This is a genomic window from Priestia sp. HNGD-A6 (assembly GCF_045784335.1).
Lineage (GTDB): Bacteria > Bacillota > Bacilli > Bacillales > Bacillaceae_H > Priestia > Priestia zanthoxyli.
Genome location: NZ_CP138621.1, coordinates 4,852,648 through 4,967,990, shown reverse-complemented (window position 1 = coordinate 4,967,990; position 115,343 = coordinate 4,852,648). Strand labels below are relative to the sequence as shown.

The 115,343-nt window shown below is 38.6% G+C and carries 113 protein-coding genes, 1 pseudogene, 1 riboswitch and 3 other annotated features (2 of these 118 only partly in view); of the genes and pseudogenes, 25 read left to right on the top strand and 89 right to left on the bottom strand.

Features of this window, described 5'->3' with window-relative positions:
• On the top strand, nt 1–227 hold the final stretch of the coding sequence (locus SCI76_RS25830) for a TetR/AcrR family transcriptional regulator (protein WP_033579400.1). 382 nt of this gene lie to the left of the window's left edge; only the last 227 of its 609 coding nucleotides appear in the window; its start codon lies off the left edge, out of view; it ends in the stop codon at nt 225–227.
• Nucleotides 228–268: 41 nt separating this feature from the next.
• Here the strand turns inward: SCI76_RS25830 and odhB are convergent, their stop codons facing one another.
• From odhB to SCI76_RS25800, 6 genes are all read right to left on the bottom strand, one after another.
• Nucleotides 269–1,564 carry a 2-oxoglutarate dehydrogenase complex dihydrolipoyllysine-residue succinyltransferase gene (gene odhB, locus SCI76_RS25825; RefSeq protein ID WP_014459542.1) on the bottom strand — a complete coding sequence of 432 codons (1,296 nt, stop codon included), beginning with the start codon at nt 1,562–1,564 and terminating at the stop codon, nt 269–271.
• A gap of 16 nt (nt 1,565–1,580) precedes the next feature.
• Nucleotides 1,581–4,442 (bottom strand): 2-oxoglutarate dehydrogenase E1 component, encoded by a 2,862-nt coding sequence (gene sucA, locus SCI76_RS25820; protein ID WP_033579402.1) that lies wholly within the window; start codon nt 4,440–4,442, stop codon nt 1,581–1,583.
• A 364-nt stretch (nt 4,443–4,806) separates the two neighbouring features.
• Nucleotides 4,807–5,394: a PadR family transcriptional regulator gene (locus tag SCI76_RS25815; RefSeq protein WP_028412866.1), complete on the bottom strand. Its 588-nt coding sequence runs from the start codon at nt 5,392–5,394 to the stop codon at nt 4,807–4,809.
• A 66-nt stretch (nt 5,395–5,460) separates the two neighbouring features.
• On the bottom strand, nt 5,461–7,005 hold the full coding sequence (locus SCI76_RS25810; protein WP_028412865.1) for an MDR family MFS transporter: 1,545 nt from the start codon (nt 7,003–7,005) through the stop codon (nt 5,461–5,463).
• Between the two features lie 139 nt (nt 7,006–7,144).
• Nucleotides 7,145–7,591, bottom strand: a complete 447-nt coding sequence (locus SCI76_RS25805) for an OsmC family protein (protein WP_060746886.1) — start codon at nt 7,589–7,591, stop codon at nt 7,145–7,147.
• Between the two features lie 121 nt (nt 7,592–7,712).
• The gene (locus tag SCI76_RS25800) at nt 7,713–8,609 is read right to left on the bottom strand and encodes an NAD-dependent epimerase/dehydratase family protein (protein WP_028412863.1); all 897 of its coding nucleotides are present in this window, start codon (nt 8,607–8,609) and stop codon (nt 7,713–7,715) included.
• Nucleotides 8,610–8,773: 164 nt separating this feature from the next.
• On the opposite strand from SCI76_RS25800, the gene SCI76_RS25795 reads away from it, so the two are divergent.
• Nucleotides 8,774–9,994, top strand: a complete 1,221-nt coding sequence (locus tag SCI76_RS25795) for a DUF418 domain-containing protein (RefSeq protein WP_407544723.1) — start codon at nt 8,774–8,776, stop codon at nt 9,992–9,994.
• A gap of 41 nt (nt 9,995–10,035) precedes the next feature.
• Here SCI76_RS25795 and SCI76_RS25790 read toward each other — a convergent pair whose 3' ends face one another.
• The 3 genes from SCI76_RS25790 to SCI76_RS25780 all read right to left on the bottom strand — a co-directional run bounded on the left by SCI76_RS25790 (nt 10,036) and on the right by SCI76_RS25780 (nt 11,687).
• Nucleotides 10,036–10,494 (bottom strand): hypothetical protein, encoded by a 459-nt coding sequence (locus SCI76_RS25790; RefSeq protein WP_033579407.1) that lies wholly within the window; start codon nt 10,492–10,494, stop codon nt 10,036–10,038.
• Nucleotides 10,495–10,814: 320 nt separating this feature from the next.
• Entirely contained in the window at nt 10,815–11,105 is a 291-nt protein-coding gene (locus SCI76_RS25785) for a hypothetical protein (protein WP_013057601.1), read from the bottom strand.
• Nucleotides 11,106–11,198: 93 nt separating this feature from the next.
• The gene (locus tag SCI76_RS25780) at nt 11,199–11,687 is read right to left on the bottom strand and encodes a GyrI-like domain-containing protein (protein ID WP_033579408.1); all 489 of its coding nucleotides are present in this window, start codon (nt 11,685–11,687) and stop codon (nt 11,199–11,201) included.
• 222 nt (nt 11,688–11,909) lie between these two features.
• Between SCI76_RS25780 and SCI76_RS25775 the strand changes: the two genes are divergently transcribed.
• Nucleotides 11,910–12,197, top strand: a complete 288-nt coding sequence (locus tag SCI76_RS25775) for a hypothetical protein (protein ID WP_048019048.1) — start codon at nt 11,910–11,912, stop codon at nt 12,195–12,197.
• Nucleotides 12,198–12,331: 134 nt separating this feature from the next.
• Here the strand turns inward: SCI76_RS25775 and SCI76_RS25770 are convergent, their stop codons facing one another.
• The 14 genes from SCI76_RS25770 to SCI76_RS25705 form a co-directional block, all read right to left on the bottom strand.
• Nucleotides 12,332–13,429, bottom strand: a complete 1,098-nt coding sequence (locus tag SCI76_RS25770) for an acyltransferase (RefSeq protein ID WP_407544721.1) — start codon at nt 13,427–13,429, stop codon at nt 12,332–12,334.
• 216 nt (nt 13,430–13,645) lie between these two features.
• Nucleotides 13,646–14,326, bottom strand: coding sequence for a hypothetical protein (locus SCI76_RS25765; protein ID WP_240962094.1), 681 nt, complete (start codon nt 14,324–14,326; stop codon nt 13,646–13,648).
• 527 nt (nt 14,327–14,853) lie between these two features.
• Entirely contained in the window at nt 14,854–15,561 is a 708-nt protein-coding gene (locus SCI76_RS25760; protein WP_048019043.1) for an ABC transporter ATP-binding protein, read from the bottom strand.
• Nucleotides 15,558–16,355 carry an ABC transporter ATP-binding protein gene (locus SCI76_RS25755; RefSeq protein WP_048019042.1) on the bottom strand — a complete coding sequence of 266 codons (798 nt, stop codon included), beginning with the start codon at nt 16,353–16,355 and terminating at the stop codon, nt 15,558–15,560. Before SCI76_RS25755 ends, SCI76_RS25760 begins: the two co-directional genes overlap by 4 nt.
• A gap of 12 nt (nt 16,356–16,367) precedes the next feature.
• On the bottom strand, nt 16,368–17,654 hold the full coding sequence (locus SCI76_RS25750; protein WP_033579415.1) for a branched-chain amino acid ABC transporter permease: 1,287 nt from the start codon (nt 17,652–17,654) through the stop codon (nt 16,368–16,370).
• 9 nt (nt 17,655–17,663) lie between these two features.
• Complete coding sequence (locus tag SCI76_RS25745; protein WP_033579574.1) at nt 17,664–18,650, bottom strand: branched-chain amino acid ABC transporter permease; 987 nt, start codon at nt 18,648–18,650, stop codon at nt 17,664–17,666.
• 81 nt (nt 18,651–18,731) lie between these two features.
• Complete coding sequence (locus SCI76_RS25740; protein WP_033579416.1) at nt 18,732–19,907, bottom strand: branched-chain amino acid ABC transporter substrate-binding protein; 1,176 nt, start codon at nt 19,905–19,907, stop codon at nt 18,732–18,734.
• A gap of 488 nt (nt 19,908–20,395) precedes the next feature.
• Nucleotides 20,396–20,533 (bottom strand): hypothetical protein, encoded by a 138-nt coding sequence (locus SCI76_RS25735; RefSeq protein ID WP_168760963.1) that lies wholly within the window; start codon nt 20,531–20,533, stop codon nt 20,396–20,398.
• A 165-nt stretch (nt 20,534–20,698) separates the two neighbouring features.
• Nucleotides 20,699–21,061, bottom strand: a complete 363-nt coding sequence (locus tag SCI76_RS25730; RefSeq protein ID WP_013057611.1) for a P-II family nitrogen regulator — start codon at nt 21,059–21,061, stop codon at nt 20,699–20,701.
• Between the two features lie 14 nt (nt 21,062–21,075).
• On the bottom strand, nt 21,076–22,302 hold the full coding sequence (locus SCI76_RS25725) for an ammonium transporter (protein ID WP_028412855.1): 1,227 nt from the start codon (nt 22,300–22,302) through the stop codon (nt 21,076–21,078).
• Nucleotides 22,303–22,566: 264 nt separating this feature from the next.
• Nucleotides 22,567–24,105: an AbgT family transporter gene (locus SCI76_RS25720; protein ID WP_196299083.1), complete on the bottom strand. Its 1,539-nt coding sequence runs from the start codon at nt 24,103–24,105 to the stop codon at nt 22,567–22,569.
• Between the two features lie 230 nt (nt 24,106–24,335).
• The gene (locus SCI76_RS25715) at nt 24,336–25,298 is read right to left on the bottom strand and encodes a sortase domain-bontaining protein (protein WP_407544716.1); all 963 of its coding nucleotides are present in this window, start codon (nt 25,296–25,298) and stop codon (nt 24,336–24,338) included.
• A 106-nt stretch (nt 25,299–25,404) separates the two neighbouring features.
• Nucleotides 25,405–26,748 (bottom strand): hypothetical protein, encoded by a 1,344-nt coding sequence (locus tag SCI76_RS25710; RefSeq protein WP_033579419.1) that lies wholly within the window; start codon nt 26,746–26,748, stop codon nt 25,405–25,407.
• Nucleotides 26,749–27,182: 434 nt separating this feature from the next.
• Entirely contained in the window at nt 27,183–28,046 is an 864-nt protein-coding gene (locus SCI76_RS25705) for an alpha/beta fold hydrolase (RefSeq protein WP_407544713.1), read from the bottom strand.
• A gap of 149 nt (nt 28,047–28,195) precedes the next feature.
• Between SCI76_RS25705 and SCI76_RS25700 the strand changes: the two genes are divergently transcribed.
• Nucleotides 28,196–28,348 (top strand): YflJ family protein, encoded by a 153-nt coding sequence (locus tag SCI76_RS25700; RefSeq protein WP_080743170.1) that lies wholly within the window; start codon nt 28,196–28,198, stop codon nt 28,346–28,348.
• A 155-nt stretch (nt 28,349–28,503) separates the two neighbouring features.
• Here the strand turns inward: SCI76_RS25700 and SCI76_RS25695 are convergent, their stop codons facing one another.
• From SCI76_RS25695 to SCI76_RS25685, 3 genes are all read right to left on the bottom strand, one after another.
• The gene (locus SCI76_RS25695; RefSeq protein WP_034266790.1) at nt 28,504–29,436 is read right to left on the bottom strand and encodes an alpha/beta hydrolase; all 933 of its coding nucleotides are present in this window, start codon (nt 29,434–29,436) and stop codon (nt 28,504–28,506) included.
• Nucleotides 29,437–29,451: 15 nt separating this feature from the next.
• Complete coding sequence (locus tag SCI76_RS25690; RefSeq protein ID WP_168760966.1) at nt 29,452–30,006, bottom strand: GrpB family protein; 555 nt, start codon at nt 30,004–30,006, stop codon at nt 29,452–29,454.
• 90 nt (nt 30,007–30,096) lie between these two features.
• The gene (locus SCI76_RS25685) at nt 30,097–31,242 is read right to left on the bottom strand and encodes an acyl-CoA dehydrogenase family protein (protein ID WP_048019036.1); all 1,146 of its coding nucleotides are present in this window, start codon (nt 31,240–31,242) and stop codon (nt 30,097–30,099) included.
• Between the two features lie 198 nt (nt 31,243–31,440).
• Between SCI76_RS25685 and SCI76_RS25680 the strand changes: the two genes are divergently transcribed.
• The 7 genes from SCI76_RS25680 to SCI76_RS25650 all read left to right on the top strand — a co-directional run bounded on the left by SCI76_RS25680 (nt 31,441) and on the right by SCI76_RS25650 (nt 36,277).
• Entirely contained in the window at nt 31,441–32,646 is a 1,206-nt protein-coding gene (locus SCI76_RS25680) for a TcaA 3rd/4th domain-containing protein (RefSeq protein ID WP_407544710.1), read from the top strand.
• 182 nt (nt 32,647–32,828) lie between these two features.
• Nucleotides 32,829–33,608 (top strand): STAS domain-containing protein, encoded by a 780-nt coding sequence (locus SCI76_RS25675; RefSeq protein ID WP_275211004.1) that lies wholly within the window; start codon nt 32,829–32,831, stop codon nt 33,606–33,608.
• 143 nt (nt 33,609–33,751) lie between these two features.
• Nucleotides 33,752–33,994 carry a spore germination protein gene (locus SCI76_RS25670; RefSeq protein WP_013057625.1) on the top strand — a complete coding sequence of 81 codons (243 nt, stop codon included), beginning with the start codon at nt 33,752–33,754 and terminating at the stop codon, nt 33,992–33,994.
• A gap of 107 nt (nt 33,995–34,101) precedes the next feature.
• Nucleotides 34,102–34,344, top strand: a complete 243-nt coding sequence (locus SCI76_RS25665) for a spore germination protein (protein ID WP_013057626.1) — start codon at nt 34,102–34,104, stop codon at nt 34,342–34,344.
• 51 nt (nt 34,345–34,395) lie between these two features.
• Nucleotides 34,396–34,899 carry an Hsp20/alpha crystallin family protein gene (locus SCI76_RS25660; protein WP_028412845.1) on the top strand — a complete coding sequence of 168 codons (504 nt, stop codon included), beginning with the start codon at nt 34,396–34,398 and terminating at the stop codon, nt 34,897–34,899.
• 89 nt (nt 34,900–34,988) lie between these two features.
• Nucleotides 34,989–35,414 (top strand): Hsp20/alpha crystallin family protein, encoded by a 426-nt coding sequence (locus SCI76_RS25655; RefSeq protein WP_048019033.1) that lies wholly within the window; start codon nt 34,989–34,991, stop codon nt 35,412–35,414.
• Nucleotides 35,415–35,458: 44 nt separating this feature from the next.
• Nucleotides 35,459–36,277 (top strand): hypothetical protein, encoded by an 819-nt coding sequence (locus SCI76_RS25650; RefSeq protein ID WP_028412843.1) that lies wholly within the window; start codon nt 35,459–35,461, stop codon nt 36,275–36,277.
• A gap of 17 nt (nt 36,278–36,294) precedes the next feature.
• Here the strand turns inward: SCI76_RS25650 and SCI76_RS25645 are convergent, their stop codons facing one another.
• From SCI76_RS25645 to SCI76_RS25635, 3 genes are all read right to left on the bottom strand, one after another.
• On the bottom strand, nt 36,295–37,578 hold the full coding sequence (locus SCI76_RS25645) for an ABC transporter ATP-binding protein (RefSeq protein ID WP_033579427.1): 1,284 nt from the start codon (nt 37,576–37,578) through the stop codon (nt 36,295–36,297).
• On the bottom strand, nt 37,575–38,633 hold the full coding sequence (locus tag SCI76_RS25640; RefSeq protein WP_168760968.1) for an iron ABC transporter permease: 1,059 nt from the start codon (nt 38,631–38,633) through the stop codon (nt 37,575–37,577). The genes SCI76_RS25645 and SCI76_RS25640 overlap by 4 nt, the downstream gene beginning before the upstream one ends.
• A 205-nt stretch (nt 38,634–38,838) precedes the next feature.
• On the bottom strand, nt 38,839–40,365 hold the full coding sequence (locus SCI76_RS25635) for a cobyric acid synthase (protein WP_048019031.1): 1,527 nt from the start codon (nt 40,363–40,365) through the stop codon (nt 38,839–38,841).
• A gap of 91 nt (nt 40,366–40,456) precedes the next feature.
• Nucleotides 40,457–40,637, bottom strand: a riboswitch (cobalamin riboswitch).
• Between the two features lie 147 nt (nt 40,638–40,784).
• On the opposite strand from SCI76_RS25635, the gene SCI76_RS25630 reads away from it, so the two are divergent.
• Nucleotides 40,785–41,348 carry a YdcF family protein gene (locus tag SCI76_RS25630; protein ID WP_033579429.1) on the top strand — a complete coding sequence of 188 codons (564 nt, stop codon included), beginning with the start codon at nt 40,785–40,787 and terminating at the stop codon, nt 41,346–41,348.
• A gap of 58 nt (nt 41,349–41,406) precedes the next feature.
• Here the strand turns inward: SCI76_RS25630 and SCI76_RS25625 are convergent, their stop codons facing one another.
• The 17 genes from SCI76_RS25625 to SCI76_RS25545 all read right to left on the bottom strand — a co-directional run bounded on the left by SCI76_RS25625 (nt 41,407) and on the right by SCI76_RS25545 (nt 58,496).
• Nucleotides 41,407–42,978, bottom strand: a complete 1,572-nt coding sequence (locus tag SCI76_RS25625; RefSeq protein WP_028412838.1) for an APC family permease — start codon at nt 42,976–42,978, stop codon at nt 41,407–41,409.
• Between the two features lie 423 nt (nt 42,979–43,401).
• Nucleotides 43,402–44,049 (bottom strand): nitroreductase family protein, encoded by a 648-nt coding sequence (locus SCI76_RS25620; RefSeq protein WP_048019030.1) that lies wholly within the window; start codon nt 44,047–44,049, stop codon nt 43,402–43,404.
• A gap of 566 nt (nt 44,050–44,615) precedes the next feature.
• A complete protein-coding gene (locus SCI76_RS25615) occupies nt 44,616–45,365 on the bottom strand; it encodes a glucose 1-dehydrogenase (RefSeq protein ID WP_407544704.1) in 750 nt (249 codons plus the stop codon).
• A 21-nt stretch (nt 45,366–45,386) separates the two neighbouring features.
• Nucleotides 45,387–46,358 carry a DHH family phosphoesterase gene (locus SCI76_RS25610; RefSeq protein ID WP_063247740.1) on the bottom strand — a complete coding sequence of 324 codons (972 nt, stop codon included), beginning with the start codon at nt 46,356–46,358 and terminating at the stop codon, nt 45,387–45,389.
• Nucleotides 46,359–46,694: 336 nt separating this feature from the next.
• Nucleotides 46,695–47,243 carry a 6-phospho-3-hexuloisomerase gene (gene hxlB / locus SCI76_RS25605; protein WP_033579433.1) on the bottom strand — a complete coding sequence of 183 codons (549 nt, stop codon included), beginning with the start codon at nt 47,241–47,243 and terminating at the stop codon, nt 46,695–46,697.
• Nucleotides 47,243–47,878 carry a 3-hexulose-6-phosphate synthase gene (hxlA, locus tag SCI76_RS25600; RefSeq protein ID WP_063247739.1) on the bottom strand — a complete coding sequence of 212 codons (636 nt, stop codon included), beginning with the start codon at nt 47,876–47,878 and terminating at the stop codon, nt 47,243–47,245. Before hxlA ends, hxlB begins: the two co-directional genes overlap by 1 nt.
• Nucleotides 47,879–47,980: 102 nt before the next feature.
• Nucleotides 47,981–48,991 carry a LacI family DNA-binding transcriptional regulator gene (locus SCI76_RS25595; RefSeq protein WP_047750584.1) on the bottom strand — a complete coding sequence of 337 codons (1,011 nt, stop codon included), beginning with the start codon at nt 48,989–48,991 and terminating at the stop codon, nt 47,981–47,983.
• A 101-nt stretch (nt 48,992–49,092) separates the two neighbouring features.
• Nucleotides 49,093–49,737 (bottom strand): bifunctional 4-hydroxy-2-oxoglutarate aldolase/2-dehydro-3-deoxy-phosphogluconate aldolase, encoded by a 645-nt coding sequence (locus tag SCI76_RS25590; RefSeq protein WP_014459503.1) that lies wholly within the window; start codon nt 49,735–49,737, stop codon nt 49,093–49,095.
• A gap of 26 nt (nt 49,738–49,763) precedes the next feature.
• A complete protein-coding gene (locus SCI76_RS25585; protein WP_013083743.1) occupies nt 49,764–51,044 on the bottom strand; it encodes an MFS transporter in 1,281 nt (426 codons plus the stop codon).
• 2 nt (nt 51,045–51,046) lie between these two features.
• The gene (locus SCI76_RS25580; RefSeq protein WP_048019027.1) at nt 51,047–52,006 is read right to left on the bottom strand and encodes a sugar kinase; all 960 of its coding nucleotides are present in this window, start codon (nt 52,004–52,006) and stop codon (nt 51,047–51,049) included.
• On the bottom strand, nt 52,003–52,746 hold the full coding sequence (locus tag SCI76_RS25575) for a sugar phosphate isomerase/epimerase (protein WP_048019026.1): 744 nt from the start codon (nt 52,744–52,746) through the stop codon (nt 52,003–52,005). The genes SCI76_RS25580 and SCI76_RS25575 overlap by 4 nt, the downstream gene beginning before the upstream one ends.
• 157 nt (nt 52,747–52,903) lie before the next feature.
• A complete protein-coding gene (locus tag SCI76_RS25570; protein WP_048019025.1) occupies nt 52,904–53,632 on the bottom strand; it encodes a hypothetical protein in 729 nt (242 codons plus the stop codon).
• A gap of 132 nt (nt 53,633–53,764) precedes the next feature.
• Nucleotides 53,765–55,225, bottom strand: a complete 1,461-nt coding sequence (locus SCI76_RS25565; protein WP_275211001.1) for an NAD(P)/FAD-dependent oxidoreductase — start codon at nt 55,223–55,225, stop codon at nt 53,765–53,767.
• A complete protein-coding gene (locus tag SCI76_RS25560) occupies nt 55,222–56,328 on the bottom strand; it encodes a glycosyltransferase family 2 protein (protein WP_048019023.1) in 1,107 nt (368 codons plus the stop codon). The genes SCI76_RS25565 and SCI76_RS25560 overlap by 4 nt, the downstream gene beginning before the upstream one ends.
• Nucleotides 56,325–57,038: a lysophospholipid acyltransferase family protein gene (locus SCI76_RS25555; RefSeq protein ID WP_407544698.1), complete on the bottom strand. Its 714-nt coding sequence runs from the start codon at nt 57,036–57,038 to the stop codon at nt 56,325–56,327. The genes SCI76_RS25560 and SCI76_RS25555 overlap by 4 nt, the downstream gene beginning before the upstream one ends.
• A complete protein-coding gene (locus SCI76_RS25550) occupies nt 57,035–57,802 on the bottom strand; it encodes a carotenoid biosynthesis protein (protein WP_048019021.1) in 768 nt (255 codons plus the stop codon). Before SCI76_RS25550 ends, SCI76_RS25555 begins: the two co-directional genes overlap by 4 nt.
• 232 nt (nt 57,803–58,034) lie before the next feature.
• A complete protein-coding gene (locus SCI76_RS25545) occupies nt 58,035–58,496 on the bottom strand; it encodes a hypothetical protein (protein WP_033579442.1) in 462 nt (153 codons plus the stop codon).
• A 272-nt stretch (nt 58,497–58,768) separates the two neighbouring features.
• On the opposite strand from SCI76_RS25545, the gene SCI76_RS25540 reads away from it, so the two are divergent.
• On the top strand, nt 58,769–59,407 hold the full coding sequence (locus SCI76_RS25540) for an urease accessory protein UreH (protein ID WP_028412823.1): 639 nt from the start codon (nt 58,769–58,771) through the stop codon (nt 59,405–59,407).
• A gap of 255 nt (nt 59,408–59,662) precedes the next feature.
• Here SCI76_RS25540 and SCI76_RS25535 read toward each other — a convergent pair whose 3' ends face one another.
• The 8 genes from SCI76_RS25535 to SCI76_RS25500 all read right to left on the bottom strand — a co-directional run bounded on the left by SCI76_RS25535 (nt 59,663) and on the right by SCI76_RS25500 (nt 65,814).
• Nucleotides 59,663–60,472, bottom strand: a complete 810-nt coding sequence (locus tag SCI76_RS25535; RefSeq protein ID WP_407544695.1) for an urease accessory protein UreD — start codon at nt 60,470–60,472, stop codon at nt 59,663–59,665.
• Nucleotides 60,469–61,083 carry an urease accessory protein UreG gene (ureG, locus tag SCI76_RS25530; RefSeq protein WP_028412821.1) on the bottom strand — a complete coding sequence of 205 codons (615 nt, stop codon included), beginning with the start codon at nt 61,081–61,083 and terminating at the stop codon, nt 60,469–60,471. Before ureG ends, SCI76_RS25535 begins: the two co-directional genes overlap by 4 nt.
• Before the next feature lie 39 nt (nt 61,084–61,122).
• Entirely contained in the window at nt 61,123–61,809 is a 687-nt protein-coding gene (locus tag SCI76_RS25525) for an urease accessory protein UreF (RefSeq protein WP_048019019.1), read from the bottom strand.
• Nucleotides 61,802–62,248, bottom strand: coding sequence for an urease accessory protein UreE (gene ureE, locus SCI76_RS25520; protein ID WP_048019018.1), 447 nt, complete (start codon nt 62,246–62,248; stop codon nt 61,802–61,804). The genes SCI76_RS25525 and ureE overlap by 8 nt, the downstream gene beginning before the upstream one ends.
• 9 nt (nt 62,249–62,257) lie before the next feature.
• A complete protein-coding gene (gene ureC, locus SCI76_RS25515) occupies nt 62,258–63,967 on the bottom strand; it encodes an urease subunit alpha (RefSeq protein WP_028412818.1) in 1,710 nt (569 codons plus the stop codon).
• A 1-nt stretch (nt 63,968) separates the two neighbouring features.
• The gene (locus SCI76_RS25510; protein ID WP_028412817.1) at nt 63,969–64,295 is read right to left on the bottom strand and encodes an urease subunit beta; all 327 of its coding nucleotides are present in this window, start codon (nt 64,293–64,295) and stop codon (nt 63,969–63,971) included.
• A 14-nt stretch (nt 64,296–64,309) separates the two neighbouring features.
• Complete coding sequence (locus SCI76_RS25505; RefSeq protein WP_013057659.1) at nt 64,310–64,612, bottom strand: urease subunit gamma; 303 nt, start codon at nt 64,610–64,612, stop codon at nt 64,310–64,312.
• Between the two features lie 152 nt (nt 64,613–64,764).
• Entirely contained in the window at nt 64,765–65,814 is a 1,050-nt protein-coding gene (locus tag SCI76_RS25500; RefSeq protein WP_048019017.1) for an anthranilate phosphoribosyltransferase, read from the bottom strand.
• A 194-nt stretch (nt 65,815–66,008) separates the two neighbouring features.
• Between SCI76_RS25500 and SCI76_RS25495 the strand changes: the two genes are divergently transcribed.
• Nucleotides 66,009–67,151: a C40 family peptidase gene (locus SCI76_RS25495; protein ID WP_048019016.1), complete on the top strand. Its 1,143-nt coding sequence runs from the start codon at nt 66,009–66,011 to the stop codon at nt 67,149–67,151.
• Nucleotides 67,152–67,231: 80 nt separating this feature from the next.
• On the opposite strand, the gene SCI76_RS25490 is transcribed toward SCI76_RS25495, so the two are convergent.
• The 6 genes from SCI76_RS25490 to SCI76_RS25465 all read right to left on the bottom strand — a co-directional run bounded on the left by SCI76_RS25490 (nt 67,232) and on the right by SCI76_RS25465 (nt 72,955).
• The gene (locus SCI76_RS25490; protein WP_407544690.1) at nt 67,232–68,341 is read right to left on the bottom strand and encodes a LysM peptidoglycan-binding domain-containing protein; all 1,110 of its coding nucleotides are present in this window, start codon (nt 68,339–68,341) and stop codon (nt 67,232–67,234) included.
• Between the two features lie 429 nt (nt 68,342–68,770).
• Complete coding sequence (gene nfsA / locus SCI76_RS25485) at nt 68,771–69,520, bottom strand: oxygen-insensitive NADPH nitroreductase (RefSeq protein ID WP_028412813.1); 750 nt, start codon at nt 69,518–69,520, stop codon at nt 68,771–68,773.
• 92 nt (nt 69,521–69,612) lie between these two features.
• Nucleotides 69,613–70,746 (bottom strand): MGDG synthase family glycosyltransferase, encoded by a 1,134-nt coding sequence (locus tag SCI76_RS25480; RefSeq protein WP_028412812.1) that lies wholly within the window; start codon nt 70,744–70,746, stop codon nt 69,613–69,615.
• Nucleotides 70,743–71,336 (bottom strand): DedA family protein, encoded by a 594-nt coding sequence (locus SCI76_RS25475; RefSeq protein ID WP_028412811.1) that lies wholly within the window; start codon nt 71,334–71,336, stop codon nt 70,743–70,745. The genes SCI76_RS25480 and SCI76_RS25475 overlap by 4 nt, the downstream gene beginning before the upstream one ends.
• A gap of 15 nt (nt 71,337–71,351) precedes the next feature.
• The gene (locus tag SCI76_RS25470) at nt 71,352–72,062 is read right to left on the bottom strand and encodes a polysaccharide deacetylase family protein (protein ID WP_034270087.1); all 711 of its coding nucleotides are present in this window, start codon (nt 72,060–72,062) and stop codon (nt 71,352–71,354) included.
• Between the two features lie 290 nt (nt 72,063–72,352).
• Nucleotides 72,353–72,955, bottom strand: a complete 603-nt coding sequence (locus tag SCI76_RS25465; RefSeq protein WP_328179693.1) for an alpha/beta hydrolase — start codon at nt 72,953–72,955, stop codon at nt 72,353–72,355.
• An 822-nt stretch (nt 72,956–73,777) separates the two neighbouring features.
• On the opposite strand from SCI76_RS25465, the gene SCI76_RS25460 reads away from it, so the two are divergent.
• Nucleotides 73,778–75,568, top strand: coding sequence for a transglycosylase domain-containing protein (locus SCI76_RS25460; RefSeq protein ID WP_034270090.1), 1,791 nt, complete (start codon nt 73,778–73,780; stop codon nt 75,566–75,568).
• Nucleotides 75,569–75,603: 35 nt separating this feature from the next.
• Here SCI76_RS25460 and SCI76_RS25455 read toward each other — a convergent pair whose 3' ends face one another.
• Nucleotides 75,604–76,935: a polysaccharide biosynthesis protein gene (locus SCI76_RS25455; RefSeq protein ID WP_328179691.1), complete on the bottom strand. Its 1,332-nt coding sequence runs from the start codon at nt 76,933–76,935 to the stop codon at nt 75,604–75,606.
• Nucleotides 76,936–77,229: 294 nt separating this feature from the next.
• A complete protein-coding gene (locus SCI76_RS25450) occupies nt 77,230–78,147 on the bottom strand; it encodes a DMT family transporter (protein WP_221832654.1) in 918 nt (305 codons plus the stop codon).
• 150 nt (nt 78,148–78,297) lie between these two features.
• On the opposite strand from SCI76_RS25450, the gene SCI76_RS25445 reads away from it, so the two are divergent.
• On the top strand, nt 78,298–79,674 hold the full coding sequence (locus tag SCI76_RS25445) for a PLP-dependent aminotransferase family protein (RefSeq protein WP_048019011.1): 1,377 nt from the start codon (nt 78,298–78,300) through the stop codon (nt 79,672–79,674).
• Nucleotides 79,675–79,737: 63 nt separating this feature from the next.
• On the opposite strand, the gene SCI76_RS25440 is transcribed toward SCI76_RS25445, so the two are convergent.
• Nucleotides 79,738–80,136 (bottom strand): FixH family protein, encoded by a 399-nt coding sequence (locus SCI76_RS25440; protein WP_048019010.1) that lies wholly within the window; start codon nt 80,134–80,136, stop codon nt 79,738–79,740.
• A 150-nt stretch (nt 80,137–80,286) separates the two neighbouring features.
• On the opposite strand from SCI76_RS25440, the gene SCI76_RS25435 reads away from it, so the two are divergent.
• Nucleotides 80,287–80,865 (top strand): hypothetical protein, encoded by a 579-nt coding sequence (locus tag SCI76_RS25435; RefSeq protein WP_028412804.1) that lies wholly within the window; start codon nt 80,287–80,289, stop codon nt 80,863–80,865.
• A gap of 97 nt (nt 80,866–80,962) precedes the next feature.
• Nucleotides 80,963–81,628, top strand: a complete 666-nt coding sequence (locus SCI76_RS25430) for a type 1 glutamine amidotransferase domain-containing protein (RefSeq protein ID WP_028412803.1) — start codon at nt 80,963–80,965, stop codon at nt 81,626–81,628.
• 42 nt (nt 81,629–81,670) lie between these two features.
• Here the strand turns inward: SCI76_RS25430 and SCI76_RS25425 are convergent, their stop codons facing one another.
• The 3 genes from SCI76_RS25425 to SCI76_RS25415 all read right to left on the bottom strand — a co-directional run bounded on the left by SCI76_RS25425 (nt 81,671) and on the right by SCI76_RS25415 (nt 85,438).
• The gene (locus SCI76_RS25425) at nt 81,671–83,398 is read right to left on the bottom strand and encodes an ABC transporter ATP-binding protein (protein WP_034270099.1); all 1,728 of its coding nucleotides are present in this window, start codon (nt 83,396–83,398) and stop codon (nt 81,671–81,673) included.
• Nucleotides 83,399–83,811: 413 nt separating this feature from the next.
• Complete coding sequence (locus SCI76_RS25420) at nt 83,812–84,873, bottom strand: copper resistance D family protein (RefSeq protein ID WP_255901423.1); 1,062 nt, start codon at nt 84,871–84,873, stop codon at nt 83,812–83,814.
• Nucleotides 84,874–84,877: 4 nt separating this feature from the next.
• A complete protein-coding gene (locus SCI76_RS25415) occupies nt 84,878–85,438 on the bottom strand; it encodes a copper resistance CopC family protein (protein WP_047750564.1) in 561 nt (186 codons plus the stop codon).
• A 287-nt stretch (nt 85,439–85,725) separates the two neighbouring features.
• On the opposite strand from SCI76_RS25415, the gene SCI76_RS25410 reads away from it, so the two are divergent.
• Nucleotides 85,726–85,995, top strand: coding sequence for a CPCC family cysteine-rich protein (locus tag SCI76_RS25410; RefSeq protein WP_063247731.1), 270 nt, complete (start codon nt 85,726–85,728; stop codon nt 85,993–85,995).
• Nucleotides 85,996–86,046: 51 nt separating this feature from the next.
• Here SCI76_RS25410 and SCI76_RS25405 read toward each other — a convergent pair whose 3' ends face one another.
• From SCI76_RS25405 to SCI76_RS25395, 3 genes are all read right to left on the bottom strand, one after another.
• Nucleotides 86,047–86,748, bottom strand: a complete 702-nt coding sequence (locus SCI76_RS25405) for a poly-gamma-glutamate hydrolase family protein (protein ID WP_063247730.1) — start codon at nt 86,746–86,748, stop codon at nt 86,047–86,049.
• 553 nt (nt 86,749–87,301) lie between these two features.
• On the bottom strand, nt 87,302–87,475 hold the full coding sequence (locus tag SCI76_RS25400) for a hypothetical protein (RefSeq protein WP_013057683.1): 174 nt from the start codon (nt 87,473–87,475) through the stop codon (nt 87,302–87,304).
• A 93-nt stretch (nt 87,476–87,568) separates the two neighbouring features.
• The gene (locus SCI76_RS25395) at nt 87,569–87,850 is read right to left on the bottom strand and encodes a hypothetical protein (protein ID WP_013057684.1); all 282 of its coding nucleotides are present in this window, start codon (nt 87,848–87,850) and stop codon (nt 87,569–87,571) included.
• A gap of 192 nt (nt 87,851–88,042) precedes the next feature.
• Here SCI76_RS25395 and SCI76_RS25390 point away from each other — a divergent pair, with 192 nt between their 5' ends.
• Entirely contained in the window at nt 88,043–88,495 is a 453-nt protein-coding gene (locus SCI76_RS25390; protein ID WP_028412796.1) for a Dps family protein, read from the top strand.
• A 23-nt stretch (nt 88,496–88,518) separates the two neighbouring features.
• On the opposite strand, the gene SCI76_RS25385 is transcribed toward SCI76_RS25390, so the two are convergent.
• Nucleotides 88,519–89,070 (bottom strand): hypothetical protein, encoded by a 552-nt coding sequence (locus SCI76_RS25385; protein ID WP_033579460.1) that lies wholly within the window; start codon nt 89,068–89,070, stop codon nt 88,519–88,521.
• Between the two features lie 208 nt (nt 89,071–89,278).
• On the opposite strand from SCI76_RS25385, the gene SCI76_RS25380 reads away from it, so the two are divergent.
• Entirely contained in the window at nt 89,279–89,911 is a 633-nt protein-coding gene (locus SCI76_RS25380; RefSeq protein ID WP_028412794.1) for a spore coat protein, read from the top strand.
• Between the two features lie 668 nt (nt 89,912–90,579).
• Complete coding sequence (locus SCI76_RS25375; RefSeq protein WP_047750563.1) at nt 90,580–91,905, top strand: hemolysin family protein; 1,326 nt, start codon at nt 90,580–90,582, stop codon at nt 91,903–91,905.
• A gap of 29 nt (nt 91,906–91,934) precedes the next feature.
• Here the strand turns inward: SCI76_RS25375 and SCI76_RS25370 are convergent, their stop codons facing one another.
• The 5 genes from SCI76_RS25370 to SCI76_RS25350 all read right to left on the bottom strand — a co-directional run bounded on the left by SCI76_RS25370 (nt 91,935) and on the right by SCI76_RS25350 (nt 95,881).
• The gene (locus SCI76_RS25370) at nt 91,935–92,888 is read right to left on the bottom strand and encodes a sporulation protein (RefSeq protein ID WP_063247729.1); all 954 of its coding nucleotides are present in this window, start codon (nt 92,886–92,888) and stop codon (nt 91,935–91,937) included.
• Nucleotides 92,889–92,945: 57 nt separating this feature from the next.
• Complete coding sequence (locus tag SCI76_RS25365; protein ID WP_063247728.1) at nt 92,946–93,362, bottom strand: hypothetical protein; 417 nt, start codon at nt 93,360–93,362, stop codon at nt 92,946–92,948.
• Nucleotides 93,363–93,624: 262 nt separating this feature from the next.
• A complete protein-coding gene (locus SCI76_RS25360) occupies nt 93,625–94,044 on the bottom strand; it encodes a CBS domain-containing protein (RefSeq protein ID WP_033580628.1) in 420 nt (139 codons plus the stop codon).
• A 339-nt stretch (nt 94,045–94,383) separates the two neighbouring features.
• The gene (locus SCI76_RS25355; RefSeq protein WP_033580627.1) at nt 94,384–95,355 is read right to left on the bottom strand and encodes a PHB depolymerase family esterase; all 972 of its coding nucleotides are present in this window, start codon (nt 95,353–95,355) and stop codon (nt 94,384–94,386) included.
• Between the two features lie 367 nt (nt 95,356–95,722).
• The gene (locus SCI76_RS25350; RefSeq protein WP_155404450.1) at nt 95,723–95,881 is read right to left on the bottom strand and encodes a hypothetical protein; all 159 of its coding nucleotides are present in this window, start codon (nt 95,879–95,881) and stop codon (nt 95,723–95,725) included.
• 127 nt (nt 95,882–96,008) lie between these two features.
• On the opposite strand from SCI76_RS25350, the gene SCI76_RS25345 reads away from it, so the two are divergent.
• On the top strand, nt 96,009–97,553 hold the full coding sequence (locus SCI76_RS25345; RefSeq protein ID WP_080754504.1) for an FAD-dependent oxidoreductase: 1,545 nt from the start codon (nt 96,009–96,011) through the stop codon (nt 97,551–97,553).
• Nucleotides 97,554–97,595: 42 nt separating this feature from the next.
• Here SCI76_RS25345 and SCI76_RS25340 read toward each other — a convergent pair whose 3' ends face one another.
• From SCI76_RS25340 to allC, 11 genes are all read right to left on the bottom strand, one after another.
• Nucleotides 97,596–97,841 (bottom strand): hypothetical protein, encoded by a 246-nt coding sequence (locus SCI76_RS25340; protein WP_013057694.1) that lies wholly within the window; start codon nt 97,839–97,841, stop codon nt 97,596–97,598.
• Nucleotides 97,842–97,982: 141 nt separating this feature from the next.
• On the bottom strand, nt 97,983–99,254 hold the full coding sequence (gene aroA / locus SCI76_RS25335) for a 3-phosphoshikimate 1-carboxyvinyltransferase (protein ID WP_048019003.1): 1,272 nt from the start codon (nt 99,252–99,254) through the stop codon (nt 97,983–97,985).
• Nucleotides 99,255–99,269: 15 nt separating this feature from the next.
• On the bottom strand, nt 99,270–100,127 hold the full coding sequence (locus SCI76_RS25330; protein ID WP_033580624.1) for a prephenate dehydrogenase: 858 nt from the start codon (nt 100,125–100,127) through the stop codon (nt 99,270–99,272).
• Between the two features lie 20 nt (nt 100,128–100,147).
• On the bottom strand, nt 100,148–101,314 hold the full coding sequence (gene aroC / locus SCI76_RS25325) for a chorismate synthase (protein WP_047750559.1): 1,167 nt from the start codon (nt 101,312–101,314) through the stop codon (nt 100,148–100,150).
• A gap of 48 nt (nt 101,315–101,362) precedes the next feature.
• Nucleotides 101,363–101,563 (bottom strand) — a binding site (T-box leader).
• A 6-nt stretch (nt 101,564–101,569) separates the two neighbouring features.
• Nucleotides 101,570–102,643 (bottom strand): bifunctional 3-deoxy-7-phosphoheptulonate synthase/chorismate mutase, encoded by a 1,074-nt coding sequence (locus SCI76_RS25320; protein WP_013057698.1) that lies wholly within the window; start codon nt 102,641–102,643, stop codon nt 101,570–101,572.
• A gap of 126 nt (nt 102,644–102,769) precedes the next feature.
• Nucleotides 102,770–102,976 (bottom strand) — a binding site (T-box leader).
• A gap of 70 nt (nt 102,977–103,046) precedes the next feature.
• Nucleotides 103,047–103,252: a binding site (T-box leader), on the bottom strand.
• Between the two features lie 200 nt (nt 103,253–103,452).
• Nucleotides 103,453–103,911, bottom strand: a complete 459-nt coding sequence (locus SCI76_RS25315) for a GNAT family N-acetyltransferase (RefSeq protein ID WP_310883923.1) — start codon at nt 103,909–103,911, stop codon at nt 103,453–103,455.
• Between the two features lie 58 nt (nt 103,912–103,969).
• Nucleotides 103,970–104,500 (bottom strand): chromate transporter, encoded by a 531-nt coding sequence (locus SCI76_RS25310; RefSeq protein WP_014459451.1) that lies wholly within the window; start codon nt 104,498–104,500, stop codon nt 103,970–103,972.
• Nucleotides 104,497–105,081 (bottom strand): chromate transporter, encoded by a 585-nt coding sequence (locus SCI76_RS25305; protein WP_028412785.1) that lies wholly within the window; start codon nt 105,079–105,081, stop codon nt 104,497–104,499. Before SCI76_RS25305 ends, SCI76_RS25310 begins: the two co-directional genes overlap by 4 nt.
• A 24-nt stretch (nt 105,082–105,105) precedes the next feature.
• Entirely contained in the window at nt 105,106–106,716 is a 1,611-nt protein-coding gene (gene ggt, locus SCI76_RS25300) for a gamma-glutamyltransferase (RefSeq protein WP_047750556.1), read from the bottom strand.
• A 41-nt stretch (nt 106,717–106,757) separates the two neighbouring features.
• Nucleotides 106,758–108,008, bottom strand: a complete 1,251-nt coding sequence (locus tag SCI76_RS25295; protein ID WP_221832644.1) for an alanine--glyoxylate aminotransferase family protein — start codon at nt 108,006–108,008, stop codon at nt 106,758–106,760.
• A 12-nt stretch (nt 108,009–108,020) separates the two neighbouring features.
• Nucleotides 108,021–109,262 (bottom strand): allantoate deiminase, encoded by a 1,242-nt coding sequence (gene allC, locus SCI76_RS25290; RefSeq protein WP_243495679.1) that lies wholly within the window; start codon nt 109,260–109,262, stop codon nt 108,021–108,023.
• Nucleotides 109,263–109,568: 306 nt separating this feature from the next.
• On the opposite strand from allC, the gene SCI76_RS25285 reads away from it, so the two are divergent.
• Nucleotides 109,569–111,152: a PucR family transcriptional regulator gene (locus SCI76_RS25285; protein ID WP_028412781.1), complete on the top strand. Its 1,584-nt coding sequence runs from the start codon at nt 109,569–109,571 to the stop codon at nt 111,150–111,152.
• 64 nt (nt 111,153–111,216) lie between these two features.
• On the opposite strand, the gene SCI76_RS25280 is transcribed toward SCI76_RS25285, so the two are convergent.
• Nucleotides 111,217–111,531, bottom strand: coding sequence for an MTH1187 family thiamine-binding protein (locus SCI76_RS25280; protein ID WP_013057706.1), 315 nt, complete (start codon nt 111,529–111,531; stop codon nt 111,217–111,219).
• A gap of 124 nt (nt 111,532–111,655) precedes the next feature.
• Nucleotides 111,656–112,831 (bottom strand): peptidoglycan-binding protein, encoded by a 1,176-nt coding sequence (locus SCI76_RS25275; protein ID WP_063247720.1) that lies wholly within the window; start codon nt 112,829–112,831, stop codon nt 111,656–111,658.
• Nucleotides 112,832–113,284: 453 nt separating this feature from the next.
• On the opposite strand from SCI76_RS25275, the pseudogene SCI76_RS25270 reads away from it, so the two are divergent.
• A pseudogene (locus tag SCI76_RS25270) lies at nt 113,285–114,809 on the top strand (catalase); the annotation flags it as partial.
• Nucleotides 114,810–115,026: 217 nt separating this feature from the next.
• Here SCI76_RS25270 and SCI76_RS25265 read toward each other — a convergent pair.
• On the bottom strand, nt 115,027–115,343 hold the 3' portion of the coding sequence (locus SCI76_RS25265; RefSeq protein WP_224980258.1) for a hypothetical protein. The gene runs 85 nt beyond the window's last position; the window shows 317 of its 402 coding nt (coding positions 86–402); the start codon falls outside the window, past its right edge; it ends in the stop codon at nt 115,027–115,029.

The window sequence follows — 115,343 nt, the reverse complement described above, 5'->3', positions numbered from 1 at the left end:
AAGTTATGAAAACCAATATGCTGGAAAAATTAGAGCTCATGGATAATAAAACGCCTCCGCTTGTTCCACTTGAACATTTAATGTCTTATGTAACGTCAGCGCATCTTGGCGTCATTCAGCACTGGCTAGAACAAGATATGAAGCAGTCACCTAGAGAAATGGCTCTGACACTCGCTAGCATGACTTTTTTGGGTCCTGCTTATGTTGCAGGCATTAAGCGAACATAAAAGAACCTGCTATTCTCTCGGAGAATAGCAGGTTCTTTTTATTAACCTTCTAGTAATAAAGATTCTGGATCTTCTAATAGTTCTTTAACAGTAGCTAGGAAGCTTACGGCTTCTTTGCCGTCAACGATACGGTGATCGTAAGAAAGTGCAATGTACATCATCGGACGATTTTCGATACGCTCTTCATCAATTGCTACCGGACGAAGCTGAACTTTGTGCATTCCTAAAATACCAACTTGAGGCCCGTTTAAAATTGGTGTAGACATTAATGAACCGAATACACCGCCGTTTGTAATTGTGAACGTTCCACCTTGTAAATCTTTTAATGCTAATTTGTTGTCGCGCGCTTTTTTCGCTAAATCAACGATAGATCCTTCGATACCAGCGAATGTTTTACGGTCAGCATCACGTACAACTGGAACAACAAGACCGTCTGGAGCTGACACAGCAATACCAATATCGTAGAATTTTTTAATTAATAACTCGTTGCCTTGAATTTCAGCATTTAATAATGGGTATTTTTTAAGTGCTGCTACTACTGCTTTTGTGAAGAATGACATAAAGCCAAGTCTTACGTCGTGCTGTTCAAAGAATTTGTCTTTGCGTCGTTTGCGAAGAGCCATAACAGCCGTCATGTCTACTTCGTTAAACGTTGTCAACATAGCCGCTGTTTGCTGAACTTCAACGAGACGTTTGGCAATTGTTTGACGACGACGAGACATACGTTCGCGTTCAACAGGTTTGTCGCTATTTTCACTTGCCGCTGGAGACGGAGATACCGGGTTAGCTGGCTTACTTGCTTGTGCCTGCTGTTTTTGCTCATTTGATTTTTGATCTGCATATGAATCAATATCATGTTTACGCACGCGGCCAAGAGGATCAGTAGTTGGTACTTGATCTAGCTTGATTCCGCGTTCTCTTGCTGCTTTGCGAGCTGCAGGAGAAGCAATCAGCCATTGTTTTTGATTTCCTTGTTGAGGCGCTTCAGCTGCTGGCGCTACTTCTTCAACTGTTTTTTGCTGAGCTGGAGCAGCTTCTTGTTTTGGTGCTTCCTCTGCTGGTTTTTCTTCAGCTTTTGGTGCTGCTGGTGCTGAAGCTCCTTCTTTCGCTTCAAGACGTGCAATTGTTTCACCAACTTGCACTGTGTCGCCTTCGCCAGCAAGAAGTTCTGTTAGCACACCAGAGTCTTCAGCTGTAATTTCAACGTTAACTTTATCTGTTTCAAGTTCAACGATATAATCGCCTTTTTCAACGAAATCTCCTACTTGTTTTAGCCACTGTGCAACTGTTCCTTCAGAAATTGATTCTGCTAATTCCGGTACTTTAATCTCTCCCATGGTTCATTCCCCTTCCTTATCGTGTAACAACGTCGTTAGCAATTTCATTTTTAGTTAATGCATCTTGTAAAATACGTTCTTGTTCTTGTCTGTGAACTGTTGGATCTCCTTCAGCTGGACTTGAGCGTCTTGTGCGGCCGATGTAGTCAACAGTAGCTCCTTCTGGTGCTACTTCACGCAGTCGATCTTCTACATAGTTCCATGCGCCCATGTTTTCAGGCTCTTCTTGTAACCAGACAATCTCTTTTAAATTTTTATAGCGAGCAAAGATTTCAGCAATTACGCGTCTTGGGAACGGATAAATTTGTTCTAGACGAAGAACGTGTAGCCAATCTTTATCATCTTCTGCTTTGTTTAAGCGTTCCGTTAACTCACTGCTGATTTTTCCGCTGCACAGAACGATTCGTTCAACTGCATCTTCTTTTTTGCCTAATCCAGGCTGTTCTACTACTAAGCGGAAAGAGCCTTTTGTAAACTCTTCAAGGTTTGACACACTAAAAGCATTACGAAGCAAACTTTTTGGTGTCATAACTACTAGCGGTCTTACTTCTTCGCGCTGTAAAATGGCAGCTTGTCGTCGAAGTAAGTGGAAATATTGCGCAGCGCTTGTTACGTTTGCGATTGTCCAGTTGTTTTCTCCAGCTAGCTGTAAATAACGTTCTAGACGAGCGCTTGAGTGTTCTGGCCCTTGACCTTCATGGCCATGTGGCAGCAATAAGACCATTCCAGATTTTTGTCCCCACTTAGCACGACCTGCTGCAATAAACTGGTCAATAATAACTTGACCTGCATTGGCAAAATCACCGAATTGTGCTTCCCAAAGAACAAGCGTTTCAGGAGCAAATACATTATAGCCGTATTCAAATCCAAGCACTGAACCTTCAGATAATGGACTGTTACGAATATCAAAGGAAGCGCTTACGTTCTTCATTGCGTGTAGTGGTGAGTAAACATCCCCTGTCTTATGATCATGAAGAACAAGATGTCTATGTGCAAACGTACCACGTTCAGAATCTTGGCCTGTAATACGAATTGGCGTGCCGTCTCTTAAAATCGTAGCAAATGCAAATGCCTCACCCAATGACCAATCCACGCTTTCATTTTCTTCAAACGCTTTGGCACGTTTAGATAAGATGCGATCAAGTTTTGGAAATACGTTAAATCCTTCAGGGTATTTCACTAGCTCTTGATTCACTTCAAACAGCTCTTCTTTTGTAACAGATGTATCAATATCTGAAATTCCTTTGAAGACTGCTTGTGGCATTTCCATAATTCTATGTTGTTTTTCAGCTTTTGGCGGTACTTTCTCATAAGCTGCTTTTAACTTCGCTTGTAACTCTTCATTAATTTGATCTGCTTGACCGCTTTGAATAACGTTTTGTTCTTCGAGCTGCTTTGCATACATAGCACGAACGGTTGGACGTTTTGTCACAATTTCATACATCTTCGGCTGCGTTACAGACGGTTCATCCATTTCATTGTGGCCAAATCGACGGTATCCAATTAAATCAATCAAGAAATCTTTGTTAAAACGTCTGCGATACTCATAAGCAAAATAAGCAGCCGCTAAACAGGCTTCCGGATCATCCGCGTTTACGTGAACAATTGGAATTTCAAACCCTTTTGCTAAGTCACTTGCATATTTTGTTGAACGAGAATCGACGCTTTCTGTTGTAAATCCAATCATGTTGTTAGCAATAATGTGGATTGTTCCACCTGTTTGATAACCAGTCAATTGATTTAAGTTCAGCGTTTCTTGTACAATACCTTCACCAGGGAACGCAGCATCTCCGTGAATTAAAATCGCGAACGATTTTTTTACATCTTGTTTCGGGTATCCATTCACATCACGCTCATCTTGAGCCGCTCTTGTAAACCCTTCCACAACCGGATTAACAAACTCCAAGTGACTAGGGTTACTAGCCAATGTCAAACGAGCTCGAACTGTGTTCTCTGCTTTAATTTGTTTGTCGGCACCCAGGTGATATTTTACGTCTCCCGTCCAGCCGTAGTTGATACCGATTGAACCTTCTGAAGGAACTAATTCCTTGTTAGGCGCATGCTGGAATTCCGCAAAAATCATTTCATACGGCTTGCCTAATACGTGTGCTAATACATTTAAACGTCCACGGTGAGCCATACCGATATTAACCGTTTTTGGGCTTGTTTCCACTGAGCGTGCAATCAGTTCATCTACAAGTGGAATTAGCATATCTACGCCTTCAATAGAAAAGCGTTTTTGTCCGACAAATGTACGGTGTAAAAATTGTTCAAAGCCTTCTACTTCTGTTAAACGCTTTAATACAGAAGTTCTTTTCTCATTTGAAAGAGGTTGGAAAATAGCACCTGACTCGACCATATCAGTCAGCCACTTATTCTCTTCCATGTTATGTACGTGATGGAATTCAAACGCAATGGTTTTTGTGTAGACATCTGTTAAATAGTTAATTGCGTCTAAACCATTTTTGACGTGTGATGGCGCATTCGTACATAAAATATCAACCGGAATTGATTTTAAATCTTCTTGCGTTAAATTGTAATCTTCCAAGTGAAGCAAGACAGGATCTTTCTTCTCGCTTTCAAGAGGCTTAATTGACGCGTATAGATGACCATAAGCACGGATGTTTTCCGCTAGCTTAATAGCCGATGCAATTTTAGATGTGTTAGCTGAAGGTGCAGCCTGTGCGTATTCAGCTTGCTGAACCTGCTCACTTTCGTTTAATGGAGGAGCACCCCAATAATCAAATAATTCTTTTAAGTCTGGATCTACTAGATCTGACTGCTCTTCATATAACTCATACTGTTCTAATACATAGCCATAGTTCGGACCCAAAAATCCTTGCCAAGGCTCCCCTCTATTCGACGTTTCGTTACCCATGATAAAACCCCCAACGAGTTATAATAATTGTCGTACTCAACAATCTTTCCATTTTGAATGTCGATTACCTTATCGTCTGACATCTTTACAACGAGTGATAAATCTCACTGCGTGTGTATCTGATATCTGCTTATATTTTACCACTCTTTTACTCGTCAATCAAAATGAAATCGCTATATTTCTTTAATTTTTTTTACTTTTTTAATAGTCTTACTACTTTTTGAAAGCGTTTTATAAGTAAAGCTGATTAAAGGTCGAATCAGGTGTTAATTAATTGTTATTGACCTAGCTTTTGGCAAAATTAAATTGCTTGAAATATATTTTATGACTATTTAAAAAAAGAAGCAGTGTTTTGCTTCTTTTTTTAAAACTCATCTACGATTTTTTCAACGTCTTTAAAATAACCATCATCTACTTCTGTAAGCTTGCTGCTTTTCGCCGCTTCGAGTAAATGAGTGAACCAAGTTAGTTCTACTTTCAAATGCATAATCGTGCGCATAATGATCGACAGATTTGCAATGGAATGATCCACCTTTTTAACTTGGTACAAATTTTGCATTTTTTCTAAATAAGCTGCCGTTTCCTCAATCTTTTTTTCTAAAGCAGAAGCCACTTTTTTTTGATCCACGTAAGAAGTAAATGAAAGAGCAGCATAAACAGGTCTATGCATATGCTCTTTTTTTAACAGCTGTTCAAAATAAAGGCGTTCAAATTCTTCTCTTCCTGCATCCGTGATAGAATAAACGGTCTTTTCAGGTCTGTTCGTCTCTCGAATCACATCGACTACTTTCACCAACTGATCTTTTTCGAGCGTATCAAAAGCGTAATATAAAGAACCGCTTGCAAGTTTAATATAGTGCTTCATTTGTCTTTCATTAATGGTTTGCTGAATTTCATAAGGGTGCTTATTTCCTTCCATTAATAAGCCCAGTATGACTAATTTAACACTCATAACACCTTTCACCTCTTGATATGCATCTTATTTAGTAAAAAAAGCACGAATAAATTCGTGCCTTTTCTATTTTTGAGCTGCCGGTTCCTTAGCTTCTACCCGCTTTTTAGGGGGAACTTCCACTCGTTCATTTCCCATTAAAAAGACAGTAATAATAGCTACTGCAATTGGAATAAGAGCAAGCATAAATGCATACGTGATCGATGTAGACATAGCATCAACAATCTTATCTAATATTTGAGGCGGAATGCTGTTTCGGGCACTTGATTGAAAAACTGCACTCGGATCTCCTATTTGAGAAAATGCTCCTTGTGATCCATTTCCCATACCTTGAAAATTGCGCTGCAGCTCATTTGTAAATGTATTGCTTTGAATCGTTCCAAAAATCGTAACTCCCAGCGTCATTCCTAAAGAACGAGCAAATGAGTTTGTTGAGTTGGCAGAACCTCTAAACTGTGGATCTAGCTTATGAGTTGACGACGTTGGTAAAAGAGAAAAGCTAAACCCTACGCCAAATCCAGTCAAAATCATAAATACCGTGAGCATCCAACGAGGTGTATCAGGTTCCATTGTTCCTAACAAGAACATTCCTACTGCAAATGAAAAAACGGACATAATCATCAAGTTTCGGAAGCTTGTTTTTGTGAGAAAAATCCCGCCGATCGCACTTCCTGCTACTGAGCCTAACATCATCGGAGTTAAAATTAAACCTGCATTTGTAGCAGAACCTCCGTAGACAGCTTGAACGAAAATAGGAATAAATACCGTTAAAATAATAAACGTTGCTCCGTATAAGAAAGCGAGAATTTGTGATGTTGCAAATAAACGGCGCTTGAACATCCAAAATGAAATAATCGGCTCTTGCGCGCGCTTTTCCACAAAAAAGAAGAGTGACAGCGCCACAGCAAAGATAGCAAAAAGAGATAAAATTTGCGGAGAAGACCACTCATACTCTTTTCCTCCAAGTTCAAGAGCAAACATTAAACTTACTACTGAAATGACAAGAGTGGCTGCACCAGCCCAGTCAATTTTTTGCTTTTTATGACTTTTTGACTCTTTATAAAAGCGCATAATAAAAAATAACGATAAAAGTCCAATTGGCACGTTCACGTAAAACACCCAGTGCCAGCTGATGTATTCCGTAATGTAAGCACCGAGAAGTGGACCAAATACGCTTGCTGAGCCAAAAACGGCACCTAATAATCCCGTCATTTTCCCGCGTTTTTCAGGAGGGAAAATATCAAATACGATGGTAAAAGCAATCGGAAGAAGCGCTCCTCCTCCAATTCCTTGAATCGCTCGGTAAATACTTAGCTGCACAATGCTTTGTGCTAAACCACACAATGCGGATCCAAGTAAGAATACGGTTAACCCAAAAATGAAAAACCGTTTACGGCCGTACATATCAGATAGTTTACCAAATATCGGCATACCTGCCATCACGGCAACCATATAAGCGGACGTAACCCAAACAAACTTATCTAATCCGCCTAGATCAGAAATGATTTTCCCCATAGCCGTCGCTACGATGGTATTATCCATGGCTGACATAAAAATACCGAGCAACAATCCGGCTACGATAAAACGAATATGTTTTTCTGATGAAACCATTTCAGTTCCTCCTTTCGCGTCATCTTTTTGATGAACAGAAATGATAGCTACTTAAATTATTATATTCAAATTTGAGTATTTTACAATCTTAAATGTGCTATTTTTTAGAAATAAACATAACAAAAGCGTAATGGATTCATTACGCTTTTACTGTGAGCTGAGGTTCTAATTCGATCTCTACATTTCCTTGAATGGCTCTTGAAATCATACAGGACGTTTCTGCTTTTTTTATAAGTCGATTGATTTTCTCTTCTTGGGCCGCAAATTCAGGTGTGACAATCACGTGAGGTTTATGAATGATTTTTTCGTACGTAAACACACCATTCGTTACGTCCACGATAGCTTCTGATTCCATCGTTAAAGCCTCCTGATGGATTCCACTTCTTTCTAGCATCGCTGCAAGCGTGATAATGTAGCAGGTGGCTGCTGCTCCTAGCAGCATTTCATCTGGATTTGTCCCGGCTCCTGGCCCGTCCATTTCTGGTGGAATAGAAATGTTTGTTTTTAATTGCCCTGCTTCAATTGTTCCCACTTCATTTCGGCCTCCTGGCCAATTTGCTTGCAAATGAAAGTGATGTTTTGCCATAGTGTATCCTTCTTTCTTCTATATAATGATGTATACTTAGCGTACCTTTTTTGCTCATAAAATAAAAATGTTCTGCTTGTAATAGCAAAAAGACTGCTAAACGTGCAGTCTTTGTTGTTCTCTAACTTAAAGGTACTTTCTTTTCGCTTTCAACGACAGTTTTGATTAATGAAGGCAGCCAGTCCTGCAGGTTCGTAAATGAATATCCCCAAAAGCTAGCTTTTTCATTGCTCATCGTCCAAGAATGATCTACTCCGTACGGAGAACTATTTTCATCCGTTAAACGAGAGGTTGTTCTTGCTGTTTTATCCGCTGCTTGTTCAATATATGAAAATAAATTTTTGAGTGAAATGGTACCATTTGAACAAGCGTTAATCGGCCCTTTTAGCTTCTGTTCTGCACACCAAACTAAAAATTCACCTGCTTCTTCCTGTGAAATGAAGTTCATTTCTGCTTCAATAGCCGGTACACCAATTTCTTCTCCATGCATAATTTTTTCTATGTGAAAACGCAAGCGGTCCGTATAATCATCTTTTCCCATGACAATTGGAAAACGGACAGCTGTTACCGAAAACGGTGCTTTTTGAAAGAATACTGCCTCGGCTTGGCGTTTTCCTTCTTGATAGGAAATATTTTCACGGCGTGTATATGAAATAGGATACTTGTATGGATCAAAATCTTCTTCATAACACGTTTTTTCTAAAGAACCATATACTGAAAGAGTCGAGGTAAGTACATAGTGACTCGTACTATGACGAAAAGCTTCAACAGCAACAGCTGCGCCGTGTGAAGAATAGCATATTTGATCGAAGATAACATCCCATTTTCTTCCTCTTGTTGTTTCGATTACAGAATCTTTTTCTACACGATCAAGAAAAATTCGCTCAACTCGGTCGCCGAAATCATCCGGTGTTTTACCTCGCGTTGCTAACGTAACCTGTACTCCTTTAGAAAGCAATGTCTGAACTAAATTTTTTCCGAAAAAACGCGTTCCACCTAACACAAGTGCTGTTTTCATCTTTTTCTCCACCTTTCATATTTGATATGAATGACCATACCATTATTATCCAACTTTTTCATTCATAAGGCTATGAATCTTTCCGCTTATTTTTTGTACTTCCACCTATTTTTTCGCCACTGCCGTGTTAAGATGTACATATCTAACCAAAAGGAGCGACAGCGATGAATCCTTCTCCACTTCCCCTTAACGAACGTCTTGTTGTTCTTGATATTATTCGGGGCATTGCTTTGCTGGGCATTTTTTTAGTGAATATACCGGCTTTTACTTCTCCGATATTTATTTTTCAGCTGTACAATGTTTCTTATAAGTATGAAGGAATAGATGCTTATATTGATTTATTCTTGCAGCTGTTTGTGCAAGGGAAGTTTTTTACCATCTTTTCTTTTTTGTTTGGACTTGGATGCGGAATTTTTTTGCATAGAGCTGAAGAAAAGCAGTACTTTGCCGCTGCTTTATGGTCAAGAAGAATGGCTGCTTTGCTATTAATCGGGCTTTTTCATCTTGTCTTTTTCTGGTATGGAGACATTTTGCATGTGTATGCTGTTGGCGGTTTTTTATTATTCTTTTTTTACAATCGAAAAGCTAAGACGATTTTGCTATGGGCAATAGGCTTGCTATGCTTTTTTTACCTTTTGGCTTGTATGCAGTTTTTTATTCCAGCACACGTCTTGCAGGAGGCTCAGTGGGAGTATAAAGCTTTACATGAACATGTCTTAACCCAATATTCATCCACCTACAGGCAAGCAGACTATTTATCTTGGCTGATTTATCGTTTGAATGTTGAAGTGGTGCCTATGCTATTAAATCTACCGTTTTCTATCTTTCCCGTATTTTCTATGTTGTTGTTTGGCTTATATACTGCTAAAAAAGGATTGGTACATAATATCGAACAAAATCGTTCTTTTTTCAAGAAAATTCAGTCAATAACAGGCGCAGCAGGTTTCACTTTAACTATTATTCTGGCCATGCTAAAAACAGAGATTTTAAGATACGAACTCTATCAGCAGGCGGCCATTCACCTTTTTACAAGCTTGAGCGGCATTTTTCTATGTTTTTTTTATCTTACCACCTTACTGTTATTCCTGCAATTTTCTCCTTACGCTTCAATGCTGGGTCTTTTTAAGTATAGTGGAACAATGGCATTAACAACTTACCTTAGCCAAACTTTAATTTGCCTGTGGATGGTTCGAGTCTTTGGTTTATACGGAACTCTTACCTTAACGGAAAGCACGGTTATTTGTCTCATCATCTATACACTCCAGCTTTTTCTTAATAAGTGGTGGCTTTATTATTTCTATTACGGTCCGTGTGAATGGTTATGGCGGAGCTTTACATACCGATCTCTCCCGCCTCTCAGGCGGAATAGAAAAGCTTCAGCTTAACAGCAAATCGGCCTTCAAGTTTGAAAGCCGATTTGTCTCCTTTACTGCAAAGGCGGTATAGTTATTCGTTTAATTCCATTTGTCTCAAACTCTCGTATATAATCCATTTCTCGATGAAAAATTTGCATAAAAACTTCATTTTTTATTTCTTTAGTGGGTCCTATTTGCTCTATCACATCTCGTTTAGCCATGCGATAGGCTAGCGCTTCCCAAAACACTTCGTTATCGTATTCTCCAATAATATCTTGAAGAGAATCTTCATGTTCTTCTGTAAACATAACCTCACTGTTTAGCGTGTGAAAAGGTCCTTTTTCAAGGAAAGGCTCTGCGTGTGAAAACATTTGTTTTTCTACATCCGTATATTCCTGTGCATGCTCATCTTCCACTCCAGAACATGCTGTGACCATCCAGTTACCTAAATAAATTAAATCAAGCAGTTGAAAAAAGTGCGTTTCAGATAGTTGAAGTTCAATATCGTTTTTTACAGGAGCTTTTGACATAAGCGCGGATCTCTCCTTTAATTTTGAGGGTAGTTGCTACTAAATAAAATAGCTAAAAGGGTTAATATGCAGGCTAGCAGGAAAACTGAAGAAATGGCTTCACCTCTTTTCTGTAGTGTAAAAATAGAGGTACTGACATCCAAAGAAGTGAATACGAAGGGTGTAAACTTATCATAATCGAAATAAAGACAAGATACAAGACTTTTTTACTAAATTTTCTGACTATTTTCGTCATAAATACCTATTTTTTGTTTATACTAGAAAGATTCGAACATTGCGTGCGGTGCTGCCCAAAATAAAAAAGCGCTGAATCAGGCGCTTTAACGGTGTAAAAAAATAGATAAACCAATAAAAAAAGCAGCTAAAATAAAATCAAAAATCCATTGCCACTTCTCACGTTTTAACAATACGTGCTCTACCCCTGATAACAGCGAACTTATACTAACCAAAACAAAAATAAAGCTTAATTGGTTAAACGAAAATTTAGTGACAAAATTTGATACAAGTATGACTGCTACGGTGATGAACAGTGCCATTTGACTTATAAGTACCCATTTAATTCTCTGTTTATATCCGTCTTTTAAAGCTTGTAATAAATCGTTGCTGATCACTCTCGCTAAACCCCTTTTGTATTCCTATCGTCAAAAGTAAGAACGCAGCAAAAAACGCTTATCTGCATCTTAACTACTTAGCAAAACTAGCTATTAAATCGAAACATAAATATCAACTTGACTGCACTCAGGATCAATACAGCGTTCATCATATAATTCAAAGTCTATTTTATAGGCACGATGATTTTTTTTAGCCCACTCGCGAATATAAGCCCAAGCCTCTACTACTACCTGTCTAGCTGGCCCAACAGCTGTTGTAAACACCATATATTCACCTTCTGGGATGATGAACTCTCTCATATCATCTTTGAGTTCGCCGCCAGGTAAAACTTCATATCCTAGAGCAAATGTAAAATCCATTTTTTGATTATATTCAAATTCTGTATAAAGAGCAAATGTATTACCATTTACTTTATTGGCGATTTTATTAGCTAACTGTTGTTTATAAAAAGTCTGCCAGTGCTCAGGAATAAGACCTGTGCCCGTTTCTTCCACAGGTTCATCTGTTCGAATAGGCACTCCTACAACAGTAAATTCATTTACCTTGACTACTTTTTGACTTACGACTAAGTCAGTCAACATATTGAGCCCCCTTAATTCTTCTTTTTCTGTAGTTACAATGAGGGAAATACTTCTTAATATGCATTTTATTTGTATTCAAAGAAAACGTCAACCTTTTATGCAAATCCCTTAACGAAGGGGCTGAAGATCATTCTTCTAAACTATAAAAAAAACGATTCTATTTTCTTTGTACACATCATACGTATAAGATACCCCTAATTTACAATAGAGTGAGGTAAAAAAATGAAGATCATTGAACTTGCCGAATTCATTAAAACAAGTAAAAAAACAACTAAACTTGCTCTCTCCTCTTCTACAGTACAGTATACATTAGAAACAGATGATTTGAAAATTGAATTAAAAACAGGCGGCACGAATAAGCGAATCGTGTTTTTTCGCATCTTCTTAAAAGGAACATACAAGGATTGGATTTGTTATCACCGGAACGAACATCATATTTACGAATTGTATCAAAATATTCCCTTATCTCCTAGAATGCAAAAGCAGCTTTTGTATGCTATTGCATCATAAAAGAGCTGGCTTAGTTAGCCAGCTCTTTTTCAATACATTAGACGAAGCTCAAGCCAATTAGGTTTTAAATTACTTATTTTTTATCAAAAAAACACCGGAAGCTTTGGGTTCAGTCCCTTGCTCCGGTGCTTTTCTTATTTATGCTGTAGCTTTGTAAACGAATGTTTGTGCGGCTTTGCATGTAACTTTCCCTTTGTCCATTGAATCCCTCTGTATAAATAGTACGAGCACCAAAAAACTGCTGGGACGATAAGTACATATGCGACGATACTATTTGTAAAGAAAGAAGAATCTATGGAACGAAGCAATCGATAGGTCTCATTTAATATACATATATGCACGACATAAATGCCAACTGAATTTTTCCCAACCTTTGAAAAAAACGAGTTTTTGCCAAGACTTGGACTGCTTAATACGAATAAAAACAATGATGCCGATAAAAAAATCGTAGAAATAAAATAGTCTCCGGGCTTGCTGTGCTGGATATTAACCAACCAGTAGCGCTCCACGATCTCTAACGCTGAAAACACAAAAAAGCTGGCTAAATAAATCATGGGCCTTACGTTTAATACTGACAGAATTTGCTTACCATAAAGGGCAAACATAGCTCCTAATACTGTATAGAACAAACCAAAGAACAGGGCATCTCTCGTTTGAAAAGAAAGTGGAAAAAATAAAGAATAAGACTGTCCAAATAAACCAGTTACATATAATACGGTGCTGATAAGCATTAATAAGCCGGTTTTTTTCCATCTTTGAAATAAGAAAACGATGACAACAGCCCAAATTAACGCAATTAAGTACCAAAGCTGAAATCCGCTTGTGTCACTTCCATAATAAAAGATATCTTTGAATGTGATGGATGATGTTAAATAATCAGATACTGCATCTTTTCGCTCTGCTAATGTTCCGTGGTTTTGAAATAAGCGCAGAACTACACCAAACAATAAATAAAAGATGAACCAACATGCATAAAGCTTTGAAATATTCCACGTGTATTTTTTTAAGTATGCAGAAGGTTTTGGATGTTTTTGAATTTTATTCGTAAACAAATACCCTGATACAATAAAGAAAAAAGGAACCGCGAATCGTGCAAATGTGTCAACAATGACATCTAGCACATTTTCCTGGTTCCCTAAAAAGAAATCGTCATGTGATGGATTAACATGAATACAAACCACAAACACTGTAGCAAAAAACTTAATAAAATCAATTGAATAATTACGTTCCATCTTGTTGTCAGCTCCTTAAAATAAACTCGAGCTCTATTTTAGCATAATTATCCAAATAGAAAAGATATTTTGGTAAAATTAACCTTATAGTCATGGAAAAAATTTCTTAACTTCCAATATTCTAGTCTTGTTTACTTGTATGATGTCTTTCAATATTCCAAATAAATGATTCTAAAGAACTACAAAACAAAAAACAGATTATCGGTAACCTGTTTTTTAAATTAACATTTTCCATGCAAACTTATTATCTTGTTTAATATCGATTTCTTTTTCATGCAAAGCCTGCACATGCTGTTTAATTTGTTTGAGAAACAGCATTACTTCTCCGCTTGATACGGCAGCTGAGTTGAGAGATAACGAATGTTTTTTAGCAATTTTTAATTCCTCTGTTTCCACTGAAATACTCACGTGGCGAAATAAGTGCCAAGGGTAATAAACTGTTTTAAAGGATTTTGAGAAATAAATTCCTTTAGAACAAACGGTAATGCCCTCGGTTTTTTGAAGAGGATATGTATTTAAATGAGCTACAATTTTTTCTTTTGCAGGTAAATAGAGCCTGTTTCGCATCTCTTTTTCAACTTCTTCACATAGTTGTCCTGCTACCGACAACACATCTTTTGGATCAGGTGTTTGATGAATTTGAAAAGATGAACAAATAGAAGTTAATTCTTTTGAGGATACACATGGATATATATAGTCTTGACACATATATTCATGTGTATGAGTGCGAATAAATTTTTTGATTTTTTTTAATAGAGATACTAGCTTTCTAGCTGAGTAATCGTTTTGATTGACTTGAAATTTCTCCACGTCATTAAAACAAATCATTTCTTCTTTTCGAATGGTAATGGATTGAATGTTAGCGAAATCTTCCCATAACATTTTTCCTTTTTTCATCCCTCTGCTTTTCCAGTAAATCCCCTTATTTGTAAAGCAAATTCCCCTTTTATCTAGGCCCGCTATAAAAGAGCTGTGTAAATACGCAATTATTTTTTCTTGGGGCTGAAACTGAAAGTATTTGCTAGCCATTTTTTTGTAGAAACTAGGTATTTGCATTACATAAAATTGACTTTCTCTATAGATTAAGCATAAGTCAGTCAAATAATTAGTTTTCAGCGTCGCCACGCTCTCACTTCCTTTTTGAGTGTAAATAACCGTACCCATTTTTTTCTATTACTTTATAAACGTTTTTTGATGAAAAAAGTTTCAACTTTTTTTGTTTTTTATGAAAAAGCTTTAAATGGAAGCATTCCTTTCATCTAGGAGGTTATCTAATTACTCACTTATTCAATAATCTTATTTTAAACGTTCCCTACTTAATTAAGAAACTAAACCAGATAATAGCAATGCTTACCTGCTTTATCCAAATCATCCCCTGTGAACAAAAATAAACCGCAGCGTTAAAACGCGATGCGGTTTATTTTTTAAGCTAAATAAGCTTCTTTTATTTTTTCATTGTGAATTAATTCCGGTCCTTTTCCTTGCAAAATAATTTCTCCCGTTTGAATCACGTAGCCTCGGTGCGCGATTTGCAGTGCTTGATAAGCGTTTTGTTCAACGAGCAAAATGGTCATTCCGCTTTTATTTAATTCCATAATGATTTCAAATATTTGTTCTACAATGATGGGAGCAAGCCCCATAGAAGGTTCATCTAGCATAAGCATAGAAGGGTTCATCATAAGCGCTCGCCCGATAGCTAGCATTTGCTGTTCACCGCCGCTCATCGTTCCTCCTTTTTGAGTCAGCCTTTCTTTTAATCTCGGAAAATATGTGAGTACTCTAGCCATATTTTCTTCTATTATTTTTTTATTAGAAAGTGAGAAGGCTCCAATCGTTAAATTTTCTTTTACCGTCATCTTAGGGAAAATTTTTCTTCCTTCTGGTACGTGAGCTATTCCTAGCCGGGCCGTTTGGTGAGGAGGGAATTTCGTGATGTGGGTGCCTTTATACACGATACTACCTGCTTTGACAGGAGCTTGACCGCTAATGGACTTTAATGTGGTAGATTTACCGGCTCCATTGCTTCCAATAAGAGTCACAATTTCTCCTTCTTCTACATCAATCGATATTCCTTTAAGCGCTTGAATTCCTCCGTAAAAGGTGTCAACTTCAGTTAACTTTAGTAGAGTCATGTGCTTTTCTCCTTCCTTTCTATCTCCTCTGCCGCTCCTTTTCCTAAATAGGCTTCGATCACTTTCGGGTGCGTACGGATATGTTCAGCATTTCCTTCTGCAATTTTTATTCCATGATCTAATACAATAATATGATCAGAAATTCCCATGACGAGCTTCATGTCATGCTCAATTAATAAAATGGTTATTTCCCGGTCTCTTCGTATCGTGTGAATAAGATCCGTCAGCTCTTTTGTTTCACGCGGATTCATACCAGCAGCCGGTTCGTCTAATAATAACAGTGAGGGTCTAGTAGCTAACGCTCTCGCAATTTCGAGTCGGCGCTGCGCTCCATATGATAAGTTAGTGGCTACTTCGTTATATAAAGCTTCTAGCCCAACGTATTCCAACAGCTTATACGCTTCTTTTTTAGCTGCTTTTTCCGCTCTTCTTGCTCGAGGTAAATTCAACAGCGTTTCAAAAGTAGTTGCTTTCAAATGGTTGTGCATCCCAACTAACACATTTTCTAAAACCGTTATATTACTAAACAACCTGATGTTTTGAAATGTCCGAGAAATCCCTTGTTTTGATACGCTGTGAGGTTTTAGCCCTGTTATGGATTGACCATTTAACATAATATCACCTGAGGTTGGCTGATAAACACCTGTCACCATATTAAAAAACGTGGTCTTTCCAGCGCCGTTTGGTCCTATTACAGCTGTTATTGAATTTTTTTGAATATCCATTGTTACGTCTTGATTGGCAACTAAACCGCCAAAGGTCTTGGTTACATTTTTCACTTCTAAAATAGACAATTTCTTTCACCTCTATAGATTGACGTTTTTCTTAGCCGTTGAAATCACAGGCTGTATTTCTTCTTCAGCTTCTTCTTTCAGCTCTTTCAAATCGAACGTAGGCTGTTTAGCAGGAAGCAATCCCTGAGACCTGTATAGAGCAAATAAAATAAGAAGTCCGCCAAAGATAAATCGCTGCATTTTAGCTGGCGAAAGTGCATCCGGTATAGAGATAACTCCGTTTAAGCTCAGCTGATTAAACCAATCCGTGAGCTCCGTTAATACTTGAAGATTAAGAATGGTTACAACCGCTGCTCCAAGTATGACGCCCGGAACGCTCCCCATTCCTCCTAAAATAACCATCACTAAAATCGTAATAGATTCTAACAGCGTAAAGCTGGTTGGATCGACAAACGTTTGCTTCGCGGCAAAAACAACTCCCATCATGCCTGAAAATGATGCACCAATAGCAAACGCAAGCAGCTTTGTTCTAACAAGGTGAATTCCCATCGCTTGAGCGGCAATTTCATTTTCACGAACCGCTTTCCACGATCGTCCTACTTTAGAATATTCAAATCGCCGTACAATAAAAATAACCGCAGCTAAGATGACTAATACTACATAATAGAACTGACTTGGATATACTAAATTAATCCCAAAAATAGAAGGCGGCGTCACGGAGGACAGCCCCATTGCCCCGTTTGTAATATTGATCGGTTTATCCAAATTGTTAAACACAATTCGAATAATTTCCCCGAATCCAAGCGTAACGATAGCTAGATAGTCTCCTTTTACGCGCAGCACAGGTATACCAAGCAAAACTCCAAATAAAGCGGCTATTAGGCACCCTGCAATGATAAAAAACCAAAAGCTTTCTCCTGATAATGGGTACGTACCAAAAGGCATAAAATTAGCAGCTTGATTAGTCGCGAAAATTCCATACGTGTAAGCCCCAACTGCAAAGAAAGCAACAAATCCCAAATCCAATAATCCGGCCAATCCGACTACAATGTTCAACCCAAGTGCCATAGCAACATAAATGCCTACTAGCGTAGATACTTCCATATATGATTCATAAGCAGGGCCTTGGCTAGCTGAAAAAGGAAGCAACACAATTAAAATGACCCCTGCTATTAGCCATTTTAATTTAGTAGAAAGAGACATAAAGTACAGAAGTAATAATGAAAATAAAAGAAGTAAAAATGCGACGACGGACTTTTGGGCAAGCATTAAACTACCGCTTGTTGCAATTACATATATAAAAAATAAAATGATTTGCGCCTTTTTGTTTCCTTCAAGCCTACTCATTAATTTTTTCATCGTCATCACCTACACTTTTTCTGTAACGGCTTTTCCAAATAAGCCTTCTGGTTTAAAAATTAACACCAAAATCAAAATAGCAAATGCAAATACATCTTTATACTCTGCTCCTAAAACATTGCCGGTAATTGTTGATAAATTCGCAGCTGCAAACATTTCAAGAATGCCAAGCATTAGCCCTCCAAACATTGCGCCTCGTATATTGCCTATTCCTCCTAAAACTGCTGCTGTAAAAGCCTTTAATCCTAATATGAAACCAATGTAAGGGTCAATTGTTCCGTAATGAAGCGCAAATAACACGCCGGTTGCTCCCCCTAAAGCTGAACCAATAAAAAAAGTAAGAGAAATAACTTTGTTTACATTAATGGACATGAGTGAAGCCGTATCGGGATCTTGAGCTACGGCTCTCATTGCCATTCCCCATTTGGTTCGATTGACGAAAATTTCGAGTCCGATCATTAAGCAAAGAGCAACAATTAACACTACGATAAACGTTACTTTAAATGTAGCATCATCAAATGATGATGAAAGAGAAGAAGCGTTAACCGATACTTTTCCTGAAAATAAAGCAGGGGTATTAACAATATAATTACCATTCTTAAGTTCCGTAATGAAGCGCACAAAATCCTGTAATAGAAACGACATTCCGATAGCTGTAATAAGTGTAATCAGTTTAGAAGACTTGCGCAGGGGGCGATAAGCCACTCTTTCAATTCCCATACCAAGAAACCCAGTCGCAACACTCGTAATAAGAAGAACTAAAATTAACGTCACAACAGCTGGAAAAGCTGCAATCCAACCTACGCCTGTTAATCCTATTAAAATAGCGGTTCCGATAAAGGCCCCTGACATAAAAATTTCGCCGTGTGCAAAATTGATGAGTTCTAAAATGCCATATACCATCGTATAACCTAGGGCAATAATTGCATATACAGCTCCTAATGTTAGTCCGTCGATTAACACTTGCGGCAGCGTTTGTATAATATGAGCAAACATATAACCTCGTCCCTTTCGTCCTATAAAATCAATTTTAAGAAAAGAAAGGTACGGAACATCCATACCTTTCTTTTCTAAGGTTTACTGTGAAATTTCCCCTTCTAATTTAGCTGGATATGAAGGAGCGTCAAACTTATAGATAAAGATTTTAGCGTATTTATTGTCTCCTTTCTCATCAAATCCTACCTGCGTAAGTTCTCCTTTGTATTCTTTAATACCTCGTACAGCATCACGCACTGCTTCATGAGAAGGAAGCTTTTTATCATTGTCTTCAATTGCTTTTTGAATACCTTGAAGCATAACCTTCATGGAATCATACCCGTATACAGAATATGACTCTACTTTTTTATTGAATTTCTTCTCATAATCTTTAGCAAATTGTGTTTTGGAAGCATCTCCTGCTACTGACGTAAGGTACGTATCTTTTACAGCATCTCCAGCAATATCAACTAAAGTTGAGGAGTCTAAGCCATCTCCTCCCATAAATTTAGCGGTAATTCCTTTGTCACGAGCTTGCTTAATTAAGAGTCCGCCTTCTGCGTAGAGCCCTCCAAAATAAACGAGATCTGGCTTTTCTTTAGAGACTTGATTTAACACACCGTTAAAATCTTTTTCTCCAACTGTAATTCCTTCAAATCCAACAATTTTTGCCCCTTCTTTTTCAGCCGCTGTTTTAAAAGCGTCTGCAAGCCCTTGTCCGTAGGCTGTTTTATCTTGAATGACAAAAATATTTTTTGCTTTCAACTCTTTAACAGCATATTTCGCTCCTGCAGGCCCTTGGAAGTCATCACGGGCTACAATGCGGTTAACTGTTTTTAACTTTCGGTCTGTTACATCCGTTGCTGTACTTGCAGGAGAAATCATTGGAATTGAGTATTTCTCATACGTTTCAGATGAAGGAATGGTAACTCCTGAATTTAAATGTCCTATTACGCCATAGACAGCTTTGTCTGATCCGATTAACTGAGCGTTTGCTACGCCTTTTTTAGGATCGCCTTGGTCGTCATACGGCACAAGCTGAAGTTTATATCCTAATTTTTTAAACGTGTCTTTTTCTTCATCAAGAGCTAGCTGAGCTCCCAGTTTGATCGCTTCACCTAACGTTGCACTACCTCCTGACAAAGGGCTTTGCGTAGCAATTTTAATAACATTGCTGCCTTTATCTTCTCCTGATGTACTGTTGCTGCCACAGCCAGCTACAAATCCTACTGATAAGACCGTTGTTGCTAAAATAGATAACATTTTTTTACTTAGCATGTAGTAATCGTTATAAAACGCGTAATAGCGGCTAGTCTTTTATAACGATTTTCCCTCCCTTTGTTCGCGTCTAGAACGCTTTTTATCTTTTCGGCAAATGTCATTTCTGAAAACGGTAAAAAAGCTTGCTGTTTATGTACACTGATTGTCACATCCTTTCATAATAGATTCACTCTCCTATACAGAGAGAAACTAATAAAAGTAAAATTATAGTCATTTTTTACTATTATAAAAGGATAAACAGCACTATTTCACCAAACTTGTCAGTAATAATGACACATATTTTTATAATTTTCTCAATTTTATAAAAATAATTTTAATTATATTCCCTTGTTTTTTGCGATATACTCCTTGACCGTATATATAACAAAAAAGCATGTCACCATAAGGAAACATGCCTTGTAACTATTCAACCTAAAAAAAGGTTGAGACATAACGAAATGAATCTAACCGAAAGACGGACAAATGAGATACATGGGCTGGCCGGCTTATGACACCGCAGTTGATTTCCGTGCAGGGCTTCGCTTTCCGCGGGCGGCCGCTGAGCCTCCTCGTCGCTTGTGCTCCTGCTGGGTCTCACCTGTCCCGCTTTTCCCGCAGGAGTCTCCGCCTTGCCCTCCAATCAACTGCTAGAAGGACAGAAACAAATAAAACGATAGGCATCATCACAAAAAACAAAAAAACGAACCACTCATTAAATATGTTGATGAGTGGTTCGTTTTTCACTTGGGCTAAACTACTTTTGTCCCAGCCTCTTTTTATGACCCTTTGTTTTCCGCTTCTCCCCGAGTTTAACTATTGTTTCGTAATGCCTGTGATCCCTCTTCCCCTGTTCGGATCTTAATCGCATTCTTTAATTCATAGATAAATATTTTCCCATCCCCAGGCTGACCTGTATTTAGTACTTTTCTTGCTTTATCAACAACGTCGGATACGGGAACTTCGCACACAACAATTTCTACTTTAATTCGGGCGTGCATATTGTCTTGTTTTTTGACCCCCCTGTAAAGTTCCGTAATGCCTTTTTGCAATCCGCATCCTAACGCATCTGTAACCGTAATACCGCTCACGCCAATTTTTGCTAGTTCTTGCTTAAGCTCTTCAAACTTTGAAGGGCGCGTAATAATTTCAATTTTTGTTAAAACATCACTCACTGTGCCCACCCCTTTTACATATTCGATTCGTGATACGCTCTTTCACCGTGCAGCGTAATATCAAGCCCGAGCGTTTCTTCTTCTTGTGTTGCGCGTAGAGATACTACCAACCCAACCACTTTAACAATAATGAAGGTAGCGATGCCGACAAATAGATACGTTGCTACGATAGCCACCAGCTGTTTCCATAGTAGACTTGGGTCTCCGTAGAATAAACCATTCGCGCCGGCATCATTTACAGAAGTTGTGGCAAATAAACCCGTTGCGATACCTCCCCATGTTCCCCCAATACCGTGAAGACCAAATGCATCTAACGCATCGTCGTAACCGATTTTCTTTTTAAGTGAGAAGATACCCCAGAAACAAACTGCTCCGCCGATAAAACCAATTACAATAGAAGCAAACGGTGTAACGAATCCACAAGCTGGTGTAATAGCTACAAGTCCAGCAATCGCTCCCGAAACGGCTCCAAGCAGCGTAGGCTTTTTATTAATAATCCACTCTACTACAAGCCAGCCGATAATTCCTGTTGCTGCCGCTGTATTCGTGTTAATGAAAGCCGTCATTGCAACGCTGTTAATAGTTAAGGAACTTCCAACGTTAAATCCAAACCACCCGAACCAAATCAGCATTCCGCCTAAAAGAGTTAGTGGTAAATTGTGAGGTGCTGCAGCATCGGCATTTTTTCGTTTTCCAACAACAAGAGCTAGAATTAATCCTGCTACACCTGATGAAATGTGAACGACGTTTCCGCCAGCAAAGTCAATAGCTCCTAGTTCACGAAGCCATCCGCCAACTCCCCAAACCCAGTGTGCAACGGGTGCATATACAAATAATGACCATAGGATAGCAAATAAGATAAATGCTGAAAACTTCATGCGCTCTGCAAAAGCCCCAGAGATAATAGCTACTGTTAACACAGCAAATGTTAGTTGAAACATCATAAACATGTTATGCGGGATCGTTGCGCTGTAGTCCCCGTTTGGAGTGAATCCAACGCCTTTTAATCCCACCCAGTCCAAGTTTCCAATAAAAGCATTGCCACCGGTCGAAAATGCTAGAGAATAGCCAGCTACTATCCAAAGAACAGATATGACAGCTAATGAACCTACGCTATACATCGCGGTACTTAACATGTTTTTACTTCGAACCATGCCTCCGTAAAACAATGCAATAGCTGGTGTCATAATCCAAACCAATAATGCCGAAAAAAACATAAATACTGAATCGCCCATTTGCATGATGATTTCCCCCTTAAGTACGAATAAATAACCCCTAAATTAAATGTTAGATTATATAACATATCTTGTTATGTTTACTATCATATTTGATTTATATGTATTTAGCAACTACTTTTTGCAAATTTATTCAGAAAACTTTTGTTTTTAAAACTCTTTTCTTTTTGTTATTTATTCTTCTATGTACACAGAAGCTGCAATATTATTTGTATGTGTTAGAATTTCTGACATAAAAAATCCTCTTCTACTCCAAGAAGAGGATTTTTTTTACAAATACATATATACACCTGGTCCTAAAGGAATACCGAATACAGCAAAAACAATCAACATTACAATCCAAATTCCTAAGAAGGCTAAAGTATAAGGAAGCATAAGTGAAATGATGGTTCCAAGTCCTGCTTTCGGCTCGTATTCTTTCATAAAGGCTAAAATGACAATCATGTATGGATTTAAAGGAGTGATTACATTCGTAGACGAATCCGCTATTCGGTAAGCTGCTTGAATAAATCCAGGATTGTATCCTAACAGCATGAATAATGGAATAAAAATAGGTGCTTCTAGTGCCCATTGAGCAGAGCCGCTAAAAATAAGAAGGCTTAGAACCACAGTTAAAAATACAAAACCAACCACAACTGGAAGTCCAGTTAGATTTAGTGCTTTTAATGCATCCGCTCCTTCTACTGCAATCCACGTTCCAATATTAGTCCAATTAAAGTAAGCGATAAATTGAGCGGCGGCAAAAATCAGGACAATATAGCTAGCCATATCTTTCATCGAATCAGTCATATAAGCAGGTATATCTCTAGAACTTTTGATTTTCCCTACTGTTATTCCATAAACAGAGCCAACTACCACAAAAAACAGCAGCGTAATCGGAATGATACCATCTAAAAAAGGAGATGGAACAATTCCGCCGTCTTCATTTCGTAGAGGAGAGTTGGGCCAAAATAAGAAAACAGCTAGTACAACGACATAAATACATGTAGCAACGATACTGTTTTTTAATCCTTTTGCTTCTACCTCACTGATTTCACCAAAATCATTGCGTTTTCTCCCTTTATAATTACCCAGTCTAGGTTCTACAATCTTTTCAGTGACGATCGCTCCTATAATAGTTAAAACGAATACAGAAGCCGCCATGAAGTACCAGTTCGCTGCAGGACTGACAGCAGCGCTTGGGTCGATTGTTTTAGCAGCTTCAGTAGAAATGCCTGATAACAATCCGTCGGTTCCGGATATAATAAGATTCGCTGTAAAGCCTGATCCCACCCCAGCAAATCCTGCTGCTAATCCAGCAAGCGGGTGTCTTCCTACTGTATAAAATATCATTGCGGCAAGCGGAGGCACGATGACAAAAGCAGCATCTGCGGCTAAGTTGGCCATAATCCCTGTAAAAATGATGGCGTATGTAATAAGAGCTTTTGGAGCATTTAAAATCGTTTTCTTTATGGCCACTTCAAGCAGACCTACTTTTTCTGCAAGTCCGACTCCAAGCATCATAGCAAGTACAAGTCCTAGGGGCTTAAATTCAGTGAAATTGGTCAGCATCGATGTTAAGATATACTGAATGCCTTCATGCGACAACAAACTTTTAATTGGAAGAGTCTTATTAGTACCAGGATGGACCACTGTTACTCCCATACTATTAATAGCAACAGACGCTAATACGATAATAAGCGCTAAGCATACAAACAAAATAAAAGGATCAGGTAGTTTGTTTCCGAATGCTTCTACTCTTCCTAATAGTTTGTCTAGAAAGGTTGTTGGATGTGATTTTTGCTCTGTTTGCAAATTAGGTTGTGCCATACTTTCTCTCCCTTTTCTTTTAGATTCTTTTTGTTTTTTTCCTTTTAATTACCAAAAAGACTATTAGTACATAATAATCTGAATATTTATATTATTCAAGTATTATTTTTAAGGAATTTTTATTTATCTATTAAAACTAATAGCATTTAGATAAATAGAAAGCCAGAAGATATCTTTTGAATCGACAATCAAAAATAACAAAAAGCTCTCCGTTTGAAGAGAGCTTTTTGTTATTTCGCTATACTAGATGGGGCAGACTCTTTTCCTGACTCGTTAACAGCTGTTACATAATAACGAGACTGAGATGCGTCGGAGTCGGCAAAGCTTTTTCGCTCAAATTCCGAAACGCTGCCAATATGGACAAATGTTCCGCCTGGGTTCTTTTTATAAATTCGGTAACCGATAATATTGCCTTCTCGTACCGCGTACCACGTAAGCAAATTACCGCTCATCTTTACATGTGTGGGAGGTTGTGGTGCAGTTGCTTCACGCTCCAATTCTTTTGCTTGGTCAGCTTTTAGTTCTGTATATACAACTAACCTCTCTTGATGGGTTCCTTCTGCACGGTCAAACGTGCCTGTACACGTAATTAGATTTAAATTACGTTTGTTGCTGTACCCAAAAATTTCGTTTAAAGGTGCCTTATCTCGCGGATAGCTTTTTGTACGTTTAACAACAAAGGTAAGCGTGGTCCCCTGTGCATCTCTTACGGTAATTTCATCATCTTTTTTTAAGTTTTTTAGATTGTAAAAGACGGCAGGGCCGGTTTTACTGTCTACGTGTCCTGCTAGTACAGCATTTCCTTTTACGCCAGGTTTAGCTCCTGGTTCAAACCAAGCAACTCCATTTTCTGTAGATGGCGCTGCCATTTCACCGCTGTCTAATAACCCTACTTGTTCAATTGAAGCCTCCACATGAATAGCTGGAATGGACACTTTTGCAGGAATAATTCCTTTGAATTCTTTGTTTAACTGTTTGGCTTCTATTTTATGCTTTTTTAATACAGCAAATTCCTCTTCAAGCGTTACCCGGCTTTTTAAATCCTTTGATTGTGCTTCTTTTTCTTTTTGCTTAGCTGCATTCTGTTGCTTCATTTCTTTTGCTTCTACCATTTGTTCTTTAAAATATAGTCCGCCGCTAACAAGCAGGACCAAACTTAATATACAGTAGGCGAGAACAATCGCTTTTTTCACATCGTCACCTCGTTTCACAGCTGTTTATAAAAAAGAAGAGAGAACAACCTCTCTTCTTTTTTTAGGACTCTTGACTTGTAATTCATAAGGAAAAGGAGAAAAAATATTATTTGCTTACTGGTTTCTTGCGTAAAATAACTCCAGCTGTTAATACAGCTAACGAACCTAGTGCAATATAGATCGCTGTTAGTGGGTTCATCGTTGATTCAGATGCCCCGCCCATACCTGTTTTCGGCATATCTGTTGGCATAGCTGTCTCAGCAAACTTATCGGGATTTTGTTTTACAATCGCTTCACCTAAAGCTTGGCCGACACCAAACATTAATTTATACCCTTCACGGTACGTATCATAACTTCCAGCGTAGTCGCCGGATGCATATTGCTCAAATGTTTTAATAACCGTATCTTCATGTGCTTTTATAGCTGCCTGTGCGTCTGCAGTTGGAAGGTTTCCATCTGTTGCTGTTCCTAAGAATGTACCAAATTCTTGCGCGAATTTATGGAGCTTGTCTTTAGCAGCTTTTTCTCCTGCTTCATCGCCTTTTACTTGTGCACTTACTAGTTCAGCTTGGGCATTGATGTGATCTCCTTGCCAAATTTTTTCGAATTGTGCAGCCCCTTCATCGCCATATACTGAACCGATTGCAGCTTTAAAATCTGCTGTGTTAGCATTTTCTAACCAGCTAACATAGTCGTAATCTTTTGAACCGTTGAACCCTTTTTCCATTCCCATTGTTGCTAAAGCAAAATGTTCTGCTGCTAAGCTGTTTAATGAAGAACGTAAATCTGCTGCTGGTGTATCTACTTTGGTATTGTCGAATTTATCAGGCATTTGCGTTACGATTGCATTTGATAACGCTTTACTAATGGCAAACATTTGCTGATATCCTTCGCGGTATGTTTTAGCGGCCGCTTCGTAGTCACCTGCTACATAATCTTCAAATGTTTCTTTTACTTGGTCTTCATGTACGCGAAGCGCTTCTTTTGCTGCATCTTCAGGTAGTTTGCCTTCCGTAGCAGTACTTAAGAACTTAGCAAATTCATTTACGAATTGATTTACTTCTTTATCTACTTCAGCCATGGCTTCTTTGTCATTTTCTTTTGTTGCTTTTACAAAATCATCTGTGTAATTGTTATGTTCTCTGAAAATTCTTTCGAATTCAGCTGCTCCTTTATCACCATAGACAGACGCAATAGCAGGCTCCATGTCAACGGCATTTTGGTCCAATGCTTTAAACGCAGCGTCAGCGTCTTTAGAACCGTCATAGGCTGTTGTCATAGCGGCAACGGCAAGCGTAAAGTGTTCAGATAATAAGTAGTCTAAGTTCGCTCGTAAATCTGCAGCTTTTGTTACTGCCGTTGGTTGTGCTTCCTCAGCGTTTGCAATTGTGGGCATCAATAGTGAAGCTCCTAGTACAGGGATCATTAACTTTTTGCTTAATTTCATCATTTTCCACTCTCCTCATTTTTAGTTGATGTACGCTACTTTTTTCATTCTTACTACATCTTAAATCATTAAATAGATTGAACATTTTGAATATTCTTTATATTTTACCTTCATGTTCTCCCGTATTTAATGACTCTTTTTAGGAAGTATTCTCTTTCTATCTACTAAACGATTGGCGAACGACCTTGGATCACTTTTTTAAAACTTTTTTAAGATGTCATTTTCATCAAGAATTCCTTCCCTTTCTACTTATCTAACGAACGCTTTGTTCAGCTAGATCACTTTTTTTGAAAAAGTTTTTAACCGCTTTTTTTCAAGAATTCCTTCCTTTTCTACTTACCTAACGATCACCTTATTCTGTTGGATCACTTTTTTAAAAATTATTTTAAATTCAAAAGAAAAAGAAAGGTTTCTAAAGGAAACCTTTCTTTTTCTCTTTACTTATTTAAAAAATTCCACATCACGTTGTTTACTTCTTGAGGCTTTTCATGCTGAGGGGCATGAGATGCTTCAGCTAATCGGTGAACAAATATGTTTGGCACATATTCTTCAATACCATCTAAGTTTTCAGGCATAAAAGTAGGATCTTGATTTCCCCAAATAATTTGTACCGGGATGTTTAACACTTCTTCTTCTAACGGAAACAAAGATTTTCTTCGAAGGTCTTCTTCCGTGAAAATCTTTAAATTGCGGTAATAACTTAGCATGGACAGTACAGAGCCATTTTCCCAAGAGTTCATGTATGCTTGTACATCATCAGCTGTTAGGTATCCTTTTTTTACACCTGGGTCGATCACAAGCTTACGCAAACCTGAGAAGTTGTCTCGTTCCATATAGTCCTGTGCTTCTTGTTTTTGAAACCATTTCATATACTCACTTGCTTTTTGCTGATTTTTATTTGTTCTAAGCTCACGCATAAATGTATAAGGGTGCGGACCGTTAAAAGCAATTAATTTTTGTACATATTCCGGGTAGCGATAAGCAAATGTCCATCCGATTCCTGCTCCCCAGTCGTGTACAACTAGCGTGCAGGAGCTATATCCTAGGCCTTCAATCACTTGGCGAATATCTTCTACTAATACATCAATCTCGTATGATTTTAGTCCGCTTGGCTTTTCAGATAAGTTATATCCTCTTAAGTCCAGAGCAACTGTGTGAAAATCATTAGAAAATTCATCTATCTGGTGTCGCCAAATATGCGAAAAGTCAGGAAACCCATGAAGAAATAGCATAAGCTCTCCTTGTCCCTTGCTTATGTAGTGCAAATTAACGCCATTTACGTTTATATACTGTTTGCTCATTGTTCATTTCCTCCTTTTATGTAGCTGTAGAGCAGTATAACGCTGTAAAAAATGAACGTCAATTCATTTGCTTCGTTCACTTCTTTTTAGTTCCTTTTATGAATATAGTTAATTATTTAGAGTGGATTTTTTTGAAGGAGTGATTAACAATGGCTCATATCTATTCAAAGGGCTGGTTTGTTCAGCAGTTAAAAGCGGCCAATATCTCTAAAATCGATGGAAGAAAGCTAGAAAGTTATAAAACCTACATTCTTCGTAATTTACATGCTGAGCTTATAGAACAAGGTAAAATCAACGGCTAAAAGAGGTTGAGACATAACGAAATGAATCCCATCTAAAGATTTACACAAATGAAATCTACGTTTGTCTTAACAAAAAAACGAACCACTAATCAAAAGTTTTGATCAATGGTTCGTTTTACATTTCGTCTAACATATTTTTGTCCCATCCACTTTTTTTACAGCGATTGCTCAATAAAAGATAATACGCGCTTTACATATTCTTTTTTGTATACATGATAATTTTGAACGTGTTCTGCTTTATCAGTTTTCCAGAAGGAAAAAGCATCCGGGTGTGTTTTAGCCATTTTTTCACTTTCAGTGTAAGGGATTTTTGTATCTCCTGTGCTGTGTATAAATAAAATTGGTCGAGGGTAAATATGCTCGACTGCTTTAATAGGACTAGCTTCAGCAGGATTTACATCTGCAATAACAGGAAGAATAGCAATGGTTAGCGGTGTAAATGGAAAATTTGGTAAATGAGACCATACAGATAGATTTTCTTTTAAATAAGAGGTTAAATCACTAAAAGGACTATCGGCTACCACTGCTTTTACGTCGTCATCTTGAGAGGCTGCTAATAAAGAAGTGGCTGCTCCCATTGAAATGCCGTAGAGCACAATTGGCTCTTTTTTTGTTTCTTTCATTTTCTGAATAACGCCTAATAAATCGAGCTGTTCTTTTACACCAATCGTCGTTTGATTTCCTTCTGAGTCTCCTGAATCTCTAAAGTCAAACATGACTACTCGATATCCCGCTTTTACAAATTCTTTACTCAGCGGCAGAAAGCCAGCTCCTTGTGCTTCACGGTTATTTCCGTATCCATGTGACATAATAATGGTCGCTTTTGGCTGTTCCGTTGGTTCAATCATCCATCCTTTTAAATGGGTTATTCCGTCTTTGCTCAAAAATACTTGATTGCTATAGTGCATGCCGTAATCACTAGGATTTTTCACAGCAGGATTTTTATCTAGTTTTGTCAGGCTTATGCCTACATAAAGAGAAATGGCCGTACAAAGTACAAAACAAAGAATAACAAAGGATATCAGGCTGATCCATATTGTTTTTTTCTTTTTACCTGTATTTGTCTGTCGATTTAGAACTGGAGTCAAGCTCGTTCCTCCTTTTTATCTAAGATCATCTTTCCTATTCTTATTGCTGCTTCCCTTTCTCCATTTTAAAGCTAGCCCATCTATTTTATGAATAAAATTCGTTTTATTTTCCACATATTTTTCCGGTTCAAAGCGATAGCGATGCGCTAGTTCTGTTTTCAACGTTTCGTATTCTTTTGCTGCATCAGGGTGAGTACGCAGATAATCTCGAAACCATATATGCCGATTAATTTCTGGGTGGCCTTTTTCATAAATATGAACGTGGTGGGTTCTTTCATTTCCACCTTTTTGGAAGTATCGTCTTCCTTTTATGCCGTTTTCACCTTTCGCTTCGTAACCAAGCTGTTCCATCTTCTGATTATATGTATCTACTTTTTTTATATCTTTTACTTCAATAAGTAGATCAATAATCGGTTTTGCGCTTAAGCCGGGAACAGCAGTGCTTCCGATATGATGAACCTCTAAAACTTGAACTGACATTATAGTTGTTAAGGTGGCAGCTTCTTTTGAAAATTCCTTTTCCCACGAGATATTATGAGGTGTCAGCTGAATTTCTCTTACGGACTTCATCTTCAATTCCTCCTTTTGTAACGAAAAAACTGCTTACTATAGAATAGCCTATAATAAGCAGTTTTTCATCATTTAACATGTTATTAAGTTTTATCTAGCAAACGCCTGCTTCGCTAAATTAACAACCGTCATATCATCCATTGGAGGGTTGTGGAGCCCAGCACGCACGTCTCTATAATAGCGCTGCAGCGGATTACTGCGCTGCAAGCTACGCGCTCCTACTATGCGCATGGCTTTGTCAACAACCGTACAGGCACTATTGGTCACTACGTGTTTGACAGCTGCTAATTCTCCCGCTAATGCTGCTCGGTCGCTTGTTTCATCCCATTTATTTGCCACGCTGTACATAAAGTGACGCGCCTGCATGAGTTCAAGTTCCATCTCTCCGACTAAACGCTGCACATTTGGCAACTCGCTAATCGTTCCTTCAATACTATTAGGCGAATATTCTGTAGCAAATGCGACAGCATAATCTCTTGCTGCGATGGCTGTACCCATGTAGCAAGCTGGTATATGAAGCAACCAGCCGCTTGGCTCATTCTTTTTAAAGCCACCTAGGCGTTCAACAAGAAAGTCTTGTTCAATATCGACATTTTCTAGCACAAGATCGTGACTTCCTGTCCCGCGCATTGCAATCATATCCCATGTTTCTTCTATTGAAAGTCCGCTTGTTTCACGAGGAATTAAAAATAAGCCGATCTCTTCTTCACCTTCAATGCTTGCTTTTACCAAAAAGTAATTTAACACTGGAGACATCGTAGTGAATGTTTTTCGGCCATTGATTCGCCAGCCTTCTTTTGTTTTTACAGCTGTCGTTTCCGGTTTGCCTCCTCGAGTAGGACTTCCTGTCTTCGGTTCAGTAGCAGCGGTATTAATAAGTGCACCTTTTTCTATTTCTTTAAAAATAAAATCGAGCATTTGCTGACTCCAAGGCTGTTTTTCACGCAAGTCCATTGTAATCCCCATATGCCATCCAATACTAAGAGCCGTAGAAGCGTCCCCTTGAGCAATTAATTCTTGAAATAATAAAAAATCATAAAGGCGTAATTCATCTCCTCCATAGTTGCTTTCTAGAGAAAGACGTGTATAGCCAGCTTCTTTTAACTCTTGAATATTTTCAAACGGAAACGTACCTTCTTCATCTATTTTAAAAGCTCGTTTCTTAAATTTTTCGACTAGAGGTAGCAGTTTTTCGTACGTAGACTTTTGATTTTTATTTACAAATGAAACACTCATTTGCTTCATCTCCTTTTTATATGACAGAGTGTCCCTATCGGATTAATATATAGTTCTTATCATAGCATACCTCATCTTTTCTGTGCATGTTTGGTGTGTTTATCTTTCTCGTTAAATCTATTCTTTTTCCAATTTAATGGTCTGTTTTACCTATACATTCCATACATTTAATGGAATAAAAAGAAGGGAATGGTGTGAATGAATCAATGTCCAAAATGCGGTGCCAGTGCAAGCACAGATCAATTATTTTGCAATAACTGCGGCTTTTCTTTCACCGTGTCGCCAGCTGCAGCCAAGCATAAAAAGAGCTGGTATATTGGCGGGGGTATTGCGCTTATACTTCTTTTAACTTTTGTATTTTATTTCTTTTTCTCTGGCTCAGAAGAAAAGACGGCTGACCGCTTTATTGAGGCATTAGAATCGAAAGATACAGCTGTGTTAAGAGAGTTAGTAGACTCTTCGCAGTCTACTATAGTTATTAATGACACATCTATTCAAGCTCTGTTAGACGCAACTTCCGATGGTTCTATTTTACGAGATGTTGAAAATGATTTAAAAAATAAATCGAGCATCTACTTTACAATAAAAGAACAGAAACATTCACTACTCTTCAAAAAACAGTACGTGGTTGTACCGTCATCATATTATATCTCCCTCACCACGCCAGAGGATGCAACGGTTATAGTCAATGATACAAAACAATCGATATCCAAGAATCAAACGCAAAAAATAGGGCCTTTTATGATTGGAAATTACCCGCTTACGGCTTTTTATGAAAGCTCTTATGGAACACTTACAGACCAAACCACTGTAAATTTTCACCGACAAAAAGAAGAAAATATATCTGTGGTATTTAAAGGGGCTTACGTTACAATCTCATCGAATAGAGATGACGCTGTTTTATTCGTAAATGGAAAAAGCACGGGACTGCAGGTGAATAGCTCATCACAAATAGGGCCTGTTGCCACGGATGGAAGCGTCACTGTTCATGCAGAAGTGCAAAAAGGCGGCACCACGTTCAAAAGCAGTCCTTACACCATTCAAAATGATGAAAGTATTATATTAAATATACAAACGCCGCCCGTTGAAAAGGAAAAAACCGTCATAAAAGAACGAGAAGTAATCGTGCCTGGGCCGCGCTCTTATGCTACTTCAAGCTCTTATATTCTTCCGGATTCGGATTCTTACAAATTAAGCTATAGTGATATTAGCAGTTTGAGCTCGAGTGAACGAAGGCTAGCTCGAAATGAAATCTATGCGCGGCATGGGTATGTATTTAAATCGAAAGATCTTCAAGCCTATTTTTATGAAAAGTCATGGTATACGCCTGATTCATCATTTAGAGACTCCTACTTATCAAGCGTTGAAAAATATAACGTTGATTTTATTAAATCATATGAATAAAGTGAACTCCCCTTTACCCAGGGGAGTTTTTTGATTGAAGCGAGTGCTTACTCCTACGTTTTTTTACATACCATGATCCCTACATACGTTAATAAATTTTTTATAGCCTTCTTCATTCTTTTCACTGTAAAATATAAAGTAGATGTACATAAACTTACTACACGCATAAGGAGAGATGGAGAATGAATGGAATTGGACGACTTCCACAAAAGCTTAATGGACATTTGATTTTAGAAAATATTCAAGAAACCATGATCATTGCAGATCAAGACTATCGTGTGCAGTGGATGAATGCAAGAGCAATTGAAACACTTCAGCCAGTACTCCCAATCTACCAGTTATCTCATATCGAAGAGTTAATTGGAAAGCATATGGACTTCTTTCATTCCAATTCTAAAGAAGCGGAAAATTTACTCACCTCTCTTCATACAACCTACAGAACGCGTATAACGATTGGCAGTCAATACGTAGCAGAAGCTGTGATTCACCCCATTGATACAAAAGACGACGAGCGCTATGGCTACTTGCTTATGCTATTAGACTTTACAGATCAAGCCGAAGCAGAGCTTGAAAAAGAACGGTTAATTGAGGATTTGTCCACTCCTTTATTAAAGATATGGGACGAGGTTTTAGCTGTGCCCATTACCGGTAAGATGGATATAGAACGTGGAAAGAAGCTAACTGAAACGGTATTGGAGGCAGTTGTAAAAGAACAGGCGCGCTATTTGCTTATTGATTTATCTTCCCTTCATTCATTAGATGAAGAACACGGTTATTATATTAACACGCTCCACGATGCTTTGCGTTTGATTGGTACGACTTGCCTTATTGTTGGTCTTTCTTCAAAAATGGCTCTGTCGCTTGTAGATTCTCAGTTTAATTGGCGAACATTTTCCACTGTCCAACAAAGCATCTCTTACATTTTAGAAAAAAAGAATTGTCGTATTGCACCCATTTCATAAGCCCATCATATCATTAAGTAATCCTCTCTCAATCGCTTTTTCCTTCAATCGGAAAAGGCGATTTTAGTTATGAGGAATTGTGAACGTTTAGGCACTTATCATCATAGGATACATTAATCAACCATAGAAAAGGGTGAGAGCGTATGCCAAGTGTTATTAACATTTATAATTTAAAGATCAACAGTATCTCAAGCAACGGTTCTGTCAACATTGGCGAAGCACTCCATAACAGTCACACGGCTCATTCAAAATCCACTGGTACGAACTCTTCTTATGGCGATGTCTCACCTGCTTCCTCGAAAATGCGAAACATTTATATCGATCCTGATACAAATGACCAAACAGATATTGCAAACGTTGATCATGTCAATGGTTATCAGCAGTGATATAGGGCAATGCTTGTCAACAGCATGACGACAAACGGTGAATACATTCTCTCTGAACGCAATAGGCCGTTGGAGTAGAATGAATAAAAACAGTAAGGAGTCTCTTTATGCCTCTTCAAATTAACGTTTTTAATATCGTAACAAACGGTGTCACACAAAACGCAAATATTGATTTCGGTTCCACCATTCAAAACAGTCACACGGCGAACTCAAAGTTTAACGGCGCAAATTTCTCTTTAGGTAACTTCTCTCCTACTTGCTCTCAAATGAATACGGGCGTGTTAGATCCTGACGTAAGCGATCAAGATCAAATTGCAAACCCTTCAGCTCCAATTGGAAATCAAATTTAGATTTAACGATTTTGTCGTTTTACTTGGCACATTACAAGGAGGTGTGTAAATATGTTTCCATTTGGAAAGTCTCCGTTTAAAGGAATGATGGAAAATATCCCAAAAGGAATGGCATCTAAAGACATGAATAAATATATTCAGCAAATGATTTCTTCTACGATGTCCCATTCTTTTCCGGATTTTATGCAAGGAAATGAATTCTTTAAGCAGGCCCAAGACATGATGAAAGAACAGCAGGATGTGGGAAATGAAGGTCATGGACAACAGCTAAGAAGATTTGATTCAAACGTCATTAATACATTAGACGAATGCATTGTTCAGTTAAAAATTCCTAACCGCGATATTGTATCAAGCATTAAAGTCTATCATACTCCATACGTGTGTACGATTGAAGGAATAGATGGAGAAGAATCCTTCAAAGAAGAAATTCAGCTTCCTTGTTCGGTTCGCAAAAAAGGTACACGCGCCGTATATCGTTCCGGGGTGTTGGAAATCCGGATGCCTAAACATGTTAATATTCCTATGTCTCAAATAGACGTCCACGATTTAGATTAAAGTGGACGTTTTTTTCTGTTTTCATGCATACATATAAAATAGAAAGCGGCAAAAGGCCTTGTTTTATTTTTTTAAAGAAGGTGACAAATATGAATGATGGAAAGTTTAAAAAGTGGGCAGAAACGTTACAAGAAGAAAACCATACAAAATTTTGGGAAAAGATTTTTGACGATGATCCTGAAGAAAAGAATGATACGGAAGCAGATGCTTCTCCTCAAATTGTAAATGAGTATCGAGATTATCCTTTAATTGATGTATACGAATGGGCAAATCAACTGTTAGTTGTGATTGAAATACCCGGTGCTAAACGAACAGACGTCGAATTGACCATGCATGAAAATACTTTACACATATCCGGTTCATCTCTTTTAACGATGAAGGATGCAAATGTTCTTCACAAAGAAAGACGTGAAGGAACGTTTCAACGATCAATCATCCTTCCACCTGCTGTGGGGGAAGCGCCGTGTCACGCATCATTTAAAGATGGTCTATTGCACGTGAAATTTGATTTGTAATTTATTGTGCAGAACTATACGTAGCATGAAAGGCAGGGAATTTCATGTTTTCTAAGTGGTTTAAACAATCGCCTAAAATTGAAACAGTCCGCAAAATAAATCCGTCTTCCCTTCCAACCAAAAAAAAAGTAAGTCCCATAGACCAAAGCTCTAATCAAAAGCGGAAAGAATTACCCGAGAAGATGAAAACTAAAAAACAGTCTAATCTAAAGAAACCCCCTCAGCAGCCAAAGAAGTTGCCGAGCCAAACGGAGCCTAAGACATCTGATGAAGTTGAATTCACAAAACCTGTTCATTCGTCAGATTCAGCGCTGAATCTGCAGGGAATTATTGATCAAGTGACGCGTTTAACCGACGCGATTCCTAAAATAGAAGAGCTTCATCAGCAATTACATGAATCAGCTCATCTTATTCAATCATTGTCTCAACTGCACGAGCAAACAGCTCATTTACTTTCGGCTATGCAGTCAGCTCCTAATTTCGAAGACATTCAAAATCAGCTCTCTGCGTTAAAGGAAGAATCGTCCAATACAGCTTTATATGAGATGGTGAAAACTCTTGACAAAAAGATTGATGAAGTAACTCAGCCAAAGCAGTCCATTGTTGTTGAAAAAATTATGGTGGAAAAAGTATTGTTAGACAAAATTGACCTTAGTAATAATTTTGGCCAGCTAGGAATTAAAGATTTGACCGGCCACTTAAACATTGGTACAACTTACAGCGCTGACTCTGATCAAGTGGATGAAGAAGTCAAAGACTTATTCTCTGTTAAGCTAAAAGAAAAAAAGATTGATGAACATACAACTGAGACAACGATGAGTTCAGGAGGTGAAACAGAAAAGCCTGATCACTCCGAAGAATAAAAAATGACCGCTACTGCTTATTTAAAGCAATTGTCGGTCATTTTTGTTTCCATAAATAGTTGTAATTCTTTCTGTAGGCGTTCCATTAAGAACGCTGAAATTTCTTCTTGATTTTCTTCTTTATGATGAGATGATGCTACAACAATACGGCCTGTTTTTCCTAAGAAAGCCCGGTATTCAATTACCTTCATCGCAGCATGAAGTAAGTTCGCGTCCGAAAGCGGTGTATTTGTTAGTAGAACAATATTCATTTCATTCTCTTTTTGTCCATGTGTCAGTACAGTCAGCCACGAGTAACCTTTATCGTCTTTTAAGCGAACTTCATGACTAGATAAAGACGCAGATTTCCACGCCGTGTTAGAACTGCTTTGCTGTTGAACAATTTCTTGACACCAGTCTAGACCTGTTTCATTGGAACCCAGTGAAAGAGTTCTCAAAGGACGAGCAAAGGATAAACATAGCTTGCCCGGTTCCTTTTGCAACTGATACAACTCATGGAAGTCCGTCTCTGGATATTGATACGGCGGCACAAAAGCAATTTGCCGCTTGTTCACAGCGGGATGGTGAAATACATGCAAATCAACGCCATATACTCTTTTTAACGTAGCTGCATCCTGAAAAATGGCATCCATCCCCGTTTCTTCTACTCTTCCATCTTTCAATAATACGGCATTATCTGCAAACAGCGAGGCAATGTTGAGATCATGCAAAATGGCCAGAACCGTCAAGCTCATTTCCTGCTGTAACGTTTTTAACAGCTGAAGCAGTTCCATCGTATGTTTTACATCTAAGTGATTCGTTGGTTCATCAAGAAGTAAGTAGTCAGGTTCTTGCGCCAGTGCTTTAGCAAGTAAAACCCGCTGTTTTTCTCCACCGCTCAGCGATTGAAAGGTATGATTTCGATAGTGCCAGACGTTTGTTAATTTCATCACGCTTTCTACCACTTCTTCATCCTGTGCTGATACAGTGCTAAACAAACCTTTTGCCTGATAAGGATAGCGTCCAAGTGAAACAATTTCTTGAACCGTAAATTCTAATCCAATTTGATTTTCTTGCGTCATGACTGCAACTTTTTGCGCCAGTTGTTTTGGTGAATAAGCCTTCACTGACTTCCCTTCTACCTTCACTTCTCCTGATTGAGTGGTTAATACATTCATAATTAAGCGAATAAGCGTTGTTTTTCCGCTTCCATTTGGTCCTAGTAAAGCAACAAAAGAACCTTTGTCTACGGTGAACGTGATGTCACGAACGGTCGGTTTCTGTTTATCGTATCCTCCCGTCACATTATATAGTTCAATCATGATATTCCTCTTTTCCGCATACGTTCTTTTACAAGCAGCAGCGTAAAAATTGGCGAACCAATTAAGGCGGTTACGACTCCAATCGGCAGTTCACGAGGTTCTAATATCGTTCTTGCTAATAAATCGGCTAAAACCAAATAACTTCCTCCGATTAAAATAGAAAGCGGCAGTACATGCTTATGATTAGCTCCCGCTACGAGACGCACTAAGTGGGGAATAACTAAGCCAACAAATCCAATTGCCCCAGATACTGATACCGCAGCCCCGGTTAATACGGATGCACCTATTAAAATCATTCTTTTTTTCTTCTTTACGTCTATCCCCATAAATTGAGCGGATTGATCGCCAAATGCTAAGCCGTTCAGCTCTTTCACATGTAACAGCAGCATAATCGTACCGACTAAAAAGAACGGCCCTAAAATTTGAATATGCGACCATCCTCTCATTGATACGCTTCCCATTAGCCAGTATAAAACCTGCCTTACATCTTCTTCAGGAGAAAGAGCTACAATTAATGAAATAAGCGCGCTCATAAAGGATGATAAAATAATCCCCGCTAAGATGATAGTTTCATTGGCCAAATTGCCGCTTGCGAGTTTCGTAATACCAAAAACTAAAAGAAGAGTAATAAAACCAGATACGATGCCGACTACAGGCAGCGTGAAGATAGACAAACCAAAAATACTCCAGTGAAAATAAATTGCCATGACAGAGCCAAGGGTTGCACCTGAGGAAACTCCGATCGTGTAAGGATCTGCAAGAGAGTTTCTTAATAGCCCTTGAAAGGCAGCTCCTGCTATTGAAAGCGAAGCTCCTACTAAAAATGCCACCAGTACTCTTGGAAAACGAATTTGCCAAATGATTAAATCCATGTTTTCCGGACCGTGATATAAGGATAGTCCGGTAAGGTGGCCAATAATAATTTTGATTGTATCTCCTACGGTTAACGAAACTGTACCAATAAATACTCCCATAATCACCGAAGTACATACAATAAATAAACTGACTATGTATAAAATAGATGCTTTGTTTAAAAAAATACGTTTAAAAATCAATACTTTCAGCTCCTCTAGGAAACGAGGCGTGATGTTTTACATTACATTAACCATTCATTTTCCTGTCCATAAACCATGTTTCCATCCTACATAGTATTGGAAACAATCATCTTTTATTTGTTACGAGTGCTAGACTGTTGAACTAGGCAACGTAGAATAGCGTACTAAAGTTCTCGGTGAAAAAACAAGCGAAAACCTCTACAAGCTACACTTTTTGTGCTTGCTCCGGGCTTTTATAGTTGTCTATTAAATGATACAGCTTTTCCATATCTACAGCTTCTCTCACATATGCTGCTGCTTTTGAAAAAGACTCCTCTTTTTGCAGGCGACTGTTGAATGTATCCGTAATAGGCGGCAATTTTTTATGTTTACGAATTTGATTAAGCAAAGCTCTACGCAAAGCATCGTTATGAAACACATCATGAACATACGTGCCAATGATGTTGTCTTTAACCGTTCCTTCTTTTTGATCATCTACCACCGCAAAGGCTTCCGTTATGCTTTTAGAAACCGTCTTTCCCATATGAATTTCATAGCCTTCAATCGAAACCTTCTCACTCTCTAACTGAACATATCCAGAAACTCTTTCTGTTTTTTTGCTGGTTGTCATAACGGTTTCCACTGGAAGCAAACCCAGCCCTTTAATAGATTCAATCCGGGACTCTACTGCATCGGGGTCCGTAATTGTCTCGCCTAACATTTGATATCCCCCGCAGATGCCAATAACGTGAGCGTTCGTTGCGTTCAAGACTTGATTAATGGCTAGAGCCAGGCCGCTTTCTTGTAAAAACTGCGCATCTTCAATCGTATTTTTGCTTCCTGGTAAAACAATTAAATCAGGCGTACCTAGTTGTGATGGCTTGGTTACAAGTCTCACATGACAGTCTTCTTCTAAGCTTAGAGGATCAATGTCTGTAAAATTTGAGATGCGAGGATACGAGATAACCGCAATATCGATTTCTTTTAACGGATTCACAAGCGTTGAGTAATTTCTGAGTGATAGCGAATCTTCAGCGTCAATTTCCACGTCGTGCATATAAGGAATCACTCCTAGTACCGGAACTCCCGTGTATTCTTCAAACCACTTCAACCCCGGTTTTAAAAGCTCTAAGTCTCCTCGGAATTTATTGATTAACACTCCAATTACTCTAGGTTTATGTTCATCTGGAAGCAATTGAAGAGTACCCACCAGACTCGCAAAAACCCCTCCTTTATCAATGTCTCCTACTAACACAACAGGGGCTTGGGCTATCTTTGCTACGCGCATATTTACCAGTTCCCGATCGTTCAAATTCACTTCAGCAGGACTTCCAGCACCTTCAATCACAATTCGATCATAATGATTGGCAAGCTCTTTATAAGACTCCGTGATAACGTTCAAACCTTCATTAAAAAATTCTTGCCGATACTGAAAAGCAAACATATTACGAAGCGGCTTTCCATGAACGACAATTTGAGATTCATGATCACGAGTTGGTTTAATTAAAATAGGATTCATATTGGTTGTTGCTTCTACTCCAGCCGCTTCAGCTTGAATTCCTTGCGCTCTTCCAATTTCTTTTCCATCCATTGTAATGTATGAATTAAGCGCCATATTTTGCGATTTAAACGGTGCAGTTTGATAGCCGTCTTCTTTAAAAATACGGCAAAACGCTGTAGCAATCATGCTTTTTCCAGCGTCTGAGTGCGTTCCTTGAATCATAAGAGGTTTTCCTTTTTTCACTTTTTCCACTCCCTATCACATAAAAAAACCTTAACTGTAAAAGTCAAGGTTTGGTCATGCGCTCATTAACACATTGTCTTGACTTATTTCTCCCACCGAAAAATAAGGGGTTTTTAAAAGCAGGTCTCCTGGCTTATGCTTCATTTTACTTCTGCATCCTTCCTAGTTTGACTAGTGGGTCTTTGCAGGTTCATCCACATTTACAGTAGCGGGGGCTGCACCGGATTTACACCGATTTCCCTATTATCCTCCTTAGAGGCACTTTTAAAATCATTTATTCTTTATTGTAACGAATTTTATAACCATTCACAATAACGATTTTCTTCTATTATTATATATTACTGTGTTTATACTTATTTGGGTCTCGTATGCTATAATAACAATTATTTTCCAAACATCTTATGAAATAGCTAGGAAGGTGCTCGTAGTTGAAGAAAAAAATCATTTATATCTTTATTAGTTTGCTTGTTCTTTACATAGCAATCATGTCTTTTTGTATGTATCAAACCGCTCATCAGCCTGTTCCGCAAAAAGCAGATTATGTGCTCATTTTAGGTTCCAAAGTAGACGGAGATCAAATGTCTCCTAGTTTAAAAGAACGAGCAAAAACGGCTTTATCTTATTTAAAGACTCATAAACAAACAAAAGTTATCGTAACGGGTGGAAAAGGATCCGATGAAGAAATTTCTGAAGCAGAAGCAGCCTATCGTTTTCTACGAAAAGAAGGAATTAAAAAGAATCGAATGATAAAAGAGGATCAGTCAACTTCTACTTTTGAGAATTTCACTTTCACTAAAAAGAAAGTTGATATTCAACACAAAAAAGTCGTGCTTGTTAGCAGTGATTTTCATTTATTTCGCGCCTCTATTATTGCCAAGCGTCAAGGTTTTGACGTTTATCCTTTAGGTGCAAAGACACCAAATTCAATTAAACTTCAAGCCTACTTTCGTGAGTATGCTGCTATCTTAAAAACGTGGCTGTTTGATAAATAAATAGAGTACACCCCTATACAAACGAAAAACACGGCATGAATTCATGCCGTGTTTTTTATTAATCATCCGTATCGATAACTGCTTTTGGTAAACCCGTGTATTTCGCCCAGTAGAAAATACCGATTGAAACAAGAGCAATTAAAATTAAGTCAAGCGGGTTGCTTAGCACACCTTGTCCTCCACCAAATGAGCCTAGGTAAGAGATAACAAGCATAATAATATAATAAGCAACTAGCCACCAAGCAGATTTAAGCTGCTGTGCAAATTTTACAACGTCAGTTGGTACGTATTTCTTAAATGCTACGTAGATAACAACCATTAGAAGCTGTGATCCTAGAAGCCAAGAAATTGTCGTCCATCCTGACCAATATACGATGTATGAACAGAAGATAAATGACACGGGAGCAATAACGCTCATGCCTTTTAATTTGAAAGGCTTTTTAAGGTCTTTTGCATTTACTCTGAATGCAGCAGCTGAAATTGGCGCAATCGCATAAGACAGAATAAGTGCTACTGAACATACGTTTACTAGCGCTTCCCAAGAAGGAAATGGCAGTGTCCAGAATACGGACATTCCAAACGATAGCCATAGTGACGCACGTGGAATTCCTGTTTTCTTATCTACTTTTGAGAAACGTTTAAATAGTGTTCCATTACGAGACCAAGCATAAACTAAACGAGAAGTTGTATTCATGAAGATGTTCCCGTTACCGCCTGGTGATAAAATAGCATCAAAAATAACAAGCGTTACTAACCAGCCAAGGCCTAAAATAAGTGCAATATCTTTAAATGGTAAAGAGAATTGCTCTTGAATTGTTCCCCATCCTCCTGATAGCATATCAGCCGGAATGTTACCAATGAACAATACTTGCAGTGCTGTGTAAATAATCGCTGAAAGTACAATACAGATAATGAGCGCGATTGGAATATTACGCTGCGGGTTTTTAACTTCACTGGCTACAGAAACAATAGGGTGAAGTCCTAGGTAAGCAAACATAACGCCACCTGTTGAAATGGCTGCTTGAATACCATTAAAACCAAACGGAGTAAAATCGCCAGTTGTAAAGTTAGCTGATTTAAAGTGATAAGCTAACACGACGATAATTGTAAGAGGAACCGCATATTTGAACACAGATATAATAACATTTGACTTAGCAAATGCTTTTACACTTACGTAGTTAATGATAAAAAATAGCGTTAATAACGCGAACTGAAATAACCAGCCGATTGTAGTAGGCGATTCAGAACCATGTTTAGTTAGACCAGGAAGCCAAAACGCAACATACTGACGTACAGCCGTTACCTCGATGGCAATCAAACTTGTGTAAGCAATAATGGTAATGAATGAAATTAAGTAACCCACTAAATGACCATGTGAGTAAACCGGATAACGGATAATTCCACCGGTACGCGGCAGCGCTGCTCCAAGTTCAGCATACACTAAACCGATAAGTAAAATAATGACTCCGCCAATCAGCCACGAAAAACTTCCGGCTGGACCAGCCTTTGACGCTACGTTACTAACCGCAAATAACCAGGCGGAACCAAAAATAGCTCCCATCCCAATTAACGTTAGGTCAAGTAACGATATTGATTTTTTAAACTTTCCTTGATTTCCTTGATCAGACATAATATCCTCCTTTAAAATTTCCACTCCACATATCTACGCCCTTGCGTCCGATATGGGATTCTTTACATCATCCTCCTCTTACTAAGACCTCACAAGTGGATATGTTAACAAATATTCTCTAAAAAACCAAGTTAAAAACTTTATTTTTTTGTAAAACATCGTTGAATTGCTTATGTATAGCGCATAAATTCCACAGAAGATTTGAGGACTACTCCTCCTATTTAACCGCATTTTTCTTAGGTTAAACATAAAAGAATATTCAAACTATTTACCGTAAAAAAGGGTCTGAGATATAACGAAATCAACCGCTAGAAGCAGCTACATACGCAACACCTACGCTTGCCATACCAATAAAAAAATCCGAACGATGAATCGTTCGGATTTTGCTTTAATTAAAATAATGTTGTCCGTGCCTTTTTTTGCTTATTTAAATACTTTTACACGTTCACTTAGTGGTTGAAATTCTTTTTCACCCGCCGGTGACACGGGATTACCAAATGGCATTTGAGCAATCAGCTTCCATGAACTTGGAACATTCCAAGCTGCTTTTACTTCATCGTCAATCAATGGATTGTAATGCTGTAAAGTTGCTCCTAGGCCTTCGAGCTCAAGAGCTGTCCAGATCACATGCTGCAGCATGCCTGATGATTGGTTAGACCAAACCGGGAAATTTTCGCTGTAAGATGCGAACTGCTTTTGCAGTCCTTCAACTACTTCTTGATCTTCAAAGAAAAGAACTGTTCCATAGCCGCTTCCGAATAAGTTCATTTTTTGATCCGTATCTGAAAAATTTTCAGCTGGAACAATTTTACGAAGCGCTTCTCTCGTAATATTCCACACTTTATCATGCTGTTCGCCAAATAAAACGACTACGCGTGCGCTTTGGGAATTAAATGCTGAAGGAGTATGTTTCACCGCAAAGTTAATAATTTCTTCAATTTTTTCTTCTGACATTTTTACATTTTTATCAATTGCATAAATAGAACGTCGGTTTTTAATTGCTTCATAAAAATCTTTTCCAACCTGTTGTTGATCACTTGATTTATCAAATAATTTATCTAAAAAACCCATTTTCCACACTCCTAATTGTTTGTTTTTTTAAGCTTAAATTGCATGTTTATACCCTTCCCCCTGATAAAAGGAGATAAACAAGATATAATGAATTCTTATATCTCTAATTCGAGATATTAAACTAAAAAAATATTAATTGAAATTTAATTACTTTATGTAACTTACTTTACAATGATTATTATTACCTGTCAACAGAAAAATTATTTTTTTTTGTTGATCATCAAAAGAGGTTGAGACATAACGAAATGAATCCAATCTAAAATAAACAAATGGGATATATGAGCTGAACCGCTTTTGATACCGCAGTTGATTTCCGTGCACGACTTCGCTTTCCGCGGGCGGCCGCTGAACCTCCTCGTCACTTGCGTTCCTGCGGGGTCTCATCTGTTCCGCTTTTTCCGCAGGAGTCTTCGTCGTGCCCTTCAATCAACTGCTAGAAGGAACGAAACAGGTGAAACCTACGTTCACCGTAATAAAAAAACGAACCGCTAATCAAAAATTTTGATCAAGGGTTCATTTTTTCACTTCGTCTAAAATATTTTTATCTCAGCCTTTTTTATAGATACTTAATGTTCATAAATCATCTTTCGCGTCATTCCCCCGTCTACTACGAGGTTAGCTCCTGTTACAAAATCATTTTCGACGTTTGTTAAGTACATACACGCTCTTGAGATATCGGCTGGCGTTCCTACCCGATTAGACGGATGCTGCGTATGATCGATTTCACGAAGGCCATCGTAGTCAGATGTCTCAATCCATCCTGGAGAAATAGCATTTACCGTGATGTTGTCATCACCAAGCGAAACGGCAAGTGCATGAGTTAAAGCAACGATTCCTCCTTTTGTAGCAGCATAGGCTTCTGTATCTGGTTCAGACATTGAAGCTCTTGTAGAAGCTAAGTTTACAATGGAGCCTCCGCTTTCGTTTTTCCTCATCACTTTAGCTGCTTCGCGAGAACATAGAAACACGCTGCGCAGGTTCGTATTGATAATGTCATCCCATTCATCAATGGTTAGCTCATACGGTGATTTCCAGTGGGAAACGCCTGCATTATTAATCAAAATATGTATCGTTCCATACGTACCGACCGTTTTCTCAACGAGATGTAAAATGTCGTCTTCTTTTCGGACGTCTGTTTTCACAAAAATGGCTTCTCCGCCTTGTCTTTGAATAGCTTCTGCGTGACGCTCTCCTTCGGTTTCGTCCACATCTGCCAATACCACTTTTGCTCCTTGTTTCGCGTATGCGCGGGATACATCTTTACCTATTCCGTTCGCAGCTCCAGTAACAATAACAACTAAATCTTTAAACGACATATCATCTCCTCCTTATACGCTTTATTCACTTTTTTCTTCGTCTTTAAACAAGTGATCCGTGACGAAAAGAGCAAACGTTTCAGCCGTTAACTTGCATCCAGAAGCTTTTGGGTGACCTCCTCCTCCAAGGTGCCCAACAATTTCTGCTAAGTTGATTTCGTCTTTTACTGCACGGAACCCAATCTTTTGCCGTCCCATGTCCACCATAACGGAAAAGTCGATATCTTCGTTTTCTAGACACAGTGCATTTCCTAACTCAGACTGATATGTATCTGCAAATACAATGCCTACGTTGTACGCTGTTTTAGCAATTTCAACACTTTCTTTTATGATTTGTTTTTGCTTGTCGTAAATATATTTTTCAATCTTTTTTTCTTCTGCTTCTAGTAAAATTTCGTGTTTGTCCGTAAACGTAAATTCTTGATTTTCAGTATGGTACGATTCACGAAGCGTTTCTAGAATGGTCTCTTTAAATTCTTCATGCGGGATTAGATAATATAGGTGATTGAGGCGCTTTGCTTTCACATTATTTTCATGAAACCAGTCCCACGTATCAAATAAGCGCACAAGTTCTACATATTCATCAAGCAACTCCGTTTTTTGAAGTATGTTGTTGCGCACTAAGTAGTCGTAGAAAAGAGATGTAGCTGCTGTCTTTTTACCGTTTTCGTCTTCTGCAATAACATGAACCCAATCGTATTTCTCAGCTAGTGGAAGAGCAGAGATATGATGGTCAATAAGAGTGATTTTCTGGCCTTTTTTTACCAGTTCATTTAATTTTTCCGCTACTTCATCGTTTACGCTAATATCCGTTATGTATAAAGCTGTGTCTCCATCGTTTTCTTCTTCAATAAAATGCGTCACTGTGTCATTGATGCGGCCAATGCTTACCGTGCTGTAATCAAAGTTGTCGTCGCCAAACGCTAACCGACCCAACAGTGCTGGACTTACCCCGTCTAAATCGTTATGTGAAATTAATTTTATTTTTGTCATCAATCAAAACTCCTTTATTTTCAGTCGCCTTAGTATATGTACCGGCTTGTATATTATAGCAATTTCAACATAAAAATGCTGTTATTTACTTTGAAGAGAAGGAATATCTTCGCAATAAACAAAAGTGAAGTAAACGTTTAGACTTACCTGTATCAAAAGAGAGTGAGACATAACTACATCGATCCAATCAACAGCTAGAAGCAACTACACACATGAAACCTACGCTCACCAATACCAATAAAAAAATCCGAACGAATGTGATTCTCCATCAAGAATCTCGACTCATCGTTCGGATTTTCTTTTAACCAACCTACTTTTGTTTCAGCCTATTTCCACTTACTCTAAATTGCTGTGCTGCTTAAACGCCTGTTCATGATCCGTTTGGTTCAAATTCCCGTATTCTAAGCAAATCGTATCAAACACAACATGAGCACATTGATCAAACAATGAACCAAGCGGCTGAATAGAAGCGGCTTCATTTTCGCTTCGGTATTTGGTTGCAGCGGGAATGTGCAGCAGCTCATCAGTATGAGCAGTTAATGGTGATTCTGTACTAGCTGAAATGCCGATAACTGAACATCCTACTTCTTTGGCTTTTTTAGCTACGCTCACCACTTGCTGTGTTTTTCCTGAACCAGATACAGCCACCAATACGTCACCCGCTGCAATCGAAGGAGTAATGGTCTCTCCTACAACGTATACTGTTGCACCTAAATGCATCAGTCTCATCGCAAATGATTTGCCCATTAACCCGGAGCGACCTTCGCCTATAACAAAAATTCGTTTTGCTTGGTAAAGTGAAAACGCTACTTCTTCTATTTGAGGCTCTTTTATGTGATTCATTACGGTCGTAATTTCATGTAAAATCGTTTGTGTTTTTGTCATTATACGTTCCCCCTGCTCATAAATAAGTCTTGAAATTCAGCAGATGCCTTTGCCACATCCGCACTTTTTGTAATCGCTGATCCAATAATCGCAACGTCCGCCTTCATTTGAAGTAATGACGCTGCTGAGGCTGGATTAATTCCTCCTGCTACTGCTATTTGCGCATCTGAATGAAAATACTGCCGCAAATTTATTTGACTCAGCGATTTTCCTTCTTTTTCTTGCTCATCTTTGCTGATATGATGGCAGAAAATAGCGCTTCTATAAATACTTACTTGCTTTTGCGAGCTGCTTGACGTGTTTAATAAATCAACCATCATTTTTTTATTCCATTTTTCGCTGACATTTGCACACGTCTCTATCGTGGGTAAAGGTGATACGCCCATTACTGTTGCTATATCTGCTCCTGCCTGATAGCACATGGTAAATTCATACTCTGCGTTATCAATCGTTTTGATATCTGCTACAATCATCTTGTGCGGAAATGCCTGTTTGATTTTATAAATGCTTTCAATTCCATACTCTTTTATAAGAGATGTACCTACTTCAATCCAATCAACATAGGGTTCTGCCAGCTTGGCAAGGATAATAGCTTCTTCAATTGTGACGCGATCTAATGCTAATTGTATCTTCATCTTTCTTCTCCTCACTTTCTACTAAACCGGTTTAGTAACAACGTAAAAAAAACGAATATTTTGATGAGCTAAAAAGAGCACGCCATAGGCGCTCTTTTTAGCTTAATACGACAACGTTGTTTCTCGAATAATTAATTCACATTCATACTGGTACTCTTCATAAGCTATCTTTTCTTTCAAAATTTGTTTAATAAGTAAATCTGCTGCTTTTGTTCCCATGTCAAAAGCAGGCTGCGAAATCGTGGTAACGGCAGGCGTTGCTACATCTGCGTAAGGAATATTATCATAAACAATTAAAGATAAATCATTGGGGATATTAAATCCGTGTTGTTTAATAAATTTCTGCACTTCAATGAACACTAAATCGTTTCCAGCCAGCAGCGCTGTCGGCGGATTATCGGCTGCAAATAGCTTCTCCAGCGCTTTTTGCATGTCCGCTTTTTTGCAGTTAATAATCATGGATTCATTTACAGGCATATTGGCTGATGTTAACGCTTCTTTGTACCCTTCTACACGTTCAATCCGGGGTGTAATAGTTAAGGGTTCTGTAATGATCGCTATATGCTTATGTCCAAGCTCGAGCAGATGCAAAATAGCCTGTTTTGTGGCTTCTTGGTTGTTCGCCACTACGGATGGAATTTTTCCTTTTACATCATGAATTTTACGATCCATAATAACAACCGGATATTCTTCTTTGATCATCTGCTCATAAAGAGAAGTATTGGCACCCGTTGGAAATAAAATAAGGCCATCTACTTGCTTTGCTTTTAACATATTAATATATTTCTTTTCTTTATCAGGGTCATCATCTGCGTTGCAAATGATGGCATGTATATCTTGCGAATGGCAATAGTCTTCAATGGCACGAATGACTTCCGTAGAAAATCTGTGCATAATATTGGCAACAATAATCCCAATCATCGACGTTCGCTTTTGTTTTAAGCTCCGTGCTAGATAGTTGGGCTGATAGCCCAGTGTATCAATCGCTTCTTTAATTTTCTTTCGCGTTTCTTCGCCCATATATTCGTATCGCTTGTTAATGTATTGTGATACGGTGCTTTTGGAGACATTTGCTGCTTTTGCAACGTCCAGCATAGTAACTTTTTGCATCATGATCCGTCCTTTTCATTCAATCCCTAAAATTATGCTACTCCTAGTGTAAACGAAAAAAACGAAAAAGGAAAAGCCTTCTTGCTAGCAGAAGGCTTTATTTATTAAGCGTACGCAAGCCTAGCTTCTTGAATTTCATGAGTAAAACGTTTCGCTTCCCTTGTTACTTGAAGTAAGTATTCAGGAGTTGGAAGCTGCTTTCCATCCACTAATGTGCTTCCTGCTCCAATAGCAGCTGCTCCGGCTTTAATATAAGCTCCCGCATTCTCAGCCGTAACGCCGCCTGTTGGCATTAACGGAATATGAGGAAGCGGTCCTGCTATATTTTTAAAATAAGCGGGGCCTACTACGCTTGCCGGGAAGACTTTAATCATATCTGCGCCGCATTCATAGGCTGTTAAAATTTCAGTAGGTGTAAAAGCACCCGGAACGCTAATGACTCCGTATCTTTTAGCCGTTTTAATTGTTCGTTCGTTCACCGTAGGGGAAAAAATAAATGACGCTCCTGCCATAATGGCAATTCGTGCTGTTTCTTCGTCTAGAACAGTTCCTGCTCCAATAAACATCGAATCGTCAAATTCATTTTTCAATTCTTTAATAACCTCTACGGCAGCAGGGTTTTCCATTGTGATTTCTAGATTTGTTACTCCACCTTCTTTTAACGCGTAGGCAAGCGGAATAATTCGCTCAGCGCTTGCTCCTCGAATGACCGCTACAATACCGCTACTTGTAATTTTCTCAATATGCATCTCAATTCTCCTTTTCTATCGTTACATTAAGCCGTTGTTTCAACTGGCTTCACACTCTGAACTTCTCTTGGCTTTTTCGTTGCGACAATGGTTAAAACTGCCGCAAGGAATAATGATCCAGCCATAAAGATATAGGAAGCGCCAAACCCTCCTGTTGATCCATTTAAAAATCCTACAATATAAGAACCGGCAAATGAACCAAGTGCCCCCATGCTATTAATTAAAGCCATCGCTCCTCCGGCAACATTACGCGGTAAAATTTCAGGAATAATCGCAAAGAACGGTCCGTACGGAGCATACATCGTTCCTCCGGCGATAACGAGTAAAGTAAAAGAAAGCCAGAAGTTGCTTGTGCCAACTAAATAAGATCCGTAAAAGGCAAGAGCTCCTACTAGTAAGAACGGCCATACAAATGCGCTTCGTTTTAAAAACTTATCTGACAGATATGAAACCGTTAACATTAATACGACTGCTAATACGTAAGGAACGGACGCTAACCACCCTGTCTTCACTATACTCATGTTAGGCGCTGCTTTAATAATAGACGGCAGCCACATAACAAATCCGTAGACGCCAATACTCCATAAAGCATATTGAATGCTTAATAAAATGACAGTACGATTTTTGAAAGCTTCTTTATAGCCTTTAACAGGTTTAATTCCTTCTTGTTCTTTTTGCAGCGCATCGTGTAAGTCTGCTTTTTCTTTTTTCGACAGCCAGCCTGCATCTTTTGGCTCATCGTTTACTAGTTTCCACCATAAAAACGCCCAAATAACAGCTGGAAAACCTTCTAAAATAAACATCCATCTCCAGCCAAATGATTCTAGCAAATATCCAGAAACAATTGACATCCAAAGGACGGTTGCCGGGTTTCCTAAAATTAAGAACGTGTTGGCTCTAGAACGTTCTGCTTTTGTAAACCAGTGGCTTAAAAAAACGAGCATAGCAGGCATAACGGCACTTTCCACTACTCCTAAAGCAAATCGAATAACAAACAAAAATCCGACGTGGCTTACCATACCTGTAGCTGTAGCAAGTGCTCCCCATAAAATCAGAGACCAAAAAATCAGCTTTTTGGCGCTTTTATTTTCAGCATAGTGAGCGCCAGGAATTTGGAAAAAGAAATAACCTAAGAAAAAGAGCGATCCTAATAAAGACGAAATACCTGGCGTAATATGAAGATCTTCTGCCAGCCCTGCTGCTGCTCCAAACCCGTAGTTTGCACGGTCTAAATATGCAAGGCTATACGTAATAAATACGATAGGAATTAACCGAAGCCATCTTTTTTTTGCTAGCTGCTGTTTCATTATCACTTCACTCCTTGTTTTTGGGATTCCATATATTTTTGCAACTGCTGTTCAGTTGGATATCCGTCGTTATCTCCAGGGCTTTGTACAGCTAATGACCCAATAGCATTTGCTCTCATGACAGATTGAGTAAGAGAATCATGTTGAAGAAGTCCGCTTAACAGCCCTACTGCAAAGCCGTCTCCTGCACCGACTGTATCCACTATTTGTTTGACTTTTATTCCTTCAACCATTCCTTGCTCTTTAGCCGTCTTAAAAAAGGCTCCTTGTTCACCTAGTTTAATAACGACAAGCTCTACGCCTGCATCTAAATAGTAAGAAGCGATGTCTTCTGGGTTTTCGTATCCGGTTAAAATTTTCCCTTCTTCAATGCCTGGCAGAACGTAGTTTGCTTGTTTAGCAGCTTCGTTGATTGTAAAAATCATTTCTTCCTTCGATGTCCAAAGAGTCGGTCGCAGGTTCGGGTCAAAGGAAACCGTTTTGCCAGCTGCTTTCATCGAGGTAAGCGCGTGTAGAGCAAATTCACGCATGCTTGCTGACACAGCAAGCGGTATTCCTGTCATATGCATGTGTTTTGCCGCTAAAAAATAGTTTCGATTAAAATCGCGTGGGTGCAAGTGACTGGCTGCCGAATTTTTTCGGAAGTAACAAACTTCCGGATCTCCCACTTCCACTTTTGATTTAATTTGAAAGCCTGTTGAATGTTCGCTATCTACTAGTACACAATCGGTGTTGACCGACTCCTCTTGTAGCCGTTTCATAATAAACGTACCGAAAGGATCATTGCCGACTTTGCTCACCCACCCTGCGCGCAGACCGAGACGAGCGAGACCAATTGCTACATTTGTTTCTGCTCCGGCTAGCTCTTTTGTATAATGCTTAATCTCATACAGCGGTCCTGGTTGTTCTGCCATGAACATCGCCATTGCTTCTCCGAAGGTAATAACGTCTAATGAATTCATTGCACTTCCTCCTGTTCTGCTGCTTGCACCAATGAAATGAAGCGGGGGATTTGTTCCGATTCATCGATTGGAAACTCTAAAGCTTTAAAAATCGAATGAGAAAACCCTTTCAAAATATCTTTCCACATTTCATTTGAATCGTTTGATATAGAGGTTGTTACTAGCTTTCCGCTATTCTTTATTACGTGTTTAATATGAATATAGCCTACAAATGACCTTAGCTTTTTGATTGCTTCCTGGGGTCGTTCCTGTACATAAAGCCAGTTACCAATATCAAACGTCATGGAAACAGGAATTTCGTAAGCGTTATCAAAAAATGCGTGCAAAGATGCTATGTTGCCTCCATAACTGGTTTGATCGTTTTCCACAAATAGATGTAAAGCTGGAAATGCCTGCAATAGCTCCTGCAATTCCCCTATAGGTGATTGTGGCTGATAAAAACCAAGAGAAACTTTTACCCACTGAGCGCCAAGTGATACGGCTTCTTCAAGAATAGATTTTAATTCTTGTTTGTTTAACTCTCCACTTTCTTTCCACAGTTCGATTGGAGCCGAATATACTGTAAAAAGCGGATATCTTTTTAATTCTTCGGCAATAAGCTCAATCTCTTGATCTACTTTTTTCATTAACTCTCTTCGAATTTCCACTCCATGTACTTGCTGTTCATATATTTTCCCAATCATGGTGTGCTGAGAGCTTGTCGTTTCAAATGCATTTAAAGGAATAATGATATGATTCATAAATCGACCTACCTTTCTTATTATACTAGCTAACCACTTACTAAACCGGTTTAGTAAATCGATTTATCTAAATTATAAGACTATTGAAAGCGCTTTTCAAGCTTTTTTTATAAATTATAAAAAAAAGAAACAACACGGCGTTATGCCGTGTTGTTTCTTAGTGATCTTCTGTGCTTTTTACTAAATTGCGATCTTGTTGATAAATATCATAGATTAAGAAACTAAAACCATAGTACAAGACCATGATTACAACTGACTTTGTCATGATAAATAAAGCGCCTAGCCCGATACCAACCAACAGCGTCTGGACACTCAAACGGTCACGCTGAAAAGCTAGCTGTGATAGGAAATAACCAATACCAATTAAAATAGCCAACACCCATGTATTTTGAATGGCTAATACATAGTGACTATATAAATAAAAGCTAGGAAAATAGACGGTGCTTTCTACGAAGCTGGAAATACCGCTGTATGCAAGCCACCACTTTTGCTCTCTTTCCGTTTTAGGAACGGTTGCCTCAATTGACGTGGGCATCTCCTGTTCCACAAAAACCGTTTCTCCATGATCTTTCATCCATTGAAGCATAATGGAAAGAATGATAAAGCCTGCAAAGATTAAAAGCAGCAAATATTCAATCCATGCTGGATACGGAGCCGTCCGGTGAATCGTATCTAGATATACTCCCTGCAACCCCAACATAGAAAATGGAACCGCATGGTATACCATCACCGCAATATAAAATAGTAAAATTAGCACATAAAAAAAGAACTGTTCTTTGTAGTAGCGAATTTTTTTGCCTTCTGAAGCAATTCGCTTAACAGTCACGCTCTCCAAGTACGGACGAATAATGCTTATGATAATAATAAGACACGTAAATACAATCATATAGTTATGTAATCACCTTTTCAACTTCATTATGTAACATTTTTTTCCATCCGCGAGAACAGGTGGTTAACAGCCTCTGTCCTTTCTTATAGTACCAAAAAACTAAACTTTTTGACAATCCTGATTTATCAATTAGGAAGATGAAATAAGCGTAGCTACATTGATACCGCTAATTGTGACCATAGGAGATCCCCCGCCTGGGTGAGTCGTTCCTCCTACAAAATATAAGTTTTTAACATCTTTTGAGACGTTACTTGGACGAAGAAAACTATCCATTTTCCGATTTGAACTCACTCCATACAAAGCGCCTTTAAATGCACCAAAGGTTTGTTCAATTTCACATGGAGTAACAATTCGTTCATGTACAAGCGAGGGCTCAATATCTAAACCAAACTGAGAAAGCTTGCGATAGACAACCTCTCTGTAAGCTTTCATTTTTTCTTGATTCTCTTCTTTTACAGCAGGGGCATTCACTAAAATAAATAAATTATCACCCGGAGCTACCGTGTTATCGGTATACGAAGAATTACAAACGTAAATGGTAGGGTCGGTTGGAAGCGTTTTTTGCTGAAATAGTTCATAGAATTCCTGCTTGTAACCCTGAGAAAAGTACACTTGATGATGAATCAGCTGAGAAAAGCGCTTTTTAACTGCTGCCATAATTACATAGGCTGATATGGAAGGCTCAAACTCAGCTGCTTTTTTGTTTTTAAAATGAGGTCTATCCTGCTCTTTTACGAGTGCCGGATAGGCTTTTAGCAAGTCCCCGTTTACAATAACGATATCCGCGTCTATCTTTTCTTCTCCATTCACTTCCACTCCGACAGCCCGCTTATTTTTTACTACTATTTCAGTCACGCTGCAGTTTGTGTACAGCTTTCCGCCGGCTTTTTGGAACACATGCCCCAGCCCTTTTGCAATTCTAGTATTTCCTCCTTTTACATAGTACACCCCGTCATTCATTTCTAAGTGTCCAATCAGTGAAAAGGTAGCGGGCGATGTATAAGGTGAAGATCCAATATAGGTTGCGTATCGATTAAATGCATTTCGAATGTTTTCATTTCGAAAAAAGCGCTGATGAAACGTATCTACTGTTTCAAACGGCCTTACTTGCAGCAGTGCTTTTAATAGAGAAGGGTTTGTGTAATCTTTCCATGACGAAAATGTCCGGTAGAAAAATTGACTTTTTGCAATGTCATATATTCTTTTTACTTCTTTTAAATAGGCCGGGTATTGTTTAGCAGCAAAGGGGTCAAGACGTTCAAGCTGCTCAATCATTTTTCGTTCTTCGATAGACATGGAAAATTGTGAACCGTCGGTGAAGAAATTATTTGTATGATGCGTTAGTTTAACAAGAGGCATATAGTCTTCTGCACGTTCGCCCGCTTGCTCAAATAACCACTGAAAAACTTCTGGCATTGTAATGGTATTAGGCCCAAAATCAAAAGAATATTCTCCTAGCTGCACAGGCATCATTTTTCCGCCTACGTGCTCGTTTTTTTCAACGATTGTGACATCGAACCCTTTTGTTTGAAGAAGAACTCCTGCAGCTAATCCGCCTAATCCTGCCCCGACAATTAGTACTTTTTTCATTGATAATGCCTTCCTTTCCATTCATATCCCTGCTTTTTTCGTTCACGCTTCATAGAATGGTTCATGAGCAGCATCAGCACAATTGCCGACGCCGGCATAGTAAGAAACAAAAGCCCTTTTTGCTGAGCCGACCGGTCAATTAAAAACCGCTGAAAAAGCATAATGCAAAAAGGAAGAATCCAAAGTATGTTGCCTGTGAATATTCCTGCTATAAACAAAGGAAGCGGCAGCACATAGTAACAGGTAAAAAAAACGCTCAGTATCCAAACTGCTTTAGCGGATCGGCCTAGACCAACAAAGATATTTTTAGCAAACCCATTCCATACTTCTTCAGTTGTTTCATACATATAACAGCTAACGTGAGACGTAATATTGGCTAAAATAACGCGCTGTTTCTTTTTCTTAAAAAGCTGAGCTAGATGCACATCTTCTACTAGTGAAGTTTTAACAGCTTCATGTCCTCCTGCGATCTCATAAGCTTCTTTTTTTATAAACATAAAAGCACCGTGAGCTGCTGAAGCTTTGCTCACCTTGTTACGGTTCGCTACCACAACCGGTAAATAGCTAAAAACAACAACATGCTGAAGCGGAACAACCAATGCTTCTAACCACGTTTTTACGGGAAAACGAGGAAATCCTGTTAAAAGAGCTGCTTTTGTCGCTTGTGCGGTGGCTAAAGTATGTTCTAGCGTGCGTTCTTTGAGCTGTACATCGGCATCTACAAACAATAAATAGTCTCCATTTGCAGCTTGTGACAGCTGGTGACAGGCATGAACTTTTCCTACCCACCCTTCTTTCAGCTCTTTTCCTTCTATGATGGTAAACCTTGAATCCCCGTGAATTTCTTTCCACAGCTGTGTTCGTGTTTCATCTGTGGACTGATCGTCTAGTATGACACATTCTAGATTGCTGTACGTTAATCCTTTAACAGAAGAAATGATTCGCTTTACATTTCGTTCTTCGTTTCGCATTGGAATCAAAATAGAAATGAGAGGCTGAGGTGTTTTTGAATTCAACTTGTATCTATTTAATTTAGGCATTGCTTGAATATTTACAATGGTCAGAAGCAGCATCAAAATAAATAAAAGCATATAGTAAATCATTCTTTCACCTTCGCTTTCCACCACGTTAACCACTCGCTAAGCGTCTTTCGTCCTGTTAATAAAACCGTAAATTCCTCATCGTTTTCTTGAATGATTTTTTGTTTTTGATGATCGAGCTGAGCAGTGACTGCAGCGGCTAGCGTTTTGGTTATATCTTCTCTTGCATTGGCTAAGTCGTAAAAAACAGCTTGCCCTACCCAGATAAAAAGCTCAGGTCGCTGATCATGGCGAAACGTATAATAATATGTAATGGGAATAACTTCAACGTCAGATTGCTTTTTTAGAAGAAAAGCAGGTCCTTCAGAAAAAGCTAACGGTCTTTTCTCAAGATGCTCTTCTTTTCCTTGAGGAAAAACAAGCACCGCTTTTTTATCTTCTAACAGCCTACTGGCAAACCTTAACGATTCCACCGTATGCTTCGGAGACGCTGCATTTACTGAAAAAGCCCCAATTTGTTGAAAAAAAGGAAAATCCTTCATTCCTTGTTCAGACATCATAGCGTATAGATCTGTTTTTAATACCGCGTTATTTAAATAAAATGTCACTAAACCGTCCCACCAGCTGGAATGATTAGCAATTAATAATATTTTTTTATCTTTTGGGAGCTCTTCTATATGTAAATGAATACGATAAAACTGTTTTTTGAGCTGATATGTGACAAACAGTTGAAAAAAGCGCTCAAATATTGAGTTTTTCTTCGGATAAATCATAAGCGAGTCTCCTTTTTATACACAATATAAAGAATAAGAAAAGGAATCATCGTCAGCCATACCACAAGCCACAGGCCATTTACTAATGCTACAATTACAAACATCATGACGACTGCACTATACAAAAACACCATTCTTCTTTCCCATATCGGCTCTTCTTCTTTAGGAACCTTAGCTAAAAAGAAATATACGACCAGCTGAATGAAGAAAGACAGTAAAAACCAGCCGGAGAAATTGGATAAAGGAATATTATAATAAAAGCTGTCCCCTTCCCACACCCAATATTGTTTAACAACATAGGCAACGGGATCAATAGCCAAATCCATAATAACAGCAAATAGCGAACTAATGACCGCATAGGCAATTCCATGGACAATAAACGGCAGCTCCATGCGCTTCATAATTCCGAGAGCTAATATTCTGCTTGTGATTACGACCATAAACCAAGCCGATCCAATGGTCAGAGGAACTCCTAAGATTTTAGCGCCAAAATCTTTTTCATAATCGTAGGATCCAAACAAAAACCCATGTTTAACACCTAGACTTTCGACATAAATAGATGCGCCTGTCACAAATACGGCAACGACCAGTGCCCGCCTTACTCCATAGGCTTTAGCTAGATAAATAAGAGCAAGAAGACTGCTCAAGTGTAAAAAAACAGCATTTGCCCATTCTAACCATGAAGGCAGCAAATCAAATGAAAGCAAAACGACTCCGCATACGTACCAAATAAGAAAAAAACGATAAATACCATTTGTGATCATTGATTCACCTTCTCTCCAGCTTCTTTTTATCAAATTGCTATTATATAAGCTTGTACACATTCCCTCCATTTTCAATGTGCTCTTTTCTATGAGTAGAACACACTCTCTTAAGATTATGTGAAAATAGCCACTGTTAGTACGTTCCCTAAATAAGAGACTTTATTACTTATTTATAAACAAAAATAAAATAAACGTCCATTAAAATCTACGGATGTATAGATTGAAATGACGTTTATTTTTTCTTATGTATATACACTTCTAATAGCTTTTTGGCAATGAGTCCAATAACCAGTCCCGGTACAACAGACAGCATAGGGAGCCAAATTGGGCCTATAAAAACACCGTTGATGGTTGTCACTGAGGAATACATAATGCCTACTGTAACAAAATAAGCACAGGAGACAAAAGGAATAAATGTAAATCTCGATGCGCCGTTTTCTGCTTCTTTAACAGCATCCCAAATTGCAAAAAAATATAAACATGGATAAAACATTAACCACTGCATGTTCATTACCTCGAGGGATTGCTTTGTTTCCCCCAAAAAGCTTAAGCGAATGCCTTCATTAAAATTTGCGCCCATATTAATGAGAAATTCAAGTACAATAAACAAAATTCCTTTTATATGTTTTTTGTTTAGTAATTGTCCAAAGCCTGGCAACGCAATGCTCCATAAAAGAGCTTCTAGTCTAGTCACGTTCTATCCCAACATTTTGACGTATAAAAGAACTCCACAGCATGATATCAGTAGAAATTTTGTCCATAGTTATCAACCTCACAATAATTTACTTATAGTTTTTGTAAATGTAAAATTTTTATACTACATCTCCTTTAATATTTGTAACTTATTGTAAATTGATAAATGTTTTAGCTATTCAACCAGACATTTTCGTTTAGAATTTTCTGTTTATTAAAACAAAAGCGTGCGATATACTAGTTTTATACGTACGAAAGGATGAGAAAGCTGACATGGAAACAAGTTTTTTTTCAATTTTAATACTAGGATTTTTTTTAGGAATTAAGCATGCTCTAGAACCAGATCACATTATCGCTGTATCAACCATTGCTTCAAAAAGTAAAAAGCTGTGGCGCTCTTCGCTTGCAGGAGTATACTGGGGGATTGGTCATACGCTTACGCTGTTTATTTTTGGCATGATTTTAATAGTGTTAAAAAGCAGTATTTCTGAACGTATGAGCATGTCACTTGAATTTTTAGTGGGCATTATGCTCGTTTATCTCGGTTTTACATCGTTTCTGTCTTACAAAAAACAAGTGCATACGCATCACGAAAAAACGTCTTACTTAAAGTCATTAGGCATTGGCTTTGTTCATGGACTGGCCGGAAGCGCAGCGATGGTTGTAGTAACGATGGGCACCGTTACTCACGTATGGCAAGGTGCGCTGTACATTATCATTTTTGGAATCGGCACTTGTCTTGGCATGCTGTTATTTACGACGGTTATTGGAATTCCATTCGTTACAACTAAAAAGCAAGTGACGTTAAACCGCTGTTTGATGCAGGTAACAGGTGCTGTCAGCATTATATTTGGCCTCTATTATATGTATAATTTAGGTGTAAGCGACGGATTATTTAGTCTGTGGTTCTAACAGAGAATGAAACATAATGAAAATAATTCAATCTAAAGACGAATAAGTAGGATAAATGATCTGGACTGCTTGTTCCACAGCTGTTGATTTCTGTGCAAGACTTCGCTTTGTCCTCTAATCAACGGCTAGAACGAACTACATACGGGAAACCTACGTTCACCCTACCAATAAAAAAATCCGAACGAATTTGATTCTCTATCAAGAGTTCAGCTCGTTCGGATTTTTCTTTAACTACTATACTTTTGTACAGGCACTTTAATACTTACGCAAAAGTGATACTTCAGCTTTTAATAACTCCTGCCGGAACAATCCGTATACTTTGACGATTATCTCTTCCACTTCTTGTGTACTAGCAGCTAGTATTCGAATAGCACATCCAGAAATCGGAAGTGCGGAAGCTCCTGCTTTACAGCCTGCCTCTTCGCACAGCTGATGTACTTTCGCTATAAATGCGTCGTCGGCGTTTGGATGAACAATAATAATCGATCCAAAATGAGTATACCCTTCCATTTTCATCATGCCGCGCAGATGGTTTTCTGTCTTCAAGTATAAGTGATCGTATACCTTCAGCTGCTTGTTTACATACAGTTTCAGCTTGGAACGCATAGAGGTATATTGAAACAGCTGCCCATCCGGCGACCACCCCGGGGTGATGCTGTCACACATAAACAAAGCAGCGTTTTCTGCCATATGAACCGTTATTTCTTGGACAAATGCAGCATTTTCATACAAAATAAGCGGGTCTGGTATATATTCCATGATGGATTGTTCTTCAAGGGTTATGCACGTTTCTTGTAAAACAGCTGCGTTCGGTGTTTTGTACACCTTTGTCGCAGATTGAGTAGTAGCAGTCAGCTGAGCATTTTTCTCGACCGTTATCATCGTTTTGTATTTGTCTCCGCTCACGTATCCCCCGCCTACGTGAAGCATATAAACAAAAGGTGATTCAGGAGTCATGTAAATAGGTCTGGCAACTTTGAAAGCCCCGTAATGATAAGTATCTTTAATAACCGTTCGCTCACTGTTTCTTTCTGCACGAAGCTCTAAATAACCCGTGTAGCTCATGATTCAAGGCCGATTAAAAAGGCCTCTTTTTTGATCCATTCTATCACTTGATTGAGCCCTTTATCTTCTTTTAAATTGGTGAAAACAAAAGGCTTGTGCCCTCTCGCTTGGATTGTATCTTTTTCCATTACTTCTAAACTGGCTCCTACATATGGGGCTAAATCTGTTTTGTTGATAATGAATAAATCAGATTTAATCATTCCTTGACCGCCTTTACGCGGGATTTTTTCTCCTTGTGCTACATCGATGATATAAATTGAAAAATCAACGAGCTCTGGGCTAAACGTTGCGGCTAAATTATCTCCTCCGCTTTCTACAAAAATAAGTTCAACATCGGGGTGACGTTCCACTAACTCATCAATTGCAGCAAAGTTCATGGATGCATCTTCTCGAATAGCTGTATGAGGACATCCTCCTGTTTCTACTCCTACGATACGATTTTCTGGCAAAATACTGTTTTTTACTAGAAACTGTGCATCTTCTTTTGTGTAAATATCGTTTGTAATGACTGCCATACTGAGCTGCCCTTCTAGCGCACGCGTTAATCGTTCTACTAACATTGTTTTTCCTGCACCAACAGGTCCACCAATTCCAATTTTAATTGCATCCATTTTTTATGCCTTCATCATTCGAAGGCCTTCCCTCCTTTTTTATGACATGAACAATCGAACATGCAGTTGTTCATGCTGCATTTGAGCAATTTCTAACCCTGGTGTCACGGCACCAAATTCCTCTTGATCTGCTTGCAAAATATGCTGAAGCGCTTGCTGCAGCAGCGGCTGAAAAAGAACGAGCGTTTTTTGCCCGTCGGTTTGGCCGATTGGTATGCCGCGAACAGCATTTTGAATTAATGAAGAGGTGCTAGCGTACAAATGACTTAAAATTGCCTCTTCTTTTGTAATGTTTAACTGCAGGCTGGCTAATGCAAATACAACAGCAGGATGTCCGTACGCCTTCTTTGCTTTTACTTCACTCATATACTTTTCTAAATAAGAGCCTTGAAATAACTCTAAGCAAAGCTTTAACATGCGCTGGCCCACCCGTCTTGTCCCTTCTCTTGTTTCTTTTGACAAAGCAAGAGCGTATAGTTCATGATCAATTCTCATAATTTCGTTAAACTGGTCACGAACAGCATACTCATAAGCCAGCCTGCATGCTAAGCCGTCCGTATACGTCAGCTGAACATCAAGGTATGTACGAAGCGCTTCTTGAAAGGTTTCTGTGTCGTAAATTTGATTTCGCTGAATATACGTTTCAAAACCAAACGAATGCGAAAATGCACCCGATGGGAAATTCGAATCACATAGTTGAATCAGCGAAAGCAATGAATTAGTCATGACTATGTCCGATATGCTTAAAAGCTTGTTTTACTTTTCTTTTTTCGCGCTTATAGGGAATATCGAGCTGCTGAAGTAGTTCTTCGACTAAATAATCGTACTGTACAAGCATGTCTCCACCTTCAAACTGCGCCGGCAAATGGCGGTTCCCAAGCTGATGAGCAATTTCTCCCATCTGCTGAATATCAATCGGCTGAATGGTCAAAATATCGTCTGCCAGAACTTGCACAACAATCATATTGCTTTCATCCATAAATAGTACATCGCCATCAACTAACTCGCGGTTTTCTTTCAGACGAATTCCGAGTTCCTTACCGTGATCTGTTACAACGCGCTGAACGCGTTTTACTAAGTGATCACTTTCGATATATACCTTTTCTATATGTGGAGCTCGTTTTTCTAATGTTGCTATATTTCCGATAATTTTTTCGATTACCATTTTTTCACCTCAAAATAAAAAGTATCGCTGCGCCATAGGCACAACTTCTGCCGCTTCACATGTAATCATTTGTCCATCTATTTTTACTTCGTACGTTTGGGGATCAACTTCAATCTTAGGCATTTCTCCATTTAACTTCATATCTGTTTTTTTTAACTGACGAATATCTTTTACTGGTTTAAGCAGCTTTTGTAACCCTAGTTTTTCGCCCACTTTGTTCTCATACGCTGCTTTTGACACAAACGTAACGGAGGTTTTAGCTCTTGCTTTTCCATAAGAAGCAAACATCGGACGATATAAGACCGGCTGTGGGGTTGGAATTGAAGCGTTAGGGTCTCCCATTAAGCTGTGAGCAATTAAACCGCCTTTTACAATCAAGTCAGGCTTTATTCCAAAAAACGCTGGCTCCCATAGGACTAAGTCAGCTATTTTCCCTGTTTCTACAGATCCTACGTATTCGGAAATTCCATGAGCGATAGCTGGATTAATCGTATATTTAGCTACATAGCGTTTGACACGTGCGTTATCGCCGACTTCGCTGTCACCATCAATTTTTCCTCGCTGCTTTTTCATCTTATCAGCTGTTTGCCACGTTCGTGTAATCACTTCTCCTACACGTCCCATTGCTTGAGAATCTGAAGAAATCATACTGAATACACCTAAATCGTGTAAAATATCTTCAGCTGCAATCGTTTCTTTGCGAATGCGGGAATCAGCAAAAGCGATGTCTTCTGGTACAGCAGGATCAAGATGATGACATACCATGAGCATATCTAAATGCTCTTCAAGCGTGTTGACCGTATAGGGTCTTGTTGGATTAGTTGATGATGGAAGCACGTTTGGAAAGCTTGCCATTTCCATAATATCAGGTGCATGCCCGCCTCCAGCTCCTTCAGTATGGTAGGTATGAATGACTCGATCACCAATTGCTGCAATCGTATCTTCAACAAAGCCGCCTTCATTTAAAGTATCTGTATGAATCGCAATTTGAACATCGTACTCGTCTGCTACTTGCAGGCTTGTGTCAATGGCAGATGCCGTGGTTCCCCAGTCTTCGTGAAGCTTTAGTCCAATTGCTCCTGCTTTAATTTGTTCAATTAAAGGCTCTTTCGCACTTGCATTTCCTTTTCCTAAAAAGCCAATATTCATCGGAAATGCTTCAGCGGCTTCAAGCATTCGTTCGATATGCCACGCTCCGGGTGTACAAGTGGTAGCCTTTGTTCCTGTAGCAGGTCCTGTTCCTCCTCCAATCATCGTTGTCACGCCAGAGGCAAGGGCGGTTTCAATTTGCTGCGGACAAATGAAATGAATATGCGCATCAATACCGCCGGCGGTTACAATTTTCCCTTCAGCTGCAATTACTTCCGTACTCGCACCAATGATGATGTCTACTTCATCCATCAACAGCGGATTACCCGCTTTTCCAATAGTTTGAATGAGTCCATCTTTTATTCCAATATCTGCTTTATATATGCCTGTATAATCAACGATAATGGCATTTGTCAACACTAAGTCCGCTGCTTCACTTCGCGTTGCAAGAGGGTGCTGCCCCATTCCGTCACGAATCACTTTTCCTCCGCCAAACTTCACTTCATCTCCGTAGGTTGTGAAATCTTTTTCAATTTCAATAAATAGCTCTGTGTCTGCTAAACGAACAGCATCTCCAACGGTTGGTCCAAACATATCTGCATACTGACGTCGCGACATTTGAAAACTCATCTTATGCATCTTCCTTTCTATCAGAAAGCGATCTGTTTGTTTTATTGTTCAGACCGTAAATTTCTCTTGTTCCGGAGAAAGCAACCAGCTCTACTTCTTTTGCATCACCTGGCTCAAAGCGAACGGCTGTACCGGCTGGAATATTTAAATGATAGCCAAGCGCAGCTTCGCGGGGGAATTCGAGCGCGGCATTCACTTCAAAAAAATGAAAATGTGAACCTACTTGAACGGGGCGGTCGCCTCTATTGATTACAGTCACGCTAATCGATTGCTTTCTGTTATTACATGTGATCGGTTCTTTTTTTAAGACGTATTCCCCTGGAATCATATTTTTCCCTCCTCTTAACGAATTGGATCGTGAACAGTGACGAGCTTGGTTCCGTCTGGAAAGGTAGCTTCTACTTGAATATCATGAATCATTTCCGGAATACCTTCCATTACATCTTCTCGTTTTAAAATCTTGGTACCTTCTCGCATTAGCTGTGCTACCGTCTTGCCATCGCGAGCTCCTTCCATAATTTCGTATGTAATAATCGCTACTGCCTCGGGATAGTTAAGTTTTAATCCTCTTGTCTGACGGCGTCTTGCTAAGTCTGCAGCTACGACAATCATTAATTTCTCTTGTTCTCTCGACGTAAGTTTCAATGAAAGCTTCCTTTCTGCTAATCTATTTTCTTATTAACATCAAATGTGATATTTTCTAACGCAAATACACAACTAATTATATTAAATTTTCTGATAAAAAACAAAGGATTTATATCTTTCGATAAAAAAAGATGAGCATATTTGCTCACCTTTTACTCTTCTGAAATCACTTGTGTTTTCCATTTCTGCAGGTGTTTCCAACCCAGACCTTCAGCTAGCTGACGTTTTGCATAGTCTACTCCTTTTTCAATAGAAGTTTCATAGCCAAATAAATAATAGCGCAAGCCGGCGTTTAATACTACTTGATTATAGACATAAGTCAGTTCGGAAGAAGATTCACCCTCCAAAATGCGCGTCACATATGCCGCTTGTTTTTCAACACTTATTTTCTTTTCAAAGTGTTCTTCTTCCACAAACAGTCCGTATTCTTTTGGATTGACAATAAACGACTCCATCTCTCCTTCTGAGATAGTAAAAACAAAGCTGCTTCTATGTACAGGTACATCTTCAGATCCTTCTATACCTTGCACCACGTATACATGTTTAAACGGGAGCGAAGCAAAAATGGGCACAATTTTGTTAATGGCCGTGCGGTGAAAAGCGCCCATCATTAAAGAAGAAGCATTTGATAAATTTAATAGTTTTTCAACCGTATTAATTAGTGTTCTTACGCCAATTTCATGACGAATTTGTTTGATGCGACTAAGAGGATAAGAGATTGTTTCAGCATTTACAAAGCCAATTTTTAATGTTTCAAACGTATGACCGATGTCTTCAATCGTTTGAGCTTGAGGGATCTGTAATGAATGAAGTACATCTTCAATCGTTGTTCCAAACTTTGGAGGAAGCGCTTCTGTACAGTGTAAAAAAGCTGGCACACCTCTTTCAGCTAATAAAATCGATACAGGAATGGTCGCAAAAAATGAATTTCTCCCTGCATAAGGGCTTGCAAAATCAATTGATTTATCTTTTAACGGCTGAGACAGCGGTATCTCTTTTGTTTTTTCACGAAAAGCATGAACGAATCCCAATAGTTCATCTGCATTTTCGGTTTTAATACGTTCCGCAATAAAAAAAGCAGCAATCTGAGCATCCGTAGCTTGTCCAGAAGCGATTAAGCGAGCTGCTTCTTTTGCTTGTTCATACGTTAAGTCAGTTGATCCTCTTTTTCCGCGCGCTATTTCTTTGATAAATTGTTGCATATCGTACACTTCCTTTTTAACTGAATATTTGTACATTGTATCACATATTTCCTTTGATCCTTAGATTATCTTCTATCAGGTACGCAAACTGCTAAAAAATATGAAATTAAAGGAAAAGTACTAGTTCTTTTATAACCTAATATAGTATAATCTATCTGCTATACTATTATTTGGATATTTGGGGGACTTTACAAATGAAAAAAGAGAAACTACTTGTACCATTTATAGCAGCATCCGTTTTAGTAGGAGCATCGGTGACAACGCCTGTTTTTAGCCACTCTGCTTATGCTGCTTCTTCTGTGAGCGTTTATCAAAAAGACGTTAATTCGCTAGCAGATTATTACGCACCATTTTATAAAACCGTAGAAAAAAAGCTAAAAGAAATTGAAGGAATAAAAGATGACGAAAAAGCGTTAGCGGCATATGATCAGCTTGCGGATCAAATTGACCAGTTTCTAACAAAGACTGATAAAAATTACGCGATGAATCATCTTAATTCAGAAGCTGATCAGCTTCAAGGGTATTTATATGACAGCTTAATTGCTCTTTACAATTACATTGTAGATCTTGAAGACTATGCGTATGGAGATGTAAGTGACGCGGAATTTAATAAGATCTCTGCAAATTTTGAAAAAGAAATCAACGCATACAATACGCAATTTCAGCAAAAAGCGAAGAGCTATAAAACGAAGCGAAAAGTAACGTTTAGCGCAAATATGAGTTATTTGCTTGATGAAGATATTCAACCTTCACCAACAGCTCCATCTACACCGGCTGATAACAATGGCACCTACACGGTGAAAAAGGGAGACACGCTGACAGCAGTCGCTAAAAAGTACGGCATGACGGTAGCTGAATTAAAAAAATTAAACAATTTAAAAACAGATGCGCTAAAAGTTGGACAAGTGCTGAAAGTGAAAAGTACAAGCGCACCTGCGCCGTCTCCAGCACCCCAAACTTCTGTTAGTGCAAAACAGCAGCAAATTGTATCGTATGCCAAAACACTGATCGGAAAGCCATATAAATATGGAGGCACAACACCAAAAGGTTTTGATGTATCGGGGTACACACAGTATGTATATAAAAACGCGGGCTCGAATATTTCTATCCCACGTACAGTAGCAGATCAGTATAAAAGCGGCACGGACGTAAAGCAAAACAGCCTGCAGGCTGGAGATTTAGTTTTCTTTAAAAACGGCAAATCCGTTTCAGTCGTAGGAATTTACCTAGACAAACAAGAATTCATTTATGTCAGCAGCAAAGGCGTTAAAACGCAATCACTTTCAACAGCGTACTGGAAAAACAGCTATGCGGGCGCAAAGCGTATTATAAAGTAAAAAGAGGTGCCATAAGGCACCTCTTTTGTTTTACTAGCTATGTATTTCTATACTAGACTAGCAATTTTATAAAGAACTTCTTAGTTCATAACCGTGATTTTAACAGATTTTCTTCCGAACTGTTGAGCATCACCTTCAGAAGGAACGAATACATCGATTCGATTGCCTTTAATTGCTCCACCTGTATCGGCAGCTACAGCTTCACCATAGCCTTCTACATAAACTTTCGAACCTAACGGAATAACACTAGGATCAACAGCGATTACTTTTTGGTTTGGATTTGCTTTTAAATCCACTCCTGTAGCAGTTGTACCGCTACATCCAGCACAATTAGCCGTATAGGCAGTTGCTTCAACTGTCATTGATTTGCCGCTGGCTTGTTGTGACGATTCAGCAGGTTGTTGTTGTTTTTGAGCTTGTTCAGCTTGAGCTTGCTGCTGCTCTTTTTGAGCTTGTTCAGCTTGAGCTTGCTGCTGTTGTTTTTGAGCTTGTTCAGCTTGAGCTTGCTGCTGTTGTTTTTGAGCTTGTTCAGCTTGAGCTTGCTGCTGTTGTTTTTGAGCTTGTTCAGCTTGAGCTTGCTGCTGTTGTTTTTGAGCTTGTTCAGCTTGAGCTTGCTGCTGCTCTTTTTGAGCTTGTTCAGCTTGAGCTTGCTGCTGTTGTTTTTGAGCTTGTTCAGCTTGAGCTTGCTGCTGCTCTTTTTGAGCTTGTTCAGTTTGAGCTTGCTGCTGTTCTTCTTGAGATTGTTCAGCCGGCGCTTGAGCTTGCTGAGCTTCTGGAGCAGCTTGGGCTACTGAAGGGCTTGATTGCTGAGCTTGGCCGTTTGGAGACTGAATTTTTAGTTGTTCGCCAGGATAAATTAAATCTGACTTCAGTCCGTTCCATTCTTTAATTTGATCTACCGTCACGCCGTATTGCTGACTGATGGACCATAATGTATTTCCTTGCTGAACTTTGTGCGTCATTTCTTTTATAGTAGCTACGTTTAATTCTTGATTTGGATAAATAATATTAGATGTTAAGTTATTTGCATCTTTTAGCTCGTCTACGCTCACGCTGTGCTTTTGAGCGACTTTCCATAACGTATCACCTTTTTCTACGTGATACGTTCCGCTTGTAGAAGCAGAAGCTGCACCTACAAATCCCGCTGAAAGGATTGCTGTTGTTCCTAGAGTAAATATAAATTTTTTCATTACGAATACCTCCTTATTTACTCAATGATTGAATGATATCATCCTCATATTTCACAGCCGTTACAGAGCCATGCTACTTTTATTACAAAACTTAACAAAAAGGAACGTTTAAACGTAATATTTCTGATAATTTGGCTATATGATGAAACGTTTCTACTTTTTACTGCTTTTTATTGTTGTTTTAACCAAAATAGTTAAATTTCTCTATCATTACTGGCTATGCCTCTTCTTTTTTATTGACCATTTAACGGGTATATTAAGTTTTTTTCGTAACAAAAAAGAGGTTGGAAATGAATCCAGTCAACTGCTAGAAGGAACTACATAAATGAAACCTATGTTCACCATAACAAAAAAAGCGAACCGCTCATCAAAGATTCTGATGAGCGGTTCGCTTTTCAATTCGGCTAAACTACTTGTGTCCCAGCCTTTTTATTTCTTATTAAATCCTTGCTTTTCAACAAATTCTTTCATATACATACGCTTAGGATTGGAAAGCATTTCAGCCATTTGACCAGTCCATGTGTCTTGGCGTTTGCCATTTGTTCGTTCGTTGTAATAAGCAGAAATTTCTTCGTTATACGTCGTTAATTCTTTTTTCGTCTGCTCATGGTTTGGCTCATATGTTTCTTCATGATACACATGTTTAAATGGTAAGCGCGGCTTTTTATCCGTCATACCCGCTGGATGTCCAACCGTTAGACCAAATAACGGGATTACATGATGAGGCAGTTTTAACAATTTGCTTACTTCTTCTAATTCGTTACGCAAACCGCCAATATAACAAGCTCCAAGTCCCATTGATTCAGCAGCAAGCGTTGCATTTTGCGCAGCAAGGGCAACGTCAATAATAGCTACCATGAACTGCTCTGTGCTTTCGAGCGCTGTCGATAAATCTTTTTTCTCCATTTCTGCAATGACATCATGACGATGAAAGTCAGCGCAAAATACAAAGAAGTGTCCATTCGTTTCTACGTAAGGCTGATTTCCTGCTAATTGGGCAAGCTTTCGCTTCGTTTCTTTATCTTTTACTCCAATAATGGAGTACGCTTGAATATAGCTTGATGTGGAAGCTGCCTGTGCGCTTTCTACAATCGTCTGAATTTGCTCTTCCGACAATGGTTTGTCTTCATATTTGCGAATAGAACGATGATTTAAAATCGTTTCAATAACTGAGTTCATATTATAATCTCCTTTTACTTCATTTAACCTTCTACAGATGTTATATCTACAGTTAGTTTATCGAATGTAAAAAGAAATAACCAATGTTCTGCTTAAAATTGATTTTGACTTGTCTCATATCGATACAGCTTAAAGTGATCTGCAAGCACGCGATCTACTTTTACTTCTAAGCTGTCTACATATTCGTCCATTCGTTTTATCAACCGGTTTCGTTTCACATCATTTTCTAAAATGTTCTTAAGCTGCTGTTCAAAGGCTTCAGCATCATTAAGCGGTATCAGCAGCTCTTTTTCTTTTAGATATTCAATGTTAATTTGTTCTTGACCGGGAAGAGATGAATGAATAAAAATAGGTAGTCTCTTATGAAGGGCTTCGCTAATTGTAACGCCTCCTGCTTTTGTGACAATGGCATCTGCTCCTTCATATAAATCATTCATTTTCTCTCTTGATTTTACATACGGGACCGCTTTAACTTTCGGGTGGTTTAGTTTCACTAGTTCTTGATACAACTTTTTATTTTTTCCACACAGCACATAATACATATACGTACAGTTTTGCGGAAGCTGCTGAAGCATTTTGCGTACATTCCCAAGGCCCGAATTTCCTCCGGCAATCAGGATATGCTTCTGTGGCATGAGATGGTCAATCCGTCTTTTTAAAAACGCTTTATGAACGGGAATGCCCGTTACATAAATAGAAGACTCTTTTACACCGTGAACGTTTTGTAGAAATGCTTTCGTATCCTGATCAGGCACGCAGTGAAGTTCGATTCCATTTTTACCCCATACGTCGCTTACTAAGAAGTCGGTGTATACGTTTATAATAGGAAGATCAATGATTCCTTTTTCTTTTAAGCCGCTTAATACACAGGAAGGAAAGCTGTGTGTGCAAACAATGACGTCGGGCTGCTCTGCATCAATTAATTTCTTCATATGATATTCGATAATCGGCCACTTTTTCACGACAAAATCATCCATCGTATGGTCGTTTTTTTTGTATACATGCCCGTAATAAAATTTTTCAAACTGCTTTGGAAAAACAGAAATCCATTTCATGTATATCGATGAAATCATTTGTTCAAGCGGTTTGCTCCAATAGCTTAAACAATCAATTTTTTGACAAATAACGTGAGAAAAACGTTCCATGATGGCATCCATAACGGCGTCTGCTACTTGGTGATGACCAGATGGCATCTGAAAAAGCGGCAAGAACAGAACCTTCCTCATTGACCATCCCTCCTCTCAAGACGTTTTCGGTTTCTTTTTCTTTTTATAAGTAAATAAATAACAAAAAAAGCTACAGCTCCCATAATGATATACGAAATATGAATCCGGTCTCCTACATAGTAACCTAGAACGAGAAAAGAAAGGACCCATACTAGACTGCCTACCACCGATAACAGCAAATAAAGCAAAAACGGATAGCGACTTATTCCTGCCATATATGGGCTAATTTGACGTAAGCCTGGAATATATAAACCAAATAAAATGGTCCATATCCCATATTTATGGTAGCTGCCGCTTGCCGCTTCAATTTTCTCTTTGGTTAACCCTACGTATTTTCCGTATTTATCAAAAAATGGGGTTCCCGCATACCTTCCTAGCCCGTAAGCAGTAAGCATTCCAGTTATAACACCTAAAAAAGCAAAAAGAGATGATTCGTATAAGTTCAGCTGATGTTTGGCAATAAACATGCCTAATAATATTAAAAATGATTCTTCAGGCGCTGGAATTCCAACAATCCCACAAAAAAGTACAAGTAAAATAACGATATAACCATAGGAATGTATATACTGAGAAATAATTGTTAAGTCCACTGCTCGCTCCTCTATTTACGATTGATTCATCAATTGCTGCATGGTTATACTTTCATACCCTTGCTGTTTTAAGTAAGGTAAAAATTCTTCTAACGCCGCAATCGTCATTTCAGGTGCTTTTTCATCTGCTCCCGGGGTATCTCCATTATCGTGTAAAACAAAAATGGCTCCATCTTCTACTTTACGCATTAGTTTTTGAACTAATGCCGTTTTCGTTGTTTTTAGTGTCCAATCCTGAAAGATTCCTGTCCAGATTACGAGGTGATATGGCTTGGCCATTAATAAACTGCTCATATTTAAATGTCCCCACGGCGGACGATAAAAAAGCGGCTTTTGATTTGTTACTTTCTCTATAACCTGTGCACATTGATGAATTTGTCTTTTTAATTGCCAAGGTGTTTGCGTCCATGCACTCACGTGACGATGATGATGTATAGCTACTTCATGTCCTTCATCAATCATCCTGTTTAAAATAGACGGGTGTTTTTCCCCTAGTTCTCCCACAATAAAAAAAGTAGCTTTCATTTCATGCAGTTTGAACAAGTCCAAAATTTTTGGCGTATAAACAGGATGAGGCCCATCGTCAAATGTTATAGCTATTTTATGCTTTTTTGCCCCTTTTATTATGACTGATGAATGATAGCGACGGTAAAGGGTTTGCGAAATAATGGTATATACACATATAACCATTAGAACGAAAAGTAAAACAATAAAAAAACGAGTCATATGCTTTTAACCATCCTTTTGAATTTAAATCCTGCATTTATTATAACGGTTTACTCAGACTTTGGTTTCATTTTTTTGTGATAGAAGCCAGGAATTTTAAAATAATTTGATACTTTACCTAAAAATAGCTGTTCTGCAAGGATATACCGGAAATAAAATGATATCATAAAATTTCCCTTCATTCAGTAAAAAAAGTACTTTTTACCATTTATATCTATCTTTTGTATGATAACTGTCCTTGTTTTTTGAAAATAAAAAAACTTCCCGCACGAGTGCGGAAAGTTTTGAAATTAAAATTTTGACCGATACCATTTTTCAGCTGCTTCAATTTCTGTTCGTGTTAACTGATGTCCAAATGATTCCCAATGGACCTGTACGTCCGCTCCGGCTTTTTCTAAAAGAGCAGAAAGTTCTTCCGTTTCTGATGCTGGGCAAATAGGATCGTTTGTACCTGCGCCGATAAAGATAGAGGCGTCGGTCTTAGGCACTTCAATTCCTCTTCTTGGAACCATCGGATGAAGAAGAGCCGCCCCTTTTAAAGAATTCTCATAATGAAACAGCAAACTTCCTGCAATATTGGCACCATTTGAGTAGCCTACAGCTACGATGTTGTGTCGGTCGAATGAATATGTTTCAGCCGCTTCATCTAAAAATTGATGAAGTTCTTTTGTACGTTCAATTAAATCTTCTATATCAAATATTCCTTCTTGTAAACGTCTAAAGAAACGGGGCATTCCGTTTTCTAGTACATTTCCTCTTACAGATAATACGGAGCAAGAGGAATCAATCATATCTGCAACAGAGAGCAGATCTTGTTCTGTACCTCCTGTACCATGCAACAGCAATAAAGTCGGTTTCGTCTCGTCCGTTCCTTTTTTAAAAATATGTTTCACGTATATCCACTCCTTTTAAATATCTCGAATTAAAGATAATTTTATTATAAGAACTTTCGAAGCATTTGTAAAGGAACTACTGTCAAAGAAATACCTGTATGTTTTGCTGGCAGTATCACATAATACTGAATAACTTCATATGGCCATTGCTCATATGCAGCTAGGTATTTAATTCGTTTGACTTACAGCGGGTAAAGAAATATTCCACTTTTATCTAAGTGCTCCCGTCAAAAGGTGGATAATAATTAAAACTCGCCCGTCCTCCTTCGTATAAAAAGTGCCCTAGTCTGATAAATTAGTTAATTTTTTCTTTATTTCGTTACTTTCAACAGATATCAGCATTTATACCCGAGCGTACTAAATCGTATTTCTTATACGTGTTATAGCAACTTTTTTCTATGAGAAACAGAACGTAAAATACCCCCTTGGTTTTTCATAAAGGGGAACAAAGCCCCGAATGGTGCTTTATACGACTTTATTTGACAAACACAAATTTATGGGTAAACTAAGTTCAGATGATTGTATTTCACTTTGTTTCAGTTTAATAAAAAAACGAAGCATCTGCGAGTAAGCAAAAAATAACTGCGTAAAGAGCTATTTATGTCAATCGTCTTATACCCTAAAAACTTACCTGCACTTGAATAATAGCCTTTATTAAACTTAGCGCGTCAGCTTGTAAACGTTAATACTTTATCACCCATCTCTTTGTTAAAAGATTGAATGGGTCAACAAACTTCAGCATTCTTTACATAACGACCTTGTAAAGACGAAGAATGTAGCTATGTGTGAACATGGAATTATTACTTAGTGGAGTGAACCAACATGAGGAAATTTATTTTAGCCTTTTTAGTCGTTGTTTTAATTGTAATGCTAGGAGTTACCTATGTATTAAAGCAATTTCAGCAAACGGCTGATTTATCTTACTCGAAACTGCAGTCGGTTCAAAGTACGGTAGTCTATGACAAAAATGACCGTAAGATTGACGAATTGTATAAAACCGTTCCCCGTCAAAATGTTTCGAGCAATGAAATTCCCGATTATGTAAAAATGGCGTTTGTTGCAACGGAAGACCGTCGCTTTTACAAGCATTTTGGGATTGATTTACAAGGTATTGGCCGCGCCCTTTTTAAGAACATTGTAACAATGAGTAAAGCTGAAGGCGCAAGTACCATTACGCAGCAGTTAGCAAGAAATCTTTACTTATCTAGTGATAAGACCATTAAACGTAAAGTAGATGAAATGTTTCTATCACTAGGCTTAGAAAGACAATTTACAAAAGATCAAATTTTGGAATTATATTTAAATCAAATTTATTTCGGAAGCGGTGTATACGGTATTGGTGCAGCTTCTCAGATTTATTTTAATAAGCCTGTATCAGATTTAACCGTAGGCGAAGCTGCGCTTTTAGCAGGACTCCCAAAAGCGCCGAGTACGTATTCACCAAGCAATAGTACAGAAAAAGCAACAGCCCGACGAAACGTTGTATTGAAACTGATGCATGACCAAAACGTTATTAGCGATACTCAGTATCAGCAAGCGTTAAACGAACGCGTAGTCGAGCCTAGTATTCCGGTTAAAAAACCGAACTCAAATCAAGCATTTATTGATTATGTAATTAAAGAAGCTGCTCAACAATATGGCGTATCTGCTGATGACCTTTATAAGGGTGGTTATGCCATCTATACAGATTTAGATCCTAATTTACAGGAATCGATTAATAACTCTGTAGCAAATCATACGTTCCGAGATGATGACATCAACAGCAAAGTAGAGGTTGGGATTTCAGCTGTCAACCCTAAAACAGGCGGGATTTCAGCGATGTATGGAGGACGCAGCTATGAACGAAACGGCTTAAACCGTGCTACAAGCGGCTATCAGCTTGGTTCAGCTATTAAGCCTTTAGCCGTATACGGTCCAGCACTAGAAACTGGAGATTATACACCAACTTCACTCTTAAGTGACGAACGACAAGACTTTGGCGGTGGATATAGCCCTAAAAACGCAGAAGGTGAATATCAAAAGCATGTGACAATGCGTGAAGCACTTACTCGTTCACTTAACGTTCCAGCTGTTTGGCTTTTAAAACAAATTGGTATTGATACAAGCGTAAAATTCATGGAAAAAGCTGGACTTCCTCTTGAAGATGACGATAAGTCAAAATTAGGACTTGCTCTTGGAGGAACGACGACAACGTTCTCTCCCCTTCAGTTAGCACAAGGATATACAACCTTCGCTAACAAAGGCGTCATGACTAAGCCGTACGCAATTCGGAAAATTGAGATGCGCGACGGTGAAGTGAAAAAGCCAGACATTCAGACAGAGCGAGTAATGAGTGAAGAAAATGCGGATACAATGACATCCATGCTGCAAGACGTAATTGAAAAAAGCTATGGAACAGGTGTTAACGCTCGTTCTTCACGAGATGCTGCAGGTAAAACCGGTACAACCAACGACGTCAAAGATGCTTGGTTTGTCGGGTATACCGATGATGCAGTCGTTTCTATCCACGCTGGCTTTGATAATGCTAATTCTACGCAAACAACGAAATACTTATCAGGCGGCGGCGGACAAGACCCTGCTACACTGTTTAGCTCAATTATGAATAACTGGTAACCAAAAAACCTCCAACTTCACTGTTGGAGGTTTTTTTAAGATAAATGCGTTTTATGCTTAAGTGAAAAAAAGGAAACGTTAATGACTTTGCAAATCGTTACATAATGCAGAACGGTCAAAACAACCACGCCACAGTTCATCCCGATAATAATTCCCTGCATGCCAATATTTGTTTGTGATCCTAAGAAAAACATCAGGGAAAAAGAGACAATATGAGACCAAATCGTATGATAAAAAGCATCTTTTACATAGCCGAGTCCAATTAAATAAGCTTGAAGCGGGACGGCAAAGAAGTGAAAAAGAAAATACGGCCATAAAGCCTTTAGATAGTACACGGCTTCTGTAGAATGAAAAAACAAGTTAGTAAGCGGCTCAGCAAAGAAATACATCGCCACTATAGACGGAATCCCATATAAAAATGTCATTTGCATACTTTGAGTCAAAAGTCTTTGAAGCTGTTCTTCCTGATTTTTCGCATGAGCTTCAGATACAGCAGGTATGAGTGCTACTAAAAGAGAGTGAGCAAAGAAAGCCGGAAAAAAGCCGATCGACATCGCTACCCCTGTTAGCATACCAAAATGCTGCGTTGCCCCGGTTAACGTCATGCCCGATAAAACGAGCGCGTGTTTGATTAAAAACGGCTGAATAGCATTACATACCGCATTAAATAAACGCAGTCCCGTGGTCGGAAGTGAGACGCCTAACAGCTTTTTCCGAATCTCACTTGGAGAAAGCAGAGGCCTGTGCCCTCTTGATAAAACACTTAACTGAGTAACATACGTGATAAAAAAATAAAGCAAAATAACAGCTTCGGTTCCAATCAGTGTACAAATCGCAATAAACAGAGACATTTTAACATCTGTGAAAGCGAACATTTGAAAAACAACAAATAAAATAGTTAGCTGAAAGGCTTTGCGAATAAAATTAGACACAGCGATGGTCATCATATTATTTTTACCCGTAAAATATCCACGAAGCACCGCTGAAAATGAAACAACCGGAATGAAACATAGTACAACCCATTTCAAGTAAGGATGATAGTGACTGAAAAATGGAAAGGCTGCTAATACGGCCAGTGTAATAAAAAAGATCCCCAAGCTCACAGCAGTCGCAAAAATGGTGGCATGCTTCATCATATGCTGATGTTCTTTGCGATGATGTTCAGCAAGAAATTTAGAAATAGAAATAGGCAGTTCTAAGTTGGCTACGGTGGCAATAAGAAAAATGATAGGAAGAACAGTCATGTACATGCCCATGCCTTCCCTTCCTAATTCTCTAGCAAGTACCATATTTACAAGAAATTCAATTAACTCTCCTGCAAAGGCAGCACCTGCTAGAATAAACGTTCCTTTCAAAAAAGTGTTCATCTCGTTATCTCCTCTATCTCCCGTCCTTTTTCATCACTACCTCTTCTCTCTATGTATATGACAAGCCCAATACGAATTATTTGTCTAATTGTATTTTTTCGGTGTACAAGTTCTTGTATAATGTTCAACCTATGTGAAAAAAAACCGTTATATACCTTTTTTACATAGGAAATTCATTCATTTCTTATACTTTGGCTCTTGAAACTTACATAGAAAAACAGGAGACTGAATGAACCTGCCGATTGCTAACGGAAATAGAGCATGCTGTTTTAATGTAACAAATTTACATATTAGTTAAGCGTCTTTATTCATCATTTTCTGGGGATGCACTTCTTTTTTTGATACCGAGGCGTTTTTGCCTAGCACAACCGAAAAGACAACAATTATTGCTATAGCAAGAGTAAAAAGTGTAATTGATTCGCCTAGAAATAGAGCTGCAAACAGAATCATTAAAAATGGCTGCAAATATTGAACCTGGCTAACTCTCGCTATTCCCCCCATAGCCATCCCGCTGTACCAAGCAACGTATGCTAAAAATTGACTCACAACTGATAGATAAATCAAACTAACCCACGCTTTTAAAGGCGCATGAAGCATCTCAGCTGTAATGCTTAGTCCCACTGGAATCATAAAAAATGGCGCACCGATGATAATGGCCCAAGCAATTACCTGCCAGCTGCCTAATTCTCTTGCCAACACCCCTCCTTCTGCGTAGCTCAGTCCAAGTATCAGCACCGCTGCTAGTAAAGCGGCATCGGCAAACTGCAGTTGACCAAATCCGAGGTGAAGAGCATACACGATAACAGCCGCAGAACCAATCATGCTTGATATCCAGAATTTGAAAGAAGGACGTTCCCCTCCTCTAAACATCGCAAAACCGGCTGTGGCTAATGGTAAAAGAGCGAGTTCAACCGCTCCGTGAGAAACAGGCAATGATTTCATTGCCCAGGAAGTGAGCAGAGGAAACCCTAAAACTGCGCCTAAAGCAACGATCAGCAGACTTTTAAATTGGCGAAGAGAAGGAAATTTTTCTTTTCGTACAATCAATATCACAGCTACTAAGATAGCAGCTATAGCTGTTCTTCCTAAACCGGCGACTGTCGTTCCGAAATACTCGACTGCAATGCTTGTAGAAGGAAGGGTTAAGCTAAAACAGATAACGCCTACTACCCCTAACAATAAGCCGATTTTCTCTCTCGTTTCTTTTTGCATCTTACCCTACCCCTGTCTTTTTATTTTTCAGAACTGTACCATTTTTCTAAAAAAAGTTCTGATATAATTAAAAGGATAGCGCAGGACAACTAGTAAAATAAATCATTCTTTTACCTAACTGTACGGGTACAAATTAAAGGAGTAGGACCTATGAGTTTGAAATATCTAAAAATCATGGAAGAAATTAAGCTTGGCCTAGCAAATGGATCGCTTATTGCAGGTGGTAAACTCCCTTCTGTTCGCCGACTCTCCCACCATTTTTCGTGCAGCAAGAATACCGTTATTAAAGCGTACAGCGAATTAGAAAAAGAGCATTTAATTTATTCTGTTCCTAAAAGCGGCTACTACGTTGTGGCAGAATTTCAACATAGGACGAATGAAAATGAAGTGATTGATTTCTTGTCTGCTGGTCCAGATAAAAACGTTATGCCTTATCTTGAATTTCAGCATTGTATAAACCAAGCAATTGAACACTACAAAGAAGAGCTTTTTACATACTCTGATCAACAAGGCTCTTACTCATTGCGGGTACAGTTAGTGAAACACTTGCAGAGCCTACAGGTGTTCACTCAAGCTGAAAGGTTAGTTGTTGTATCTGGGTCTCAGCAAGCTCTTCACTTATTAGTTTCTATGCCATTTCCAAATGGAAAAAATAATATCCTGATTGAACAGCCCACTTATTTCGGTTTTATCGAGTCTCTTACCCTGCACCAAACTACTACTTTTGGGATCGAGCTATCGATGGAAGGGATTGATCTTGATCGTTTGGAGTACATTTTTCGAAATAATGACATAAAATTTTTCTATATTATTCCAAGATTCCATAATCCTCTTGGACATTGTTATACAAATTTCGAGAAGAAAAAAATCGTGGAGCTGGCCGAAAAATACGATGTATATATAGTCGAGGATGACTTTTTGGGCGACCTTGATCCCGATGCAAAATCAGATCCTTTATTTTCTTTTAATCCTTCTGGACGAGTCATTTATATTAAAAGCTTTTCGAAAATTTTTCTTCCTGGGTTACGCATTGCTGCTATCGTGCTTCCTTCGTTAATGAATAGCAACTTTTTACGATATAAATTCAGTTCAGATTTTAATAGTTCAGCGCTTTCCCAAGGCGCTCTTGAAATTTATTTAAAAAGCGGCATGTTTACTAGTCATCTTAAAAAGATAAAAGAGGTATACCATACCAAAATGCAAACTCTTGTAGAAGCATGTGATTCACTGCTGCCCGCTCATACACATTTTTCTAAGCCACCTTCAGGATTCTATTTATCCATTAGTTTACCTGAGCATGTGAAAGCAAAACAGATCGTCCACATGCTAAACGAGCAGCACATATATGTTGATGATGCTTCTAGATTTTTTTTACCAGAATATAAACGAGACACGCTTCTCCGATTAAGCATCTCACAAGTAAATAAGAATACGATCAAACGAGGGATTGAACAGCTGGCTCAGTGCATTACTTTAATTGATGATAGAAAACATCATCCTATTCCAAATAACCTTTTCCCCTTGTAGAATGGGAATTTAACGGACATACTAAACGAAAAGAAGCCAAGGAATTAGCATCCTTGACTTCTTTTATTTAACCGTAACGGTTATAAGAGGCATGTTATGCGTCCCTTTTGCAGAAACATGTGACTGCACGGTATATGTGCCAGGCTCAGAGAAAGATGTTTGTATCTCATATACACCTTTTCCTATTTGTTTAGGCTTTAACATCTTCCCTTTCCCTTCGCCATCTTTTTTCTCTATTTCAAATTCAATCATTTCAACGTCATCATTTTTTACTTTTTCGTCTCCATATGTAACTTCGGCTTTGTAGATACCGTTTTCATTTTTCTGTAACTTCTCTGGGCCTTGAAGGTTTACGTCCAACGGTTTTGGCTTCTCAGCATTTGTGCTTTGAGCAGGTTCCTGACCACAGGCTGTTAAAAGTAAACAAAGACTGATTATAGATATACTTATTCTTTTTTTCATGTATTCATCTCCTTTTTAAACCCTTTGTTTAACTATAACGCGTATTGCAAAGAAAAAAATGAATTTTTTAAAAAAAGAAGGATTTTTAAAGATTTTTTAAGAAAAAAAGTTCATACTGATACTAACTAGATTTTTCCAAGGAGGAAGAAAATGAATTCCGCTAAATCTCCAGCTAAAAAATCATGGCTACAGACGTTAATCAAAAATAAAAGTGAGCGTAAAAAAGTGATCTTTATCTTTACTATCTCTTTTTTACTAGTTGTAGCAGGGCTTATTTACGTCCCTATTTATAAACATTCCCTTCCGCTTGATTCTAAAATATACGAAGGGAATTTTAAAGAGCTTGGTTCTATCGCACGAATTGGTTTCTTTGCAGCTTTAGCTATTTATCCTATCTTTTTATTATTAAAATGGAAACCGATATCGCAAATTAAAAAAGGAAAGTTTGAGTTAAAACCGCTTATTCAGTTTTTAGCCAAGTACGTTCGTCAGTGGCACGTTCCCGTTGCCCTTATATCAACTGCTTTGATTATTTTACATGGTTATATGGCTTTGATAAAAGGATTTCAAGCAAATTTTACGTACTTTTCAGGAATTATCACGATGGCTGTTCTAGCTTGTCTGCTCGTGATGGGCGTGAAGCGCTATAAGCGTACAGATAAAAAGTGGCATCTTAAATTTGCTATCTCTTTTTTGGTTTTGTTTATGATTCACGCTACCTTTTCATAACTTGCCATTGTTTAAAGTTTTTTTATATAGGGTACAGTTCACAATGAATACATGATATGTATCACTATACGTTTTACATCATTTAGGAGGTATAAACATGGCAAGAGTGTTAGCTGTATTATCAAGCGGATACGAAGAGAAAGATTATCACACAGGTTGGTGGGCAGAAGAATTATTTGCTCCGCTGCAAAAGCTTGAGAACGCAGGACACACCGTTGACTTAGCCTCACCTTTTGGAGGTAAGCCGGAACTAGACGTTCGAAGTATTTCAGAAGACTTTGATCCAGACGGAACGTATAAGAAATTATATGAGTCAGGAAGAGCGGATCAGACAATGAAACTTGAAGAAGTAGATGCTGAGAACTATGACGTTATCTTAGTAGTAGGCGGCCACGGCGCTATGTTTGACTTAGCAAAAAATGTGGACTTGCATGCACTTATGAACAAAGTGTACGACAACGGAGGTATTTTAGCAGCTGAGTGTCACGGACCTTCTGTGTTTGCTTTCTTGAAAGGATCCGATGATGAACTGTTAATTAAAGGACTAGACGTAACCGGTTATCCTGATGAAATTGAACCGGAAGAAGTACTTCCCTTTTTACCATACAGTTTAGAACAAGAACTTCGTGAAGTGGCTAATTACATCCCTGAGATGGATAAAAAAGCATATGCTGTTTGGGCAAATGATCAAATTGTCACAAGCCGAGATCCTTTTTCTTCTGAGTTAATGGGTGATGAATTAGTTAAAAAGCTAAATAAATAAACTAAAAAAAGACTGCTCGAAAGCAGTCTTTTTTTGTTTGTTCTATAGGGATGTTTGAAACTGCTGCTCTACCAAACGCCGGTAAAAAGAATGAGAGGCTAACAGCTCTTTATGCGTTCCGCTTCCTGTAACTTGCCCTTCTTCTATTACAACAATTTGGTCCGCATTAATGACCGTAGATAGACGATGGGCAATGACGAGTGATGTGCGTTCTTTCATTACTGTCTCCAATGACTCTTGCACAAGCTTTTCTGACTCGGAGTCCAAGCTAGCTGTCGCTTCGTCCAGTAATAAAAACTGAGGATTTCGTAACAGCGCTCGGGCAATTGCAATACGCTGTCGCTGTCCTCCTGAGAGATTAATACCTCTTTCTCCAATCATTGTTTCATATTGAGCTTCAAAGGACTGAATGAAATGATGAGCATTCGCTAACTTTGCTGCTTCTTCTATTTCTTCATCCGTCACATGCCGCTCTAATCCGTAAATGAGATTTTCTCGAATTGTTCCTGCTAAAATCGGAGAATCTTGCTGAACATAGCTAAATAGGTGACGCCACGAACGTAAGTTGACGTTTTGACTGTCTGTTCCATCCAAGAATATGTGACCCGATGAAGGCTCATAAAAGCGTTCGATAAGAGAAAAAACAGTAGATTTTCCAGCTCCGCTAGGTCCAACAAATGCGGTAACTTCTCCTTTTTTAGCAGAAAATGAAACTTCCTGCAATACGGGTTTATCTTCATATTGAAAAGCAACTTTATCGAACCTTAAACTCCCTACCTGTTCAAGCACTTCTCCATTTTCATAGTTCTCTTCTTTCTCAGCTAATATATCAAAGATTCTTTCTGAAGCTCCTTTAGTTTGCTGAAAGCTCGTAACAAATCGGGTAAGTGAACCAACCGGAACCATAATTTGAAAAAGGTAAAGAACAAAAGCCACCAGCTCTCCTGCAGTGATAAATCCCTCACTCACCCGGTATGCACCAAACCCGACGATGGCAATCATAACAGCGGTCATCACCGTGCTAATAATCGGTGTAATGATAGCTTCAATTTTAGCTCTCTTTACACCGAAGAGGTAGAGTGACTGAAACGATTGTAAGCCTGAATCAACTTCTTTTTTCTCTGAACCGGATACTTTAATCAAGCGAATTTCACTCAGCATTTGAGCTAAAAAAGCTGTAAGCTTGGACATTTTATCCTGCTGCTCACGTGAAATTTTATGTATTTTTCTCGCTAGCGGCATAACCAGTACAAACATAACGGGAATAACCGCTAATAAAATGAGCGTCATGGGTACATCAAGCGTAAATAAAATAACAATGGCAACGATAATAGATAAAATATTTTTAACAAAGTCAATCATTTCTGTTGACAATAAGTTCATCACAATGGTTGTATCATTTGTAATGCGGCTTACCATTTCACCGGAACGATTTTGGTCGTAAAATGAAACCGGAAGCTTTATGAGCTTGTTCCACACTTTATGTCTGAGTTCTTTTACAACACCTTGGCCTACTTGAGCAAGGAGATAAAGAGATACTGCGCTTGTTGCCATTTGAGCAGCAAATAAACCAAGGAGTCCTGCTATAAGCTGCGGTGAGACGCCTACTGCAATTTTCTCCATCACTTCTTTAATGACAAGAGGAATAGAAAGCGACGCTCCGGTATTAATTAAGGCCAGTATGAACGAAATGAGTAGCTTTCCTGTCGGAGGGTTCGTTAGCAACCATAATTTTTTAAATGAAAAATGAATTCCTTTTTGCGTATTCATCTTAGTTCCTTTCTACTTCTTTTAATAGGTGATATCAACACTTTACCTTCAAAGTTCTATCTTATTTTACACCATTTCCTTTCTCAACCTGAACTTCTAAGCTTTTACCTATTTTTTAAACTCGTCTATACAAAAATGACAAGCTGGTCATATACTGTGGTACACTGAATTCTTTTACTAGATGAGAGGTTGAATAAGGATGTCTGTTTATATTAAATCTATTTCTATTGGCACAATTTCTGGCGGGATCGTTATTTTTGGAAACGCAGGAAATATATCGCCTCCAAGCGGCTCTACATCCGGCTCCGGTTCTAGTTCCCAAATGCCGATGCCCCCTTCTCCGAGAAATGGCCCGAGAGATAACACTACTTTTAATGGCTAATAAAAAAACAGTGAGATATTTCTCACTGTTTTTAGACTTGAATACTTGTCATCATCGCAATATAAAAAGCAAACACAAACAAACCCGCACTTAATACGCTGAGCCATACTGTCTTTTTGTAAAAACAAACAAGTAAATACACAAAAAACAGCAGTGCAACAAATAAGAATAGGATTCCTACAATCGTTACGTGAAACGTTAGAGGCAGCGTCACTTGTTTCCCATAGATAAAAGGAAGAATCGATGAATCCATTGCCATATGACTTATATTAGTTGGCGGCGATTGCGTTACCATGATAGCTGTAAATAAAAAAATGATAAGCAAAATAATGCTTTCTGCTCGAATCCACATCACGGGCTTATATTCTGGATGTTTTATCGCTTTTTTCATAAGAAAGCCATTGATGACGGCAAATGCAAGCAGCGGAATAATCGTAATATGCTTTAACAAAAGAGATTGCCCGTAATCTGTAGCCCATGAATTTACATAGTTGGACAGCCCCATGATAATAACCATCGAAATGAACCCACTTAATGAAAGAAGCACAAAACAAGCGATCGCAAAAGGAGTAAACCAGCTTAAGAAACTTTTCCAATTGGAGGTTTCTTTTGAAAAAGCGGCAACAATCAGAACCACTCCTCCCCACAGTCCAACTGCTAAAATATGAAGGGAATGAGACAACATGCCGCTAAGCACAGAAGCGGATGCTGCGTGACTTGCGTAGGCGATTCCTCCCACTAAGGCTACAGTCAGTAATGTATACATATGGGGGTGGCTCTCTATTGAAACAGCAACCATACATAAAATAGCAATCAGTACAACAAAGATCCAGGCGTGTCCCGTTCTTGTTTCCAATAATACAAGACGAACTATTTCACCTAACCCTCTTATTTTTGAAAAAGATAAAATAATCTCAAGCGAATTTCCAACCGAAAAAAGAGCGACAGCCGCTGCACTTGCAAGTAGCCATCGCTTTGATAATAAAATTGTTGGCTTTTTTGTAAGGGGCACATATTGCAGTACGGCAAATCCTAATAATAAGGAAAGAGCTACGTATGTGAACCACTCAAAAACAGGCAACAAAACACTCATCTTTTTAAGCCTTTTTCTTTCTGAAGATTAAGAGTAATGCGCCAACCACCACTACAATAGCAATAATCATGATAACAAAAAACGATGAAGAATCATTGTTCTCTGTTTTCTCATCATTTGCTGTTGCACTTTTTTGGTGCTGTTCGGATTGCGTGGCGCCTTGCTTTTTTTCACTATCTTTTCCGGCTGCTTGAGTATTCTCTTCTTTCGCTTCATCTTTCACATCTACTTTAAAAGCAATCGAATCTTTCATTACATGACCATCTTCCCCTACAATTTCCCAGTTTACTGCGTAAGATCCGTTTTCAAGAGGCTGATCAACAGAAGCTATTAAATCATGCCCCTCTACTTTTTGCGATGCAAGTGAAATTTTTTGTCCATCTTTTGTAATGGTCACAGTACTGATTTTCTCGATGGGTGTTTCAAAGGTTAATTTAATTTCTTTTAGAGGAGCTGTAACAGTTGCACCATTTTCCGGTACTGTTGTTTGCACATGTGTATGAGCAAAACTAACTGTCGGGACAGCTAAAAAGCATGCTAAAAGTAAACCTATTATTTTTTTCATATTTATGACTCCCTATCTCTTTTTTCTTTTTCATTCATCATATCCAAAAATGTTTTTATGTAGACGTTTCCGAACACGATCTATTTTCCTAGTAAGTGTACTCCTTTTTCACTCAATCTCACAAGAACTATCACCAATTCGTTATAAAATGTTCACAAATCCTAGGAAATATGCTGCTGTAATTTTTTTGAATATTCTTTCAGGTTACCTTTGAATATAGTAAAATAGTTAAATAAGATGGCTGACTTTTTTATAGCTTAAAATCCCATACAGAAAGGATAGGAACAATGAAAAAGTATACGTGCCCTTGCTGCGGTTATCAATCGTTAGACAGTGATGGTGACTATGATATTTGTGAGATATGTTTTTGGGAAGACGATCCGTATCAAAAGCTGAATGCCAATGAACTAGGAGCCAACTCTATTTCTTTAATAGAAGCTCAGCAAAATTTTCTAGTTTATGGAGCATGTAATAAGGAAAGCTTACAGCACGTGAGAAAGCCTTCTGTTCAAGATGTAAAAGATTTTAACTGGAAACCTATTATAAGTCACGAATAGGAAAACTAGTTTATAAAAAAAGAATGCTTGTGAAAGCATTCTTTTTTTAAATCAGTAAGAAGTGGAAACAAACGTAGAAAGCACATTTGTAAACTTATAAAAAGTTTGAGTTTTAGACGAAGCTCTTCCTTGTGAAGTGAATGAATGAAACATAGCACTTCGCAGCGGTTGGCTAATCTCTAATTGAATACTTTTGCCGGTACGATTTTTATTTGCAATATTTTTAGGGTTAATGCCTGCAATCTCATCATGCCCTTTTGTAATCAGTTCCGCGGGAAATCCATTTTGATTTAATAATTGCGTTAATTTTTTTGCACGTTCCCGATCAGTTCCCCCCACAAAAATATGTTTTTCATTCCCAGAATACCCGTGAAGAGATAAAACATTATCATACATGCTTACCATCTTACGCGCTGTGGGCTCATCAAAATGAGTGCTTGTGAGGTGCAGATCTCGCGAACCTTTCGATTTTAACGATTCGAATAGGTAAAGAGCATTTTGTTTGCTAAGCTCTTTGGCAATTTCGCTTGTCCCGCCTTCAATTCCTCCACCGTGTGGAGCAAAGATAAGGACAGGGCTTTTCGCTTCTTTAGTCGTCACTTTATAGCTAGCTGAAGACTCGTGCTGTGAGAGCTGCTTGAAATTTTGATATTTATCAGTTGATGCACTAGATGTGTCTTGAAAAGGTGAAATGAATAAAACGAATAGACAGATAAATAAGGTAGAGAAACTTACTAAACGATAGCTTTTCAATTTGTACTCCCGCTTTCTATTATGCAATAAGACCTAAAACATTAGAATCCTAAAAAATCCAAAAATAATATTTTAGTAGTCTTATTTACTTATCGTTTGAAAATACAATTTATTTAATAGTTCTTAATACCTATTTATACTATTTAAAAAAACTTCAGCGCATATCCACTGAAGTTTTTTACTTTTTTGTTTTTATTTATTTAAAGCAAGCGCCAAACTAATTTTATCCAGCCAAAGAAGGCGATCCATAAAGGTATGCTCAAAGATGTTCCCCACGCTAAACCAATTAAGAAGTTTCCTCTTTCAATCATACAAACCACTCCTTATGAACATTGTAGGTGAACAAGTACAATTCTATACCTTCACTATAACAGAAAGCGCTTTCATTTAACAGTCACTTACACGTTTTTAGTGCTATATTCATACAGAAAACCGAATTTCAAATAGATAAAGGGCAATATATAAGAAAATGAATAATTACAAGGTGTAAAAGTATAATAATCTACTAAAAAAAAAAGAAACCTTCTTTGAAGGCTTCTTTTCTAGGTGTTTTTTATTGTTCGCCGCTGCGCTGCAAGCGATTCTCAATAAATAGGCGCTCAACAAATTTATTTAGCTGGGCTTGATACAAACGGCGCTCATCTAGCGTTTTTGCGTCTTGTATTTGCTGTTTAAAGCGTTTGATTTGCTGTCTTTGTTCAACCGTTACATGATGAGAAAGAAGCATAGGTCCCCCTCCATTTCACTAACGTTTGAATTAATTAAACCAAGGTTTACCAAAACAAACAACAAACCTGTTAGCTTCTCTTACATAAATTTTTTACTCAGCTTCTTTAGCTCCAACTAATGCTAAACCTGGGCCGTACGGCGTTGTATGGACATCTAACATTAATTCATTTGTATAAGGCACAATGGAAGCTTCCATTGCTACTTGTACTCCGTCGACTTCATACATTTCATCATTTTCAAAAGGCTCTTCAAAAGCTAACCCAATGTTAGGGATTTCACAGCTAATTCCTTTGAAATACAAGCGAATTCCTGTTATCTCCTGCTCTTCAAGTATATTGTTAATTAATTGTTTTGCTTCTGGTGTAATATGCATGACTACCCCTTCTTCCTTTCAATACTCTTGCTCTATCCTATCATATCTTTAGAGTTTTTAAAGAGAATAACTGCAATTTAAAAGCATTCTGATTATTATTTAATAATAATTATAAATAAGTATTGATTTTAATTTGATATTTGATATAATATAAACATAAGATAACAACAACTCATTAGGAGGCTATTAACTATGAATTTAGAAAACGTATTGAACCAACAAATTGCCGATTTTAACGTATTATATACAAAGCTACATCGCTTTCACTGGTATGTAAAAGGGCCTCAATTTTTTACGCTTCATGAAAAATTTGAAGAATTCTATAATGAGACGGCGGACTATATAGATGAATATGCAGAACGATTACTAGCCATTGGAGGAAGCCCAATTGCTACGATGAAGCAATTTTTACAAGCAGCTACTCTTTCTGAAGATGGGAATGAGCAAACGAGTGAAGAAATGGTAGAAACCTTAATTAATGACTATACGCTACTTGTTAAAAACCTAAAAAATGCAGTTGAAAAAGCTGAAGCAGCACATGATCACGTAACAGCTGACTTATTCATTGGGACAATTGGCAACATTGAAAAACATATTTGGATGCTAAAAGCTGCTTTACCTGTAAAAACATCCGTACATGCATAAAAAGAGCCCAATCGGCTCTTTTTTTACGTTTGTTGATTTCCTTTTTTTTGTTTTTGCAGCCACATAAAAAAAGACATATCATCGTAAATGTCATCTTCTAGCACAGCCTTATAGACATGATCACTCGTATAGTAGCGATTATATCCGCTTTGCTGCTTGAAAAATAAAATACATTCCCGCTTCTTTTCAGTGAGAAGTGATTTTAATAATACTTGTTTCTCAACTTTGCCCTTCACGATATTTTCTGGAAGCACGGAAATATCAAGCTTCCACTCTTCACCCTTCTGAATCATATACACACTCCACTGATACTTACCTTTTTCATTAGCAAATATCATCTTATAAGGTTGAAAACGCTTTGTAAGCTGATACCCCATGTGAAAAATAGATTCTTCATCCATTTCATCATTTCCTACGTAAAAATTAATGATGCGATTTGTCATGACATTTAACTCAAAACTCTCCCCTGAGAGCGGGCAACCGTACTCTCTTAACAAATTAAATAAACGGTTGGATACCACCAGTTGATTTGCTTCATGTTTTAATTCACTTGAGTATGACAGCAGCTCATTCATGTTTTTTGATTCCCCTATCTATAGATCGTGAATTGTTATTGATATTCGCTTTTTTTTTATAAAACCCTTTCACTTTTACCCTTTAATTAACTAACTAGAGGTAAATTAAGTTATGTAGAGCAACATTTTATGAATAAATCAAGTTTGAGTATAAAACTTGAAGAAGTTTAAAGACTATAGTCGATACCGATTTTAAGGAGGACTTAGTATGAATAATCACGAACTTCCTACAAACATGCAAACTGGAGCTGTCCCCCCTCAATTGAACCATGGAGGGCATGAGCTGTTTGACGTTCATGAAACACTTGCCGGCTCGATCAATGTAATGGATCAGTTTATGATGTTTAGGCAATATGTAAAAGAACAAGAGCTGCTTGATATTATTGATCGGCAATATCAGTTTATTTTAAATGAATATAATTTAATCGTAGAAGCTTTTTCTACTGGCCAAAAGCCGGCCGGTTCTACACATGTATATAACATGAAGCAGTCTCATACCTTTGTTTATGGCTTAAAGCCTTCGCAGCCTAAAAAGCCGAATCAGTCCGTTGAGGAAATTAATGAAAAAGGAATTTCAGGTCATATGCTGGGTCTAGTCAAGTCTCAAGCATCTCTTTTAACTATGACAGCTTTAGAAATAACTAATCCTGTTGTTCGCCGAATATTCGGAGACAGTGTTCCTAATTGGATTGAAATGGCTTATGAAATTTCTCTTTATCAAAACAAACATCATTATTATCAAGTGCCGCAGCTTGCAAAAGAAGATATGCAGCAAATGATCACAAGTTTCGCAAAAGCTACTGCCTCTCCTCAGATGCCTAATAACCATAAGCTGCATTAATTACAAAGAGGCTGGGGCAAACGTATTTTAATTAAAGGAAGATCCGAACGATTCATCGTTCGGATCTTTTCATTAGTATAGTGAATATAGGTTATGTTTAGAGTTGCTTCTAGCTGTTGATTGGAGGGAAAGGCGAAGACTCCTGCGGGAAGTGAAGTCATGCACGGAAATCAACAGCGGTGGAAAAAGCGATCCATACTCGACCATTTATCCAATTTGTTCCCCTTTAGATTCGATTGATATAGTTGTGTCTCAATCTCTTTTGCGCATATATTTCAGAAAATGACAAAAAACTATGCATTTTGAATTATTTTCTGAATATTTGTAGTATTTTGATTAATTATGTATTATAATACAGTTAACTAATAGAAAGGAGTGAGAGATGCATCATATATACTCGGATTACAGTTAAAGGAGGTGTCATAACACGCTCGCAATACGTTTGCTAAAAGTCAGTTGAACTGTAGAACCGATATGTGATAGACCATGATGGTAAAGTTAAGATTAATTCCCCTAAATGAACATGTAACATAATAAACTGCTTCTTTTTCTTTTTAAAGATAGAAGCAGTTTTTTTATGTGCGTTTTTCTTTTCCCGATTTAATACATGTTTTCTCCACTTTGGCTAACACTTAAGATATACATTTACATACAAGGTGGTGACTTTGATGATCGCCGTAAAATTACTATTAGTCGCAGTTTTGATTGCATTAACTGCTTTTTTTGTAGCGACAGAATTCGCTATTGTAAAAGTAAGGAGTTCAAAAATCAATCAGCTTCTAGAAGAAGGAAATAAAAAAGCCGTATCTGCCAAACATGTTATTACGCATTTAGATGAATATCTATCCGCTTGTCAGCTTGGTATCACCATCACGGCTCTCGGGCTTGGTTGGCTTGGTGAACCGACGCTAGATCGGTTGCTTCATCCTCTTTTTACTACCTTCCATACGAATGAGCCGCTTGCTGGTATTTTATCTTTTGTCATTGCATTTGTTGTTATTACCTTTTTACATGTTGTCTTAGGAGAATTAGCTCCTAAAACGTTTGCTATTCAAATGGCTGAACAAATTACGCTGAACTTTGCAAAACCGATTATCGTGTTTTACAAACTTATGTATCCGTTCATTAAAATATTAAACGGCTCAGCTCGTATGTTGACCAAGATGTTTGGTATAACGATGATTTCGGAAAATGAAGCTGCTCATAGTGAAGAAGAACTTCGCATTTTGTTATCTGAAAGCTTTGAAGGCGGTGAAATTAATCAGTCCGAATATCGATATATGAGCAAAATTTTTGATTTTGATGACCGTTTAGCTAAAGAAGTAATGGTCCCACGAACGGAAATTGTAAGTGCTTCTAAAGATGACGTGGTAGAGGTTTTTTTGCAAATTGCAAATGTCGAAAAATATACCCGCTATCCAATTGTTGAAGATGGAGATAAAGATAAGATAATTGGTCTCGTTAATATTAAAGAAATTTATAACGACATTGTATTTAACGAAAAAGACGGAACTAATACGTTAGAATCATATGTCAAGCCTATTTTTAAAGTAATTGAAACCGTACCTATTCATGACTTGCTCGTAAAGATGCAAAAAGAACGCATTCAAATGGCTATTCTTTTTGATGAGTATGGTGGAACCGCGGGGCTTGTGACAGTAGAAGACATTATTGAAGAAATTGTGGGAGAAATTCGAGATGAGTTTGACACGGACGAAATTCCTTATGTACAAAAAATTAAAGACGATCACTATATTCTTGACGGAAAAATGCTCATTAGCCAAGTAAATGATTTACTCGGTACGGATATTAGCGACGAAGAAGTAGATACCATTGCCGGGTGGGTGTTAACCGAAAAGTTTGATGTGACCAAAAATGATATCATTCAGCATGAGCAATTTTACTTTAAAGTTTTGATTATAGAAGATTTTCACATTAAGTATATAGAAGTAAAAAAAAGAAAGAAGAAAGAAAAAAAGGATGATCATCATTAATCATCCTTTTTAGTTGTTTAAAATCCCTTTTACCAATCGTCTCCTCCATCAAAAAAGTCTCCATCCAACAGATCCTCCCCGGCTTCTTCAATATCTTCTCCAATTTCACCAAGCGCCGAGTCTTCAAACATATCATCGATCAAATTCTCAATGAGCAGCCCGCCTAACATACCGGCTGCAAAGCCTCCCATTGCTCCTCCTAACCCGCTCATACGTGGATGATGTGAATGCTGATCATAGTGAGAAGGCTTATAATATTCATAGTCTCGAGGATTTTCCATCATCTCTTCCATCGCTTCTTCCAGCAAACGAGCGATAGTGGATGGATGGCTTAGTTCATCATTTGTAAAAAAGAGTTCGTTTTTTATTTCCCTCTCCCGGCCGAAAGAAGGCAAATCTAGCTCCAATAACACTCGTATACCTTCTCGTTCAATGGCTACCTCAAACTCAACCTCATTTACATATCCCTTTAAGAAGTCTGTAGGAAAAAATGCAAATTCTTGTTTGTATCCGTTAAATTTTCCTGAATGGTGTTTTTCTCTAAACCCAAGTGCTTCAAAGCCCTCTACTAGCTGATATAAGCTTTTTGGTGCTTTGATGCGCACAGGATCCCGGTCTGTTGAGTCAACTCCCCCTTCAATATCTAAGTGTGTCTTAAAGAAATAGCTAACGTTGCTCGCAGAGATTGGAAGATCCAAAGGTAAATGATATGTAAACGGAATTTCCTTTTTCTCACCTTCATTAATTGTAAATGAAGAAGCTGCGCGCAGGCTTTCCACACGATGTGTATGCATTTGACCGCTTTTCATTTGAACTTCAAGCCAAAATTCAACATCAATTAAATTAATATGTTGCTGAACGTTTCCACCTTGGATGACAATAGCTCCTTCAATTACTTGACCGAGCGTATAGGCCGTTTCATTTAGTCGTAAATCCACTTTGGCAGCTCCAACTCCAATTTTAGCAAACATTTTTTTAAACATTTTTTTCCTCCTCCAAAATGCTCTTACTATATATACGAATTATACCGTTTATAAGTTTCAACTTACAAAAAAAGAACTCAATTTCTTGAGTTCTTTCTGTTGCTTTGAAGCTCCTGTATTAAAAAACCCAGCCCCAACAGCAGTTACGTCTTTTGCAGCAATGACGTTTTCTACAACCGCCGTGATGTCCGCCGTGATGACAGCCACTGTGGTTACCATCGTGATGCCCTCCATCGTGGTTACCGCCATGGCCTCCGCCATGACAACCGCCGTGGTTACCGTCGTGACCTCCGCCATGGTTGCCACCGTGGCCTCCGCCATGACAACCGCCGTGGTTACCGTCGTGACCTCCGCCATGGTTGCCGTCGTGACCTCCACCATGGTGACATTTTTTATGACCTGAACGATGATCATCATCATGTTTAGGACAATGATCGTTATGCTTATAATCGTTATGACAGCATTTTCCTTCATGGCTACTTCTTGGATCATAACCAGAAGTTTTGTAATAATACTGATTAGAACACCAGCAACAGTTCTTTTTGTTGTTGTAATTCACATAAACCATCCTTATCTATAAATAAGATTTATATAGGCAATTTTATACCTATATATAAATAGATTATGTAAACTAGTACAAGGAAGTGCATTGCTGTGGGCCATGACCTAAGCCTGTTTTTAGGAGTATATGCGGGGCAGCTAAGACAAGAAAAAAGCCATCTAAAGATGGCCTTTTTTATATTTGATTTTTCACTTTACTTGCGCTTTCTGCATAAAACTCTAGAATTTCTCTTCTTCTCACAATTCCAATGAATACGCCTTGATCATCCGTTACAGGCACAAAATTTTGGTCAATTGCCTTTGAAAGGATGTTTTGAACTTCATCATATATAGCAACTGGGTTATAATCTTGATAGCGGTCAATCTCTGTTAATTTAATATTTTCCGTATCTTGAAAGCGATAGTCTCCTAGGCTTTTTAACTTCCAAAGAAGATCTCCTTCAGTAAGAACGCCCACATATTTACCATCATCGTCAACCAGTGGAACTGTAGAATAGCGATGATACTCCATTTTTTCAAGAGCCTGTCTTAATGTGGAGTGAATATTTAATGTTACAACATCACTTTTTGGTACTAAGAAAAATGCAATATTCATTTTTTAATCTCCTTTTCCTTACCCGCTCATCTTACAATTTCTATTTATTTGTTCAGTTTTCGGCTTATTTTAATGTTTTAATCATACAAAATGCAGCTCGCAGTTATCTTACATTTACAACTATAAGCTGTCAATCCTAAGCTATGTAATTTCGGCTTCATATTTCTTTATTACAGTACCCGTTTTCTAAATAATCAAATCCTAATTTTTAGAAAAAACCGTCTAGTTAAAATGATTGCTCCTGCAGCTGCTGCTTTATACTAATAAGGGCCGGAAGAGCTACTTTCAGCTCTTCTTCTCTGCGATAAGAACGCAACTGAACCTCATTATATGCTCTGTTTATACTTTTTGACTCATGAAAAAGTCCCACATGATTCGGCTAGCATTGGGGCCTTTAGGATCCGTATAGCTGCCCGCTGAATTCCCTCCTGACCATGCATGCCCCATTCCATTGATAATATATTTATCAATAGCCAATTCTCCCTTACTGCTTTCGTAGCGATACGTTGTATAATCCCGTCCAAAGAGGATTTTTTCCTCTCTCGTTTTAACAGGGCTATTCTGAATCCATCCATCTATTTTTCCGTTATAAGCAAGATTATTCGTTGTAATCCACTGGTGAACCACTTGATCTGCATTGGCTACATTTACCGTCGAATCGGCGTTACCATGAAATACAATGAGCGGCAGTGGCTTTGCCCGTTTTCCCATTTGCTGATAAGCAATTCTTCCTTGTTTAACGGGGGAAGGACCTTTACTGGCCATGACGGAATACGCATTAAATACGTTAAGAGCCGCCTGATATTCGATACCTGCTGACACACCTATGCCAGCAAACAGTTCTGGATACGTTACCCCCATGACGATGCTCATGGCTCCTCCTGCTGACAGACCGGCAACAAACACTTTATTTTTCTGAATAAAGTGCATGTTTTGGACTTTTTTTACAATCCCTGCAATAATCGCTGGCTCGCCAAATCCTCTAATTTGATGAAGCGGTTCAAACCAGTTCCAGCATTTATTCATATTTGAGTTAGAAGACTGCTGTGGATATACGACAATAAATTCCTTTTCGTCGGCGAGCTCATTCATTTGCGTGCCTATCGCAAAATCATCTGCATTTTGTGTACATCCATGCAGCATAACCATTAGTGGGTAAGATTTCAAAATATGATAGGATTTAGGTAAATAAACCTTGAATTTTTTTCCTTTATGAGTATATGTTTTAAATGATTCAGATGACGCTTCTTGTTGTTCACTTGAAGACACGAGCGTTGACGTATTTATAACATTAGGTAGTGAACCCAACATGGTACCCCTCCTCTTTTTGTCAACGTTTTCATTTTTCTTCCCAATTACGTCCTGTATTACAATACTACATATTATTTCGTTTTTTTGCACGTTCTACATACTCTAAGAGTACAACTTGTTTTGGTTTTAAGCCGTTTTTTATATTCTTTAAAATTGGGATTTTTTTGCTATATATATACTTTATTACTATATATGAAAATTGTCACTATAATCATGAAAAAAGGACAAACATGCCGTTTGCCCTTTTATTTGGACCTTGATGTTTACATACCTTTTGCCGAATTAAGCATCTATACTTTTATTATATGATGCTCCCTATCATTTATATGAATTTATTGCTCTGCATGTTTAAATCTGTAGCCTTTTATCATTTCATGCTCTGCTTTTTATTCACCAATTCTATAGGAGCAAATGGCAAGGTCCTGGTGTGGAAGCCACGTTGAAAAAGAAGCATCTTGAATAGCAAATGTTTTGGGTTAACCTCTTCTTTGTTCGCAACATTCATACAAAGGCTGATTGTAATCACTCTTTTCCCCTCCTTTTCTTTAAATAGGTATAGCCAAGAGGTGCTATTAGAGTAGATTCCTTTATTTTGCATACATTTTTTAGAAAACTATGGTAAAAATAAGACTTATCATATGGAGGTGAATAAATTGGCAAATATCCCAAAGGATACTGAGCCCTACTGGCGCGATCATTTAAAGTTTCCAACATACCCATCTCTTTCAGAAAATCGAAAAGTTGATGTTGTAGTAGTAGGAGGCGGTATTAGCGGTATTACAACGGCTTATTTATTACAAAAAGAAGGACTGAACGTGGCGTTAATTGAAGCTGATAATATTTTAAATGGTACAACCGGTCACACAACAGCAAAGATTACAGCTCAGCATGACGTTATCTACGATGAACTGCTTTCACACATTGGCGAAGAAAAAACGCTGCTGTATTATAAAGCAAACGAACAAGCTCTGCAGTTTATGAAAAACTTAATTCAAACGGAAAACATTGACTGTGATTTTTCAGTACAAGATGCTTACTTATACGGAGAAACGCTGGAGTTTGACCATCGAGTTCGTAAAGAATTTCGAGCCTATCAGCGATTACATATTCCATGTGAATTTGCAACAGAGATTCCTTTTAGTTTTGATATTAGAGCAGCAGCTATTATGAAAGATCAAGCTCAGTTTCATCCGTTAAAATATCTGCTTCATTTAGTAAAAAAATTCACAGAAAGCGGCGGATTGATTTTTGAAAACACCGTAGCAACGGATGTAGAAGAAAGCACGTCGCCCACCGTTGTCACAAGAGACGGACATCGCATTTCTTGCAAATATGTAGTGGCGTGTTCACACTTTCCATTTTATGATGGAGCGGGCTTTTACTATACGCGCATGTATGCCAAACGTTCGTATGTGTTAGCAGCAAAAGTTGAACAAGCTTACCCTGGAGGCATGTATTTAAGTGCTGATCAGCCTACTCATTCGCTGCGTTCAACAAAAGTTGACGGAGAAGAACTCATCTTAATTGGCGGAGAAGGCCACAAAGCTGGACAAGGAATTAATACTATGTTTCACTATGAGTCCCTTCAGAGGTTCGCCGAAGAAAATTTTACTGTCCAACATTTTCGTTATAAATGGTCTGCACAAGATTTATTTACGCTTGATAAAATTCCATATATCGGGCCCCTTAAAGAAAGCAAGCCAAATATCTTTATTGCTACCGGATTTAAAAAATGGGGCATGACTCATAGCACCATTGCAGCACATATTATCCGGGATGCAATAACCGGGAAAGACAACCCATATGCAGAGTTGTATAATCCGTCTCGTTTTTATGCGGACCCTAGCCTTAAGCATTTCTTTCGTCAAAATCTTGATGTGGCTGAACACTTTATTACCGGTAAGTTTTCAATGCCTGAAAAAGGACTCGATCAGCTTCAAAATGATGAAGGGTCGGTCGTATATGTAAACAGCAAACGTACGGGGGCGTATAAAGATCCTCAAGGGAAGCTTCACTGCGTCGATACTACATGCACGCACTTAGGATGTGAAGTAAATTGGAACGCCGGTGACCGCACGTGGGACTGTCCTTGTCACGGTTCTCGTTTTTCTTACGACGGATCTGTGGTAGAAGGCCCTGCTAAAAAGCCGCTTACACCAGTGGATGTCAATTCAAGCGATAAAAAAAGCACGCCGTAGGGCATGCTTTTTTTATCATTATCAATGGATTCACATTTGAATTTACTCTTTACATCCTTCTTTTCTAAAGTATCGATTATACACTAAAACCATTGCATAAATGACTAAAAAAGAAAACGTAAAGATAATTAACCTTCCAGATTCAGGGACATGATCAAGATAGTCTGTTTCAAAAAACATAACAAACATCAAAAATGGCAATAGAAACAAAAACCAAATAAAATCTCGATCCATAAACATTTTTATAAAAAATAAAATGGCCCCGATGTAGACAATCATCAAAAACATAATCATTCACCAAATTCTATTTAATACTAGAGGTGTTGTAATGATTATATCGGATTTCTCCGGCGAAATATAGAGTCATTGGTTTTAATTTTATAAATTCCTTACAACTTTCAAACTGCTATTTTAACATAATAAGGGAATTTACTGCTGTAAAGACTCTAAGTGAGCAAAAAACTGCGGGTACGAAACGGATACCGCCTCACGATTTTCAATAATTGTTTCTCCTTCTGCAATACAAGAGGCAACAGCAAGCATCATACCGATACGGTGATCTCCGTGGCTGTTTACATTTGCTCCATGAAGTTTTGTACCTCCGTGAATAATCATTCCATCTTCCGTTGCTTCAATGTTAGCTCCCATTTTGGTTAACTCATTCACTACCGTATCAATACGGTTTGTTTCTTTGACTTTTAACTCTGCAGCATCTTTAATAACGGTAATCCCTTCTGCCTGTGTGGCAGCTAGTGCAATAATTGGGATTTCGTCAATTAGACGCGGAATTAAGTCTCCGCCTACTTCCGTACCTTTTAAGTGAGAAGCTTCTACAACTAAATCTGCATAGGGTTCCGCCGTTTCTTTTGTTTCTTTGACTGTCTCGATCGAAGCCCCCATATTTGAAAGCACCTCTAAAATACCCGTTCGAGTCGGATTCATCCCAACTTTTTGAATTTCAATGCGACTGTTTGCAATAATAGCCCCCGCTACTAAAAAGAATGCAGCTGACGAAATATCACCAGGCACTTCTACATGCGTTCCTCTTAACGTTTGACCGCCTTCAATTGAAACGGTTAATCCTTCTTCTTTCACTTTAACTCCAAACGCCTCTAGCATACGTTCTGTATGATCACGCGATTTCGCCGGTTCCGTTACAGAAGTTGTTCCTTCCGCCTGCAGTCCAGCAAGTAAAATAGCTGATTTTACTTGTGCGCTTGCAACAGGAGATGTATAGTGTATACCTTTTGCTTTCCCACCTCGAATAACAAGCGGTGTAAAATTAGCGTCTTTTCGGCCGTCTAAATGAATATTCATATCACGAAGCGGACCAGTCACACGCTTCATAGGGCGTTTGGCAATAGATTCGTCTCCAATTAACGTTGAATGAAAGGGTGTATTTGCTAAAATCCCCATCATGAGGCGAATCGTGGTGCCCGAATTTCCGACATCTAAAATATCAGATGGCTCTTTTAGCGCTTGTATACCTTTTCCTTTTACCACGACGCTTTGTTCATCAATCATTTGAATATCTACACCTAGTTTTTGAAAGCAGGAAATGGTGCTAAGGCAATCATCTCCCGGCAAAAATCCGTTAATTGTTGTTGTTCCTTCTGCAATTGAACCAAACATGACGGAACGGTGAGAAATGGATTTATCTCCTGGAATTTGAATCGTTCCTCGTAAAGCTTTTACTGTCACAATCTGTCTCTCCTTTTATGCGTGAAGCGAATCACGAAATTCTTTAGCATCTGAAAAGTAATCAAATAACTCGTGTCCGTCACCTTTTTCTACTAATAGTTTTACTTGTTCCATTTCTTTCATCCAGTCATCGAGCAATGTTAAAAGCATAGAACGGTTTTGCTTCAATATGTCTCTCCACATATGAGGGTTGCTTGAAGCAATTCTCGTAATATCTCGAAAACCGCCTGCCGCCATTTCTGTAACAAGATGATTATTTGCTGAATAGCCTTTGACTTGTCTTACTAGACTGGTTGCAATCACATGTGGTAAATGACTGACAACTCCGGTGATTTGGTCATGAGTAGCTGCATCAAGCGGTACAAATTGTGCACCTGTAGGCTCTAGCAAATGCATAAGCGCATCTATTTTTTCTTTTTGCTCATTTTCAAACGGCGTTAAAATATAGCGCGCCGAACAAAATAAATCCGCTCGTGCATTGACTGCACCGCTCGTATGAGAACCAGCCATCGGATGCCCCCCAATAAATGAAATACGTTTTTTATTCAGCGCTTGGGCTGCTTTCATAATTTCACCTTTTGTACTTCCGACATCCGTTACGATAACCGTTTCTTTAAGCTTCCAAGTAGAAAGGTCGTGTATCCATGCTGTCGTATACTCTACTGGAGTAGCAAGCACGATATAATCTGCTTGGGCTGCTTCTGTTTTTATATCTTCAGCTACATAATCAATGATACCTAGCTGGTTGGCTACTTGTACTTCATTTGTGTTGATATCAGCTCCAACGACTGTTACGTGACGATGCTTCTTCATAGCTAGCGCTAATGATCCTCCAATAAGGCCAACGCCAATAAGTAATACACGTGTTTTCACCTTTCATTCTCCTCTATTCTTTAAAATTGCTTTGCGTATTCTTCGTGTTTTTTTACATTTTCTTGAATTAACTGAATTCGATCTGCCCCAAATTGATCGATAATAGCAGATGCTAGTTCCCAAGCAATCACTGATTCTGCTACAACCGCCGCCGCCGGTACTGCACAGCTGTCTGATCGTTCAATACTTGCAGCAAACGGCTCTTTTGTATCAATATCTATACTTTGCAGCGGCTTGTATAAGGTAGGAATAGGTTTCATGACCCCTCGCACCACAATCGGCATACCTGTTGTCATGCCTCCTTCTAAACCTCCTGCATTATTCGTTTTACGCGTATAGCCGTTTTGTTCATCCCATAGAATTTCATCATGGACTTCACTTCCCGGTCTGCGAGCTGCTTCAAAGCCTACGCCGATTTCAACGCCTTTAAACGCGTTAATGCTCATAATAGCAGCAGCTAGCTTTGAATCTAACTTACGATCATAGTGCACGTAACTGCCTACTGCAGTAGGCATTCCTTCTACTACTACTTCCACTACGCCACCAATGCTGTCTCCATTTTCTTTTGCATCATCGATTGCTTTCATCATTTTCTGTCCCGCTTCTTCATCTAAGCAGCGAACAGGTGACGCTTCAGTTTTTTCCTGAAGTTCTGTTAGCGACTCATATGCCGTTTTTTCAGCTTTCACACCGCCGATTTCAAGTACGTGACATGCAATATTTACACCTACAGCTTTTAATACTTGTTTGGCAACTGCGCCTGTGGCTACTCGTACCGTCGTTTCACGAGCAGATGAACGTTCTAATACGTTTCGCATATCTCTGTGGCCGTATTTAATCGCTCCATTTAAATCCGCGTGACCTGGACGAGGTTTTGTAATTTGTCTCTTTACTTCTTCATCATGATCAACTGGATCAGCACCCATAATATTTCTCCAGTGCGTAAAATCTTTGTTTTCAACGACTAAAGCAATTGGTGAACCAAGCGTCTCACCGTGGCGAACACCGCCTTTAATCTGAACTTGGTCTTTTTCAATCTGCATGCGGCGTCCGCGCCCATGTCCCTTTTGTCTTCTTGCTAAGTCTTCATTAATATGCTCGGCTGTTAACTCAAGTCCTGCTGGTACTCCTTCAATAATCGCTGTTAATTGAGGTCCGTGCGATTCTCCTGCTGTTAAATATCTCATATTATCGATTCCTTTCTGTTATAAAAAATAAAAAACTCGCCCCTACGTCATAGGGACGAGTTTTTCTCGCGATACCACCCTAGTTGCAAACATTGCTTGCCACCTCGAATTGTTAACGATCCGCTGACCGCTCTGTAAAAGAGTACTCAAAGAGTGTAATTCGCTCACATTTTTGTACTGACTTCCACCAACCATCAGCTCTCTGAGACAGGGAAATGTTTGCTACTAGTTTCTTATCACTGTATCACTATGAAATTAAGATAATTTTACTGCTGCACCTTTTAATTCTTCCATGAATTTGTGGAATTCAGGAATGTTCATTTGCTGTGCTGAATCTGATAGTGCTACTGCTGGGTCTGGATGAACTTCTGCCATTACAGCATCTGCGCCGATAGCAATCGCTGCTTTTGCACATGGTAATAGTAAGTCTTTGCGTCCTGTCGAATGCGTTACATCTACTACAACTGGTAAATGCGTTTCTTTTTTCAAGATTGGAACAGCTGAGATATCTAATGTGTTGCGTGTTGCACGCTCGTATGTGCGGATACCGCGTTCACAAAGAATAATGTTTCCATTTCCGCGAGACATAATGTATTCAGCAGCGTTAATGAATTCTTCAATTGTTGCTGCCAATCCACGTTTTAAAAGAATTGGTTTGTCTACAGAACCTGCAGCTTTTAATAGCTCGAAGTTTTGCATGTTACGTGCACCAATTTGAATCACATCTACGTAGTCTAGAGCCGTTTCAATATCTTGAGGAGAAACAATTTCACTGATAATTGATAGACCTAGCTCATCTCCTACTTGACGTAAGATTTTTAATCCTTCCACTCCAAGACCTTGGAAATCGTAAGGTGATGTACGTGGTTTGAACGCTCCGCCGCGCATTAATGTAATGCCTTGTTCTTTAAGCGCTAAGCCCACTTCTTTTACTTGTTCGTAGCTTTCTACTGCACATGGTCCCATTACGAATTCTAAGTTTCCAGGTCCTACTTTTGTGCCGTTGATGTCAACGATTGTATCTTCTGATTTCTTTTTACGAGATACAAGAAGTGCTTTACGGTGATCGTCTTCTTGAAGTTCTAAGCTTGCTTTGAAAATTTCTTTGAAAATATGCTGAATTGTTGAAGCTTCGAATGGACCATTATGGTTAGCTAAGATTTGATCTAATGATTTACGTTCACGAACTGGATCAAAGCGATTCACACCTTGTGTACCTTTTACTTTTCCAATTTCTTGTGCGATTTCGCCGCGTTTATTTAATAATTCTAAAATTTCTAAATTTATTTCGTCGATTTGTCCTCGTAATTGTTCTAGTGATTTTGTCATTTTAAAAATCCTCCTTTGATTTTACAACCTTGAACGGATCTTTTCGTTTAGTTTGTATTTAAAAATCCGTTTTACACCTACACAGCCGCTTATGCGGATATACAAAAAGTCCCTACTGATTGTATCAGTAGGGACGAATTGATCGCGGTACCACCCTAATTGCAAGCATTGCTTGCCTCTTCATTAAGATAACGGCTATTGCCGCTTTTGACTATTGCCAAAAGAAAGCTCCAAGAATGTAATTCGCAATCTCTTTTGTACTGATTCGCACCAACCATCAGCTCTCTGAATACAGGGAAGATTTTGCTACTATGCTCTTTTCATCGCTTGTAATGGATATAAAATTATAATGGACCGAAATACAAAAAGTCCCTACTCACCCTTAAGATTGTTCTTAAGAGTCAGTAGGGACGAAAATTCGCGGTACCACCCTAGTTGCAAGCATTTTGCTTGCCTCTTCATTAAAATAACGGCCAGGCCGTCTTTTCCTGCTCGGAAAAGATGCTCAAGGAATGTACTTCGAAAAAATTTTTGTTCTGACTCGCAGCAACCGTCAGCTCTCTGATACAGGGAAATTTTTTCTACTCGTGCTCCTATCAACGCTCAGTATTGACTATGTATGCGTACTTGGATAATCAGTTCCGATCGTTTGAAACTGTTTGTCGCTTCCAAGTTGTGTGTAATGTTGTGTGATGTTGATTTGTATTATGAATGGTTTTTTTATCTTCGTCAACACTTTTTATTAATTTTTTTTATTTTTTAAAAACCATTGCCCCTTCAAACCTCTCTCTATCAAGAGTTTTGTCACTTTAATTTTTTTCAAACACGTATTCCATTTTAGAGTCATATTCAATAAATCCATGTTTTTGATACAAGCTTTTTCCAGCGGCGGAAGCATTTAACCATATTCGATTTACACCACTTTTTTGGCCGTACTGCATCAAGTGCTTTAAAATAGCGGAAGAATAGCCGTGCTTTCGTTGATCAAAAGCTGTATACATGTTCATAACATATGCTTCTTTTCCTTGAAGGTTACCCGGTGAAGGCGGACGTATAAAAAAGACGATGCTTCCTGCTGATACAACTTTTCCATCGACTTTTAAAATAGCCGTATAATTATTTGGGCTATTTATATTCGCAGTAAAATATTCTTCTGTCGCCTTTCGAAACAGCTCCTCACTCCCATTTAGTTCTCCCAGTTCTTTCATGAGCAGCATTCGCAGGTTAACCAGGTCCTGCACGTCTTCTAATAGTGCTTTTTCAACCATTGTTCTCCCTCTTTTCGTCTCTTTTACAAAAAAAACTCTCAGCATTTGAGAGCTTCATTTAAGCAAGGAAAACAGCTCCGTATACGAGTGCTCCGACAATAACGAACGCTGGATGCACACGTAATTTTTCCAATAAAAGAAAGCTGGCTGCTACTAAAAATAGAGTTTGCCATATACCTGAATCACCGTATGAATTCATAAAAAATTCATACGCCATTAAGCCAAGTAAAATAGCGATTACGGGACGAATGTAGTTGGTCATTTTCTTAACATTTGGTGAATCTTTATACTTAAATAATATTCGAAGTAAAATGACTAAAAGCAAAACCGACGGAGCAATCGTTGCAAAAAGAGCAATCACCGAGCCTAAAATCCCTGCCTGCTGATATCCGATAAATCCCGCCATTTTTGTCGCAATTGGACCTGGAAGCGCATTTCCAATTGCCAGCATTTCACTAAACTCTTTAACGGTAAGCCAATGGTAGCGGTCTACAACTTCTTTTTGAATGAGCGGAATCGACGCAGGTCCTCCTCCATAGCCTAAAATATTTGAAACAAAAAACGCCATAAATAGCTGAATATAAATCATACCGATTCCCTCTTTTGCTTGTGCTCATCACTTTCGCCTTTTTTTCCTTTTCGTTTTAGCGGAATCCAAGCTGCTGCCATAAGTACAATAATAATAACTGCTGGATGAATATGGGCAAATTCCATTAGTCCTAAACTAATAATGAGTAAGATAATAGCTGGCGTCCAGCCTAAACCAGACGTTGATTTTTTGAAAAAGTCCCATGTCATAACTGCGAGCATCACTCCCACTACAGGAACTACTGCTTTGGTCATCCCCATAACCCAGGGCTGATCTTTAAATTGCGTTAAAGTGGTCAACAGTAATACCATTAAAAAAACGGTTGGAATAACGGCTGCAAATAAAGCTGTACCGAGACCTAAGATACCGCCGACTCGATAGCCGATGTATCCCGCCAGCTTTGTCGCAATAGGACCAGGCAGCGTATTGGCAATTGCTAATAAATCGCCAAATTCATCGTCATCCATCCACTTGTACGTATCGACTACTTCTTTTTTTACAAGTGGAATAGCTGAAGGTCCTCCTCCGTAGCCGAGCATACCTGAGCGAAAAAACGCTATAAAAATATCCAATTGTCGCATTTCTCGCGCTCCTTTCTCTGTGATCTAATAAGCAACGACGGCTCCGTCTGTTCGCGCTTCTGTGCCGCCGTATAATACACCGGTTTGTTCATCTCTTAAAATAATCTGTCCTCTTCCAAACGTATGTCTGCTCGTAGCCACATGAATATCATGCCCTTTGCGTTCTAATGCTTCTACAATATGTGAAGGCATTTCTTTTTCCACAAGAACCTTTTTATGTTCAATCCACTGCCATCTTGGTGCATCTAAAGCTGCCTGAGGATTTAGATGAAAATCAATCATATTCATGATGACTTGCACATGTCCTTGCGGCTGCATAAATTTACCCATTACACCGAATGAACCTACAGCACTTTTATTCTTTGTTAAAAATCCAGGAATAATGGTATGATAGGTTCGTTTTCCAGGCTCTAATCGGTTATGGTGCTGTGGGTCTAACGAAAAATTATGCCCGCGGTTTTGCAGGCATATGCCCGTATTAGGTACGACAAGTCCTGAGCCAAAATCCATGTAATTACTTTGAATGAATGATACCATGTTTCCTTCTCCATCAGCTGTAGCCAAATAGATCGTGCCGCTATGAGACGGCTGTCCGGCTTCGGGAATAAGCGCTTTTTCACCAATCAGCCCTCTGCGCTTGTTTGCATAAGAATCATTCAACAAATCTTCAACTGCTACTGTCATTTTATCAGCATCTGTAATAAATTTTTGTCCATCTGCAAACGCTAGCTTCATAGCTTCAATTTGCTTGTGGTATGTATCGACAGAATCTTTGGCATCAAAAGAAAAACCTTTTAGCGTATTTAGAGCTAAAAGCGCAATAAGGCCTTGGCCGTTGGGCGGTATTTCCCACACATCGTATCCTCGGTAAGAAGTTGAAATCGGCTTTACCCACTCTGCTTTAAAAGCTGCTAAATCCTCTTTTGCTAAAAATCCGCCGTGTTTTTTCGAAAAAGCTGCTATTTTATCAGCTAAATCCCCTCTGTAAAAAGATTCTCCATTCGTTTCGGCAATTTCAAGCAGCGTAGCAGCATGGTCTGGTGATCGCCACATTTCCCCTACCTTAGGAGCAGATCCATTGTTAGTAAATGTCTCAAACCAGTGTTTATATTCGTCACCTTTTAACGCGTGTGTAAATCGTTCAAACGCTCGTTCCCAATTGTACCCTAAAATTGGGGAGATTGGGAACCCTTCTTGCGCATAAGAAATAGCCGGCTGCAGCACTTCTTTTAACGGTAGCCGGCCAAAGCGTTTTGACAGCTCCACCCACGCACTCGGGGCACCTGGGACCGTAACAGGAACAAAACCGCGAGCCGGCATCTCTTTTATCCCCATGGCGCGCAGAGCCTCAATAGAGATAGAAGCAGGAGCAGGACCGCTCGCGTTGAGGCCATATAGTTCTTCATTTATCCACACAAGAGCAAATGCATCTCCGCCAATTCCATTTGAAGTAGGTTCTACCACCGTTAAACAAGCTGCGGAGGCAATAGCAGCATCTACTGCATTGCCTCCTTTTTTCAACATTTCAAGACCCGCCTGAGCGGCAAGAGGCTGACTAGTTGCTACCATTCCGTTTTTTCCAAACGTGCACGTACGCTGCGATGCATATGGGTGTGTGAAAAAGTATTCGCTCATAGAAAATCTCCTCTTTTCTTTATATGGTGAATAACGAATCTTTACAGACTAGACAACGCTACTTCTTCCTCATAAACTTCTAAAGCTGCTTGCAGAGCAAAACCTGCATTTACGCTTGCCCCGTTTCGAATAAGCACTGCTTCAAGACCGGCTAATGTAAAGAGAACGTTGTCTTTACGGCAGCTGTATCCCATTGTACCGATACGCCATATTTTTCCGTGCATCGGCCCAAAAGAACTTGCGATTTCAATTCCAAATTGTTCAAGAAGCGTAGAACGAACTGCTTCCCCGTCAATTCCTAATGGAATTAAGACGCACGTAACGGTTGGAACTTTTGAGTGCTCATCGCCAAATAAAGATAATCCCATTGCTTTAATTCCGGCTACAAGTGCTTTTTCGTGGAGACGATGTCTTGCAAATCTTTCTTCTAACCCTTCTTCTAAAATAACGCGCAGCCCTTCTCTCAAAGCATAGAGCATGGACGTTGCTTCCGTGTGATGATTTAGCCTGCGCTCACTCCAATAGTCTTGAAGCTGACTCAAATCAAAATAGTTGCTGATAATATTTGGACGCAGACGAACAGTTTGAGCATCTGCTTTTGTCGCAATTCCTTTTTCAACTTTTTTACGTTCCATGATAATTTTTTCAATACGATCATTGTACGTAATAGGTGCCATACCCGACGGAACAGATAAACACTTTTGTGTACCTGCAATCAATGCGTCAATGTTCCACTCGTCTACTTTTACATCCGTACCGCCGATAGTAGCTACTGCGTCGACGATAAATAAAACATCTTGGTCGCGACATGCAGCACCAATTTCTTTAAGAGGCTGCATTCTCCCTGTAGACGTTTCGCCATGAACCATTGCAACGATTTTTGGGTTTACTTTTTTTATTTCCTGGATTACGGTCTCAGGATCAAACACTTCTCCCCATTCGCATTCAATATTGTGTACCTCAGCTCCGTAGCGCTCGGCAATTTCCGTTAATAAATAGCCGAAGCGGCCGAAAATCGGGACGAATACTTTATCGCCCGGTTCAACTACACTTGCAAGAACTGCTTCAATCCCAGCTCTAGACGTTCCATCAACGGGAAAAGCCCATTTGTTTTTGGTTTGAAATAGCTCACGAAGCATTTCCATCGTTTCGTTCATAATGCGCGTAAATGCGGGGTCGAACTGACCTAAAATAGGTGTTCCTAATGCTCTTAATACGCGTGGATCTGCTTCTACAGGGCCTGGTGTCATAATCGTACGCGGCGGTGTATGAAGCTGTTTTGTTATAGTCATGTCAAATTCCTCCTAGTAGGCAAGTTTATATAATAGTTCTATTAAGACCCTTACTCCTTTTTCTAACTGTTCTCCTTTGGTGAATTCCTTTGGGGAATGGCTGATTCCATCTTGGCTCGGGACGAATAACAAACATGTGGGAACTCTTCGCCCGAATACCTGCGAGTCGTGTCCTGCACCGCTTACTAATTCTCGGGAGGAGATATTCTTTTCCGAGGAAATAATTTTGGAAAGTTCAGATAATTTTTCGCTCATGGCAACAGGTTTTTCATCCATCCAGCAGTTGAGATTCACTTCTAAATCCCCTGCTGTTCGCTTTATAATTTCCTTCATTTCTCGTTCTGCTTCTTGTAAAACCTTATACTCATGATGTCTTATATCGACCGTGAATTCTACATATCCTGGTATTACATTCGGTGCATTTGGAGAAAGTGTAATTTTTCCAACCGTTACGTATAAAGCGTTATGATATTTTTCGCTCAATTCAATAAATGCCTTAGCGAGTTTGCAACTTACATAAAATGCATCTTTTCTGATGTTCATCGGAGTGGTGCCCGCATGGTTACTTTCACCTTTAACAGATACTGTAAATCGTTTCTGCCCGACGATACTAGAAACAATTCCGATATCGCAATGAGACATTTCAAGCTGCTTTCCTTGCTCGATATGCAGTTCAATAAAAGAAGCGATGTCCGTGCGGTATGGCTCGCTGTGGAGGCCTTCTCCGAAATTGAGCTGTTTCATTGCGTCATCTAGCTTAACCCCTTCTTTATTTATAACATGTTTTGCATCACTTTTGCTGTGTAATCCATTCACATTACCCGATCCCCAATACGTAAGAGGAAATCTGCTGCCTTCTTCTTCACAAAGTGATACGACCTCTAAGGTTTTTGTAGGGAAGCCATAATGCGCATATAGGTACTGCAGAGCAATGATACCTGCCACAACTCCAAACGCCCCGTCATATTTTCCTCCGTTTATCACGGTGTCGATATGGGATCCTGTTAAAATAACTTGTTGTTCTGGACCCGTTCCTTGCAACCGTCCAAATAAATTTCCTACATCATCGTAATACGTTTTGAGGTGAAGTCCCTTCATTTTTTCTTCCAATGCCTTTTGAGCTGCATTCCACTGTTCCGTATATAAAAGCCTCGTGACACCTTCTTTTTCATCTAACCCAAACTGTGACAACCAGCTAATGTTTTCTTCGATTTGCTGACAAAGCTTAGATTTTCCCGTCATATCTGCAACCATTGCTATCCCTCCTGCTATCTTCATTTTAAGAAAATGACTGATTGTTTTCATTAACACTTCCTACAATGATTTAGTGTTTTTTTGGCTATTATCACTAAATACACAAAGTCTTATATACGTTACTTTTTCTAACGTTATATGTTATTTATTTTATCTTACAGAATTAAATAAACTTCTTCATTAACAATTTATACATTTTTTTCTGAAAATTTTATTTATTTTAACTAAACTTTCTTATAAAATAGAAGGTAGATAAAAATACGCGCAGGGAAATGTGAGAATTTTTAACAAAAGGAGTAATGAATAATGGAACTACAAACTCTTTTACGCATCCCGATTTATGAGAAAGCATCTGTAGTAGCCGGACAAAAAGGGGTCACCCGCAAAGTACATAACGTCAATATGATGGACGCACCCGATATTTTATCTTTTTTAAAAGAAGGAGAATTTTTAATTACAACGGGTTATCACTTCAAAGAACATGAAGAAAGCTTAGCAAAACTTGTAGAAGGAATGGCTAAAAAGAAATGTGCAGGATTGGCCATAAAAACGAAGCGTTTTTTCGAACACGTGCCTGTTTCTATTTGTCAGCTAGCTGATGAACTTCACTTTCCAATCATTGATTTCCAAACGGACGAAACGTTAGGCGCGGTTATTAATGAATCTCTCAGCTTTATTTTAGATAAAAAAACAGCCGAGCTTCAGCAAGCGATGGTCACACATCAGCTATTTTCCTCCTACATCTTACAAGGAAAAGGCATTGAGAAAATTATGCAATCCATTCAAACGTTATGCAATGCTCACGTTGCCCTTTTTGATACCCATGGCCATGAACTCTTTTACACAAACAAACGCGAACCTTTTTCGCTCCCAATGGAAGAAGCGGTAGCGGGCGCTAAGCAGCTGTTTTTACGAACGTCAAAATATACAACCTTTTCCTTTTTGAACACAAAAAAAACCGTTACGCTTTTTCCGATTGCTACTCATACAAGAAAGTACAGTTATTTATTTATTGAACACCAAGTTTCTTTATCCGATTCAGCGCTCCTAACGATTGAACAAGCGACAAACGTTTTATCCTTCGAAATGATGAGACAGCAGGCTTTGTATGAAGCTGAACGGCGACGAAAAAACGATTTTTTCAATCAGCTTGTTAACAATTATTATAAAACGCCTGAGGATGCTTCCTTTCAAGCACAGATGATGGGCTTATCAGCAGGAAACAGCTATATTTGCGCCGTTGGGAAAATTCATTCTACATTCACGCCTTACAGCGATGATGATATGATCTATGAGCTCCTTCAATATGAGTTATCAGCAGGTCCTACAGAGGCCGTTTTGTTTTTCTATGACAATCTTTACATTCTCTTGTTTACACCTCATTCTCAACCTATGATTATAGAATGCTTGCATCGCTTGCAGGAAGCTGTTTACCGTCACTATGATAAGCGAATGTCATTTGGAATTGGAAACCAAAGCCAATCCCTACTTACAATCGCTGACTCATATAAAGAAGCTGTTGAAGCTCTTGAAACCATCCATTTTAAAGATCAGTCAAAGCTTATTCAATTTTATCAGCCAAAACAGTTCAAAGAGCTGCTGAGGTTGCTTCCAGCAAACGATTTACAGGATTACTATTCTCAAACATTAGAAGGTTTGCTGCAGTACGATAAGAAAGATCGCTCCATCTTACTTGACACGCTTGAAACATATCTAAATTCCAATTGCCAAATCTCAGAGACTGCTAAGCAGTTATTCGTTCACCGGAACACGGTAATCTATCGAATCGAAAAATGCGAAGAGTTACTAAAAAGACCTATTCACACGTCAGAGGAAACCCTTCGGCTGCGCGTAGCTTTTCAAATTTTTTCTCTTGTGCATGCCAATTAAGTATAACTACAATAAAAAACGCCTGAGTAGATACTCAAGCGTTTTTTATTGTAGTGCATATTATTTATTTCGCTTTTAATTTAGACTGTACTGATTGTAATTTCCCAGCCATCGTATGATTTTCTTTATCACGGCGATCATCAATTCGTAAATTTGTACACACGCGCTGAATACCATTTTCAAAAGGTACTTCATGCATCTCTTGAACAATTTTTAGCAGCGTGCTTAATTCCCCTTCAATCAATGTATTCATAGGGGTTAATTGATATGTAATTTCATCTTCATGCTTGGCCAGCACTTTTTGAATATCAGCTACGTACTGACTCACGCTCGGCGTTTCCGTACCTACCGGAATAATGGTTACATCTACAATAGCCATGTTATACACTCCTTTTGTTTATTCTCCAATTATCATACCAAACGACACAAAAATTTCCTACTTTTACGTTTACGGTGCATAGAAAAAAGGAATAGTTATGCAACTACTCCTTTTTGTTACACTCTTATAGGTAACGCTTTGCTCCTAAGTAACGTTTTGACCAGTAAGAGTTGCTTAATGATGTGATTGTTACGCCTGTTGAAGAACCTGCATGCATGAATTGACCGTTTCCGATATAAATTCCAGCATGGCTAGCTCCTGGTTGGTACGTTTCAAAGAAAACGATATCTCCAGGCTGAGGTGAACTTACACGCGTACCAGTTTGATAGATACTAGCAACTGTACGAGGAAGACTTACACCTACTGCATTGCGATATACATAGTTAAGGTAACCACTGCAATCAAATCCTCCAGGCGCAGCTCCGCCCCAAACATAAGGTGTTCCCATAAAACGTTTACCGTATGAAATAACTTTTGAAGCTGAGCTTGAGCTTGTGCTGCTTCCTGTTGATGTTGAAGGTTTTGAGCTGCTAGAGCTGCTTGAGTTTAATTTATTTAGCGTATCCGGACCCGCTTCTCCGTCTACTAATAAACCATTTGCACGCTGAAATGATTTTACTGCACTTGTTGTAATTGAGCCAAAGTATCCTGTTACACCAGCTGAGAAGTAACCTTTATTTTTTAGTTTTTGCTGAAGGCTGCTTACTGCTGAACCTTTCATACCTTGACGTAAAATAGTTGAGCTGCTAGAGCTAGAACCGCCAGTTGAAGCGCTAGAACCCCCATTTTTTAATTTACTTAACGTAGCTGGACCTGCAATTCCATCCACAGACAGTCCATTTGCACGTTGAAATGCCATTACTGCATTCTTTGTAATTGAACCGAAGTATTGAGTTGTAGTTCCTTTAAAATAGCCTTTATTCTTTAGCTGTTGCTGTAAAGATTGTACGTTTGGTCCTGTTGAACCAACGCGCAGCAATGAGCTTGAGCTAACTGATGAACTTGATGAGCTTCCGCTTCCTAGCAGTTTATTAAATGTAGATGGACCTGCAATACCATCTGCTGATAAACCATTTGCGCGCTGAAACGATTTTACTGCGCTAGTCGTGATTGAACCGTAATAGTTTGTTGTTGTACCGTATGTAAAATAACCTTTGTTTTTTAATTTTTGCTGTAATTCTTTCACATCTGAATTACTTGTTCCTGGGTGCAGCGTAGCATCTCCTAAAGCAGCTTCACTAATTGTAGGTACTACTGTTAAAGATCCACATAACGCTAACGAATATATCAACTTTTTCATAAAAAAAGGTTCCTCCAATGCCATAATCTACTAATCTATAAGACGTTTACATTGTAACAACACATTATTACAAAATAACATCACTAATATTACATTTATGTTACAGGAAACGACAGTAGCGCAGCCGTATGGTGTATATTGTCGTAGTTTATTGTCGTTTAACACTTAATAAGTTCGACAAAAAAGCTAATATATTCCAATATTATTCCTTTTCCTACACTAATAATAGGTAAAAAATCACCCGTAACATTATCTTTATATTTCAAAAAAAACAATTTATTTTTTTTTGAAATATGAAACTTTTTTTAAAATTATTCGTTTAGTGGATTTGTTCCCCTCTTCAGCAAAACAGCTTTTCTTCTAAAAATTTATATTATTTCCATATTAATGAATAAAAAAGCGCGTGCTGAAAAAAATAGTCTTGGTTATGTTTTAAATAAGGAGGATTATTTTATGAGCCATAAAGGCATTCATGGTACAAATGTTAGCGGATCAGGTGACTCGGAAGACAAACGCTATGCAAACGGAGAGAACGAGCAGACGCTTACGACGCGTCAAGGTCACCCCATTCGTGATAACCAAAATTCTCGAACGGTAGGCAACAGAGGACCTGCTACTCTTGAAAATTACCAGCTGATTGAAAAACTTTCGCATTTTGATCGTGAACGTATACCGGAACGTGTTGTTCATGCCCGAGGAACGGGAGCTCATGGATATTTTGAAACTTACGGAAAACTTGGTGACGAGCCCGTTGAAAAATACACCCGCGCAAAAGTTTTTTCAGGAGCAGGCAAACAGACGCCCGTTTTTGTCAGATTTTCTACCGTAACTCATGGAAAGGACTCTCCAGAAACGATGCGAGACCCAAGGGGATTTGCTGTAAAGTTCTATACAGAAGACGGGAACTGGGACTTAGTAGGAAATAACCTTAAAATATTTTTTATTCGCGATGCTATTAAATTCCCTGACTTGATTCATGCTTTTAAGCCCGATCCTGTGACAAACCGTCAAGATACCGAGCGTATTTTTGATTTTATTTCTCATACACCTGAGGCTATGCATATGATTACTTTTTTATTTTCACCTTGGGGAATACCTGCTAACTATCGGCAAATGCAAGGTTCCGGTGTTAATACATATAAGTGGGTAAACAAAGATGGCGATGCCTTTCTTGTTAAATACCATTGGGAACCAAAACAAGGAATTAAAAATTTGACCCAAAAACAAGCAGAAGAAATTCAGGCTAAAAATATCAGTCACGCTACTCAAGACTTGTATGAAGCGATCGAGAGCGGCAACTACCCTGAGTGGGAACTTTGTATGCAAGTCATGGAAGACGGAGAGCATTCCGAACTAGATTTCGATCCTCTTGATGACACGAAAATTTGGCCGGAAGACCAGTTTCCATTTCTTCCAGTAGGTAAAATGGTCCTAGATAAAAATCCAAGCAACGTTTTTGCTGAAACGGAGCAAGTCGCATTTGGTACGGGTGTGCTTGTGGATGGGCTAGATTTTTCTGATGATAAAATGCTGCAAGGAAGAACGTTTTCTTATTCCGACACGCAGCGTCACCGTGTGGGAACAAACTACTTGCAACTGCCTATTAACGCGCCGAAAAAACATGTAGCAACAAATCAACGAGATGGTCAAATGGCCTATCATGTAGATGCAGCTCCTGGTCAGAACCCGCATGTGAATTATGAGCCCTCTTCTCTTGGAGGTCTTCAAGAAGCGCATGACCATCCAAAACCTCATCAGCCTTATGTTGAAGGGAATGTAAAAAAAGAAAAAATTGACCGTACAAATGACTTTAAGCAAGCTGGTGAACGCTATCGTTTATTAGAAGACTGGGAACGTGATGAGCTTATTCAAAACTTAGTAGACGGTTTAAAGTGCTGTCACCATACCGTTCAAACAAAGATGATTGAGCTTTTAACTCAATGTGATTTTGACTACGGCAATCGAGTAGCTAATGGTATCGGTCTTCTCATGCATGATGATGGTTCTTTAGAAATTGAAATGGGAGCAGAAATGACTCCTACATATGGGAAATTGCCAAAAGAAGGCGGTTCACCGTTAGGAAGCAACAAAGCTGCTGATGCGGTAGAAGAAGCTAATGAAAAAGGAAAAGACGCCCGTCCTTATTAACAAAAAACATCCTGCAGCGACAGCAGGATGTTTTTTGGGTTAAACGCTTATGACCAAGTAACGGCAAACACGTGGTAGTCATTTTTTAACTGTGGCGCATCAATGGGTGTCCCGTGCTGATATCCTTGTGTAACTCTTTTAGGATGTAAGGGTTGAACCCATTCTTTCACTTGCTGGTTTGTACCATTTGCTAAAATATATACACAATCAGAAAATGCCCCGTCATTGTTTGGACTATCAACTTTTAGTACTTCCACTAACACATCTTGGACACACGTTTTTCTCTGAATACATGTAAGCGTATGGTAGATGATATCAGCGGACACATCGTTATTTAAACGAAAGCCCACCTTTTTTTGTTCAA

Bases quoted from the DNA above. Each gene is read 5' to 3' on its own strand.
- odhB (WP_014459542.1), bottom strand. From the start codon at position 1,564: ATGGGAGAGATTAAAGTACCGGAATTAGCAGAATCAATTTCTGAAGGA.
- sucA (WP_033579402.1), bottom strand. From the start codon at position 4,442: ATGGGTAACGAAACGTCGAATAGAGGGGAGCCTTGGCAAGGATTTTTG.
- SCI76_RS25815 (WP_028412866.1), bottom strand. From the start codon at position 5,394: ATGAGTGTTAAATTAGTCATACTGGGCTTATTAATGGAAGGAAATAAG.
- SCI76_RS25810 (WP_028412865.1), bottom strand. From the start codon at position 7,005: ATGGTTTCATCAGAAAAACATATTCGTTTTATCGTAGCCGGATTGTTG.
- SCI76_RS25805 (WP_060746886.1), bottom strand. From the start codon at position 7,591: ATGGCAAAACATCACTTTCATTTGCAAGCAAATTGGCCAGGAGGCCGA.
- SCI76_RS25800 (WP_028412863.1), bottom strand. From the start codon at position 8,609: ATGAAAACAGCACTTGTGTTAGGTGGAACGCGTTTTTTCGGAAAAAAT.
- SCI76_RS25795 (WP_407544723.1), top strand. From the start codon at position 8,774: ATGAATCCTTCTCCACTTCCCCTTAACGAACGTCTTGTTGTTCTTGAT.
- SCI76_RS25790 (WP_033579407.1), bottom strand. From the start codon at position 10,494: ATGTCAAAAGCTCCTGTAAAAAACGATATTGAACTTCAACTATCTGAA.
- SCI76_RS25780 (WP_033579408.1), bottom strand. From the start codon at position 11,687: ATGTTGACTGACTTAGTCGTAAGTCAAAAAGTAGTCAAGGTAAATGAA.
- SCI76_RS25775 (WP_048019048.1), top strand. From the start codon at position 11,910: ATGAAGATCATTGAACTTGCCGAATTCATTAAAACAAGTAAAAAAACA.
- SCI76_RS25770 (WP_407544721.1), bottom strand. From the start codon at position 13,429: ATGGAACGTAATTATTCAATTGATTTTATTAAGTTTTTTGCTACAGTG.
- SCI76_RS25765 (WP_240962094.1), bottom strand. From the start codon at position 14,326: ATGAAAAAAGGAAAAATGTTATGGGAAGATTTCGCTAACATTCAATCC.
- SCI76_RS25760 (WP_048019043.1), bottom strand. From the start codon at position 15,561: ATGACTCTACTAAAGTTAACTGAAGTTGACACCTTTTACGGAGGAATT.
- SCI76_RS25750 (WP_033579415.1), bottom strand. From the start codon at position 17,654: ATGAAAAAATTAATGAGTAGGCTTGAAGGAAACAAAAAGGCGCAAATC.
- SCI76_RS25745 (WP_033579574.1), bottom strand. From the start codon at position 18,650: ATGTTTGCTCATATTATACAAACGCTGCCGCAAGTGTTAATCGACGGA.
- SCI76_RS25740 (WP_033579416.1), bottom strand. From the start codon at position 19,907: ATGCTAAGTAAAAAAATGTTATCTATTTTAGCAACAACGGTCTTATCA.
- SCI76_RS25725 (WP_028412855.1), bottom strand. From the start codon at position 22,302: ATGCAAATGGGCGATTCAGTATTTATGTTTTTTTCGGCATTATTGGTT.
- SCI76_RS25720 (WP_196299083.1), bottom strand. From the start codon at position 24,105: ATGGCACAACCTAATTTGCAAACAGAGCAAAAATCACATCCAACAACC.
- SCI76_RS25710 (WP_033579419.1), bottom strand. From the start codon at position 26,748: ATGATGAAATTAAGCAAAAAGTTAATGATCCCTGTACTAGGAGCTTCA.
- SCI76_RS25705 (WP_407544713.1), bottom strand. From the start codon at position 28,046: ATGAGCAAACAGTATATAAACGTAAATGGCGTTAATTTGCACTACATA.
- SCI76_RS25700 (WP_080743170.1), top strand. From the start codon at position 28,196: ATGGCTCATATCTATTCAAAGGGCTGGTTTGTTCAGCAGTTAAAAGCG.
- SCI76_RS25690 (WP_168760966.1), bottom strand. From the start codon at position 30,006: ATGAAGTCCGTAAGAGAAATTCAGCTGACACCTCATAATATCTCGTGG.
- SCI76_RS25685 (WP_048019036.1), bottom strand. From the start codon at position 31,242: ATGAGTGTTTCATTTGTAAATAAAAATCAAAAGTCTACGTACGAAAAA.
- SCI76_RS25680 (WP_407544710.1), top strand. From the start codon at position 31,441: ATGAATCAATGTCCAAAATGCGGTGCCAGTGCAAGCACAGATCAATTA.
- SCI76_RS25675 (WP_275211004.1), top strand. From the start codon at position 32,829: ATGAATGGAATTGGACGACTTCCACAAAAGCTTAATGGACATTTGATT.
- SCI76_RS25670 (WP_013057625.1), top strand. From the start codon at position 33,752: ATGCCAAGTGTTATTAACATTTATAATTTAAAGATCAACAGTATCTCA.
- SCI76_RS25665 (WP_013057626.1), top strand. From the start codon at position 34,102: ATGCCTCTTCAAATTAACGTTTTTAATATCGTAACAAACGGTGTCACA.
- SCI76_RS25660 (WP_028412845.1), top strand. From the start codon at position 34,396: ATGTTTCCATTTGGAAAGTCTCCGTTTAAAGGAATGATGGAAAATATC.
- SCI76_RS25655 (WP_048019033.1), top strand. From the start codon at position 34,989: ATGAATGATGGAAAGTTTAAAAAGTGGGCAGAAACGTTACAAGAAGAA.
- SCI76_RS25650 (WP_028412843.1), top strand. From the start codon at position 35,459: ATGTTTTCTAAGTGGTTTAAACAATCGCCTAAAATTGAAACAGTCCGC.
- SCI76_RS25645 (WP_033579427.1), bottom strand. From the start codon at position 37,578: ATGATTGAACTATATAATGTGACGGGAGGATACGATAAACAGAAACCG.
- SCI76_RS25625 (WP_028412838.1), bottom strand. From the start codon at position 42,978: ATGTCTGATCAAGGAAATCAAGGAAAGTTTAAAAAATCAATATCGTTA.
- SCI76_RS25620 (WP_048019030.1), bottom strand. From the start codon at position 44,049: ATGGGTTTTTTAGATAAATTATTTGATAAATCAAGTGATCAACAACAG.
- SCI76_RS25615 (WP_407544704.1), bottom strand. From the start codon at position 45,365: ATGTCGTTTAAAGATTTAGTTGTTATTGTTACTGGAGCTGCGAACGGA.
- SCI76_RS25610 (WP_063247740.1), bottom strand. From the start codon at position 46,358: ATGACAAAAATAAAATTAATTTCACATAACGATTTAGACGGGGTAAGT.
- hxlB (WP_033579433.1), bottom strand. From the start codon at position 47,243: ATGACAAAAACACAAACGATTTTACATGAAATTACGACCGTAATGAAT.
- hxlA (WP_063247739.1), bottom strand. From the start codon at position 47,878: ATGAAGATACAATTAGCATTAGATCGCGTCACAATTGAAGAAGCTATT.
- SCI76_RS25595 (WP_047750584.1), bottom strand. From the start codon at position 48,991: ATGATGCAAAAAGTTACTATGCTGGACGTTGCAAAAGCAGCAAATGTC.
- SCI76_RS25590 (WP_014459503.1), bottom strand. From the start codon at position 49,737: ATGCATATTGAGAAAATTACAAGTAGCGGTATTGTAGCGGTCATTCGA.
- SCI76_RS25585 (WP_013083743.1), bottom strand. From the start codon at position 51,044: ATGAAACAGCAGCTAGCAAAAAAAAGATGGCTTCGGTTAATTCCTATC.
- SCI76_RS25580 (WP_048019027.1), bottom strand. From the start codon at position 52,006: ATGAATTCATTAGACGTTATTACCTTCGGAGAAGCAATGGCGATGTTC.
- SCI76_RS25575 (WP_048019026.1), bottom strand. From the start codon at position 52,746: ATGAATCATATCATTATTCCTTTAAATGCATTTGAAACGACAAGCTCT.
- SCI76_RS25570 (WP_048019025.1), bottom strand. From the start codon at position 53,632: ATGATTGTATTTACGTGTCTTATTATTATCATAAGCATTATTCGTCCG.
- SCI76_RS25565 (WP_275211001.1), bottom strand. From the start codon at position 55,225: ATGAAAAAAGTACTAATTGTCGGGGCAGGATTAGGCGGATTAGCTGCA.
- SCI76_RS25560 (WP_048019023.1), bottom strand. From the start codon at position 56,328: ATGATTTACTATATGCTTTTATTTATTTTGATGCTGCTTCTGACCATT.
- SCI76_RS25555 (WP_407544698.1), bottom strand. From the start codon at position 57,038: ATGATTTATCCGAAGAAAAACTCAATATTTGAGCGCTTTTTTCAACTG.
- SCI76_RS25550 (WP_048019021.1), bottom strand. From the start codon at position 57,802: ATGATCACAAATGGTATTTATCGTTTTTTTCTTATTTGGTACGTATGC.
- SCI76_RS25540 (WP_028412823.1), top strand. From the start codon at position 58,769: ATGGAAACAAGTTTTTTTTCAATTTTAATACTAGGATTTTTTTTAGGA.
- SCI76_RS25535 (WP_407544695.1), bottom strand. From the start codon at position 60,472: ATGAGCTACACGGGTTATTTAGAGCTTCGTGCAGAAAGAAACAGTGAG.
- ureG (WP_028412821.1), bottom strand. From the start codon at position 61,083: ATGGATGCAATTAAAATTGGAATTGGTGGACCTGTTGGTGCAGGAAAA.
- SCI76_RS25525 (WP_048019019.1), bottom strand. From the start codon at position 61,809: ATGACTAATTCATTGCTTTCGCTGATTCAACTATGTGATTCGAATTTC.
- ureE (WP_048019018.1), bottom strand. From the start codon at position 62,248: ATGGTAATCGAAAAAATTATCGGAAATATAGCAACATTAGAAAAACGA.
- ureC (WP_028412818.1), bottom strand. From the start codon at position 63,967: ATGAGTTTTCAAATGTCGCGACGTCAGTATGCAGATATGTTTGGACCA.
- SCI76_RS25510 (WP_028412817.1), bottom strand. From the start codon at position 64,295: ATGATTCCAGGGGAATACGTCTTAAAAAAAGAACCGATCACATGTAAT.
- SCI76_RS25500 (WP_048019017.1), bottom strand. From the start codon at position 65,814: ATGCAACAATTTATCAAAGAAATAGCGCGCGGAAAAAGAGGATCAACT.
- SCI76_RS25495 (WP_048019016.1), top strand. From the start codon at position 66,009: ATGAAAAAAGAGAAACTACTTGTACCATTTATAGCAGCATCCGTTTTA.
- SCI76_RS25490 (WP_407544690.1), bottom strand. From the start codon at position 68,341: ATGAAAAAATTTATATTTACTCTAGGAACAACAGCAATCCTTTCAGCG.
- nfsA (WP_028412813.1), bottom strand. From the start codon at position 69,520: ATGAACTCAGTTATTGAAACGATTTTAAATCATCGTTCTATTCGCAAA.
- SCI76_RS25480 (WP_028412812.1), bottom strand. From the start codon at position 70,746: ATGAGGAAGGTTCTGTTCTTGCCGCTTTTTCAGATGCCATCTGGTCAT.
- SCI76_RS25470 (WP_034270087.1), bottom strand. From the start codon at position 72,062: ATGACTCGTTTTTTTATTGTTTTACTTTTCGTTCTAATGGTTATATGT.
- SCI76_RS25460 (WP_034270090.1), top strand. From the start codon at position 73,778: ATGAGGAAATTTATTTTAGCCTTTTTAGTCGTTGTTTTAATTGTAATG.
- SCI76_RS25455 (WP_328179691.1), bottom strand. From the start codon at position 76,935: ATGAACACTTTTTTGAAAGGAACGTTTATTCTAGCAGGTGCTGCCTTT.
- SCI76_RS25450 (WP_221832654.1), bottom strand. From the start codon at position 78,147: ATGCAAAAAGAAACGAGAGAGAAAATCGGCTTATTGTTAGGGGTAGTA.
- SCI76_RS25445 (WP_048019011.1), top strand. From the start codon at position 78,298: ATGAGTTTGAAATATCTAAAAATCATGGAAGAAATTAAGCTTGGCCTA.
- SCI76_RS25440 (WP_048019010.1), bottom strand. From the start codon at position 80,136: ATGAAAAAAAGAATAAGTATATCTATAATCAGTCTTTGTTTACTTTTA.
- SCI76_RS25435 (WP_028412804.1), top strand. From the start codon at position 80,287: ATGAATTCCGCTAAATCTCCAGCTAAAAAATCATGGCTACAGACGTTA.
- SCI76_RS25430 (WP_028412803.1), top strand. From the start codon at position 80,963: ATGGCAAGAGTGTTAGCTGTATTATCAAGCGGATACGAAGAGAAAGAT.
- SCI76_RS25425 (WP_034270099.1), bottom strand. From the start codon at position 83,398: ATGAATACGCAAAAAGGAATTCATTTTTCATTTAAAAAATTATGGTTG.
- SCI76_RS25420 (WP_255901423.1), bottom strand. From the start codon at position 84,873: ATGAGTGTTTTGTTGCCTGTTTTTGAGTGGTTCACATACGTAGCTCTT.
- SCI76_RS25415 (WP_047750564.1), bottom strand. From the start codon at position 85,438: ATGAAAAAAATAATAGGTTTACTTTTAGCATGCTTTTTAGCTGTCCCG.
- SCI76_RS25410 (WP_063247731.1), top strand. From the start codon at position 85,726: ATGAAAAAGTATACGTGCCCTTGCTGCGGTTATCAATCGTTAGACAGT.
- SCI76_RS25400 (WP_013057683.1), bottom strand. From the start codon at position 87,475: ATGCTTCTTTCTCATCATGTAACGGTTGAACAAAGACAGCAAATCAAA.
- SCI76_RS25395 (WP_013057684.1), bottom strand. From the start codon at position 87,850: ATGCATATTACACCAGAAGCAAAACAATTAATTAACAATATACTTGAA.
- SCI76_RS25390 (WP_028412796.1), top strand. From the start codon at position 88,043: ATGAATTTAGAAAACGTATTGAACCAACAAATTGCCGATTTTAACGTA.
- SCI76_RS25385 (WP_033579460.1), bottom strand. From the start codon at position 89,070: ATGAATGAGCTGCTGTCATACTCAAGTGAATTAAAACATGAAGCAAAT.
- SCI76_RS25380 (WP_028412794.1), top strand. From the start codon at position 89,279: ATGAATAATCACGAACTTCCTACAAACATGCAAACTGGAGCTGTCCCC.
- SCI76_RS25375 (WP_047750563.1), top strand. From the start codon at position 90,580: ATGATCGCCGTAAAATTACTATTAGTCGCAGTTTTGATTGCATTAACT.
- SCI76_RS25370 (WP_063247729.1), bottom strand. From the start codon at position 92,888: ATGTTTAAAAAAATGTTTGCTAAAATTGGAGTTGGAGCTGCCAAAGTG.
- SCI76_RS25365 (WP_063247728.1), bottom strand. From the start codon at position 93,362: ATGAAGGAAAATGCTGTCATAACGATTATAAGCATAACGATCATTGTC.
- SCI76_RS25360 (WP_033580628.1), bottom strand. From the start codon at position 94,044: ATGAATATTGCATTTTTCTTAGTACCAAAAAGTGATGTTGTAACATTA.
- SCI76_RS25355 (WP_033580627.1), bottom strand. From the start codon at position 95,355: ATGTTGGGTTCACTACCTAATGTTATAAATACGTCAACGCTCGTGTCT.
- SCI76_RS25340 (WP_013057694.1), bottom strand. From the start codon at position 97,841: ATGTTTTTGATGATTGTCTACATCGGGGCCATTTTATTTTTTATAAAA.
- aroC (WP_047750559.1), bottom strand. From the start codon at position 101,314: ATGAGATATTTAACAGCAGGAGAATCGCACGGACCTCAATTAACAGCG.
- SCI76_RS25320 (WP_013057698.1), bottom strand. From the start codon at position 102,643: ATGACAAAATCACTAGAACAATTACGAGGACAAATCGACGAAATAAAT.
- SCI76_RS25315 (WP_310883923.1), bottom strand. From the start codon at position 103,911: ATGGTTGAAAAAGCACTATTAGAAGACGTGCAGGACCTGGTTAACCTG.
- SCI76_RS25310 (WP_014459451.1), bottom strand. From the start codon at position 104,500: ATGATTTATATTCAGCTATTTATGGCGTTTTTTGTTTCAAATATTTTA.
- SCI76_RS25305 (WP_028412785.1), bottom strand. From the start codon at position 105,081: ATGCGACAATTGGATATTTTTATAGCGTTTTTTCGCTCAGGTATGCTC.
- ggt (WP_047750556.1), bottom strand. From the start codon at position 106,716: ATGAGCGAATACTTTTTCACACACCCATATGCATCGCAGCGTACGTGC.
- SCI76_RS25295 (WP_221832644.1), bottom strand. From the start codon at position 108,008: ATGACTATAACAAAACAGCTTCATACACCGCCGCGTACGATTATGACA.
- allC (WP_243495679.1), bottom strand. From the start codon at position 109,262: ATGGTTGCAGATATGACGGGAAAATCTAAGCTTTGTCAGCAAATCGAA.
- SCI76_RS25285 (WP_028412781.1), top strand. From the start codon at position 109,569: ATGGAACTACAAACTCTTTTACGCATCCCGATTTATGAGAAAGCATCT.
- SCI76_RS25280 (WP_013057706.1), bottom strand. From the start codon at position 111,531: ATGGCTATTGTAGATGTAACCATTATTCCGGTAGGTACGGAAACGCCG.
- SCI76_RS25275 (WP_063247720.1), bottom strand. From the start codon at position 112,831: ATGAAAAAGTTGATATATTCGTTAGCGTTATGTGGATCTTTAACAGTA.